This window comes from Rhodospirillales bacterium, from assembly GCA_028824295.1.
Classification (GTDB): domain Bacteria; phylum Pseudomonadota; class Alphaproteobacteria; order TMED109; family TMED109; genus VXPW01.
Genome location: JAPPED010000021.1, coordinates 1 through 115,343 on the forward strand (window position 1 = coordinate 1; position 115,343 = coordinate 115,343).

At 64.9% G+C, this 115,343-nt stretch carries 100 protein-coding genes, 4 tRNA genes and 2 pseudogenes; 44 read left to right on the forward strand and 62 right to left on the reverse strand.

What is annotated here, in order from left to right; translation table 11 throughout:
* From OXH60_08900 to OXH60_08910, 3 genes are all read right to left on the reverse strand, one after another.
* Positions 1-2,751 (reverse strand): glutamate synthase-related protein (locus tag OXH60_08900; GenBank protein MDE0712238.1); only part of this gene is annotated, 2,751 nt, incomplete at its 3' end.
* A 318-nt stretch (positions 2,752-3,069) separates the two neighbouring features.
* Positions 3,070-4,431 carry a glutamate--cysteine ligase gene (locus OXH60_08905; protein ID MDE0712239.1) on the reverse strand — a complete coding sequence of 454 codons (1,362 nt, stop codon included), beginning with the start codon at positions 4,429-4,431 and terminating at the stop codon, positions 3,070-3,072.
* 156 nt (positions 4,432-4,587) lie between these two features.
* Entirely contained in the window at positions 4,588-5,187 is a 600-nt protein-coding gene (locus OXH60_08910) for a hypothetical protein (GenBank protein MDE0712240.1), read from the reverse strand.
* A gap of 61 nt (positions 5,188-5,248) precedes the next feature.
* Between OXH60_08910 and ubiA the strand changes: the two genes are divergently transcribed.
* The gene (gene ubiA, locus OXH60_08915; protein ID MDE0712241.1) at positions 5,249-6,151 is read left to right on the forward strand and encodes a 4-hydroxybenzoate octaprenyltransferase; all 903 of its coding nucleotides are present in this window, start codon (positions 5,249-5,251) and stop codon (positions 6,149-6,151) included.
* Here the strand turns inward: ubiA and OXH60_08920 are convergent.
* Positions 6,144-7,253 carry a PA0069 family radical SAM protein gene (locus OXH60_08920; protein MDE0712242.1) on the reverse strand — a complete coding sequence of 370 codons (1,110 nt, stop codon included), beginning with the start codon at positions 7,251-7,253 and terminating at the stop codon, positions 6,144-6,146. The genes ubiA and OXH60_08920 overlap by 8 nt on opposite strands.
* 313 nt (positions 7,254-7,566) lie before the next feature.
* Between OXH60_08920 and OXH60_08925 the strand changes: the two genes are divergently transcribed.
* Together OXH60_08925 and OXH60_08930 are read left to right on the forward strand one after the other, a co-directional pair.
* On the forward strand, positions 7,567-8,313 hold the full coding sequence (locus OXH60_08925) for a TIGR04283 family arsenosugar biosynthesis glycosyltransferase (protein ID MDE0712243.1): 747 nt from the start codon (positions 7,567-7,569) through the stop codon (positions 8,311-8,313).
* A 63-nt stretch (positions 8,314-8,376) separates the two neighbouring features.
* Positions 8,377-8,811: a hypothetical protein gene (locus OXH60_08930; GenBank protein ID MDE0712244.1), complete on the forward strand. Its 435-nt coding sequence runs from the start codon at positions 8,377-8,379 to the stop codon at positions 8,809-8,811.
* A gap of 444 nt (positions 8,812-9,255) precedes the next feature.
* On the opposite strand, the gene OXH60_08935 is transcribed toward OXH60_08930, so the two are convergent.
* Positions 9,256-10,389 carry an amidohydrolase family protein gene (locus OXH60_08935; GenBank protein MDE0712245.1) on the reverse strand — a complete coding sequence of 378 codons (1,134 nt, stop codon included), beginning with the start codon at positions 10,387-10,389 and terminating at the stop codon, positions 9,256-9,258.
* A 451-nt stretch (positions 10,390-10,840) separates the two neighbouring features.
* On the opposite strand from OXH60_08935, the gene OXH60_08940 reads away from it, so the two are divergent.
* From OXH60_08940 to OXH60_08955, 4 genes are all read left to right on the forward strand, one after another.
* Positions 10,841-11,455 (forward strand): TIGR04282 family arsenosugar biosynthesis glycosyltransferase, encoded by a 615-nt coding sequence (locus OXH60_08940; protein MDE0712246.1) that lies wholly within the window; start codon positions 10,841-10,843, stop codon positions 11,453-11,455.
* Positions 11,456-11,548: 93 nt separating this feature from the next.
* Positions 11,549-12,352: an enoyl-CoA hydratase gene (locus OXH60_08945; GenBank protein ID MDE0712247.1), complete on the forward strand. Its 804-nt coding sequence runs from the start codon at positions 11,549-11,551 to the stop codon at positions 12,350-12,352.
* A 7-nt stretch (positions 12,353-12,359) separates the two neighbouring features.
* Positions 12,360-12,860 carry a CoA-binding protein gene (locus tag OXH60_08950; protein MDE0712248.1) on the forward strand — a complete coding sequence of 167 codons (501 nt, stop codon included), beginning with the start codon at positions 12,360-12,362 and terminating at the stop codon, positions 12,858-12,860.
* Positions 12,857-14,152, forward strand: a complete 1,296-nt coding sequence (locus OXH60_08955; GenBank protein MDE0712249.1) for an O-acetylhomoserine aminocarboxypropyltransferase — start codon at positions 12,857-12,859, stop codon at positions 14,150-14,152. Before OXH60_08950 ends, OXH60_08955 begins: the two co-directional genes overlap by 4 nt.
* A gap of 53 nt (positions 14,153-14,205) precedes the next feature.
* Here OXH60_08955 and hemA read toward each other — a convergent pair whose 3' ends face one another.
* Positions 14,206-15,417, reverse strand: a complete 1,212-nt coding sequence (gene hemA / locus OXH60_08960; GenBank protein MDE0712250.1) for a 5-aminolevulinate synthase — start codon at positions 15,415-15,417, stop codon at positions 14,206-14,208.
* A gap of 335 nt (positions 15,418-15,752) precedes the next feature.
* Positions 15,753-16,418: a thermonuclease family protein gene (locus OXH60_08965; protein MDE0712251.1), complete on the reverse strand. Its 666-nt coding sequence runs from the start codon at positions 16,416-16,418 to the stop codon at positions 15,753-15,755.
* Positions 16,419-16,710: 292 nt separating this feature from the next.
* Between OXH60_08965 and hemC the strand changes: the two genes are divergently transcribed.
* The 8 genes from hemC to OXH60_09005 all read left to right on the forward strand — a co-directional run bounded on the left by hemC (position 16,711) and on the right by OXH60_09005 (position 26,846).
* Positions 16,711-17,649, forward strand: coding sequence for a hydroxymethylbilane synthase (gene hemC, locus OXH60_08970; GenBank protein MDE0712252.1), 939 nt, complete (start codon positions 16,711-16,713; stop codon positions 17,647-17,649).
* 75 nt (positions 17,650-17,724) lie between these two features.
* Positions 17,725-18,465, forward strand: coding sequence for a uroporphyrinogen-III synthase (locus OXH60_08975; protein MDE0712253.1), 741 nt, complete (start codon positions 17,725-17,727; stop codon positions 18,463-18,465).
* Positions 18,453-19,454, forward strand: coding sequence for a porphobilinogen synthase (gene hemB / locus OXH60_08980; GenBank protein MDE0712254.1), 1,002 nt, complete (start codon positions 18,453-18,455; stop codon positions 19,452-19,454). The genes OXH60_08975 and hemB overlap by 13 nt, the downstream gene beginning before the upstream one ends.
* A 64-nt stretch (positions 19,455-19,518) precedes the next feature.
* Entirely contained in the window at positions 19,519-20,571 is a 1,053-nt protein-coding gene (gene hemE / locus OXH60_08985) for a uroporphyrinogen decarboxylase (GenBank protein ID MDE0712255.1), read from the forward strand.
* Between the two features lie 129 nt (positions 20,572-20,700).
* Positions 20,701-21,468, forward strand: a complete 768-nt coding sequence (locus OXH60_08990) for a chlorite dismutase family protein (protein MDE0712256.1) — start codon at positions 20,701-20,703, stop codon at positions 21,466-21,468.
* Entirely contained in the window at positions 21,465-22,568 is a 1,104-nt protein-coding gene (gene hemH, locus OXH60_08995; protein MDE0712257.1) for a ferrochelatase, read from the forward strand. The genes OXH60_08990 and hemH overlap by 4 nt, the downstream gene beginning before the upstream one ends.
* Positions 22,565-23,929 (forward strand): NAD(P)/FAD-dependent oxidoreductase, encoded by a 1,365-nt coding sequence (locus tag OXH60_09000; protein ID MDE0712258.1) that lies wholly within the window; start codon positions 22,565-22,567, stop codon positions 23,927-23,929. Before hemH ends, OXH60_09000 begins: the two co-directional genes overlap by 4 nt.
* Positions 23,930-24,281: 352 nt before the next feature.
* A complete protein-coding gene (locus OXH60_09005; GenBank protein MDE0712259.1) occupies positions 24,282-26,846 on the forward strand; it encodes a TonB-dependent receptor in 2,565 nt (854 codons plus the stop codon).
* 362 nt (positions 26,847-27,208) lie between these two features.
* Here OXH60_09005 and OXH60_09010 read toward each other — a convergent pair whose 3' ends face one another.
* On the reverse strand, positions 27,209-29,728 hold the full coding sequence (locus tag OXH60_09010; GenBank protein ID MDE0712260.1) for a TonB-dependent receptor: 2,520 nt from the start codon (positions 29,726-29,728) through the stop codon (positions 27,209-27,211).
* A 518-nt stretch (positions 29,729-30,246) separates the two neighbouring features.
* Between OXH60_09010 and OXH60_09015 the strand changes: the two genes are divergently transcribed.
* Both OXH60_09015 and OXH60_09020 read left to right on the forward strand, forming a co-directional pair.
* Positions 30,247-32,397, forward strand: a complete 2,151-nt coding sequence (locus tag OXH60_09015) for an indolepyruvate ferredoxin oxidoreductase subunit alpha (protein ID MDE0712261.1) — start codon at positions 30,247-30,249, stop codon at positions 32,395-32,397.
* Positions 32,394-33,890, forward strand: coding sequence for an indolepyruvate oxidoreductase subunit beta family protein (locus OXH60_09020; protein ID MDE0712262.1), 1,497 nt, complete (start codon positions 32,394-32,396; stop codon positions 33,888-33,890). The genes OXH60_09015 and OXH60_09020 overlap by 4 nt, the downstream gene beginning before the upstream one ends.
* A gap of 28 nt (positions 33,891-33,918) precedes the next feature.
* On the opposite strand, the gene OXH60_09025 is transcribed toward OXH60_09020, so the two are convergent.
* The 6 genes from OXH60_09025 to OXH60_09050 form a co-directional block, all read right to left on the reverse strand.
* Positions 33,919-35,235: a TRAP transporter large permease gene (locus OXH60_09025; protein ID MDE0712263.1), complete on the reverse strand. Its 1,317-nt coding sequence runs from the start codon at positions 35,233-35,235 to the stop codon at positions 33,919-33,921.
* Positions 35,235-35,735 (reverse strand): TRAP transporter small permease, encoded by a 501-nt coding sequence (locus tag OXH60_09030; GenBank protein ID MDE0712264.1) that lies wholly within the window; start codon positions 35,733-35,735, stop codon positions 35,235-35,237. Before OXH60_09030 ends, OXH60_09025 begins: the two co-directional genes overlap by 1 nt.
* Positions 35,736-35,775: 40 nt before the next feature.
* Positions 35,776-36,726: a TRAP transporter substrate-binding protein DctP gene (gene dctP / locus OXH60_09035; GenBank protein MDE0712265.1), complete on the reverse strand. Its 951-nt coding sequence runs from the start codon at positions 36,724-36,726 to the stop codon at positions 35,776-35,778.
* A 130-nt stretch (positions 36,727-36,856) separates the two neighbouring features.
* Complete coding sequence (locus OXH60_09040) at positions 36,857-37,309, reverse strand: hypothetical protein (GenBank protein MDE0712266.1); 453 nt, start codon at positions 37,307-37,309, stop codon at positions 36,857-36,859.
* The gene (locus tag OXH60_09045) at positions 37,302-38,318 is read right to left on the reverse strand and encodes a C-terminal binding protein (protein ID MDE0712267.1); all 1,017 of its coding nucleotides are present in this window, start codon (positions 38,316-38,318) and stop codon (positions 37,302-37,304) included. The genes OXH60_09040 and OXH60_09045 overlap by 8 nt, the downstream gene beginning before the upstream one ends.
* A 9-nt stretch (positions 38,319-38,327) precedes the next feature.
* Positions 38,328-40,058 carry a dihydroxy-acid dehydratase gene (locus tag OXH60_09050; GenBank protein ID MDE0712268.1) on the reverse strand — a complete coding sequence of 577 codons (1,731 nt, stop codon included), beginning with the start codon at positions 40,056-40,058 and terminating at the stop codon, positions 38,328-38,330.
* A gap of 408 nt (positions 40,059-40,466) precedes the next feature.
* Between OXH60_09050 and OXH60_09055 the strand changes: the two genes are divergently transcribed.
* From OXH60_09055 to OXH60_09065, 3 genes are all read left to right on the forward strand, one after another.
* Positions 40,467-41,360 (forward strand): hypothetical protein, encoded by an 894-nt coding sequence (locus tag OXH60_09055; protein MDE0712269.1) that lies wholly within the window; start codon positions 40,467-40,469, stop codon positions 41,358-41,360.
* Between the two features lie 58 nt (positions 41,361-41,418).
* Positions 41,419-41,979 (forward strand): gamma-glutamylcyclotransferase, encoded by a 561-nt coding sequence (locus OXH60_09060; protein ID MDE0712270.1) that lies wholly within the window; start codon positions 41,419-41,421, stop codon positions 41,977-41,979.
* Positions 41,980-42,236: 257 nt separating this feature from the next.
* The gene (locus OXH60_09065) at positions 42,237-43,232 is read left to right on the forward strand and encodes an oxidoreductase (GenBank protein ID MDE0712271.1); all 996 of its coding nucleotides are present in this window, start codon (positions 42,237-42,239) and stop codon (positions 43,230-43,232) included.
* Positions 43,233-43,242: 10 nt separating this feature from the next.
* Here OXH60_09065 and OXH60_09070 read toward each other — a convergent pair whose 3' ends face one another.
* The gene (locus OXH60_09070; GenBank protein ID MDE0712272.1) at positions 43,243-44,700 is read right to left on the reverse strand and encodes an amidase; all 1,458 of its coding nucleotides are present in this window, start codon (positions 44,698-44,700) and stop codon (positions 43,243-43,245) included.
* 378 nt (positions 44,701-45,078) lie between these two features.
* Complete coding sequence (locus OXH60_09075) at positions 45,079-45,519, reverse strand: VOC family protein (GenBank protein ID MDE0712273.1); 441 nt, start codon at positions 45,517-45,519, stop codon at positions 45,079-45,081.
* A 110-nt stretch (positions 45,520-45,629) separates the two neighbouring features.
* On the opposite strand from OXH60_09075, the gene OXH60_09080 reads away from it, so the two are divergent.
* From OXH60_09080 to OXH60_09105, 6 genes are all read left to right on the forward strand, one after another.
* Entirely contained in the window at positions 45,630-47,084 is a 1,455-nt protein-coding gene (locus OXH60_09080; GenBank protein ID MDE0712274.1) for a hypothetical protein, read from the forward strand.
* 4 nt (positions 47,085-47,088) lie between these two features.
* On the forward strand, positions 47,089-48,552 hold the full coding sequence (locus tag OXH60_09085; GenBank protein ID MDE0712275.1) for an aldehyde dehydrogenase: 1,464 nt from the start codon (positions 47,089-47,091) through the stop codon (positions 48,550-48,552).
* A gap of 1 nt (position 48,553) precedes the next feature.
* Entirely contained in the window at positions 48,554-49,429 is an 876-nt protein-coding gene (locus tag OXH60_09090; GenBank protein ID MDE0712276.1) for a hypothetical protein, read from the forward strand.
* A gap of 191 nt (positions 49,430-49,620) precedes the next feature.
* Positions 49,621-50,559, forward strand: coding sequence for a fumarylacetoacetate hydrolase family protein (locus OXH60_09095; protein ID MDE0712277.1), 939 nt, complete (start codon positions 49,621-49,623; stop codon positions 50,557-50,559).
* Positions 50,552-51,799 carry an AMP-binding protein gene (locus OXH60_09100; protein ID MDE0712278.1) on the forward strand — a complete coding sequence of 416 codons (1,248 nt, stop codon included), beginning with the start codon at positions 50,552-50,554 and terminating at the stop codon, positions 51,797-51,799. The genes OXH60_09095 and OXH60_09100 overlap by 8 nt, the downstream gene beginning before the upstream one ends.
* Before the next feature lie 173 nt (positions 51,800-51,972).
* Positions 51,973-52,554: a MarR family winged helix-turn-helix transcriptional regulator gene (locus OXH60_09105; GenBank protein ID MDE0712279.1), complete on the forward strand. Its 582-nt coding sequence runs from the start codon at positions 51,973-51,975 to the stop codon at positions 52,552-52,554.
* A gap of 204 nt (positions 52,555-52,758) precedes the next feature.
* Here the strand turns inward: OXH60_09105 and OXH60_09110 are convergent, their stop codons facing one another.
* The 3 genes from OXH60_09110 to OXH60_09120 are packed head-to-tail and all read right to left on the reverse strand — an operon-like array spanning position 52,759 to position 55,674.
* The gene (locus tag OXH60_09110; GenBank protein MDE0712280.1) at positions 52,759-54,117 is read right to left on the reverse strand and encodes a TRAP transporter large permease; all 1,359 of its coding nucleotides are present in this window, start codon (positions 54,115-54,117) and stop codon (positions 52,759-52,761) included.
* Positions 54,110-54,631 carry a TRAP transporter small permease gene (locus OXH60_09115; GenBank protein MDE0712281.1) on the reverse strand — a complete coding sequence of 174 codons (522 nt, stop codon included), beginning with the start codon at positions 54,629-54,631 and terminating at the stop codon, positions 54,110-54,112. Before OXH60_09115 ends, OXH60_09110 begins: the two co-directional genes overlap by 8 nt.
* Positions 54,631-55,674 carry a TRAP transporter substrate-binding protein gene (locus OXH60_09120; GenBank protein MDE0712282.1) on the reverse strand — a complete coding sequence of 348 codons (1,044 nt, stop codon included), beginning with the start codon at positions 55,672-55,674 and terminating at the stop codon, positions 54,631-54,633. The genes OXH60_09115 and OXH60_09120 overlap by 1 nt, the downstream gene beginning before the upstream one ends.
* 359 nt (positions 55,675-56,033) lie before the next feature.
* Between OXH60_09120 and OXH60_09125 the strand changes: the two genes are divergently transcribed.
* The 4 genes from OXH60_09125 to OXH60_09140 all read left to right on the forward strand — a co-directional run bounded on the left by OXH60_09125 (position 56,034) and on the right by OXH60_09140 (position 58,206).
* Positions 56,034-56,111: transfer RNA gene (locus OXH60_09125), tRNA-Pro, on the forward strand.
* 19 nt (positions 56,112-56,130) lie between these two features.
* Positions 56,131-56,204 (forward strand) — tRNA-Gln (locus tag OXH60_09130).
* A 175-nt stretch (positions 56,205-56,379) separates the two neighbouring features.
* Positions 56,380-57,405: a GTP 3',8-cyclase MoaA gene (gene moaA / locus OXH60_09135; GenBank protein MDE0712283.1), complete on the forward strand. Its 1,026-nt coding sequence runs from the start codon at positions 56,380-56,382 to the stop codon at positions 57,403-57,405.
* A 36-nt stretch (positions 57,406-57,441) separates the two neighbouring features.
* Positions 57,442-58,206, forward strand: a complete 765-nt coding sequence (locus tag OXH60_09140) for an NAD kinase (protein ID MDE0712284.1) — start codon at positions 57,442-57,444, stop codon at positions 58,204-58,206.
* Between the two features lie 6 nt (positions 58,207-58,212).
* Here the strand turns inward: OXH60_09140 and OXH60_09145 are convergent, their stop codons facing one another.
* The 5 genes from OXH60_09145 to OXH60_09165 all read right to left on the reverse strand — a co-directional run bounded on the left by OXH60_09145 (position 58,213) and on the right by OXH60_09165 (position 63,580).
* The gene (locus tag OXH60_09145) at positions 58,213-59,367 is read right to left on the reverse strand and encodes a carboxylate-amine ligase (protein ID MDE0712285.1); all 1,155 of its coding nucleotides are present in this window, start codon (positions 59,365-59,367) and stop codon (positions 58,213-58,215) included.
* Entirely contained in the window at positions 59,364-60,497 is a 1,134-nt protein-coding gene (gene mnmA / locus OXH60_09150) for a tRNA 2-thiouridine(34) synthase MnmA (GenBank protein ID MDE0712286.1), read from the reverse strand. Before mnmA ends, OXH60_09145 begins: the two co-directional genes overlap by 4 nt.
* Positions 60,494-61,459: a haloalkane dehalogenase gene (locus OXH60_09155; GenBank protein ID MDE0712287.1), complete on the reverse strand. Its 966-nt coding sequence runs from the start codon at positions 61,457-61,459 to the stop codon at positions 60,494-60,496. Before OXH60_09155 ends, mnmA begins: the two co-directional genes overlap by 4 nt.
* An 88-nt stretch (positions 61,460-61,547) precedes the next feature.
* On the reverse strand, positions 61,548-62,915 hold the full coding sequence (locus tag OXH60_09160) for a TRAP transporter large permease subunit (GenBank protein ID MDE0712288.1): 1,368 nt from the start codon (positions 62,913-62,915) through the stop codon (positions 61,548-61,550).
* On the reverse strand, positions 62,915-63,580 hold the full coding sequence (locus tag OXH60_09165) for a TRAP transporter small permease subunit (protein ID MDE0712289.1): 666 nt from the start codon (positions 63,578-63,580) through the stop codon (positions 62,915-62,917). Before OXH60_09165 ends, OXH60_09160 begins: the two co-directional genes overlap by 1 nt.
* 544 nt (positions 63,581-64,124) lie before the next feature.
* Between OXH60_09165 and OXH60_09170 the strand changes: the two genes are divergently transcribed.
* Complete coding sequence (locus OXH60_09170) at positions 64,125-65,984, forward strand: PhoX family phosphatase (protein ID MDE0712290.1); 1,860 nt, start codon at positions 64,125-64,127, stop codon at positions 65,982-65,984.
* A gap of 141 nt (positions 65,985-66,125) precedes the next feature.
* On the opposite strand, the gene OXH60_09175 is transcribed toward OXH60_09170, so the two are convergent.
* The 6 genes from OXH60_09175 to OXH60_09200 form a co-directional block, all read right to left on the reverse strand.
* Positions 66,126-67,037 carry an ABC transporter permease gene (locus tag OXH60_09175; protein ID MDE0712291.1) on the reverse strand — a complete coding sequence of 304 codons (912 nt, stop codon included), beginning with the start codon at positions 67,035-67,037 and terminating at the stop codon, positions 66,126-66,128.
* A complete protein-coding gene (locus OXH60_09180) occupies positions 67,034-67,996 on the reverse strand; it encodes an ABC transporter permease (protein MDE0712292.1) in 963 nt (320 codons plus the stop codon). The genes OXH60_09175 and OXH60_09180 overlap by 4 nt, the downstream gene beginning before the upstream one ends.
* A 16-nt stretch (positions 67,997-68,012) precedes the next feature.
* The gene (locus OXH60_09185; protein MDE0712293.1) at positions 68,013-69,665 is read right to left on the reverse strand and encodes a peptide ABC transporter substrate-binding protein; all 1,653 of its coding nucleotides are present in this window, start codon (positions 69,663-69,665) and stop codon (positions 68,013-68,015) included.
* Positions 69,666-69,881: 216 nt separating this feature from the next.
* A complete protein-coding gene (locus tag OXH60_09190) occupies positions 69,882-70,532 on the reverse strand; it encodes a GPP34 family phosphoprotein (protein ID MDE0712294.1) in 651 nt (216 codons plus the stop codon).
* A 58-nt stretch (positions 70,533-70,590) separates the two neighbouring features.
* On the reverse strand, positions 70,591-71,397 hold the full coding sequence (locus OXH60_09195) for a PDZ domain-containing protein (protein MDE0712295.1): 807 nt from the start codon (positions 71,395-71,397) through the stop codon (positions 70,591-70,593).
* Positions 71,394-71,996 carry a 2-hydroxychromene-2-carboxylate isomerase gene (locus tag OXH60_09200; GenBank protein MDE0712296.1) on the reverse strand — a complete coding sequence of 201 codons (603 nt, stop codon included), beginning with the start codon at positions 71,994-71,996 and terminating at the stop codon, positions 71,394-71,396. Before OXH60_09200 ends, OXH60_09195 begins: the two co-directional genes overlap by 4 nt.
* Positions 71,997-72,099: 103 nt before the next feature.
* Between OXH60_09200 and OXH60_09205 the strand changes: the two genes are divergently transcribed.
* Positions 72,100-72,861 (forward strand): dienelactone hydrolase family protein, encoded by a 762-nt coding sequence (locus tag OXH60_09205; GenBank protein ID MDE0712297.1) that lies wholly within the window; start codon positions 72,100-72,102, stop codon positions 72,859-72,861.
* Positions 72,862-72,905: 44 nt separating this feature from the next.
* Here OXH60_09205 and OXH60_09210 read toward each other — a convergent pair.
* From OXH60_09210 to gatC, 8 genes are all read right to left on the reverse strand, one after another.
* Positions 72,906-72,979, reverse strand: a tRNA-Gln gene (locus tag OXH60_09210).
* 480 nt (positions 72,980-73,459) lie between these two features.
* The gene (locus OXH60_09215) at positions 73,460-76,183 is read right to left on the reverse strand and encodes a LysM peptidoglycan-binding domain-containing protein (protein ID MDE0712298.1); all 2,724 of its coding nucleotides are present in this window, start codon (positions 76,181-76,183) and stop codon (positions 73,460-73,462) included.
* A 233-nt stretch (positions 76,184-76,416) separates the two neighbouring features.
* Positions 76,417-76,962, reverse strand: a complete 546-nt coding sequence (thpR, locus tag OXH60_09220) for an RNA 2',3'-cyclic phosphodiesterase (protein MDE0712299.1) — start codon at positions 76,960-76,962, stop codon at positions 76,417-76,419.
* 15 nt (positions 76,963-76,977) lie between these two features.
* Positions 76,978-77,610 (reverse strand): glutathione S-transferase N-terminal domain-containing protein, encoded by a 633-nt coding sequence (locus OXH60_09225; GenBank protein ID MDE0712300.1) that lies wholly within the window; start codon positions 77,608-77,610, stop codon positions 76,978-76,980.
* Between the two features lie 10 nt (positions 77,611-77,620).
* The gene (locus OXH60_09230; protein MDE0712301.1) at positions 77,621-78,244 is read right to left on the reverse strand and encodes a flavin reductase family protein; all 624 of its coding nucleotides are present in this window, start codon (positions 78,242-78,244) and stop codon (positions 77,621-77,623) included.
* 60 nt (positions 78,245-78,304) lie between these two features.
* Positions 78,305-79,777 carry an Asp-tRNA(Asn)/Glu-tRNA(Gln) amidotransferase subunit GatB gene (gene gatB, locus OXH60_09235; GenBank protein MDE0712302.1) on the reverse strand — a complete coding sequence of 491 codons (1,473 nt, stop codon included), beginning with the start codon at positions 79,775-79,777 and terminating at the stop codon, positions 78,305-78,307.
* Positions 79,774-81,252: an Asp-tRNA(Asn)/Glu-tRNA(Gln) amidotransferase subunit GatA gene (gene gatA / locus OXH60_09240; GenBank protein MDE0712303.1), complete on the reverse strand. Its 1,479-nt coding sequence runs from the start codon at positions 81,250-81,252 to the stop codon at positions 79,774-79,776. Before gatA ends, gatB begins: the two co-directional genes overlap by 4 nt.
* Positions 81,249-81,536 (reverse strand): Asp-tRNA(Asn)/Glu-tRNA(Gln) amidotransferase subunit GatC, encoded by a 288-nt coding sequence (gene gatC, locus OXH60_09245; protein ID MDE0712304.1) that lies wholly within the window; start codon positions 81,534-81,536, stop codon positions 81,249-81,251. The genes gatA and gatC overlap by 4 nt, the downstream gene beginning before the upstream one ends.
* A 177-nt stretch (positions 81,537-81,713) precedes the next feature.
* On the opposite strand from gatC, the gene ruvX reads away from it, so the two are divergent.
* The gene (gene ruvX, locus OXH60_09250) at positions 81,714-82,151 is read left to right on the forward strand and encodes a Holliday junction resolvase RuvX (protein MDE0712305.1); all 438 of its coding nucleotides are present in this window, start codon (positions 81,714-81,716) and stop codon (positions 82,149-82,151) included.
* A 12-nt stretch (positions 82,152-82,163) separates the two neighbouring features.
* On the opposite strand, the gene fdhF is transcribed toward ruvX, so the two are convergent.
* The 5 genes from fdhF to OXH60_09275 form a co-directional block, all read right to left on the reverse strand.
* Positions 82,164-84,923, reverse strand: coding sequence for a formate dehydrogenase subunit alpha (gene fdhF / locus OXH60_09255; protein ID MDE0712306.1), 2,760 nt, complete (start codon positions 84,921-84,923; stop codon positions 82,164-82,166).
* On the reverse strand, positions 84,916-86,604 hold the full coding sequence (locus OXH60_09260) for an NAD(P)H-dependent oxidoreductase subunit E (GenBank protein ID MDE0712307.1): 1,689 nt from the start codon (positions 86,602-86,604) through the stop codon (positions 84,916-84,918). Before OXH60_09260 ends, fdhF begins: the two co-directional genes overlap by 8 nt.
* Positions 86,605-86,620: 16 nt before the next feature.
* On the reverse strand, positions 86,621-87,739 hold the full coding sequence (locus tag OXH60_09265) for an acyl-CoA dehydrogenase family protein (protein MDE0712308.1): 1,119 nt from the start codon (positions 87,737-87,739) through the stop codon (positions 86,621-86,623).
* Between the two features lie 426 nt (positions 87,740-88,165).
* On the reverse strand, positions 88,166-89,080 hold the full coding sequence (locus OXH60_09270; protein MDE0712309.1) for a dihydrodipicolinate synthase family protein: 915 nt from the start codon (positions 89,078-89,080) through the stop codon (positions 88,166-88,168).
* Positions 89,081-89,465: 385 nt separating this feature from the next.
* Positions 89,466-90,221 (reverse strand): enoyl-CoA hydratase/isomerase family protein, encoded by a 756-nt coding sequence (locus OXH60_09275; protein MDE0712310.1) that lies wholly within the window; start codon positions 90,219-90,221, stop codon positions 89,466-89,468.
* A gap of 944 nt (positions 90,222-91,165) precedes the next feature.
* Between OXH60_09275 and OXH60_09280 the strand changes: the two genes are divergently transcribed.
* On the forward strand, positions 91,166-91,417 hold the full coding sequence (locus OXH60_09280; GenBank protein MDE0712311.1) for an antitoxin MazE family protein: 252 nt from the start codon (positions 91,166-91,168) through the stop codon (positions 91,415-91,417).
* On the forward strand, positions 91,414-91,743 hold the full coding sequence (locus OXH60_09285) for a type II toxin-antitoxin system PemK/MazF family toxin (protein ID MDE0712312.1): 330 nt from the start codon (positions 91,414-91,416) through the stop codon (positions 91,741-91,743). Before OXH60_09280 ends, OXH60_09285 begins: the two co-directional genes overlap by 4 nt.
* Positions 91,744-91,867: 124 nt before the next feature.
* Here OXH60_09285 and OXH60_09290 read toward each other — a convergent pair whose 3' ends face one another.
* Positions 91,868-92,074, reverse strand: a complete 207-nt coding sequence (locus tag OXH60_09290; protein MDE0712313.1) for a hypothetical protein — start codon at positions 92,072-92,074, stop codon at positions 91,868-91,870.
* 403 nt (positions 92,075-92,477) lie between these two features.
* Here OXH60_09290 and OXH60_09295 point away from each other — a divergent pair, with 403 nt between their 5' ends.
* On the forward strand, positions 92,478-94,244 hold the full coding sequence (locus tag OXH60_09295; protein MDE0712314.1) for a hypothetical protein: 1,767 nt from the start codon (positions 92,478-92,480) through the stop codon (positions 94,242-94,244).
* Positions 94,245-94,372: 128 nt separating this feature from the next.
* Positions 94,373-94,675 (forward strand): YciI family protein, encoded by a 303-nt coding sequence (locus OXH60_09300; protein MDE0712315.1) that lies wholly within the window; start codon positions 94,373-94,375, stop codon positions 94,673-94,675.
* Positions 94,676-94,772: 97 nt separating this feature from the next.
* Here the strand turns inward: OXH60_09300 and OXH60_09305 are convergent, their stop codons facing one another.
* From OXH60_09305 to OXH60_09315, 3 genes are all read right to left on the reverse strand, one after another.
* On the reverse strand, positions 94,773-95,480 hold the full coding sequence (locus tag OXH60_09305) for a hypothetical protein (GenBank protein ID MDE0712316.1): 708 nt from the start codon (positions 95,478-95,480) through the stop codon (positions 94,773-94,775).
* Positions 95,481-95,579: 99 nt separating this feature from the next.
* Positions 95,580-96,755, reverse strand: a complete 1,176-nt coding sequence (locus OXH60_09310) for a radical SAM protein (protein ID MDE0712317.1) — start codon at positions 96,753-96,755, stop codon at positions 95,580-95,582.
* Between the two features lie 519 nt (positions 96,756-97,274).
* Positions 97,275-97,583 carry a hypothetical protein gene (locus OXH60_09315; GenBank protein ID MDE0712318.1) on the reverse strand — a complete coding sequence of 103 codons (309 nt, stop codon included), beginning with the start codon at positions 97,581-97,583 and terminating at the stop codon, positions 97,275-97,277.
* Positions 97,584-97,821: 238 nt separating this feature from the next.
* Here OXH60_09315 and OXH60_09320 point away from each other — a divergent pair, with 238 nt between their 5' ends.
* The 3 genes from OXH60_09320 to OXH60_09330 all read left to right on the forward strand — a co-directional run bounded on the left by OXH60_09320 (position 97,822) and on the right by OXH60_09330 (position 100,675).
* Positions 97,822-99,180, forward strand: a complete 1,359-nt coding sequence (locus tag OXH60_09320; protein ID MDE0712319.1) for an aromatic ring-hydroxylating dioxygenase subunit alpha — start codon at positions 97,822-97,824, stop codon at positions 99,178-99,180.
* A complete protein-coding gene (locus tag OXH60_09325; protein ID MDE0712320.1) occupies positions 99,177-99,671 on the forward strand; it encodes an aromatic-ring-hydroxylating dioxygenase subunit beta in 495 nt (164 codons plus the stop codon). Before OXH60_09320 ends, OXH60_09325 begins: the two co-directional genes overlap by 4 nt.
* A gap of 179 nt (positions 99,672-99,850) precedes the next feature.
* A complete protein-coding gene (locus tag OXH60_09330) occupies positions 99,851-100,675 on the forward strand; it encodes a hypothetical protein (GenBank protein ID MDE0712321.1) in 825 nt (274 codons plus the stop codon).
* A gap of 481 nt (positions 100,676-101,156) precedes the next feature.
* Here the strand turns inward: OXH60_09330 and OXH60_09335 are convergent, their stop codons facing one another.
* The 15 genes and pseudogenes from OXH60_09335 to OXH60_09405 all read right to left on the reverse strand — a co-directional run bounded on the left by OXH60_09335 (position 101,157) and on the right by OXH60_09405 (position 111,447).
* Entirely contained in the window at positions 101,157-102,011 is an 855-nt protein-coding gene (locus tag OXH60_09335; protein MDE0712322.1) for a DUF4238 domain-containing protein, read from the reverse strand.
* Positions 102,012-102,083: 72 nt separating this feature from the next.
* Entirely contained in the window at positions 102,084-102,512 is a 429-nt protein-coding gene (locus OXH60_09340) for a type II toxin-antitoxin system HicB family antitoxin (protein ID MDE0712323.1), read from the reverse strand.
* Positions 102,512-102,700 carry a type II toxin-antitoxin system HicA family toxin gene (locus OXH60_09345; protein ID MDE0712324.1) on the reverse strand — a complete coding sequence of 63 codons (189 nt, stop codon included), beginning with the start codon at positions 102,698-102,700 and terminating at the stop codon, positions 102,512-102,514. Before OXH60_09345 ends, OXH60_09340 begins: the two co-directional genes overlap by 1 nt.
* Before the next feature lie 658 nt (positions 102,701-103,358).
* Positions 103,359-103,434, reverse strand: a tRNA-Phe gene (locus tag OXH60_09350).
* A gap of 52 nt (positions 103,435-103,486) precedes the next feature.
* Positions 103,487-103,624, reverse strand: a pseudogene (gene yacG, locus OXH60_09355) (DNA gyrase inhibitor YacG).
* 80 nt (positions 103,625-103,704) lie between these two features.
* A complete protein-coding gene (locus tag OXH60_09360; GenBank protein MDE0712325.1) occupies positions 103,705-104,307 on the reverse strand; it encodes a Maf family protein in 603 nt (200 codons plus the stop codon).
* Positions 104,308-104,332: 25 nt separating this feature from the next.
* Positions 104,333-104,551, reverse strand: a complete 219-nt coding sequence (gene infA, locus OXH60_09365) for a translation initiation factor IF-1 (protein ID MDE0712326.1) — start codon at positions 104,549-104,551, stop codon at positions 104,333-104,335.
* A 147-nt stretch (positions 104,552-104,698) separates the two neighbouring features.
* Positions 104,699-105,244 (reverse strand): UPF0262 family protein, encoded by a 546-nt coding sequence (locus OXH60_09370; GenBank protein ID MDE0712327.1) that lies wholly within the window; start codon positions 105,242-105,244, stop codon positions 104,699-104,701.
* Positions 105,225-106,409, reverse strand: a pseudogene (hisD, locus tag OXH60_09375) (histidinol dehydrogenase). Before hisD ends, OXH60_09370 begins: the two are co-directional and overlap by 20 nt.
* A gap of 91 nt (positions 106,410-106,500) precedes the next feature.
* Positions 106,501-107,175 carry an ATP phosphoribosyltransferase gene (hisG, locus tag OXH60_09380; GenBank protein MDE0712328.1) on the reverse strand — a complete coding sequence of 225 codons (675 nt, stop codon included), beginning with the start codon at positions 107,173-107,175 and terminating at the stop codon, positions 106,501-106,503.
* Positions 107,172-107,621, reverse strand: coding sequence for a DUF2948 family protein (locus OXH60_09385; protein ID MDE0712329.1), 450 nt, complete (start codon positions 107,619-107,621; stop codon positions 107,172-107,174). Before OXH60_09385 ends, hisG begins: the two co-directional genes overlap by 4 nt.
* Positions 107,618-108,898, reverse strand: coding sequence for a UDP-N-acetylglucosamine 1-carboxyvinyltransferase (murA, locus tag OXH60_09390; GenBank protein MDE0712330.1), 1,281 nt, complete (start codon positions 108,896-108,898; stop codon positions 107,618-107,620). The genes OXH60_09385 and murA overlap by 4 nt, the downstream gene beginning before the upstream one ends.
* Before the next feature lie 4 nt (positions 108,899-108,902).
* Positions 108,903-109,457: a dCTP deaminase gene (gene dcd / locus OXH60_09395; GenBank protein ID MDE0712331.1), complete on the reverse strand. Its 555-nt coding sequence runs from the start codon at positions 109,455-109,457 to the stop codon at positions 108,903-108,905.
* Between the two features lie 51 nt (positions 109,458-109,508).
* Entirely contained in the window at positions 109,509-109,685 is a 177-nt protein-coding gene (locus OXH60_09400; protein MDE0712332.1) for a hypothetical protein, read from the reverse strand.
* Positions 109,672-111,447 (reverse strand): ABC transporter ATP-binding protein, encoded by a 1,776-nt coding sequence (locus tag OXH60_09405; GenBank protein MDE0712333.1) that lies wholly within the window; start codon positions 111,445-111,447, stop codon positions 109,672-109,674. Before OXH60_09405 ends, OXH60_09400 begins: the two co-directional genes overlap by 14 nt.
* A gap of 354 nt (positions 111,448-111,801) precedes the next feature.
* Between OXH60_09405 and OXH60_09410 the strand changes: the two genes are divergently transcribed.
* The 4 genes from OXH60_09410 (at position 111,802) to OXH60_09425 (ending at position 114,887) form a co-directional block, all read left to right on the forward strand.
* Positions 111,802-112,617 (forward strand): ATP-binding cassette domain-containing protein, encoded by an 816-nt coding sequence (locus OXH60_09410; GenBank protein ID MDE0712334.1) that lies wholly within the window; start codon positions 111,802-111,804, stop codon positions 112,615-112,617.
* Positions 112,614-113,396: an ABC transporter substrate-binding protein gene (locus OXH60_09415; protein MDE0712335.1), complete on the forward strand. Its 783-nt coding sequence runs from the start codon at positions 112,614-112,616 to the stop codon at positions 113,394-113,396. The genes OXH60_09410 and OXH60_09415 overlap by 4 nt, the downstream gene beginning before the upstream one ends.
* Positions 113,397-113,461: 65 nt before the next feature.
* Complete coding sequence (locus OXH60_09420; protein ID MDE0712336.1) at positions 113,462-114,163, forward strand: ABC transporter permease; 702 nt, start codon at positions 113,462-113,464, stop codon at positions 114,161-114,163.
* Position 114,164: 1 nt separating this feature from the next.
* Positions 114,165-114,887: an ABC transporter permease gene (locus OXH60_09425; protein MDE0712337.1), complete on the forward strand. Its 723-nt coding sequence runs from the start codon at positions 114,165-114,167 to the stop codon at positions 114,885-114,887.
* Positions 114,888-115,343 lie beyond the last annotated feature (456 nt).

The following is a 115,343-nucleotide window of genomic DNA, read 5'->3' on the forward strand; positions in this document are numbered from 1 at the left end:
GCCCTCGCCGGTGTTGGACTTGCCGCCGATGCGGTTCATGGCGATGGCCAGCGTCGTGTGCGCCTCCCGGGAAATCGACCCGAACGACATGGCGCCCGTCGCGAATCGCTTGACGATGTCGGCGGCCGGCTCCACCTCGTCGAGCGGAATCGCGCCGGCGGGCCGGAACGTGAACAGGCCGCGGAGCGTTCTGGCGCGCTCCGCCTGGCTGTTAGCCGCCGCCGAGAACGCGTCGTAGCGATCCTGGGCATCGGTGCGCACGGCATGCTGGAGGTCCGCCACGGTATCCGGGGTCCACATGTGCTCTTCGCCCCGCAGGCGGAACGCATATTCGCCCCCGGCCTCCAGCGCGTCGCGGAGCACCGCCGCATTGCCGAATGCGGCCCGGTGGCGGGCCACCGTCTCGGCCGCGATCACCGGCAGGTCCACACCCTCGACAGCGGTAGCCGTGCCCGGGAAGTACTCGTCGACAAATCCGCTCGCGAGCCCCACTGCATCGAAGATCTGGGCCCCGCAGTAGGACTGGTACGTGGAGATGCCCATCTTCGACATCACCTTGAGAATGCCCTTGCCAACGGCGGTGATGTACGCCGCGCTGGCCTCCTCCGCGGAGACGTCCCCTGGCAGCAGGTCGCACACGCCCGCCAATGTCTCGAAGGCCAGGTAGGGGTTGACAGCTTCGGCGCCGTAGCCGGCCAGCACGCAGAAGTGATGGACCTCGCGGGCCTCGCCGGTCTCGACGAGGAGACCCGTCGACGTCCGCAGGCCGCGCCGGATCAGGTGACTGTGCACAGCGCTCGTCGCAAGCAGCGCGGGTACCGGGATCCGATCGGGCCCCACTGCCCGGTCGGAGAGCACCAGCACGGTGATCCCGGCGCGCACCTGCTGCTCGGCATTGCCTCGCAGCTCCGCAAGCGCATCGGCAAGACCCGCTTCACCCGCCGCCGCATCAAACGTCATGTCGAGGACTGCGACCCGGAGGCCGGTCTCGTTGTCGGCACCGAGCGCCGTGATCCGAGCGAGCTCCGCGTCGGTGAGTATCGGCTGCTCCAGGCGAATCCGCCGCGTCGCGTCCGGTTCGCCCAGGCCGAGCAGGTTGGGCCGCGGACCGACAAACGTGATCAGCGACATCACCATCTGCTCGCGGATGGGGTCAATCGCGGGGTTGGTGACTTGTGCGAAGTTCTGCTTGAAGTACTGGTAGAGGAGCTTCGCACGACCCGACAATGCTGCGAGCGGGGTGTCGGTCCCCATCGATCCTACGGCTTCGGCTCCCGTGGCGGCCATCGGCATCATCAGGAAGCTGAGGTCCTCCTGCGTGTAGCCGAAGGTTTGCTGCCGGTCGAGGCGCGCCACGTTGGTGGGGGCCGGCGGGATGCCGGTCGGCAATTCGGACAGCCGGAGCGTGCTCGCCGCCACCTCGGCCGCCCAGTTGGCCATCCCCGCCAGGGCGTCCTTCACCTCGTCGTTGCCGACAATCCGCCCCTCTTCGAGGTCGAGCAGCAAAATGCGGCCCGGCTCCAGACGCCGGCTCGCGATGACGTCGCGCTCAGGAATCGCGAGCACGCCGGCCTCGGACGCGAGGATCACGCGGTCGTCACGGGTTACCACATAGCGCGACGGCCGGAGGCCGTTACGATCAAGCAGGCCGCCGATCTGTCGGCCATCGGTAAACGCCAGTGCAGCGGGACCGTCCCACGGTTCCATCAGAACCGCGTGGCGCTCGTAGAACGCACGGCGGCCAGGGGACATCCCGGGGTGCCCCTGCCAGGCTTCGGGTACCAGCAGCGCCAGCGCGTGGCTCAGCGAGTAGCCGCCCGCCAGCAGGAACTCCAGTGCATTGTCGAGGCAGGCCGAATCGGACTGCCCTTCGGAGATGAGCGGCCAGATCGTTTCCAGATCCTTGCCGAGAAGGTGCGAGCGCAGCGCGTGCCGGCGCGCTGCCATCCAGTTGCAGTTCCCGCGCACCGTGTTGATCTCGCCGTTGTGGCAAAGCATTCGGAACGGCTGCGCCAGCTGCCATGAGGGAAACGTATTCGTCGAAAAACGCTGGTGAACCAGCGCCAGGGCGCTGGCGGTGCGAGGATCCTGAAGGTCGAGATAGTACGGACCCAGCGCGTCCGGCAGCATCATGCCCTTGTAACAGATGGTCCGAGAGGACATCGACACGACATAGAAGCTGTCGCAGTCCGGTCCGAAGGTTCGCACCGCGTTACTGAGCTGCTTGCGCGCGATGAACAGGCGGCGTTCGAGCGTGTCCTGGTCGCCCTCCTCGGTAAGGCCGACAAACACCTGACGGGCCAGCGGCTCGCCGGCCCGGATGACGTCCGACAGCACCGAACGGTCGACCGGCACGTCGCGCCACCCGAACACCGTCAGGCCGTTGCGCCGAAGCGCGGCCTCGGTCTCCTCTTCGCAGCGCGTCCGGGCCGCACCCTGGCGCGGAAGGAAAATCTGCCCAACGCCGTAGGGACCGTCCGGAAGTGTGAACCCCGCCTCTGCGGTGGCAGCGCGGAACAGGGCATCGGGTACCTGCATCAACAGCCCGACCCCATCTCCGACCGTTGGATCGGCGCCGACGGCACCCCGGTGTGTCAGGTTGACCACCAGTTCGAGACCCTGCGCGATGATCGCCGCACTCGGCCGGCCCTTGAGATCGGCGACAAAGCCGATCCCGCACGAATCGTGCTCGTTCGCCGGGTCGTACAGCCCTTGCCGAACGGGTGCCTTGGCGAGGAATCGTCGATGCATCAGCAGTCCTCGGACGTCAACCATGTGGTGCCGGCACGGCGCGGCCCGACGTTCCGGGCGCGAGCCGTAGCGCAGCGCTGGCCCGGCATCGGCACCGCCGCGGCGCCAACCGCAGGACCGGGTCAGAAACTGCGGAAAGTCACCCGGAGCGGCAGACTGCGCGGGCGAACAGGGGCGGGCAGTGCGCGCGCCGGCGGTGTCGCGCGAAACCCGCAAGCTTCGCCTGGTCGGTTCCGGGCGAGCACCATCAGTTTCGCGGTCACAATAGCAAAGTCGTGCCGCTGCGCGACCTTGGCGGCCGCGATGGCGGGTGCAGCCTCAGTAGGCTTCCTCGGCCAAGAGGTGCGCCAATCCATTGCGCCCGCGTGATCGCCACATGTCCAGGAGCTCCTCGGCGGGCGTGGCTCCTCGTTCGATAATGGTCGCCAGGACGTCGAGAAAACCGCTCTCGTCATCGCCTGCCGCGTTGCGCCGTGCCCGTCGCTTCAGTCCGCCACGCGCTATTTCGAGGAGGTCGGCCGCCACCGCAAGCAGCGGCCGGCCACCGATTTCCGAGCTCAGCCCCCATCGCGGCGCCTCCAGAAACAGGCTCTCGCGGTCCTCCGGGCCCCACTCTCGGACCAGGTCCTCGGCCTCGGCAAGGGCCGTCGCGTCGTACAGGACGCCTGTCCAAAGCGCCGGCAACGCGCACAGCCGTTTCCACGGTCCCGCATCCGCGCTGCGCATCTCGAGGAACCGCTTGAGGCGAGTTTCGGTGAAGATCGTCGTGAGATGATCTTCCCAGTCGCGGAGCGTGGGACGTTCACCGGGCAGGTGGTCGAGCCGTCCCTCGAGAAATCGGCGGAACGGAATCCCGGCGACGTCGATGTAGCGCCCATCCCGGTACACGAAGTACATGGGTACATCGAGCGCGTACTCGGTCCAGCGCTCGAACCCCATGCCGGGCTCGAAGACGAACTCCGGAATCCCGCAGCGGTCCGGGTCCGTGTCCGACCAGGCGTGACTGCGCCAACTGAGGAAACCGGAGCGCTGGCCCTCGCGAAACGGCGAGTTGGCGAGCATGGCCGCAAGGATGGGCTGCAGCGCCAGGGCGGTGCGGAATTTCCGGACCATGTCGCGCTCGTCCGAAAAGTCGAGGTTCACCTGGACCGTGGCCGTGTTCATCATCATGTCGAGGCCGAGCCCACCGCGTGTCGGCATGTATCTCCGCATGATCCCGTAGCGCCCCTTCGGCATGAGGGGGGCCTCGTCCACCGGGGTCAGCGGGTCCGACCCGATCCCCACGAACAGCAACCCCAGTGCATCGCCGATGGTCCGGAGCTCATAGAGGTGATCGTTGATCTCTTCGCACGTCTCGTGCAGGGTCGAGAGTGGCGCACCGGAGAGTTCCACCTGCCCGCCAGGCTCCAGCGTGACGGACTGTCGCCCCTGGCGCAGTCCCACGACCTGGCCGGCCTCCTCGACGCGTTCCCATCCGCCTGCCGTCAAACGCTCCAGCACCGCCCGGATGCCGGCGGGTCCGTGGTAGGGAGCGCGATGGAGGTGCTTGGCGGCGAACACGAACTTCTCGTGCTCGGTCCCGATCCGCCAGTCCGCCGGCGCCTTGCAGCCAGCCTCGAGCCACTCCACGAGTTCCCGTACATGGCCGACCGCCGGAGCGGGCGAAGGCGTTTCGACCATAGGTTCCTGCGGATTGGGGAGTTCAGGCGGGTCCGGCGATACCGGAACGGGGCAAATGCGTTGCGCCAGCTCATCGCAGTATTGCGCATTTGGCCCCATGGGCAAGAAGGGACGGAATCTACGCGCGCCTCGGGTGCAGCGCAGTTGACGATCCGATCACGTCTCCGAAAGGTGCTGCACGAGCGCCACCGCCGCGCAGGCCGCCGCTTCAGGCGAAAACAGCCGCGGACCCACCGTGACGTGACGCGGCGCGAGGCCAGACGCGCCAAGCACCTGCCGGTCCGACACCGGAAACCCGGATCTCGGTCCGACCAGAAGGGCAGTCCTTCCGGCGGGTAGATCACGGCAGGCTTCCACCAGGAACGGTGTCTCCCGCGACTCGTCCAGGACGATCAGGATCCGGTCCGCCCGCCGCACCTGCCCGAGTGCCACCGCAAGCGGGGTCCAGGGCACGATGTCGGGCACCGACGAGCGGGCGCTTCGCTGCACGGCGTCCAGGACGGCTTCGCCGGCTGCCCTAAGGTCCAGATCTGGGACGTCGCCGGTGCCCGGAGCGATACAGACGATCCGCTCCACGCCCCACTCGCTGACATAACGGAGCGCCGGGATTGATTCGGCCGTGGGCGTGCACAGCAGCCAGCACCCGCCCGTCTCCTGCCCCTTCGCCATCACCTTCCCTCCGGTTACCCGACCCGGTGCAGGCGCGTGCTCCGAGGAAGCGCGCTGCAGGTCGGCATGCGGTTCCGCCTCCAGCACAAAGGATGGCCTCCCGGCCAACGGCTTGCACAGTGCCCGCCGGCACCCTACGCATGCAGCCATGGCTCCTGCAAACAGTCGCCCCGTCTCACTTCTCGCCGATCTCGTGGCACTCGGGCGATACGACCGCCCCATCGGGATCTGGCTCCTGGCATGGCCGTGCGCATGGGGAGTTGCCCTGGCACGGCCGGCGCCGACCGACCTCGCCGTTCTCTGCGTCATCCTACTCGCGGGCTCCGCGCTCGCCCGGGCCGGCGGCTGTGCCTGGAACGATCTCGTCGATCGGGATCTGGACTCTTCGGTCGAGCGCACCCGCAACCGGCCGCTGGCTGCAGGCCGGATCGGGCCCCGCGCAGCGCTCGCCTTCATCGCAGCCCACCTGGCATTGGCGGCATCCCTGCTGGTGTTGCTTCCGGCGACGGCGGTGTGGCTCGTGCCTGCCTCACTGCCGCTGGTGCTGTTGTATCCGCTGGCGAAGCGGTTCATCTGGTGGCCGCAGGTCTGGCTGGGATTCACGTTCAACTGGGGCGCTCTGGTCGGCTGGTCCGCTGCCACAGGCGGCTGGCCGGGGGCTGCGGCGCTGCTGCTGTACGCCGGCTGCATCGTCTGGACCGTCGGTTATGACACGCTGTACGCCTATCAAGACCGCGCCGGCGACGCGGCGGCGGGCATCCGTTCGGCCGCCGTTCGGCTCGGCCGCCGCGGGCGCGGGTTCGTGGCAATCGCCTACGCCGTCACGGTGGCCGTGTTCGCGGTTACCCTCGCGGCGACCGGAGCCGGCGCGCCAGCCTGGCTGGGACTCGCAGGCTTTGGCATCGTGTCGATCTGGTACTCCGCCACCGTGGATCTGGAGGACCCGGTTTCCTGTGGGAGCGCGTTCCGGGGAGCGCACCGCGCCGCGCTGGTGTGGTTCGTGGGTCTTGCGGCAGACCTGGCGCTCACTGGCAGCGAGATCGTCAGATAAAGGCGAATTCTCCCTGTGCCGGCACACGGCGGAACTGCGTCGTGTCAAGGTCCGGCATCCGATCGTCCAGACCGTGACGCCGCAGCGCCGCGCCAAACCGAGCCCGAATCAACTCCGCGTAGGGGCCGGTACCGCGCTGTCGGATCCCGAATTCCGACTGATACAAGGCTCCTCCGCGGGTCTCGCGCACCAAAGCGAGTACCCTTTTCGCCGCGCCGGGGACGTGCGCGTGCAGCCACTCCTCGAACAGTTCTGCAACCTCGCGCGGCAGCCGGAGCAGCACATAGCGAGCCGAATCGGCGCCGGCGTCAGCCGCCGCGGCGACCAAGCGCTCGATCTCCATGTCGGTGAGGCCGGGAATGACCGGTGCGTTCATGACCACCACGGGAATGCCAGCATCATGCAACTGCGCTACGGCTTCGAGTCGACGCGCCGGCGTGCTGGCCCTCGGCTCCATGCGGTTGGCCAGCCGATGGTCAAGCGTCGTGATTGAGACCAACACGCGCACAAGTTTCATGGCGGCGAGTTCCTGCAGCAGTTCCAGATCACGGAGTACGCGCGCCGACTTGGTGACGATGCTGACCGGGTGCCGATGGTCTCGCAGGCATTCGAGAATGCGGCGCGTGAGCCGAAGCTTCTGCTCCGCGGGCTGGTACGGATCGGTATTGGCTCCAAGCGAGATCATGGCCGGCGTGTAGCCACGCTTCGCGAACGTCTCGCGCAACCGCTCCGGCGTTGCTTCCTTGGCGAAGATGCGAGTCTCAAAGTCAATACCGGGGGACAAACCGAGGAACGCGTGCGTCGGGCGCGCGTAGCAGTAGATGCAGCCGTGCTCGCAACCCTGGTACGGATTCACCGAGCGGTCAAAGCCGATATCCGGCGACCGGTTCCAGGTCAATCCTTCTCGGGTTTCGCTGGGTGAGATGGTCGTCGCGACCGTCGCTGGTGGCGGGCACTCCGCGAGGGCTATCTCGTCGACCTCGCGGACGTGAGCCTCGAACCGCCCGGTGCGGTTGCTGACTGCCCCGCGACCGCGCCGCCTCCCGGGGAGATCGCTCGGGGGCGCGAACCGTATACCGGCGCCGGGTCCGTGCTTGGCCATTACTGCATAGTAGCAGAAGTTGGACCCAAGGAAAGATCATAAATGGAACATATCTGGTTCATGCGGACCTGATCGTGCTCTCCGGAGCTCCCCTGTCCGACCCAGGGCGCGCGATTGCAGATCGCCCGGGTCCGGCGCTATACGAGGACCAGCGGCGCGTTCCCGCAGGGCTCGGAGGCGAAGCGGCCTTGCGTCATGGGCGGTTCCGCCGGGCCGTCGATCCAGGCCTGCGGGGCGTCTCCCGGGGGGACCGTGCCGGCGTTGGCGGCCCATCACTGCGCGAGGGGCCGAATTCCACTGATAGGAGTGCGCCGTGCCGGTCATTCGCCACCCGCTCGGAGAGCCGATCGCCGATCTTTCCGTTGTGATTCCCACGCTCGAATCTTCGGAGAGTCTGGCACCACTGCTTCATTGCCTGGCCGGAGTAGCATCGGACATCTGCGTGGTGGACGGACACTCGCATGATCGGGCCGCCACGGCTGCATGCGCACACACCCACGGAGCACGGTTCGCCACCGCGTCCCGGGGTCGGGGTACCCAGATCCGCGCGGGCTGCAGCCTGACGTCGCGAGCGTGGATCCTCATCCTGCATGCGGATTCATCGCTTCCCCCGGAATGGGCCGACGAGGCCCGAGCATTCATCACCGCCCCGCGACGCGGCCGCCACGCCGCCTGCTTTCGGCTGGCGTTCGACGAGGATTCGCGGCCGGCCCGGAGAACCGCGGCTCTGGCCAACATCCGTACCAGGCTGTTCGCACTCCCGTACGGCGACCAAGGTCTCCTGATCCCGCGCCTGCTGCTTGAGGAAATCGGCGGTTATCGCGAGCTGCCGATCATGGAGGATGTGGACATCGTGCGTCGGATCGGCCGGCGCCGGCTCCATCTCTTGCGTACGGCGATCCGCACGTCCGGCGCACGGTACCGGCGCGACGGATGGCTCCGGCGGAGCCTGCGGAACCTCTTCTGCCTGGCGCTCTGGTTCGGCGGCATGTCGCCCGAACGTATTCGCAGATTCTATGAAACTGCCGATCGTGAAGCTGCGGCGCGTCAATCGCAGTGATGTCCTTCGTTGCTATCGTTGCACGACCTCGTGGCGGTCGGATCACACGAAGGGAGACCTTCCATGCTTAAGCGAATCAGCGGAATCTTTCTTCTCGCGTTGGCGGTCGTGCTGGCCGTCCACACTGTTGTCGAACCGCTCTATCACACTTCCAGCGAGGCGCAGCCCTACAGCCCGTTCTGGAATATCCTGAACCCCCTCATGGTGCTGGGACTCGCGCTGGGTCTCTTCTACTCCTACGGCCGAAAACGGCAGGTGGACCTGGAATCCGACAGCGGGCCGGTGACACGCGAGTTCCTGGTGGCCAACATTCAGTTCTTCGGGTTCGGGTTCGTCAGCATCCTGATGCTCTGGAACTGGTTCGACCTCCTCTCGCCGGCATTTACTGCAATCGGAGCGGACACCACTTCTCTGGTCTGGATCGTGATCGACGCGACATTGCCGCTGCTGTCGGGATCGATGGCGGTGTTTCTCTTGCGGAGCGAAGCGACCGGGTAGCTTCGCGGTCGTCGTAAAGGGGGGGCTTCGGCCCCGAATCCGCGACTGCCGGGCGCCAGCAGCTTGATCTGATCAGCGCGCTGGGGCGCGCGGTCGTGCAGCGCAACTGCGCGTAGCAGAAGCCGCCCGGGTGCCAGGATTGCAAGAAAGAGCCTCCTGTTCCCGGGTGACGTTGATGGTTGCCAAACGCATGGGCTGTAGCGGCGCCTTGCCGCTCAGCCTCTACGTTGAACGGCCGGTTCCAGTTATCAACAACCTTGGGGACAGCCGGGGGGCTGGGCGTGGGCTGCGACCATGGTCCCGACCGCGAGCAAGTTTGGACGCAACGGCCTCCCGAGCTCTTGGATGCTCTCTTGCGGCTTCCTGACCCTGCTCTTGGGGCCTCAGCCGTTCCGCCCCGGACCCAGTGTGCATCGAGACCTGGGCATTGCGCGCTTCTGCGGCTTACGAGGACGAGGCACAGATTTCCGGCGCCACATAATCAAGGCCCATGAGCCGGAAATAGTTCTCCCCGAGCGCAATGTTCCGGAAGGCGGCATCGTCGAGATGGGCAAGAATACGGCTGGTGACGTCCAATTCCGCCCGGTAGATGTCGAAGTTCTTGTTGGCGGACGCGACGAAATCGGTGCCGGGCAGGATGCGATCCGAATGGGCGTTGAGAAACGGGATGTATCGGTCGCGGAGCCCCGGGTCCGAGAACACGTTGTCGTCGATCACGCGCCAGGAGATGTCCACCATCAGATTGGGATAGCGGTCCAACAGCGATTCGAGAATCCCGATGTGCATGTCAGGATCAATCGCGACGAGCTCGCGCGACAGTCCGAGGTGCATCCAGACGATCTTGTTGTGGGGGTACAGCCGCAGCACCTCCTCAATCCAAGGCAGGTACTGGGTCGGATCGGCGTCATTGCCAAGATCCGAGTGAATCGCGAGGGGCATGCCGCGGAACCGCAGTACCGCCATGAACGGAGCCCAGCGCGGAATGGTCGTCAACGGGACCACCGCGTGAAAGTTCCCGAACAGCGCCTGCTTCACCAGGTTCACCTCGCCCATCCAGCTGAAGACGCCCGGAAACTCCTGATCCAGCAGACGCATCCCGACCAGCACCGAATCGGGTTTCTCCAGATCGGGAAACGTCATGGACATGGTGAGGTGCACTGCATCCGACCCGCTCAAGACGAAGTTCATGGCATTCATGAAGTCGTTCTTCATCGTCGGACTTACCAGCGTGCCGACGCAGTCCAAGTAGTACGTACAGTCCGAATTCACCGGCAGCATCTGTCCGATTCCGTACACATTGGCGAACAGAACGCCGGTGTTCTCGAGGTACTGCACCACCTCATCGAACGGGAGGGCCGGACCGCCAAACGGGCGAAAGTGCAAGTGGCTGTCGACGACCGCCGTGTACGGCTGGCTGGCGCGGTTGTAGCAGGCAGTATCCTCACCCTGAAACGCATCGAGCGTCAACATCGATGCTGCGGGTTGCGACTCGCCCAGCATGGGCGGCAGCGCTGCGCAACCCGCGAGACCGGTCAGACTGGCCGCGAGCAGGGCGGCGTGCAGCGTTTTCCTGTGCATCGATCTTGTTTCCCTGAAACTGCAGGCGGTGCCTGTCCATGTGACGACGCTCCCACGCCGTCGGCATTGAAGCTAGCGCTTCCGGGCGAAAAGTCAGCCTGAAACTTCAGGGCATGCACGGAGCCCCGAGCGAAAGCCCGTCGCGCGAAGCCAATGCGCGCCACCGCTTGCCAGAAGCCTGGATCGGGGAAGCTGCGGGGCCCGTGCCCGAAGCCGCTAGGCGGTTCGCGGATGCCGTTTCGGCGCCGCGCAATGATGGGGCAACCGGCGCGCCGGTAGAGTCCGCCGGACGCGAGCTGCCCGCAGCGCGTTGCCGCCGCGTCCGGATATGCCGATGACCACCCGGTTGAGACCGATGCATCAACGAGTCAGGCGGCACCTGCGGCCGCCCCGGAGCGGGTTGCCTCGCTCCGTCCCGAAGGCCCGCTCCACCCTACGGCCGACTGTCCTGGTGTTCGCCCGTCAGCCGGTGATCGGCACCGTAAAGACGCGGCTTGCCGCCGATATCGGCAGGGTGGAAGCCCTGCGCTTCTACCGCGCGACGCTCGCCGGGCTGCTTCGTCGCCTTGCGTCCGATCGCACCTGGCGCACGATCCTGGCGGTCACGCCGGATCGTGCGTGCCGCGCCATGGCGCGAACCTTTCGCGTCCCGGTCGTGCCGCAGGGTGCAGGCGATCTGGGCATGCGGATGCGCCGGGTGGCCGGCAGTCAGCCGGGACCAGCGCTGATCGTCGGCAGCGACGTTCCTGACCTGAAGGCCAGTCACCTCCGAGCGGCACTGGCAGCGCTGCGCCGACACGACTTCGTCTTCGGCCCGGCTGCCGACGGCGGGTACTGGCTGGCGGGCTTCGGCAACCGCCGGCCCGCCGGCCCCGCCATGCTCAACGTCCGCTGGTCGACGTCCGCCGCCCTCGCAGACACTGTCCGTTCCGCCGGGCCACGCGCGCGGGTTCATGTGCTTGCGGACGTCCTAGACGACGTCGACGACGGCGGCGGATACGCACGTCACCAGGCGCTCCGTTCGTGCTGCCGCCAGCGCGGACACCGCGCGAGCTCCGCAGCCTGACTCCGTTCCGATCCCGGTTGCCGATCCCCGCGAACACTGGCCGCCGTCCAGCCCATATACTGTGTGCGGATCACTTCCCCGCGGAGTCCGACCATGGTTGCAACTGCGGAACCGGTGCGCCCCGCTCCGATGCTCTTGAGGCGTGACGACGACGGCGTGTGTGTGCTCACGCTGAATCGTCCCGAAGCCCGGAACGCCCTGTCCGACGATCTGATGCTTCACCTGCAGGCGGAGCTCGATGCCACCGCGCAGGACGAAAGCGTCAAGGTCCTCGTCATCGAAGGAGTCGGACCCGCGTTCTGTGCCGGTCACGACCTGCGCGAGATTCGGGCCAACCCGGGCCGGGATGCCTACGAGAAGCTGTTCGCGACATGCGCCCGGCTCATGCTGTCCGTCACGCGCCATCCGCGCCCGGTCATCGCCAAGGTCGCGGGCATTGCCACTGCCGCGGGGTGTCAACTGGTGGCGTCCTGCGACCTCGTGGTCGCGTCGCGGGAAGCCCGCTTTGCGACCCCCGGGGTGAACATCGGCCTCTTCTGCTCGACGCCCATGGTGGCCCTGTCCCGTTCGGTCGGCCGGAAGCAGGCCATGGAGATGCTGCTCACCGGAGAGATGATCGGTGCCGAAACGGCGCGCACATTCGGTCTGGTCAATCGCGTGGTTGAGCCGGACAACCTTGACGCGACGACGATGGATCTCGCCCGCAAGATCGCCGCGAAGTCGCCGCTGACCCTGAGAATTGGCAAGGAGGCGTTCTACCGGCAGGCCGAACTACCCATCGACGACGCCTACGCCTACGCCAGTGAAGTCATGACGCAAAACATGCTGGCCCGGGACGCCGAAGAGGGAATCGATGCGTTCCTGTCCAAGCGCACCCCGGTCTGGACGGGGAGCTGAAGGCACTTTGGAACCGATTCCCTACCCCGACTCCTACCTGCGCTCGATCCTCGAGCGGACGCGCGTGATCGCGATGGTCGGCGCCAGCACGAACATTCGCCGACCGAGCTACTTCGCCTTCAAGTACCTCCGCGAGCGCGGTTATCGCGTCATTCCGGTCAATCCGCCGGCCGCAGGGACGGACCTCCTTGGTGAAACGGTGATGGCAGATCTGGAATCCATCGACGTACCCGTCGACATGGTTGACGTCTTCCGCCGCTCCGAAGAGGCATTGGCGATCACCGAGTCGGCAATCCGCATTGGTGCGAAGACGGTCTGGATGCAGCTCGGGATCCGGAACGACGAGGCGGCGGCGCGCGCCAAGGCCGCCGGGCTGGATGTGGTCATGAACCGCTGCCCCAAGATCGAATACGGCCGGCTGAACGGGGAGCTGGGCTGGGGCGGCATCAACTCGGGGCTGTTTTCCAACCGGCGGCGGCCACTGCGAGCCCGGACGAAACTGACATGAGCGACTCGGACACGCCGCGGGAGTTCGGCTTCGAGACCCGCGCGGTGCATGCAGGCGCCGCACCGGATCCCCACACCGGGGCCAGAACCACGCCGATATTCCAGTCGGTCGGCTTCGTGTTCGACGACGTGGACCACGCCCAGTCGCTCTTCAACCTTCAGGACTTCGGGTTCATCTACGGGCGCCTCACCAACCCGACGGTCTCCGTGCTCGAGGAACGTGTGGCCAACCTGGAGGGTGGTCGCGGGGCGGTCGCGTGCGCTTCCGGGCACGCCGCCCAGCAACTCGCGCTCTACCCGCTGATGGAGTCCGGCGACGAGATCATCGCCAGCCGGTACCTCTATGGCGGCTCGATAACCCAGTTCACCCACACCTTCCGACGGTTCGGCTGGCAGGTGACGTTCGTCGACCCCGCCGACGAGGAAGCGGTCAAGGCGGCCATCACGGATCGGACCAAGTGCCTGTTCGTCGAGAGCCTAGCCAATCCCGGCGGGATCATCGTCGACGTGGAGCGGATGGCCGACATTGCTCACGAGCACGGGATCCCGTTGATGGTCGACAACACGCTCGCAACCCCCTGGCTGCACCGTCCGTTCGACCACGGTGCGGACATCGTGGTGCACTCGCTGACCAAGTTCATGGGAGGACACGGCAACTCGCTGGGCGGCGTCATCGTTGAGTCGGGAAAATTTGACTGGTTTGCAAGCGGCCGGTTCCCGGCAATGACCGAACCGACACCGTCGTACCATGGGCTTCGCTTCGCGGAGACCTTCGGTGACTTCGGCTACACCATGAAAGTCCGGGCCGACGCGCTTCGTGACCTGGGTCCCGCGTTGTCGCCGCAGAACGCCTTCTACATCCTCACGGGCATCGAGACGCTGCCGATCAGGATGGAGCGGCACGTGGCGAACGCGCAAACCGTCGCCGAATACCTCGAGCAACACCCGGCCGTCGCCTGGGTGAGTTATGCCGGGCTGCCTTCAAGTCCGTATGCCGAGCTGGCCGCTAAGTACTTCCCCAAGGGACCGGGCGCGGTCTTCACGTTCGGGGTGCGCGGTGGCTACGACGCCGGCGTTCGGCTCGTCGAGAACGTCCAGATCTTCTCGCATCTCGCCAACATTGGCGACACCCGGAGCCTGGTCATCCATCCTGCTTCCACGACGCACAACCAGCTGACGGATGAGCAGAAAACCGCCGCCGGCGCGGGACCGGACGTGGTCCGGCTCTCCGTCGGCCTGGAAACCGCGAGCGACCTCATCCACGATCTCGACCAGGCGCTGGGCAACGCCTGAGGCTTGCTTCGGGCCGCCGGCGGTAGGCCTCCGCAGGCGGGCAGCAAGGCAGATCAGTTGGCGACGCTGATCGACAATTCCTTCCAGACGGCCTGGAGCGCGGACACCAGGTCCGCGATATCGGCATCGGTGTGGAGGGGCGTCGGCGTGAGGCGCAACCGCTCGCTGCCCCGCGCGACGGTCGGGTAGTTGATCGGCTGGACATAGATCTGGTAACGGTCGAGCAGCAGGTCCGTCGCCCGCTTGCAGATCACCGGATCGCCGACCAGCACCGGGACAATGTGCGAAGCGGAGGGCATGACGGGAAGGCCTGACTCCGCCAACGCCTGCTTCAGGGCGGCGACACGTTCCCGATGCAGGCGGCGCTCGACGTCGCTCGACTTCAGGTGCCGGACGCTGGCCAGCGCACCGGCGGCGACCGCCGGCGGCAGGGCTGTCGTGAAAATGAATCCCGGCGCATACGAACGGATGAAATCGACCACAGCGGCGGAGCCTGCGATGTAACCCCCGACCACGCCAAACGCCTTGGCCAGCGTGCCCTGGATGACCGTGATGCGATCCATCACGCCGTCGCGGGCCGCCACCCCGGCGCCGCGCGCCCCGTACATCCCAACAGCATGTACCTCATCGAGGTAGCTCATCGCGCCGTACCTGGCGGCGAGGTCGCAGAATGCCCCGATGGGTGCGATGTCGCCGTCCATTGAATACACCGACTCAAAGACGATGACCTTGGGACGCTCGGGGTCCGCCGCACGCAGCTTTTCCTCGAGGTCTGCCGGGTCGTTGTGACGAAAGATCCGCTTCTCGGTCATGGCGTGCCGGACACCGGCAATCATCGAGGCATGATTCGCCTCGTCGGAAAACAGGATGCAGCCCGGCAGGTGGCGCCCGATGGTGGACAGCGTGGCCTCGTTCGCCACGTAGCCGGACGTGAATAGAAGCGCCGCCTCCCGATCATGCAGGTCGGCAAGTTCCTGCTCCAGGAGCACGTGGCTGTGGGTCGTGCCGGAGATGTTGCGGGTCCCGCCTGCCCCGGCGCCGACCTCGTCGATCGCCTTCCGCATGGCGGACCGGACAACGTCGTGTTGTCCCATCCCCAGGTAGTCGTTGGAGCACCACACCGTGACAGGGGCGGCGCCACGTTCCGAATGCCGGACCGCGCGCGGAAAACGCCCGGCCTGCCGCTCCAGGTCGGCGAACACCCGGTACCGGCCTTCCGCCTTCAGATCGGCGATCCGATCGGAAAAAAACTGCTGGTAATCCATGTCGCAGTTTCCCGTCGCGAAGGCGGCCAGCCCTTCCAGCATGGGGCACCGCGCGCCACCCCTGACAGCAAGCACGAGCAGGCCTCGGTCCACGCCGGTAGACGCCCGGCCGCAAGATGGCCTATCGGCCCATCAGAACAGCAATGACGGTGAGGTGCCGCTAGGCCACCAACGTCTGCACACGAGCAAACGATGCCACATTCATACGCTAATGCAAGGAGCGTATCCCCTTCGGATCAGGCCGGCACGCCGACCGTCAGCCGCCCTCGGTCCTGCTCGGATACCCTTCTCCCGGCACGCCGCCGACAGTCTGTCGGAGGCTTCGTTGCCGCCAGCTACCTTGCCCGGCGCCAGCCGGCCGCAACCGCCTCTCGCTCCGAGCAAAACCACCTCTCTCCCTGTGTCGGATCAATGCGCGTGCGTTCATAGAAACGGCCGCCAGGAACATGGTAAATCCGTTCACCGCTCCGGCTGATGTTGCCCTTGATCCGGCAGTGCGGCCGCTGTGGGTCGGTCCGCTCGCCGGCATCCGCGAGCCGCCGGCCACGCCGCCACTCCCAGGGCGCCACGAACTTCCCTCGCCAGATTCCGCGACGGGCGGCCTCTGCCGCAGCCTCTTGGCCCGTGTAGTCCATCGCGTAGCGCCGATACGCCAACGCCCATCCCTCGGCAACCATCCAGGCGTTCAGGTCGGTTGCGCCGATCCTGCAGACGGCCACGATCCGGCCATAACGATCAGTGTCCGTTTCCTCGCACTCGACGCGATGATCGGCAATGCGGGCGGCGAGGGCTAGCGAAGCCTCAGCTCCACAAGGCCACGTTTCCCCGTCCACCACGCACCGCTGGCGCCTTTCCGGGGCATCGACCCCGTGCAAACGGATGCGCTCGCCAGCGATTTCCAACGTGTCACCGTCCAAAACCGTGGGGTGCCCGCCAACGTCTGCGTGCGCCGGCCACGCGGCCAGCAACACCACCAAGAGTCCTCGAATCGTGAACAACATCCTGCTGTCCTCACTGGCCTGCAGCAGTACCCTCCGCTCGCGCGATCCGCGGCCAGCCGTGAACCTCCTACCAGAATGGTCGTGGCTTCTGGCGGCAGCGAATCCCGATAGTCCGGGAGCAGGCGGTACAGGAGACGCCAGCGGCGGCACGGTACGGACAACCCGCCGCCAGACGACTACGGTTCAGGTATCTGGCTGTCGGTTACATTATCCGTTCCTTCCGGGAATGCCTCTCAGGTTACGACCTGCGACCCCGCGGAAACCATGACTTCGGCCCCAGAGGGAAGAGCGAATGAGGCTTCGCATCGGCACCCGCAACTCCGACCTGGCGCGCGCACAGGCCGCCGGCATCGCGGCTCAACTTGCTGCGGCCGGACACGCCGCCGAACTGGTGCCGATCACAACTGCGGGCGATCAGTCCAGGGAACCGGTCTTCGCCGCCATCGGACCCCAAGGCGTTTTTGTGCGGGAGATCAGTCAGGCCCTGGTGGACGGCGCGATCGATCTCGCGGTGCATTCCTACAAGGACGTCCCCACCGGCAATCCCGACGAGCTGGTCATCGCGGCCGTGCCCGCGCGCCTCGATGCGGCAGATTGTCTGCTCATTCGCACCGGGCTTGCAGACCACGACGCCGGGTTCCTCCCGCTACCTGCCGGAGCCCGCGTGGGAACGTCCTCGGTGCGCCGACAGTCGTGGCTGAAACATCTTCGCGCAGACCTCAGGCCCGTGCCGCTGCGGGGCAACGTGCCCACCCGAGTCCGGCGCCTGCAGGAAGGCTCATATGATGCGATCGTGCTGGCCACGGCCGGCCTCGACCGCCTCCGGGCCCGCCATTCGCCCAGTCCGACGGCCCTGGACCTCACCGGCGTCGCCACCGTTCGCCTGGACCCGGAGCGGTTCGTACCGGCGCCAGCGCAGGGCGCGTTGGCACTGCAGTGCCGGCAAGACCGGGATGGCGTGCGGGCGGCACTGGCACCGCTCGACCATCCTGCCACCCGCGAAGCCATCGATGCCGAGCGGCTGCTGCTTGGTCGGCTGGAAGGCGGCTGCGAGCTGGCGTTCGGCGCCTATTGCCGCGCCGAGGGCACAGACTGCGTCATGCATGCGATGCTGGAGCGGGAAGGGCGGGTGTCGGTGGAGACGGGCCGGGGGCCCGAGCCGAGCCACGTGGCGGGTGAACTCTGGCGACTCCTGTGTTCGACCGGCGCCGGCGATCCGGCCACGGCCTGACCAGTTCCGAACGGGAATGCGTCGCCGCGACACCGCCATGATCGGACTTCAGCCAAAGCCCGGTGAGACGAAACCATGAAGCCGACACCGCGTCATCGGATTCTCCTCACGCGAACTCGGGAAGACTGTTCCGATTGGGCCGCTGAGATCGAGCGGCGCGGCGCGGTCCCGGTCGTCTTTCCGTGTATCCGGTGCCACGACATCGCGACCGCAGAACTCCGCGAGCAGCTGGCCCGGGAAGTGGCGCGAGCCCAGTGGATCGCGTTCACGTCCGGGCGCGGCGTGGACGCCTTCGCACGGCTTTACCCGGGACCCACGCCGCTTGCGCCGTCCATAAGGGTGGCGACCGTTGGCCCTGCCACGGGGCGGGAAGCGCGAGCCCGGCTCGGACGCGCGGCGGACCTGGTTGGAACCGGAGGAACGGCTGCCGCGATGGCCATGGAGCTGGTGCCGCGCCTGGAACCCGACGATCGGGTGCTGATCGCGGTCGCGCAGAACGCTGGACGCTCCCTGGAGGACGCGCTGGAGGACGCCGAACGCATCTACGTGCGGATCGAGCTCTACCGGACATCCCCGCTCGCTCCCCGCAGCGATCGAGTGGCGGTCTCGGAGCTCGGTGCGCGCAGCGTGTTCCTGGCCAGCCCGTCCGCCGTTACCGGCTTCTGCAATCAGGTACGTTTGGACGTGGCCCTAGATATCTTCACGATCGGCCCGGCCACGACACGGGCGGCACGGGCTGCCGGTCTCGACGTCACCGGAGAAGCAACCCGGCCCGGCCTGCCGGGCTTGATGGAGGCACTGCATTGCGCGAACTGAACATCACGCTTCCGGGCCGAGACCGGCCACGACGCCTGCGCCGGACCCGGGCTGTCCGGGACCTGGTCGCTGAAACGCACCTCTCACCCAACCAGTTCGTACTCCCGCACTTCGTCCTGCCGACGGATGGGGCCGAAGAGCCCGTGTCCGCCATGCCGGGCATCTCCTGCATGGGTGTGGAGCGGCTTCTGCCACAGGTGGAATCGGATCTCGCTCTCGGTATTCGCGCGGTACTGCTGTTCGGCCAACCTTCGCCGGGAACCAAGGCTCCCGACGGGCGGGCAGCAGCTGACGACGCTGGCGCTGTCCAGCGGGCGATCAAGCGACTGAAAGATGTGTTCGGAGACGAACTCGTGGTCATGACGGACGTCTGCCTCTGCGCATACACCGACCACGGCCATTGCGGACTGATCGAAGGGGGCGACGTCGATAATGACCTTTCGCTCCGTCCCCTGGTCGACACCGCGCTCAGTCATGCCAGCGCCGGAGCCGACATCGTGGCCCCTTCGGACATGATGGACGGACGGGTGGGCGCCATCCGGGATGCGCTGGATGCCGACGGGCACCAGGGAGTCGCGATCCTGGCCTATACGGCCAAGTACGCTTCCGCGTACTACGGGCCCTTTCGCGAGGCAGCCGATTCCGCACCGTCCGAAGGCGACCGGCAGGGCTACCAGATGGATTGCCGCAACGTCCTGGAGGCGATCCGCGAGGCGGAACTCGACGAGCAGGAAGGCGCGGACATGCTGATGGTGAAGCCAGCGCTTCCCTATCTCGACGTGATCTCGGCCATGCGCTCGGCCACGGCCAAGCCGCTCGCTGCGTACAACGTCTCCGGGGAGTATTCCGCCGTCAAGGCCGCCGCCGAACGCGGCTGGCTGGAGGAAGCCCGGGTCGTGCGCGAGAACTTCATGGCGATCGCCAGGGCAGGTGCGGACCTGATCATTACCTACCATTGCCGGGACGCGCTTCGGGAGAAGTGGTTGTGAGCGCCGGGTTTGCGGCACCGTGCGCGACGAGCGAGGGGGCGCGGCCTCGGCGGGAGGACCCGCGGTGACCGGTATTGCGGCTGCGCGCATAAACCCGGAAACGCGGACCCTGTTCGACCGCGCTCTTGACCGCGAGCCGACGCCGCGGCGACCGCTTTGGATCAACCGTCAGGCCGGTCGTTACCTGCCCGAGTACCGCAAGCTGCGGGAGCGGTACGGTTTCAAGGAACTTGCCGGCAGCGCGGAACTCGCAGCCGAGGTCACGCTGCAGCCAATCCGTCGATTCCCGCTGGATGCGGCCATCATCTTCGCCGACATCATGAGTCCTCTCCCCGCTCTCGGCATCGAGTTCGATTTCGCACCGGGACCGGTCGTGGCCGAGCCCATCCGGAGCGCAGCCGCCGTGGATGCCCTCCCGGAAGTCGATTCGAAGTCAGTCGCGCCCGAAGTCATCGACGCAATCGGGCTGGTCCGGCGGGAATTGCCTGCCGACACCGCGCTCCTCGGCTTTTGCGGCGCCCCCTGGACCTTGGCCGCGTATCTCGTTGAGGGCCGGGGGGTCAAGGATTTCCCGCTCCTCCGCGCGTTTGCGGCGGAGCAACCCCGAGCACTGGAGCGGCTTCTAGAACGTCTCTCCCGCCTGATGGCCGACTACCTGATTCGCCAGGGGCAGGCTGGTGTCAGCGCCATACAGGTCTTCGATTCCTGGGCTGGCCTGCTGCCGCGCGCGAGCTGGGAGCGGCTGGTCAGGCCGTATCTTGAATCCATGCTGCACGCTGTGGGCGAAGCGGGAATCCCGCGAATCCTGTTCGTCAACAATGCCCCTCATCTGGTGGAGGCCTATGCCGAGCTGCCGGCGGAGGGACTCGCCGTGGATTGGCGGATCGACCTCCGCGCGCTCCAGGAACGCCACGGCGACCGGCGCGCGGTGCAGGGCAACATCGATCCAGCCATCCTGACCGCAGGTCCCGAACCTACGCGGGCGGCGGCGGAGTCGCTTCTGGACGAAGTGCGCGCGCGCGGCCATATCGTCAATCTTGGCCACGGGGTGCTCCCGAACACGCCGGTTGAAAGCGTGGAAGCGCTTGTCCAGGCCGTTCGCCGGGAAGCGCAGTGATCGAAGAGCGACGCCGATGATTTCCACGGGCCGGAGTCCTCGTGCCGCAGGGGAACCGGGCAGGCGTCCGTCGCGACGGTCTGATCGACTGACCGCACCGGCCCAAGCGTGTTTGGAGCAGGCCAGCCGATGACCGAACCACAAGGACGCCAGCCGGGTGCTTCGTACGGACCTGAGCCCGTCGACATCAGCGAAAAGGGGAGGCGCGGGGCCACGCCCGTTTCCCTGGACCGACGGCTGTTCATGCGCTTCACGGCCTACGGCGGCTGCACCGATCCCGCTCCCGTGATCGATGCGCTCACGGACAGTGGCGTGACGGGAGCGCTGTACCTGGAGGTCGGAGACCCGACCGGCATCGGGCTCGCCGTCGTGAACGAAGACCCCGATTACTTCGTGACCGACTTTCGTTCCCTGCTGAACAACCCGCCATTTACGAAACTCACCCGGAAGGACGAGTTCGAAATGTTCGGCCGCACCTACTCCATCGGCTACGAGTCCGACTTGGAGCATGTGCTCTTCACCCGGCCGATTTCCCGCATCACGGACCCGAATTTGCACTGGGCGGTCTGGTACCCACTGCGGCGAGCCAAGGCATTCGCCGCGCTTGAAGCCGGTCATCAGCGGCAAATCCTCGCCGAACATGGTTCGCTCGGCCACCGCTTTGGATCGGCCGGCCTGGCCCACGACATCCGACTCGCCTGCCACGGCCTCGACAAGTACGACAACGATTTCGTCGTTGGATTGGTCGGGGCGGAGCTGCATCCGCTGTCTGCCGTCGTGCAGGCCATGCGCGGGACGGAGCAGACGTCGCAGTACCTGGACAGCCTGGGCCCGTTCTTTGTGGGGCGCGTCGCCTGGCAGGGACGCGGCACGAGTCCCGACGGTAGCCCAGGGTGAACAAATCGCCGTTCGCCGATCAAACGGCGAGGCAGTACGACGCGCTACTGATCGTTTCGTTCGGCGGGCCCGAGGGCATGGAGGACGTGGAACCGTTCCTCGACAACGTGCTCCAAGGCCTGAAGCTCTCCAATTCGGCGCGACGCCGGATTGATGACCGGTACCGGCGCTTCGGCGGCGTGAGCCCGATTGGCCAGCACACCCGGGATCTGGTGCGCGCAGTGCAGGACGAACTCGAGCGTTGCGGGCTGGCGTTGCCCGTATACCTAGGGAACCGCAACTGGCATCCGTTGCTGCCCGACACCCTTCGGACGATGGAGGCCGATGGAATTCGGCGCGCGGCCGTGTTTGTCACCAGCATCTTCGGTTCATACAGTGGCTGCAGACGCTACCGTGAGGACCTGCATCTTGCCGCGGACGGCCTGCAACAGGCTCCCACCATCGATCGACTTCGATATGGCTACAACCATCCCGGCTTCGTCGCGGCATTCGCGGACCAGGTGCGCTCCGCGCTCGCAGAAATTCCGGACGAGCGGAGGACAAGGACACCGATCCTGTTCACTGCGCACAGCCTGCCGGAAGCAGCAGCTCGAAACGCCCCGTACGTCGCCCAACTCCGGGAAGCCTGCAGGCTGGTCGCCCTGGCTCTCGGGGACCGTAACCCGCGCCGATGGCGGCTCGTCTACCAGAGCAACAATGCACGGTACGGCGATGAACGATGGCTAGGACCCGACATCTGTGATGCGGTCGCCGAAGAATGTGAACGTGGCGAGCGGGACGTCGTAGTCGCTCCGATCGGCTTCGTTTGCGATCACCTAGAAGTGACGCTGGACCTGGACGTGGAGGCCAGGGCCGCGGCCGACGCGGTCGGCCTCAACCTGATCCGTGCCGCCACCGTGGGCACTCATCCGGCATTCGTTGGCATGATTCCGGATCTCATTCGGGAGCGGTCCGAAACAGACTCCGAGCGCATTGCACTCGGCCGCCATGGACCGAGCCACGACGTCTGCCCCGCCAACTGCTGCCCATCCGGCAGGCCTGGCCAGCCGCGGCCCGCGTCGTGCGGTAGTCCGATGCCAGGATCTCGATGGTTCCGTTGAGCCGACGCACCAGCACAGACGTCGTCGTGATCGGCGCCGGTCTCGCCGGCCTCAACGCGGCGCTGCACTTGCAGGAAGGCGGGGCGCGGGTGCAAGTCCTCGAGGCTCGTGACCAAGTCGGCGGCAGGGTGCACTCAATGCGCCAGCTGGGTCATTCGCAGGAAGCTGGCGGCACGTACATCGGCGCGGGCTACGACCGGATCACCTCGGTCTGCGCACGGGTTGGGATCGATCTGGTCGACGTCAGCCCGATGCTGGCGTTCTTCCGAGAGCAAGACCTGGTGTTGGGCGGCGAATTGATACGGCAATCAGAATGGCCCGAGCATCCGCGCAACGTCCTCCCCGACCCATTCAAGGATCAGATGCCCTGGACCCTGCATCGCACGCTGGCTGTCCAAGACAACCCCCTGCCCGGTCCCGAGCGGTGGCTCGATCCAGAGTTCGCGGTGCACGATGTGTCAGTACGAACGTGGCTGACGGGGTTGGGACTGGATGAATCCGCGGTGCGGCTTGCGTACGACCTGAATCCGAGTTTCGGAGATCATGCGGGCGACATTTCGGCCTTGCTCCTGTTCTTCCGGGCCGCCTTCTCCATCGCCCAGCGGCAGTCCGCTCCCGACGGCGTCCTCGGATACACGGTCAAGAATGGCGTGCAGCGAATTCCGGAAGCGATGGCGGACCTTCTGGAACACGACGTTCACTTCGGCAGGGTCGTCACCGCAATCACCACCAACGGGCAAGGTGCCGAAGTTCACTGTGCGGGAGGCGCCGTGTACGCGGCGCCCCACGTCGTCTGTGCATTGCCGATCGGCGTGCTCCGTGACCTATCGATCGACCCTGAACCGCAAGCATCACAAGTTGAGGCTATTCGCTCTGTCGAATCGCAGCCGGTGACGCAGATGTATTTCGGGCACGCTGCTCCCTTCTGGAATGATGACGGCCACGCGGCAAGCCTCTTCACTGACGGGCCGGCCGGAATGCTTGCCGCCGCCCGCCACGGAGACCATCCGGAGGAAGTCACGAGCTTCACCGCCTGGGTCATGGGGCCGAACGCGAAACGGCTGGACCGCCTGCCGGAGCGCGAGGCGGCCAGCATTGTATTGGAGGCCATCGCACTGGCTCGACCTGCTTCTGCGGGCAATCTCGAGTACCTCGGGCGTAAGGCGTGGAGCCAAGACCCGTTTGCCCGTGGAGCCTGGGCCTATTACAAGCCCGGGCAAATTTCCCGCTTCGCCGCGAAGATGGGACAGCCGCACGGTCGAATCCAATTCTGCGGTGAACACCTGTCCCGTAACGCCAGGGGCATGGAGGGCGCCATGGAGTCCGGGGAAGGATCTGCGCAGGCCATCCTGAGAAAATAGATCGCCCAATCGGGGCGCATCGAGCACCGGTCTTCAACGGGCGGCTTGCCAAGGGCCGCTTCCCGGATGGACAGCCGCACTGGGCCAGACTGACAAATGACGCTGCCACACGAGCGCTACGGCGCCTCAATGTTTGTCCAATGGCCCGACCGACAGCCTGCAAATTTGGAATTCGGTTACGGTTGTTTCGAGCAATCCCTCCAAGTTCGTGATACGTGCCGAAATTGACTTAACTTGTCGGCATAGTATCGAGCATGCACAGCGCCCTGCGCATAATTGATTTTCCGATGCTTACGTGGCTAAAATCGACTGATTTTGGCGGCCGTTGCGAACAATCAGGAGGAGGTTGATCATGTCAGCGATTCGGTTCCTGCGTGGCGCATTGTTGCTCGCTGCCTGCTCTGTTCCGCTCTCAGGATTTTCGCAGGACGGGGTAGAAACCGACGCCGACAGTGCCGCCCTGACGTTGGGTGACATCGTCGTGGTTGGTACCCGGGTCCGCGGCGTCGCGGTTGAGGATCTCGCCGTTCCGGTGGACGTCTACGACATTCAAGAAATCACGACGACAGGCTCCGAAGACCTTACGGTCGCGCTCCAGAAGACGTCACCATCATTCAATTCCAAGCGAAACGCTGTCGGTGACGGGGGGCTCTTCCACACGGCAGCATTGCGCGGAATGAGTGCCGACCACACGTTGGTGCTGGTCAACGGCAAGCGGCGTCACAGCATTTCCTTCCCGCGTCCGCTGTTAGCGTCCGGACAGGGGACGACCGGCGCGGATCTCCGTGCCATTCCGCTTGCGGCAATTGAGCGCATCGAGGTTCTGCGCGACGGCGCCGCAACCCAGTACGGTTCTGATGCCATCGGCGGAGTGATCAACGTGGTGTTGAAGGAAAATGCATTCGAATCCACCGCGAGCGCGCGGGCCGGTATTACCGCTGAAGGCGACGGGCGGCATTTCGGCGCGTCCTCCAACGTCGGTATTGCGCTTGGCGAGAACGGGGTGCTCAACCTGACCGCCGAGATATACGATCAAGAGCGGATCGACCGCGCCTTCGACACCAGTCACATTGACGCAGCTGGCCCGCACGATCCGCCTATTGGGCGAAAAATCGTTCTGGGCGAGCCTGAGCATGACATTCGGGCCCTGTTCCTCAACGCCGTTGCGCCGACTGGCAACGGCAGCGAACTGTATGCGTTCGGCGGCTGGTCTTCGCGAAACGGCCGCTCGAGCGGCGCTTGGCGGGACCCCGTTTGGGCAGCGGAACGACTTGTTGGCCCGGTCTATCCGGACGGTTTTCTACCCTTTGAGGACTCCACTTCCGAGGACCAGGCAATCGTGCTCGGCTATCGATCGTCCTTTGGCAGGTGGGACGCGGACGTGAACTGGAGCTTCGGTGCCAACACTTTCGATTTCGGTGCCACCGACAGCATCAATTCGTCATGGGCAGCCGACTGGCTGCAGCGCGAACTGGACGGTGGGCGCAGCCTTGCTGACATCACGTTCGACGAGGTCCGCGCGAATGCGGGCCCGGCGACGGGTGACAGCGGCGGCACGAAACTCGAAAACTGGTCGCTTGATCTGGACGTAGCCGGACAAATTGATCTCGGCGGAAGTGCGGTGGAAGCAGCCTTCGGCGCTGAGTACCGGCAGGAGAGCTTCGGAATCCGGGCCGGCGATTTTGCGTCCTGGGGCTGCGGTCTTCCTGACAATGCGGACATCAGGCCCACGCCTCCACCCGAGCGGGCCGTGATCATCGCCGAAGACGGAACAATCGGCCAAATCGACGGGCTCGCGACCTGCGGTCACCAAGGCTACCCGGGCTATTCCCCAGTCAATGCGCAATTCGGGACGCGTGACCGCGACAGCCAAGCACTGTGGGCGGACTTCCGACACGAGCTTTCGGCCGACTGGAATATTGAAGCTGCTGCACGATTCGAGCGCTACGAAGGCGCCGGGAGCAGCATTACCGGGATGATTGGCAGCCGTATCAAGATATTACCGGAGGTTTCCTTGCGGGCCACCGCATCGACCGGCTTCCGAGCGCCGAGCCTTCCCCAGCTAGGGTTCAATACGATTATTTTTTCTGGGCAGCCGGATGGGACCTTGTCAGTCACCGCCATTCTGGAAGATGGCGCGGCGTTCGAGTTCTTCGGCGAAGGCTCTTCCGACCTCCAGCACGAAACCTCGAACAACCTCAGTTTCGGCGCCATATGGACCCCGTCCCCGGATCTCTCGTTCTCGGCGGACATTTACCATATCAATATCCGCGACCGGATCACGTTCGTAACGCATGTTCCCGACTGTGCTGGCAGCAGTGCCGCTGGCTGCGGCCGTCTTGCCGCAGAACGCGGAATCCAGCACATCACGGACATTCAGTATTTTGCCAACGCGGTGGATACCACGACTTCTGGCCTTGACATTGTTGCCAGCCGGGACTGGCCGTTCATGGAGGGTCAGTTCACGCTAGCCGGTGCCCTGCACTTCAACGAAACCGATATCGACAAAGAAATCGAAACCATTTCCTCGCCAACAAGATCCTACATTGAGGAAGGTGTTCCACAGCAACGGCATCGCATTTCCGGCAGTTGGACCGACGACGACATGCTGGAGCTGAATCTCGGAGTCAACTATTTCGGCAAAGCTTCGCCACAGTGGTTGCTCGGTGATCCAAATTGTCCGGGTGAAATCAGTGCTGCCTGGATCGCAGACGCCTCCGTGCGCTGGCGGCTAGCAGACGGGATGCGGTTAACGGTGGGTGTTGACAACTTGCTGGATCGATACCCGGACCAAGTTAACCAGGACTGCTCGGATCTCCTGAACGGCGTACTGGGCTGGGGAATTCTGTACAACCCTGACGCAACCTACGGACTGTCGGGACGGATTTGGTACACGCGCCTCGACGCAACTTTCTGACCCTCCGCATTCGGGTGGCGCTGTAGCAGAAGTGCGCGCCCTTGAGCGAGGGCAGGTCAACGTCCCGTGAGCGGTCTCCCTGTCCGGATCGACATCCGAACCGAATCAGCAACCCTTCTTGCTTGGACTTGCTGAATGGTGTGTTGGGTTGGGGGATTCTCTACAATCCCGACAGCTCTTCCGGCCTGTCGGGCCGAACCTGGTACACGCGCATAAGGATGACTATCTGATGCTCCCTCCTTGCGTTGGACAGGGGCTAGGCCCTCCCCAACGTGAATGGCGCTTAGTGCAATAGGTGCGAAGAGGCGCGGGCACACGCCTATCATGACAATCGCAGAATTGTCCCATGGTCTCCCCAGCGCTTACATCGCGTAACTGAGCTTGGCGTAAACCAGCGCACCGTTGTATCCCCCCGGCGCGTAGCGCGGGTACTTGCGGCCATTACCATAATTGATAGTCAAATCAGGATATTCGTCCAGCACGTTTTCGGCCCCCACGGTGAGGGCGAGGCCGCTCAAGAAGTTGTACGTCGCCTGAGCGTCCAGCAGTCCGTAGCCGTCGAAATCGGCCGCGCTATGGTCGTCGTACCAGTCACCGTAGTAGCTGTACCTTCCGAGAAAGTCCCACTGATCCATGCTGTGGGTCAACGTCAGGTTCACGCGCATCTCTGGCACGCCGCGTTCCAGGTTATCGATGTCATCTTCATCAGCAATCGTCGACCCTTCCCGGTAGCCGAGCACTTCCGTCTCGGTGTGATTGAACGAAAGTTGCAGATCGGTGCTGCCTAGATCGGTCTCCCACCCGTACGTGAGCACGACATCTACCCCTTGCGTCCGGGTGTCGAAGTCGTTGGTGAAGTAGCGAACCGAGGTGAAGTTCCTGGCTTCCGGTATGCCTGCGGCCACCAACTCCGCCTTTGTCTCTTCCGAAACATCGAAAGTACGTGACAGGGCGATCCGGTCATCGACGTCGATGCGGAAATAGTCAACCGTCAAGCTTAGGCCGTTACCCAACGCGAGCACCGCCCCGAGTGATAAGTTCTCGCTCTCCTCCGGTTTAAGTTCCCGGCCACCCAGTGCCATGGCCACGGGGTGGGTAGAACCAATGGTGCCACGCTCCTCAAACTCGTTGGTTTGCGCATTAACCACGGTCGCTACATTGCGGGCATTTGACTGGCCCGGCGTTGGTGCCCGGAACCCGGTGCCGACGGACCCGCGCAATGCGAAGGCGTCGGTTAGCCACACACCTGTAGCCAGCTTGACGTTGGTGGTGCTGCCGAAACTGTCGAACTCTTCCCAACGCACCGCACCACCGATTAGCCAGTTCTCCGTCGGCTCCACTTCCAAGTCAAGATAAGTGGCGATGTTGGATCGATCCCAAGTACCTGAGGCCGTTGGATTGAATCCACCGAAACCGTTTGAGCCGGTACCGAACCCGTATTGCTGGTAGGGCCCGATCTCCCACGATGCCTGCTCGCCGGTCGTGATTTCGAACTCTTCCTCACGCCATTCAATGCCGCCCGCGACATTGAGGTCGGATGCGAGACCGACGTCAACCGGATAGGCGAGGTCGACATTGAAGTTAGTTTCTGACTGCGTGTATTCACCGACTTCGAAATCCCGTAACTGGGCGTCGGGTCCGAAGGACGGATTCATCGTGTTGTTCAGGAAGCCATCCATGTTGTTTTGACCGACACTGCCTGACACGTCGTAGAGCAATCCGTTCGCCAGGACGCCCTTTATGCCGGCAACCGCCGAGTAGTCGGTCATCACGGCGCCGAAGATTGGAGTGAACCCTTCCGGATAGGGTTCAACGAACGAGAAACATGCGTCGTCGGCACGTATGGCTTCTCGGAAAGCCAGCAGGTTCTCGGCGGTCGACGGGACGTCGTACTTCGCCTGGCAGCCTTCGCCGCCAACCAAGTAGATGTTCGCAGATGTCTTGTAGACCCCGTTGCGGTTCATCGGGCTGCGATAAAAGAACGGGGTCTCCACCCTTCGCCGCGCGAAGTTGCCGAACGCGTAGAGCGAACGACTCTCGTCAAGATCGATGCCAAAGTTCCCCACGGCCTTGACACCGCTGACGTCGGGCGAGCCCCAAGGCTTGGCTGGAACCGCGACATTCGGGATGCCTAACCCTATCAACGCAGTCGCGTCTCCATGCTGCACGCTACGGTCTGTCGGCGCCGATTGCGAGTACTCGAAGCTCAAATTGGCGAAACCTGTGCCGGAAAGCGGCAGGCCAATGTTCGTAGCTACCGTCGTCAGGTCCTCGGCGGAATCTGCCGTGTAGAACCCATGCTTAGCCTCAACTGCGACACCTTCCGAGGCGTCCTTCAGTACGAAGTTCAACACCCCAGCGATAGCGTCGGAGCCGTACTGTGCTGCCGCCCCGTCGCGTAGTACCTCCATTCGCTTAATGGCGATTGCAGGAATAGCTGAGATATCCGGTCCCTGAGACCCGTTCGAAGCGCCATTTGAAATCCACTGGATCACTGAACCGCGGTGCCGGCGCTTATTGTTCATTAGCACGAGCGTGTGGTCGGGAGCCAAACCGCGTAACTGGACCGGTCGCAACAACGCCGCCAAATCCCGCGAGGGGTTATCGCTGACATGGAAGGAAGGCACCAACGTCCGAATCAGGTTGGACATGTCACTGCCGCCTTGCCTCTCGAAATCCTCGCTGGCAATCGTATCCACTGGAACCGGGGAATCCTCGACCGACCGGGGCAGCGCCCGGGTCCCGACCACCACGACCTCCTCGATCTCCACCTCAGGGTCATCTGCCTGCGCCTGCGCAGCGTCGGCGGTCGAGAGCATGAGCAGCATGGGCAGTAAGGCCGCGGCCATGCGGCTAATCAAGGGCGCGCGCTTCCAAGCCATGTATCTGTACCTCAACAAGGTTTCTTTCCCAGTACGGGATCTGGAAATCGAGCCGAAGCCCGATCGTGCGCGAACCCCGGCCAAAGAATGTACTGAATGACAATAGCATCACTTGAACGAGATCACCTATCCACATATTTGACAGCCCGCCGAAGATACTTCCCGCCCCCCGAGCCCCTTCAACGTGTTGATATTGCGCTGCCAACGTTAGTCCTTGTGGCAGTCTTGGACATCATTCCTTGTGGGTTGGAACTGGAGCTATTGGGAATTCCTTGACCTGCTTCGCATGATCGCTCGTGACCAGCGACCAAGCAACGTACCGGAATCATGTCCTGTATTGCTCGCTCGAACGCAACGCACGTACCTTGGGGACCCAGTGCCGATTGGACTAAGCACGGGGCTGTCGTCCAGACCGAGTCTCAGTGGGTTCGCCGCTATCAAATCCCTCGCAGACACCCAGCTGCAGGAGGCAATGGTGCATAATTCTATGAGACGTCTGGGAGTGAGGATCCGGTTCGATGGCCGAGCGCTCGTTCGCGAAGGAAGTACAGGATCTCCGGATCGGCGCCGGACAGGAATTCCGTGGTGAGGGAATTCTGGCGATCACCAAGGCCCTGCTGGAATGCGGGGTCGGCTACGTCGGCGGCTACCAGGGGGCGCCAGTCTCGCACCTCATCGACGTGCTTTCGGACGCGGAAGACATTCTCGACGAGCTCGGAGTCCATTTCGAAGCCAACGCCTCGGAATCTGCCGCCGCCGCCATGCTGGCGGCTTCGGTCAATTACCCGATTCGCGGTGCCGTCACGTTCAAAGGGCCGGTTGGGGCCAACGTAGCGGCAGACGCGTTGGCGAACCTGTCATCGGGCGGCGTCATGGGTGGCGCGATGGTCATCCTCGGCGAGGATTACGGCGAGGGCTCTTCGATCATGCAGGAGCGCACCCACGCCTTCGCCACGAAGTCCCAGCTGTGGCTTCTCGATCCGCGGCCCAATCTGCCGTCCATCGTACGAACCGTGCAAAGAGGTTTCGAGCTGTCTGAGGCGTCCAATACGCCGGTGATCCTGCAGGTCCGGATCCGCGCTTGCCACGTCTACGGAGCGTTCCAGGCAGGCGACAACCAACGTCCTCCCCTCACCGTGCGCGAGGCGCTGGAGGATCCGCAGCGCCGCACCGAACGCATCACGCTCCCACCATTCACGTACCAGCACGAAATCGAGAAGGTGGCCGAGCGCATGCCAGCGGCAGCTCGCTTCATTGAGGAGCAGCGACTGAACGAGTGTTTTGGCGGTGAAGGGGAAGTCGGGATCATCCTGCAGGGAGGCATGTACAACGGCGTCATCCGGGCGCTGCAGCGGCTGGACCTCGCCGACGCGTACGGCAAGAGCGAAATCCCACTCTACGTGCTCAACGTGACCTATCCGCTGGTAGACACGGAAGTTCTTGAATTTTGCTCCGGCAAACGGGCAGTCCTGGTCGTGGAGGAGGGACAGCCCGCCTATATCGAGGAGGCCATCGGTGCCCTCCTCTACCGGCATCAGGGTTCCAGCACGTTGGTGGGAAAAGGCACCCTTCCCATGGCCGGCGAGTACACCGGGACCGTGCTGATGGACGGAGTGACCCGGTTTCTCCGGGAATACGGGAATGGCCTTCTTCCCGAAGCTCATCGCCCGACCAACGGCCATGCGGAAGATTCGGATGACGAGGGTCTCTCGTCTGCTGTCCCCATCCGTCCGCCCGGGTTCTGCACTGGATGCCCGGAACGTCCCATTTTCGCCGCGACCAAGCTCGTCGAAGAAAGCCTCGGCCCGCACCACATCGCCGGCGACATCGGCTGCCACCTGTTCTCAATTCTGCCTCCCTTTGAAATTGGCTCGACCACGATGGGCTACGGCCTCGGACCTGCCTCCGCCGCCGCGCTGAGCGCAAAGGGGGCGCGGCGGTCTATCAGCTTCATCGGCGACGGCGGACTTTGGCACAACGGCCTGACATCCTCCATCGGGAACGCGGTCTACAACGAGAGCGACAACGTGATCGTCGTGGTGGACAACTTCTATTCCGCCGCGACCGGCGGCCAGGATGTCCTCTCTTCCCGGGCGGACAGGGCTTCGAAGTCAACCCATCATTCGATTGCGGACGCAATCCGCGGACTGGGCGTGCGGTGGGTCAAGGAAGTCGACCGGACGTACGACGTGAAGCGGTTGAAGGACCTGCTGACCGATGCGCTAACGACGGAGGAAAAGGGCCCGAAAGTCATCATTGCCTCCTCAGAGTGCATGCTGAACAAACAGCGGAGGGAACGGCCGCAAAGGAACACCGCCATCAAGGAAGGGAAACGGGTGGTCGTTCCGCGGTTTGGGGTGGACGAGGACGTCTGCACGGGCGACCACGCCTGCATGCGCTTGTCGGGCTGCCCGTCGCTTTCCGTGAAGAGTTTGGACGACCCTCTGCGCGATGACCCTGTGGCCTACATCGACGAAAGCTGCGTCGGCTGCGGCAATTGTGGCGAAGTCGCGGACGCGGCGGTGCTGTGCCCTTCGTTCCACCGGGTCGACGTCGTCCACAACCCCAGACCGAGGGACCGTTTCCTGTCCCGGGTCTCCGATGTCTTCATCGGTGCCCTTCAGCAATGGCGTGACCGGCGCCGGCTTGTCTTCAAGGAGCGAGGATGAGCAATTCCGACATCGTCAAGATCGCGATCCTCGCTGTTGGCGGACAGGGCGGAGGCGTGCTCACGGGCTGGATCGTTGCGCTGGCTGAGGCCAACGGATGGCGGGTGCAGTCGACCGCCGTTGCGGGGGTGGCCCAACGCACCGGCGCCACGATCTACTACCTCGAAATGTGTCCGTCGGGGGAGCAGGCCCCGGTATTCGCGCTCGCCCCGGCAGCCGGCGATGTCGATGTCTTGATTGCCGCCGAGCTGATGGAAGCCGGGCGCGCAGTGCTCCGGGGGTTCGTGACGCCCGACCGCACGACGTTGATCGCGTCCACGCACCGGATTCATGCCGTTTCGGAAAAGGTAGTGCCGGGCGACGGGCAGGCACCTGAGGACCGGGTCTTCGCTGCAATGGAAAGGTCGGCCAAGCGCGTCATCGCCGCCGATTTCCAGCGCATGGCGGTAGAGGCCGGCTCCGTCATTTCCGCCAGTCTCTTCGGGGCGCTGGCGCGAGCCGACGTGCTGCCATTTCCGCAGCAGAGCTTTGTTGGCGTGGTTCAGGACTCCGGCCGCGGCGTCGAAGCGAGCGTCCGGGCATTCGAAGCGGCCCTAGCGGACAACGAGCCAACCGATCAGGCAACGGAAATGGGGCGAATGCCGCCGCGGGGCCCGAATCACCTGGTGGCGGGATGGAACGCGCTTGAGGCCCGCGTGTCGGCGCTGCCCGGACCCGTACGGCAGATGGCGGATACCGGTCTCCGGCACGTGGTCGATTTCCAGGACCTGTCGTACGGCAAGGAGTATCTGGACCATCTCGACCGGTTCGTGTCGCGTGACGACGGGGCCTTCGTCCTGTCAGTCACCGCCGCCAAGTACCTCGCCAATGCGATGGTCTACGACGATGTCATCCGGGTGGCAGACCTGAAGACCCGCCGGGCACGTTTCACCCGCGTGCGGGAGGACATGCAACTGGGAGCCAGTGACGTTGCCCATATCACCGAGTTCATGCATCCGCGGGTCGAGGAGGCATGTGGAACCCTGCCGGCACCGCTGGGTGCCTGGATCGAAGCCCGGCCCCCGCTAGCCCGGTGGCTCGATCGGCGGATCAACAAGGGACGAAAGGTTCGGACAAGCGGCCTGTTCTGGTTTGCCCTGCTCTACGTTGTTGCAGGCCTGAAGCGCTGGCGGCGCGGCACCTACCGCCACCGGATCGAGACGGAGCATCTCGACGCCTGGATAGACCTGGCATTGACCACGGCATCCGATGACCGGGCGCTCGCTGCCGAGGTCCTCGCCTGCCGGAGACTGATCAAGGGGTATTCCGATACCCGGGTGCGCGGCGAGTCCAAGTTCGACGCCGTGCTGCGGGCATTGCCCCTGCTGAAGGACCGCGGCGACGCGGCTGATGTGCTGCGCCGGTTGCGCGAAGCAGCCTTGCAGGACGAACACGGACACGCGTTCGATGCCGAGCTTGAAGCGTTCGCATCCGTCGCACCGGCCTCGCCCTAGCGGACCCTGCGGAGGCCAGACCGACCGGCTACCGCGTCACCTGTCCAGGCAGCCACGTGCCCACGCCTGGCTGCCACAGGAGCAGCGCGAGCACCAGCAGCTTGATGACCACGAACGGGCCCACCGCGGCGTACACCTGCCGCATGTCGAACCCCTCGGGAGCCACGCCGCGCATCACGAAGAGGAGTAACCCGAAGGGCGGCGTCAGCAACGCGATCTCCATCGTCAGCAGGTAGACGACGCCCAGGATCAGCGGATCGATTCCGGCCTCAGCCGACAACGGCACGAAGATGGGCACGGTCACCATCAGCATCGAGACCTGATCGATGAAGCAGCCGAGGAACAGAAGAAGCACGACGATGCCAAGCAGCACCTCGATCTCCGAAAGGTGGTAACGCTCGATCGTCTGGATCAAACCGGAAGTGGCTCCGGAGAAGCTCAACACCTGGCTGAAGGTCTGGCTTGCGGCAATGATGAACAGGATCATCGCCGACAGCTTGACCGTTTCCATCAGCGCATGGCCCAGCCGCTCCCGCGTAAGCGATCCGTAGGCCGCGCTCGCGACCAGCGCCGCCACGCAACCGAGCGCTGCGCTTTCGGTCGGCGTTGCCCACCCCGCCAGCAGGCTCCCGATCACGGCGACAAACACCAGCGACAGCGGGGCGACGTAGACGAGGAACGGTCGCCAACGGCTGCCGGCAGTCATGGTATCGCCGTCATCCGGCGGCGCGAGCGTAGGCGATACGGTGCAGCGAACCACAATGTAGGTGACGAAGAGCGCCGCCAGCAGCAGCGCTGGCACCACGCCAGCAAGCATGAGGCCAGCGATCGAGATTCCGGCCAGACTGCCCACCAAGACCGCCAGGGCCGAGGGCGGAATCAGCATGGCGATCGCACCCGAAGCCATGATCGGTCCCATCGCCATTGAGGAGTGGTATCCCTTGGACAACATCCTGGGGAGCAGCGTCGAACCCAGCATGGCGGTGTTCGCAATGGTGGATCCTGAAAGGGCGGCGAAGATCGTCCCGCCGAAGACGGTGACCACGGACAAGCGCCCGGGAACTCGTGCAACCACGCGCTCGATCGCATCGATCGCCCTGCGAGCGACACCGGTCTGGAACAGCAGTTCCCCCATCAGGATGAACAGCGGGATCGGCGCGAGCTGGAAGTTGGCAATACTCTGGGCGGCGCTTCGGGCAAGCTGCACCAGCCCCTGCTCTCCCCCCAGAATCTCCCACGCGCCTGCCACCGTCACCGCAAGGAAGGCGAACGCCACGGGCACGCCCAGCATCAGCAGGGCGCCGAGGCCACCCAACATCAGCGTGAGCGGGAGTACCCAGTCCACTACAGCCCGGTCCTGACGTTGGCACCGCCACCGCGCAGAAGCCGGCGGGCGAATTCAATGAGAATGAGCCCCATTGACACTGGCGCCAGCGCAAGGACCCACCACTCGGGAATGACGAACGCCGTCCGGATCATCGTCCCGCGTTCGATCGACTGCGCCGCGGCGACAACGGCGAACCAAAGGAAGACCGCGGCCGTGCCTGCACCCACCAGGTTGGCGAGCGTGTCGGCGAGCTGGCGAGGCCTACCTGCAAGGGCAGCCACCAACAGATCCACGGAGACGTGGGCATTGATCGATAGCACCCAGGGCGCTGCCAGGAAGGTCGCTGCCAGCAGTCCGTACTCGATCGCATCGAGCAGCCCGTAAATCGACGCATCGAACGCGTTGCGCAGGACCAGGTCGATGGGGATCAACACCGCCACACAAGCGAATACCGCGGCCGCCAGCCGGGCCAGCGTTCGCAGCACCGCGTCGAACACCCGTTCAAGCACGCCCTTCACTCGCCCCAGACCGACGGTCCCGGAGGTTCCGGCAGGCCGTTCAGTTCAGTAGACAGGCCTTGAGCGCCGCAGCGATTCCCGGGTCGACTTCCGCCACGGCCGCCCAGCCTTCCGCCTGCGCCACCTCGAGCCAGTGCTTCGTGTCGCTGTCGTCAAACATGATGGTCTCAATGCCCGCTTCTGCCTGCTTCCGGACCTCCGCCGCGTTGAGCAGGATGTTGTCGGCATTCGCCGCCTCTATCCATGCGGCACCTCGCTCCAAGACGGTCCGCTGCACTTCGTCGAGGGCGTCCCAGGTGTCCAAATTGACCAGGAAGTTCACGTCCACCTGATAGAAGCCCGGATCGACGCGGTACGTCGTTTGCTCTTCCCAGCCGAGGTCGAGCACGCCTTGGACAGGCCATCCGTAGCCATCGATCGCGTCGCGCTCGAGGGCGGTATAGACCTCTCCCGGCGCCGTGCGGACCAGCGTCGCTCCGAGCGCTTCGAACATGGCCCGGTACACGGGAGTGGTGCGGATCGTCAGACCGCGCAGGTCCGGTTTGTCGATGGGTTTCGTGAGGTACAGATGGAATGCGATGTGATCGCCGGTGCGCGCCAGGTACTTGACGTTCATCTGCTCTCGATGGATGGCGTCGATCTGCTCGAAGCATCCGTTGGCGCGCTGATCCTGAATCGTGTTCGTGGCGAGATGCAGCGCGTCACCCGCAGGCACCAGTCCCGTGTAGAAGGCGCTCGTGTTGTTGGCGATGTCCACCACGCCGGTAGAGACCGCATTGCCGACCTCGAACGGAGACATGGTCTCAGGCCCACCCCGCAGATCGATCTGGATCGTGCCTTCGCCGTTCGCGTTCACCCAATCGACAAATGCTTCGAAGGGCCGCGAGAACGTCGTGCCGAGCGCGAACGCGCTCACCCCACGGAGCGTCACCTCCTCGGCCACAGACGGCACGGCGGTAAACGCCGCAACGGCGACAACCATCCATCTCATGACTGCACTCCAGTTCTAGGCCCTGCGTCAGATACCGGCACCGGTCTGGCCGGCTCCGCGGAACATAACGGCGTCGGGACCGCAACTAACCCGCGGCGAGCCTTCCGCCGACCACCGACAGGGCAATCGCTCAGAATTCCTCGTCGCTCGGGTCGACCGGTCCGCGTGGACCGTTGTCCATCAGCTTTTGCATCAGGTCCGGCGCGAGTTCCGTCCAGAAGACGAAGCACCCGTCCAGCCCTGCCAGCACATACCAGGTGTCGAACTTGAGCATCGGAAAGACCACGACCGTATCGGCCAGCAGCTCCTCTCCGCCCGTCCGAACCCGGTTGTAGCCCGCGATAAACGACCGGCCGATTTGATCCTCCAGGACATAGTGGGGAGACTCCGGCCATTGCTCGGCCGCGCGGGCGATCGTGTCTTCCAGCGACGGGCAGGGCTCACCGGCTGGGTCGGACTTCTGTTCCGCCGCTACCCCTCCAACGAGCGATTCCGCCGCCAGCCACGCAGCCGCGCAGGCGCAGGCGAGCGTAGGCCCTCCACGCGCTCGATCCTCCGACGGGGCGCGGTGGCGCCTACCCATCCGCCACATACTGCCCATTGACACAGTTGCTCAGCCTGCCGTCTTCCAAATAGTCGAGGCATGTCCGCAGCGCCTTGCGCCGAAGAAAATCGAAGCCTGCCGCGCTGTAGAAAGCGGCGTGCGGGGTAATCACCAGCCGGTCTCGGATCCACTCCTCGCGTGCCCGCCAAGCCCGCATCAACGGGTGATCGGCCGGCGGCGGTTCTTCCGGAAACACGTCGAGGCCAGCCGCCCCAAGATGTCCCGTTTCGAGTCCCCATTGGACCGCATCCAGGTCGACGATCGCGCCGCGGGCCGTGTTCACGAGAATTGCGCCCGGTTTCATCGCCGCGACAGCCGCGCGATCGATCAGATTGGCGGTCTCTGCATTCGCAAGACAGTGAACGGTGAGAAAGTCACAGGTCCCGAGCATCGCTTGCAGGTCGTGGAACCGCTCCACACCCAATGCCAACTCCTGGCCATCCGGGATGTACGGATCGTACGCAGCCACGTGCAGCCCGAAACCCTTGGCCCGCATCGCCGCCGCGGTTCCGATCCGGCCCAGGCCAATTACGCCCAGACGCTTGCCGGTGAGCCGGGTGACCGTGGGCGACGCCGAGTAGTCCCAGATCGGATCCTCCGTCCGGAGGAACCGCTCATGGAACTGCACGATGCCGCGCGCAAAGGTCAGGATCAGCGCCATGGCATGGTCTGCAACCTCGGTGGTCCCGTAGTCCGGAACGTTGCACACCATGATTCCGCGGCGACCGGCGGCGCGCGTGTCGATCAAGTCATAGCCGACACCGAGCCGGGTGATGATGCGGCACTGCCCCAGCCCATCGATGATCTCTTCGTCGATAGGCATGTGGAGGCCGGTTACCAGGGCATCGGCCCGAGCCCAGTCCGCTTCAGGAACATCGCTACGGAATCGTCCCGGGAAGACCACTACCTCCGCGAGGTCGGCCGCTTCGTCCCGCTCGATCGCCAACCCGTCCTGGGCCACCGAATCGGGATACAGGATGACGTGCACAGACTCGATTCAGTGTGAAGGCCGCGGAACGCCCGACCCGCTGCTGCCACGCAGGAAGTCGAGATCAGCGCCTTCGTTCGCCTGCAGGACCCGTTCGGTATAGAGGTTTACCCAGCCCCGCTCGGAAGCGGGCGGCGGTGCCTGCCATGCTTCTCGGCGCCGGCGAAGTTCGCCGTCGTCCACGTCGAGGTGCAAGCGTCGGCGAGCAACATCAAGCTCAATCATGTCGCCGTCTCGGACCAGCGCGAGCGGCCCTCCGACGGCAGCTTCGGGCGCGACGTGCAGCACGACGGTGCCGAAGCACGTCCCGGACATGCGGGCATCAGAGATCCGCACCATGTCGCGGATGCCCCGCTCGAGGACCTTCTTGGGAAGCGGCAGGTTGCCGACCTCCGGCATACCGGGATAGCCCTTCGGGCCGGCGCCCTTCAGGACCATGACGCAGGTCTCGTCGATGTCCAGGTCCGGCTGATCCAGACGCGCATGCAGGTCTTCTACCGATTCGAAGACAACCGCCCTGCCTCGGTGCTGCATGAGGCCGGCATCCGCTGCGGAAATTTTGATCACCGCACCGTCCGGAGCCAGATTCCCCCGCAAGATCGCCGTGCCCGCCCCTACATTGATGGGCTTCGCCGACGGACGAATGACGTCCTCATTCCAGTTCTTGGCGCTGCCCACGTTCTCGGCCACGGTGCGCCCGGTGACGGTGATGGCGTCGCCGTGCAGGTGCGGAAGAATTTCCTTCATGACGACGGGCAACCCGCCCGCGTAGAAGAAGTCTTCCATCAGGTATTCACCGGACGGCTGCAGATTCACGATGAAGGGCACTTCGCGGATGAGGTCGTCGAAGTCCTGCAGGCGAAGCTGCACCCCGATCCGGCCGGCGATCGCCAGCAAATGCACGATCGCGTTGGTCGACCCGCCGATCGCGGCGTTCACCTTGATGGCGTTCTCGAAGGCCTTTCGGTCAAGCACATCCGACAGCTTGAGGCCTGCCTCGACGTTCTGAACGATCTGCATTCCGGCGCGCTCGGACAGCGCGTATCGGCGCGAATCGACGGCGGGAATGGCCGCCGAACCGGGCAGCTGCAGTCCCAGCGCCTCGGACACGCTCGCCATCGTGGAGGCAGTCCCCATCGTCATGCAGTGGCCTGCGCTGCGGGACATGCAGGCCTCGGCTTCCTGATAGTCCTCCAGCGTGATCACCCCTGCCCGGAGGTCGTCGGTCAGGCGCCAGACGTCGGTTCCCGAGCCGATGTCGCGACCGCGATACTTGCCGTTCAGCATGGGCCCACCTGTCACCACCAGCGTGGGGATGTCGACCGACGACGCCCCCATGATGGTGGCGGGCGTGGTCTTGTCACAGCCGCACAAGAGGACCACCCCGTCGAATGGATTGGCGCGGATGGATTCCTCGACGTCGATGCTGGTGAGGTTGCGGTACAGCATGGTCGTCGGCCGCATAACCGGCTCACCCAGGCTCATCACCGGGAATTCCAGCGGGAAGCCGCCGGCCTTCCAGACCCCGCGTTTCACCGCCTCGGCCACGCGGTCAAGGTGCGCGTTGCAGGGTGTCACCTCGCTGGCCGTGTTGCAGATACCGATCACGGGCCGGCCGTCGAAATTCTCGGCCGCAAATCCCTGGTTCTTCATCCACGACCGGTGCGCGAAGTTCATCATCTCGTCGCCACCGAACCAGACGTGGCTCCGGTACCCCGATTCCCCGTTGCCTTTGGCCATCCCTCAAACCCCCCAAGGATCATCCGCCGCAACCCGTCGGTGCGACCAGTGCGGAGATACTAGGGGACGCCCGCGAAGGGCGCGAACCGGGCCGGGTCAACCGCAGGCGATCGGAACGGGAGACAAACCCTGCCGGCGCAGGTGCTCGGCAGCATCGGGCTGCCCGGTCTTCGCCCGGGTTCCGGCATGCCCGTGGATGGCCCAGGTGTCGGCAAGCCAGGCTACGAGCAGGAGGTTCCCCGTGGACGCGTTGTTGTGCCGTGGTGCGGGCAGGAGTCGCAGCACGAGCCTGTCGCGAGACGGCACCGCAGCACCAGAGCCTGTAGTCTTTCGCGGTTCCAGGTGTGCCCCAGTGCGCCCGGTCGATCAGGACGGCACCGCCAATTGAGGCGAACAGGAGATAATCGGATGCGACGATTCCGGGCGGGTGTAACAAGGGCAGTTGCCGTGCTGGGTCTCGGCGTCTGCTCGGTCGCAGTGGCTGGCCAGGATGCCGCTGCCGACGAGGGTGACATCAGCGGGCCGGGCGGGGCCGGCTGGTACGTATCGCTTGCTGCCGGTGCAAGCGCATCCTCCGACCTGAAGCAGGCCGGCCGGAACCGGGACGACACCTGCTATCCGGATGACGACTGCGGACATCTCACGGGTGGCAGGCCTACGGGCTACCGATGGTTCTACGACCTTCACGCCGCTTCTGGTACGGCGGTTGAGCTGGCTGTCGGCCGCTTCTTCGGTGACACGCGTATCGAGGTCGGACTGATGCAGCGTCGAAGCGCCGTTGCACAGGCCTTCACCGGTATCACTTACCTGGATGGCTCTCCGCTCGTTCCGGCGACGGATAGCGCCTATGAATCCATGTCGAACGCCTCAACCGATGATCTGACAGTCCGGTCCCTGTCCGTCAACGTCTACCGAGATTTCCCGCTGGCCTACGGCATCACACCGTATCTCGGCGCCGGGGTGGGCATGTCGTGGGCGGAACTCTCGGGGATCCATTACGAGGGCCGGTACCGCTGCAGTCCCGGGGTGCCATGCGACAACCCTGGTCAGTACGACGGCCTGCAGCACATTGATCTATCGGAAACCGTGCCGTCCGGGCACGTTCATGCCGGTTTGGATGTCGACCTCGGACGCGGGATCCTCATTGGCCTGAAGTTGAGCTACAACCGGGTCGGCGATATCGACGGCTCGCACGGGTACTCCGAGCACAAGGTCCCCGGTCTGACCAGTTACACGCGAATCAGCGACATCGAGCGGTGGTCACTGCTTGTGGGGGCCAAGTACCTGCTTGACGGTGGCTGAAGTCCTCCGTCCGCCACTGGTCCGCCGCAACGCAGCCAGTGCGATTGTGACCTCGACCGTGAACGGAACTAGGGGCGGGGGCAACGTGTGGGTCTTCGGGTACGGGTCGCTGATCTGGCGGCCTGGCATTCCGTACCAGGAGCGCCGCGTGGCGCGTGTCCGGGGCTGGACCCGGCGCTTCTGGCAAGGCTCGCACGATCACCGCGGGCTCCCCCATGCGCCGGGACGCGTCGTGACGCTGGTCCCGGAAGCCGGCGCCAGCTGCGAAGGTGTCGCCTACCGGGTGGGGGAAGCAGTGGCCAAGGCCACGTTTGAAGGGCTCGATCATCGCGAGAAAAACGGCTACCGGAGGCACAGCGTGCAGCTCGAGTTTCGCTTGGGCGGGAGCAGTGCCGGGATCGTCTACATCGCTCCCGTCGACAACCATGCGTTCCTCGGTCCTGCGCCCGTTGACGAGATGATCGACCAGATCTCCCGTGCGGCCGGCCCCAGCGGTACCAATCTCGACTATCTTCGGCAGCTGGAATCCGCGCTCCGCCGCCTGGACATCGACGACCCCCATGTCTTCGAACTTGCTCACCGACTCCGCGAGAGCCGGCCGCAAGCTGCCGTCGGGTGACTCTCCCGGCCGGCGTTGTTCCGGCGCTTCCCGCTCGACCCTGCCGGGCCCGCTTGCCGTGAGACGGAAGTCGGTGACCGTCGCTTCGCGACAGCTTCGGAGTCCGGGCGGAGGCAATGGGGTGGCTGACCGATCGGTTGGCGATATAAGTTGCGCCGGATTCGGGTATCCACCGGCGTGCGATCAGTCGCCACTGCCCAAACCAGAGTATTGCTTCGGCGCGCGTTCCATCTCGCGCTTCTACACAAGGATCCACCATGACCCAGACCTACCGCGCCTTCGTAGTGCGCAAAGAGGACGACGCTACCCAACTGGGATACGAAGAGCGCCAAGTCCCCGAACCACAAGACGGCGAGGTGGTCGTGCGGATCGCGTGGAGTTGCGTGAACTACAAGGACGGGCTGGCAACCCTTCCGAAGGGGGGCGTGGTCCGTGCCTGGCCTCGCGTGCCCGGAGTGGACATGTCCGGCGTAGTCGCGGCATCGCGAGACGATCGGTTCCGCGAAGGAGACCAGGTGGTCTGTACCGGCTTCGACTTCGGCGTCAACCACGACGGTGGTTTCGCCGAACTGTGCTGCGTGCCCGGCGACTGGCTGTTCCACCGCCCGGATGGCCTTAGTCTTCGCGATTGCATGACGTTCGGTACTGCGGGATTCACCGCTGCGCTGGCCGTGCAGCAGATGGAGCGAAACGGACTTGCCCCTGACAACGGCGAGGTTCTGGTAACCGGCGCCTCGGGCGGCGTGGGGAGCATGGCGGTCGCCATGCTGGCAAACCTCGGGTACCGCGTTGCCGCCGCCACCGGCAAGACCAACGCCGCAACATTCCTGACCGGGCTTGGGGCGGAAACCATTTTGAGCCGGGAAGAAGTCAGCGAAGAACCGCGTCCTATCGGCAGGGCCCGGTGGGCAGGAGCGATCGACCAAGTCGGCGGACGGATCCTGGCGTGGACCCTTTCCACCATGGCGTACCGCGGGGTATGCGCGTCCACCGGCCTGACGGGCGGGCCGGGGCTTCAGTCGACCGTCTTTCCGTTCATCCTCCGAGGCGTCTCACTTCTCGGAATCGACTCGGTGATGTGCCCGATGGCCGAACGCGGCCCCCTGTGGACCCGGATGGCAGGAGAACTTCGGCCGTCGGACCTGAGTTCGATCACCACCGAAATCGGGTTCGACGACCTTCAGGCGTCGCTTACGACCATCCTGAAGGGCGGTGTCACCGGTCGCACGGTCGTCCGGGTGACCGGCGACTGATCAGGCTGCCTCAGAGCGGGGGGCGGCGGCCGACCAGCCCGAGTTCCCGTTCCAGCGCCCCCGCCGCCTGAAACACGACCTGGTCACGGTACCAAGGGCCAACCAGCTGCACGCCGACCGGCAGTCCCTCGAAGAAGGCCGCGTTCACGGATGCCGCGGGGTGGCGGGTCAAATTGAAGATGGGCGTAAAGGGCACCCACGCGAGCGGGTTCCGCTCCCATCCGTCCGGGAAATTTTGCTCGGCCTTGAACGGCAGCACCGGCATGGTCGGACCGAGCAGCACGTCAAACGGTCCGGCGCGGAATTGCTCGGTCAGCCAGGTCCAGAGGACCTCCCGCCCCTCCTGCGCCTCGTAGTACTCGCCAAGACCGCATTTCCGGCCGGCTTCGCAGAACGACTGCAGGTTGGGATCGAGGAGCTCGTAGTCGCTGGCGCTCAGGTCGTCGGCCAGGCGCGCCGCCCCCATGATCCAGACTAGCCGGAATATGCGTGATGGATCGCGGGGCCATTCAAGCGAGACCTCCTGCACGTCCGCACCCGCTTCGCGCAGCGCGGCGGCGGCATCGCGCGTCGCCCTCACGACGGCCGGATCGAGTTCCTGCCCGTCGATCGCGTGCAGCATCCCGAAATCGGGAGTGTAGGCGACCCGAAGGCCCTTGACTCCGGCCAACGCAGCCGCGCGGTAATCCGTATCGTCGGGAGGCAGCGCGTGAAAATCGCGATGATCCGGTCGGTTGATCACTTCGAACAGGAGCGCGCCGTCCGTCACGGTGCGCGCCATGGGACCCACGTTCGCCACCGTGCCGAATAGCGACAGCGGCCACGCCGGAACCCGGCCGAAGGACGGCTTGTGGCCAAAGAGACCCGTGAAGCTGGAGGGAATGCGCACCGACCCCCCGCCGTCCGTGCCGAGGGCCAGCGGGCCCATCCCGCCGGCAACGGCGGCGCCGGCTCCTCCGGACGATCCACCGGGCGTGAGGTCGGGGTCCCAAGGATTCCGCGTCACGCCGCAGAGAATGCTCGACGTGGTGCCCTTGTGTCCGTATTCCGGTGTCGACGTCTTGCCAAGGAGCACCGCGCCGTTCTCCCGCAGGCGCGCCACGGCTGGCGCATCGTCGTCCCAGGACCCGTCGGCCGGCACCGTGAGGGACCCCTTGCGCGTGGGCCAGCCCTCGGTCAACAGCAGATCCTTGACCGATACCGGCACGCCATCCAGCGACCCGAGCGGGGCGTCCCGCTGCCAGCGTGATTCCGAGGCACGGGCGTCTCGCAGGGTTCGCTCGGCATCGACGACGACGAAGCAATTCAGTTGTGGGTTCAGGGCATCAACGCGGGCCAGAACCGCTTCGGCCACCTCGACGGGGGACAGAGTCTTGCGCCTGTACCGGACAAGGAGCTCGGCGGCTGTGAGGTAATGCAGTTCCCCGGCGGGCGACAGCCCGTGATCTGCACTGGGTTCAGTCGTCACCGAGACACTCCCTCCGACAATCCGTCAATCAGCGGAACGCCAGTAGTTTCCCGGAGTCTATCGGCCAGCTTCTGATCCCACCAGCCGATACCGCGCCGATCTCGGCGCCCGGCATCAACACGACTTCGCTGATTCACCCGCATCGTGCATGCGTGGACGGGAACGCGATCACGACGTTCTCGAGTTTGCCCGCGGACTGTGCGTGGCAGACGCGGATCCCATCGTTTTCTCTTGGATTGCACAACGACCAACAAGTTTTCGTGAGTTGATCGCCAAGCTCTATGGATCTCGCACTTTGCGACGCGCAAGATCGCCGCGAACGGGTGACGCCGGAGACCCTGCGCCAGGGTTTCCTTACGGCGGCGCGCCGTTCACGGCCTAGCCGTCCGCCTCCGCGAGGTACCCTTCTGCGTCGAGCGGCCAGAAGGGGTTGTACGCAACCTCCCAGACGTGTCCATCCGGATCGGCAAAATAGCCGGAATAGCCACCCCAGTAGGCATTCTCCGGCTCCTTCAGGACGACGGCCCCCGCCGCCACGGCGGCAGCAAACGCTCCGTCCACCTCGTCAGGTGATGGGTAATTCTGCGCGAGCGTCATGGCTCCGGTGCCGAGTCGGATTCCGGGTCGTCCCTGATCCGCTGCCAGCGCGTCCATTCCGATCAGGCCAAGCATCAAGCCCTTTAACCGATAAAATCTCACCTCCGGCAACGTCTCCGCTGCCTGCCAACCAAGTGCTTCGTAGAAGGCGCTGGATCGTTCGATGTCGTCCACGCCGAGCGAAATCAGGGTCACCCGTTGGGCGGTCAATCTGAGGGCCATCGTCATTCTCCCGACCGGCCGGTCGTCAGGCGAAAACACGGTTTCCCGAATTGACACTAATAGCCCGGCGACTTAGGGTCACATGATTTGATATCAAACTAGATTGCAGGATGACGACAAGAACCGGTGCCGAATATGTCAGTGGCCTGCGCGCCGACGGCCGCGAGGTCTGGCTGGGCGGAGAACGGGTGCAGGACGTGACCGAGCACCCGGCGTTCGTGGGCTCGGTTCGAGGCGTATCCGGATTCTTCGATTGGCAGCACCTGCACGCGGGGGATTGCATCTTTGCCGATCCGGTGTCGAAACAGCCCACCGGCATCAGCCATCTCATTCCGCGAAGCGCCGACGATCTGCTCCGTCGCCACACTGGCCTGGAACAACTGGCGCGTTACAGCATGGGGATGCTGGGACGCACACCGGACTACGTGAACCTTACGTTTGCGGGCTTCGCTGGTCAGCCAAGTGTCTGGTCTGCAAACGGCAATGCACAGGGTGCGGAGAACCTGGTCGCGTTTCAGCGCCACGTCGCCGAGAAGGACCTAGCACTGACCCACACGATCATTCACCCCACCGTGGACGGGCGACTCCCTCCGTACGACGGCGTCAACGGAGAAGTGGCCCTCAGGAAGGTGTCTGAAACCAGCGAGGGAATCGTCGTCCGGGGAGCCCGGATCCTGGCCACGCTCGGACCGTTCGCTGACGAGCTGGCGGTCTATCCGGGCCAGCCTATCCCGAAGGATCGTGACGACGTGGCACTGGTGTTCTCGATTCCATTGTCCAGCCCAGGTCTCAAGATCATTTGCCGCGATCATTATGGGCTCGATGCCGACCCCTTCGACAAACCCTTCTCGTCCCGTTTCGACGAGCAGGACGCTTTCGTCGTGTTCGACGACGTCGAAGTACCGCGAGACCGCATCTTCCTGGACGGCGATCCCGCGACCTACAACGCCGTGATGGCCCGGGGGTGGGTGGGCAACATCATGCAGCAGACCTGCATACGGGCGATGGTAAAGCTGGAATTTGCCTATGAGCTCTGCTGTCGCATGGCGGACGCGATCGGCCAAAGCCGCCGGCCGGACGTAATGCAGATGCTGGGGGAGATCTGGAGCTACGCCGAACTCACCCGGTCCGCAGTACGAGCGGCAGAAGCCGACGCACATGAATTCGCGGACGGCACGTGGTTCTGCAGCGAAGCGCCCTTCCGGGCGCTTCGCCCGACCCTGCCGGCGTGGATGCCCCGGGTGAACGAGGTCATCAAGCGCATCGCGTCACACAATCTGCTGGCGACGCCTTCAAGAGCGGGACTCGACCATCCCGACCTCCGCCCCTGGCTCGACCGCTACCTGCCGGGTGCCGGCGACATTGACCCGGAAGCACGAAGCCGCCTGTTCCGGACAGCCTGGGATTTTGCCGGTTCCGCGCTCGGGGGGCGCATGGAACTGTACGAGCGCTACTACCTCGCTTCCGCCGCGCGCGCCTATGCGCTGGCCCACCTGGGCGCCCAGAACGAACGCGAGTGGGCCCAAGTCCCGGCATTCTGGTCGCACCTGGACGCCGCCCCCTAGACAGATGTCGAGGCACCTTCGTATCGCCTCCGTCGATGTCGACACACGGCACTGGATTGGCGGGCAGCGAATTGCTTCGTCCGACACGTTCGAACTGCTCTCGCCCATTGACCAGCAGCCGCTTGGCGAGATCTGCGCAGCCTCTGCAGGCGAAGTGGACGCGGCGGTCCGGGCGGCGCGAAACGCGTTCCCGGAATGGGCAGCCCTAGGACCGACAGGCCGCAGACCGATCCTGGAACGCCTGGCGACGCGGATTCGCCATCACACGCAAGACCTTGCCATTGTCGAAACCCACGACAATGGATCCCTGCTCATCGGAAACGAGAAGAACATCGTGGCGAGGTCCGCGCACAACATTGCGTTTTTCGCCGAACTTGCGTCGCAGATCGACGGCGAGGTCATCACCGGCGACACCGTCGACAACCACGTTCGCTACGAACCCGCCGGGGTGGCGGCGCTGATCACGCCCTGGAACGCGCCGTTAATGCTGAGCACATGGAAGGTGGGTCCGGCCCTGGCGGCCGGCAACACCGTGGTACTCAAACCGCCGGAATGGGCTCCGCTCACCTGCTCACTGCTGGCCGATCTGGCAAGTGAGGCCGGTCTGCCTCCCGGCGTGCTGAACGTTGTGCAGGGCACTGGCGGCGAAGCCGGCGCTTCCCTGGCGGCGCACCCGGACATCGACCGCATCAGCTTTACGGGCTCACCCGAAACGGCTCGCCGGATCGGCCAGGCCGCGGCCGCGTCGTTGACGCCGGTCAGCTTCGAGCTTGGCGGCAAGTCGCCGTTCATCGTGTTTGCGGATGCCGACGCCGATGCAGCCGCGCGAACCATCGCCCACCAGTACATCAATGCCGGACAGGTATGCCTCGCCGGAACCCGCGTGCTCGTGGAACGGAGCATCGCCGAGCCACTGCTCCGCAAGGTGCAGGTTGCGACGGCGAAGCTGCCCGTCGGTGACCCTCGGTCGCGGGCAACCCGCGTCGGCCCGCTGATCCATTCGCAGCAGCTTGCGCGAGTGCACGGTTACGTGGAGCGCGCCTCGGCAAACGGCGCTCGGCCGGTGTTCGGGGGGCGTCCGCATGCTTTCGCCGAGCTCTACTACGAGCCGACCCTCCTGGTCGACGTTGCACCCGACGACGAGATCTTCCAGGAAGAGGTGTTCGGTCCCGTGCTTACCTGGAACGTGTTCGATGACGAGGAAGAGGCGCTTTTGCTCGCCAATGCCACACGTTACGGGCTCGCCGCCATGGTCTACACGTCGGACCAGGCCAAGGCCAAGCGGATGGCCGCCGCCATTGTCGCGGGCACCGTGTGGGTCAACTGCTTTTTCGTTCGCGACCTAGCCGCCCCGTTCGGTGGCGCGAGGATCTCGGGGATCGGTCGCGAGGGCGGACGTTGGAGTTTCGATTTCTTTTGCGACGTCAAGAATGTAGTCATGCAAAAGGAAAGCTTCGGGAGCCCGTAGCGTGGGTGAGATCGTAAGCGCAGCGGTGGTCGGTCACGTCCCCACCGTCATGCTGGAGGAGGACGTCCGGCGGAGACTCGGAGGCAGGGGACGGGACACGACCTTGGTCGAGGGGTACCGGCGCCTGAAAACGCACTTCGAGGCCAAGGCGGTCGATTGCTGGGTGGTCTTCGATACCCACTGGTTCACCACAACCGAACACGTCATTGCAGGTGCCCGGCATCACCAGGGCGTCTACACCTCGGAAGAAGTGCCCAGGGTCATTCACGAACTTCCTTTCGACTACGCCGGCGCCCCGGAACTTGCCGAGGCTATCCGGTGCGTGGCAAAGGAACGGCGCATCAGGATGACCAACGTCACCACGCCGACGCTGCCTCATCACTATCCCACGATCAATCTCGTCCATCACATGCGCCGTGACGAGAGAATCCTGTCCACCGGCGTCTGTCAGACCGCAGAGCTCGACGACTATCTCGCTTTCGGCGAAGTCATTGCCGCCGCGGTGGCGCGCACGCCGGCCCGGGTCGCCCTGCTCGGGAGTGGTGGCCTGTCGCATAGATTCTGGCCGTTGCAAGCCCTTTTCGATCATCAGGACTACGATCCAAGCAACGTCATCACGCCTGAAGCGCAGGCCGCGGACCGCCATGTGCTGGAATGCTGGGAACGCGGCGACCACGCTGCGGTTTGCGATTTCTACCCGGAGTACCGTCGCCATGGGCCGGAAGGACGTTTCGCCCACTACCTGATGCTGCTGGGCGCCATCGGCGGACGCGCCTGTAAGGCCCGCGGCAAGCGGTACTCGGCCTACGAGAATTCGATTGGCACCGGCCAGGTCCATGTGGTTTTCGATGTAGGGAACCAGCAGGCCGTCGGTTGACGGGAGACGCGCGAATGACACCGGAGGGACCTTGCCGCAATGTCTGATCAGCACTCCGTCTTCCGAGCACGGCACGAGAGGTCCAGCTCCCTCGTCCGGGAAGGGAACGAGCCTCCAAAAGACCGCCTGCCCGCTGCATCGATCCCCTGCCCGGAAGCGGACGGCCACGGGCGGCCCGCAGGGAGCGAGACGTGAACGTCCTCGATGGTCCGCGTCGGGAGCGACGCCGCGTGCTGCTCGAGGGTCGAGCACAGTGGTCCGAACCGGAGGGAGACAGGCTCGCGCTGTCCGACGGTCGCCGGATACCGGAACACGAGGCAGTCTATTTGCCTCCTTGTGAGCCCAGCAAGATCATTTGCGTGCACCTGAACTACCGGTCGCGCGCCATCGAATTCGGGCGCGATCTCGAGGGCGAAACCCCGACCTACTTCTCGAAACCGGTGAGCGCGCTCAACGTTCATCGCGGTGACCTCGTGCGGCCGGTTGGTTGCCACTGGCTCAACTACGAGGGAGAGATCGCTGCGATCGTCGGGAGGCCGATGAAGAACGTGTCCGGCGAGGAAGTCTGGGAGCACATCGCGGGCTTCACCCCTGCCAACGACATCGGCGCGCATGATTTCCGCGGCACTGACGCCGGCTCCATGCTGCGGGTCAAGGGCATGGACGGCTTTTGCCCGATCGGCCCGGGAATCGTGAGCGGTGTCGACCTGCGGAACTCAGGACTTCGCACCTATCTCAACGGCCGAATCGTCCAGGAAGGTCCTGTTAGCGAGATGATCTGGGGAATCGACTATCTCCTCGCGGATCTGAGCCGCCACATCACGCTGCTGCCGGGCGACATCGTACTGACAGGCACGCCGTGGCACTCGCGGCCGATGGCGGTCGGCGACGTCGTCGAGGTCGAGATCGACGAACTCGGCCGCCTTTCCAACACCGTGGTGGAAGGTCCGGCCCCAAGGCAGGCCGTGGGCCATCAGCCCGACAACAGCAAGGGGGTCAGGGCGGTAGCGCTGGGCAAGGACTACCACCGCATGAAGGACGAAGGCTACGGCGTCGAGCCCGCGGACTACTTCAGCGTCCGCGACGAATTTCTGCGTCGCAACCGGGAGGAAGGGCCAGAGCGTGCCTGACCCCTGTGCGCCCGGCATCGGGGAGTTGGGCCACCATGAACCGGCACTCAGGGACGCGATCGACCGTGCACGATGCGAGATTCCCCTGTATGCCGAACTCCACCGCAATACGAGATCTCTCGATCTGCGCGCGCTGCCCAGCTGCAGCAAGTCCGACCTGACCGACCTGGGTCCGCTGCCGCTGTCCGCCCGCCCGCTGTCGCAGATGTATCGGGTATCAGCAACATCCGGCACCACCGGTTCGCGCCTGTTGATCGGCTTCACGGAAGGCGACTGGCAGGCGATCCGGAAACAGTACCGCTGGGTGGCGAAATGCATCGGCATCGGGAACACCGATGTCCTGCTGAACACGCACGGCGGGGGGCTCTGGATCGGCGCTCCGTCACTCGATGAACTGGCGCATTCCTGCGGTGCCGCCACCGTGCCTTGCGGGCCGACGGGGGCAGCTCAGGCCATCGAATGGCTTCGGGAGTTGCCGGTGACACTGATCTCGGCCACCCCCTCCTATATGCGTGTACTCGCCGAAACGGCTGCCCGTGCCGGAGATGACCTAGAGCGGCTCGACCTCAGGATGGGCCTGCTCGGCGGAGAGGGATCGAGCGTCTCCCTGAAGCGGAGCACCTCGCGCGCATTTGGGCGTGGCTTTCACTGGCAGGAGTTGTATGGGGCGACCGAAACCGGCGGACCGATCCTGGCGTTCGCACCGCCGGCGAAGCCGTTTGGCGGTCGACTGAACATCAACACCGAGTACTTTGTGGTGGAACTGCTTCATCCCGACGTGGATGAACCCGTTGCGGCCGGTGAGGTCGGTGAAGTCACGCTGAGCACGCCCTACCGCGAAGGCACGGTACTGCTTCGATACCGAACGAGGGATCTCGCGGTATCGGTGCCCGCAGAACGTGATTCGTCGGGCTGGCCCCAGATTTCGGCCCTTGTCGGGCGCGTGGACGACGCCATCAAGGTGCGCGGCGCCCTCGTCTATCCGAGCGTGATCGAAGACGTGCTGGTCGGACAGTTGCGCCAAGGCGCGGAGTGGCGCATCGAGGTAGACAGGAAGCAGGCCGCACACGACACGATCGCTGTGCGGTACGAGCACCCGGACGATTCTCTCCAATCCGGGCTCTTTGACGACTTGTACCGGCGCCTCGGGGTCAGACTGTGTCTCGAGGCCGTCCCGCCCGACACGTTCCCGCGGTTCAGCGGCAAGGCCGCCCGGGTCGTGGACAGGCGCGCGGACTGACGGCCCCCGAGGATTCGAGACCAGGCCCGAAGCGGATGCCGTCGGCCAACAGGCGCGCACGGATGTGGTGATCTGACGCTACGGCGGTAGTGCAGCCCGGAGAAATTTTCGGCTCCGGACGACGTTCGAGCCCTGCGCCGGCCGGACTGCTCGACAAGGAAGGCAGATGGTTGATGGCTGAACCGATCCAGACAGGCCCCGCTGCGACTGATTCACCTGATCAGCTCTCGCGAGCCGCGACATTCGAAAGGCACGCCCTCGCACGCCTAGCCGAGGAAGTGGAGACCCAGGTCGACCCGGCGGTGTTCGCCGCTGCGTTCGATCTCTTCCGGGCCGCCAACCGCTTGATGTACGACTTCGAAGCGAACGTTCACCGACCGCTCGGAATGTCGTGGGCGGGCTTCAGGGTGCTCTTTTGCACGTGGATCGAAAACGAAGTCGAGCCGCGCGAGCTGGCGAGGCTGTGCGCGGTATCCAGGGGCACGGTATCCAGTGTCCTGAACACGCTCGAGCGCGACGCACTCGTCAGCCGCCGGAAGCAATCGGCGGACAGGCGGGTGGTGACGGTGATGATCACCGACAGGGGTCGCCGACGCGTAAAGGAAGCGTTTGAGCTCCAGCATGCCCGGGAGCGCCAATGGCTGGGGGCCCTCGATCGGGAGACCATCGCCGGTCTCGTGGCACTGCTCCGACACCTGCTCGAATTGCCGAGACCGGAGATCCGGGCTGCATCGTCCGCCCGGAAGACCCCGTAGTCGCCTGCGCGGCGGCGGGCGGGCCGAGACGGAGTCAACGCCGATCGTGATGGAAGCTTGATCGTCGGACGGACGATGAGGGCTGATGAGGGATCAGAAGAACCCGTGTCGGCCTAAGTCTTGCCGGAAACCCGGGCGCCGCCGACCAGATCGCGAGCGACCGAGAAGGATCGCCGACCTGTCCTGTCGCCAGCCGGGCCCGGTTTAGCCAGACAACGCCTGCGGGAGCCAAAGCGCGAGCACGGGAAAGGCCAGGAGCAACCCCACGCGCAGCAGTTCGGCGCAGAAGAACGGGGCGACGCCACGGAAGATCTCGATCATCGGCGTGTCCCGGGCCAGGGCCGAGATGACGAAGGCGTTCATCCCTACCGGTGGTGTAATCAGCCCGAGTTCCACCACGATGAGCGCAAGAATGCCGAACCAGATCTTCAAGTGCTCGGTTGACATGCCGAACCCAGCCTCGTCCGCCGTCATGTAGAGCCCACCGTTGAGGTCCACGAGTACCGGCCAGAAGAACGGTATGACGAGCAGGATCATGGACAGGCTGTCCATCAGGCAGCCGAGGAAGATCAGTGCCAGCAGGAGGAGCACCAGTACCACCATGGGTGCCATGCCCGTCGCAAGGATCCACTCGGCCGTCGCCTGCGGCAGTCCGATGCGCGACATGTAGATCTTCAACAGCTCCGCACCGAACAGGATCAGGTAGATCATTCCGGTGGTGCCGGCGGTCTCGCGTAGCGCCTCCACCATCTCCGCCCGGCGGATCTCGCGAGTCCAGGTGCCATAGAGCCAGACCAGCGCCACGCCGACAGCGGCGGCGGGTGTCGGGTTGTAAAAGCCCGCGTAGATGCCGCCTAGGACGATTCCGAAAATGGCCAGCACCGGTACGACACCCATCGTTGCGTCGCGGAACTCCGCGGCATCCACTCCTTCGTGACGCGGACCGGCCTCGGGCCGAATGGCGACGTAGATAGCAATGGTCAGCAGGAACAGCAGAACCGCCAGGACCCCCGGCAGCAATGCCGCGGCGAACATGGTGACGATGTTCGCCTCGACGATGATCGCGTAGATGATGAGGACGACCGACGGCGGGATCAGGATGCCAAGCACCCCGCCCGCGGCGAGGGAGCCGGTCGCGAGTGCCCCCGAGTAGCGGTAACGCTTGAGTTCGGGCAACGCGACCCGACCCATGGTCGAGGCGGTGGCAAGGGACGAGCCACAGACTGCGCCAAAGCCCGCGCAGCCGGCGATCGCGGCCATCGCCGTGCCGCCCCTGAGCCAACCAAGCCAGGCGTTGGCCGCGCGGAACAGGGCCATGGAAAGCCCGGCCTTGCCGGCAAGCGCACCCATCAAGACGAACATCGGCACGACTGACAGGTCGTAGATCGAGAATTGCCCGTAAGCGAGGGTCTTGAGCTGATTCAAGACCAGCGCAGGCCCGTCGACGAATGCGATGCCGACGCCGCCCACCAGAATCATCGCGTAGGCGATGGGCATGCGGATGGCAATCAACGCGGCGAGAGCAACGAGCGAGCCCACGCCAAGGAGGATCGGTTCAGCCATCTCGCGTCTGACCGGCAGCTCCGCGCGCATTCTCGACCAGTGTGATCGCGGCCGCGGCGACCAGCAGCACAAGGGAAAGCACGATAGGTATGAAGCCTATCCAAACAGGTACTTGCATGATCGCCGTGACGTAGTTGTACTCCTTCTGATCAAGGAGGCCGGCGTACATTCGCCAGAGAAGCAGCACGCTGAAGAGCAGCGCGACGACTGAAGCCAGCAGCTTGAATAACGAGAGTGTCCGTGGGCCAACGCCGGAGGTGAATATGTCCGCCGTCACATTGGCTCCGGTGAGTTCGCAGTAGGGCAGGAAGGCGAAAGCCGCGACGGCGATGCCCATCTGGGTGATTTCAAAATCTCCCGGGAAGGGAACCCAGACCATGCCGCCGACGACCGAGGCGACATGCATCACCACGACGACCAGGACGATCAACCCGCCAAACAGTGCCCATGCATCGATGACGGCGGCAACCGCGCCAGAAAGTCCCGAGCGGCCCGCGCGGGCGGCAATTGCCACTAGTTCGCCCTGGAGTTGACCGCGATCTGCCCGCGCGCCTTGCGTACCAGTGCCGCGCCGTCGATTCCCTGCGACGAGACCTCCTCTATCCACCGGTCGACCACCGGAGCGAGCGCGGTACGGAAGGCCCGGGTTTCCTCTTCGCCCAGGGTGACGTGGGTGTTGCCCTGGTCGGTCGCAAACTTGATCCCGAAATCGTCGGTCGTGCGCCAGATCCGACCCACGTCACCCCACCAGTCGCGACCGGATGCGTCCCGAAAGGCCTGCTGGATCTCCTCCGGCAGCCCATCCCACCGCCGCTTGTTCATCGAGACCTGGAAGACAACCGTGCCAAAGCGTTCTTTCTCGACACCCTCGATCTGGTAATCGGTCTGCTCGTGGATCTTCAGCGGCGGAATGATCTCCCAGGGAATAAGCGCCCCGTCGACCACGCCTTTCTGCAGCGACGGTGGCAGATCCGGTACCGGCATCGCCACGGGAATCGCGCCGAGCGCCTCGATGATCCAGACACCAGTGCGGGAGGGAATGCGCAGCTTGGTGCCGACCAGCTCGCTTGGTCGGCGAACCGGCATGTCCCGCATGTGGAGGCCCATGCCCGCGTGAACATGCAGGAACATCACCTCGACGCCCTTGTAATCCTCGGCTAGGTCACTCTCGAACAGGTCGTGCAGCGCGAGGTTCGTGGCTACCGGATCGTTCTTGAAGACCGTTGGAAGTCCGAAGACTTCGGAACGCGGGAACGAACCGGGTGTATATCCGTTGACCGTCCAGACCAGATCCACGACGCCATCGCGCACCTGCTGGATGAGTTCGGGCGGGCGACCCCCGAGGGTCATCGCCGGAAAGATCTCGATCTTCACGCGGCCGCCGGATCGTTCCTCCACTGCCCTTGCCCACGGCTCCAGCATTTCCGTCTGCGCCGGTGCCTTTGCGCCGAGAAAGTGATGCAGCTTGAACGTGAAATCCTGCGCCTGGACCGCCGTGGAGATGGTCAAGGCAGCGACGGCGACGAGCGCCGTCTTGCGCAGACGTGGGTGCATCATCTTGCCTCGCAACGCGTGTGGACAGTTCCAACGATCTTATTGGACCCTCTGCAAAGGCGGGAACCAAATCATCCTGGCACTAGGTTCCCGACGCCTGCCGGTCACTGATGCCGCGACCCCAACGATCACCGCAGGCAACGGAACATTGCGAGCGCCTGGAGACCGGAAACACGCGCCTCGACCGGACAGCGGCAGCACGTGCGTGGGTCGAAGCCTTCAAAGGGCCGAATGTCCCTCGTGAACCTCGGGTCTGGGGGCCCGGTAGCCCGAGGAATTCTCACGGCCAGCCGACGGGGCGGACAGGTGGACTTCGTCTTGTCGACGACCCTCCTCCGTATATCCTGCACGTACAAGCGTGGCGGAGCGTGGCGCAGCCTGGTTAGCGCACTTGTCTGGGGGACAAGGGGTCGCCGGTTCAAATCCGGCCGCTCCGACCATGTTTGGCGTCCCGGTTGTTGGGCGGTCGTCTAATGGTAGGACGGCGGGTTTTGGTCCCGTAAATGTTGGTTCGAGTCCAGCCCGCCCAGCCACCAACTTGCCGCTACCGGCGGCACGGGTCGCGCACGAACGGCGGTTTCGCAGGCTGCGCGCTCCAACGTATGCTGCCGATCCGACGTCTCGATCCAGATTGGTACCTGTGAGCGCGCCGCTTGCGGGCGTTATATACGTTGGTATATAGGTAAAGGGTCACGCCCGGAGTCATCTATGCCCAATGGTCTCACCATGCCCGGGGTCGCCCCCGTGGTTGACCCGTACGGTCGCGATATCACCTACCTCCGGGTATCGGTGACGGATCGTTGCGACTTTCGCTGCGTGTACTGCATGGCGGAAGACATGACGTTCCTCCCGAAGAAGGACGTGCTGTCGCTCGACGAAATCCGGCGACTGTGCGGCGTCTTCGTGTCGCTCGGCGTGCGCAAGCTGCGCCTGACCGGTGGCGAACCGCTCGTGCGGAAGAACGTGATGCAGCTCTTCAACGAGCTGGGCGCAATGCTGGGCGGTGGCGGTCTCGAAGAGCTTACGCTCACCACGAACGGGTCCCAGCTCCGGCGCCATGCCGGGGCCCTCCACGCCGCCGGGGTTCGCCGGGTGAATGTCTCCCTGGACACCCTTGACCCCGACCGGTTCGGCGAGATTACCCGGTGGGGCCGTCTCGACCGGGTTCTCGACGGAATCGAGGCAGCCACGGAAGCGGGCCTGCACGTCAAGATCAACACCGTGGCGCTGAAGGGCGTCAACGAGGACGAAATCCCGGCGATGCTGGAGTGGTGCCACCACCGGGGGTTCGACTTTACGCTGATCGAGACGATGCCCATGGGCGATATCACCGGCGACCGGACCGACCAGTACCTGCCGCTGTCGATGGTGCGGGCTCGGTTGCGAGACATCTATGGCCTTGAAGAGATCGACTACCGGACCGGGGGACCGGCCCGTTATTTCCGGGCCGTGCGGACCGGGGGGCGGGTTGGCTTCATCACCCCGATGACCCACAATTTCTGCGAATCGTGCAACCGCGTTCGCCTGACGTGCACCGGGACGCTCTACATGTGCCTCGGTCAGGAAGACAGCGCCGATCTCCGTGAGGTCCTTCGCGCTACCGACGACGACGACGTGCTGCGCGCCGCCGTCACCGAGGCGATCGGCCGCAAGCCGCGGGGCCACGACTTCGTCATCAGCCGTCGCGAGCGCACCCCCTCCGTATCCCGTCACATGAGCGTAACCGGCGGCTAGAGCAAAGCCGGCACCACGCCGCTACCCTTCCCCGCCATGTCCGTTCCCATCGCGTTTGTCGCGGCCTCGACCGACGACGCCCAGTCGGCTTTGCGCACGCTGAGCCGCCGATACGACCATGTACCTCCGGCCGAAGCGAGTGTAGTCGTTGTCTTGGGCGGCGACGGAATGATGCTGAACGCACTGTCGCAATGGGGCCCCATGGGCAAACGGATCTACGGCATGAACAGGGGGACGGTCGGCTTCCTGATGAATCGCTACCGCGAGGAGGGTCTGGGCGCCCGCCTGGACGCGGCCCAGCCCGCCGTCGTCCATCCGCTACGCATGGATGCAGTCACCGCCGCCGGGGTGCGGCACACGGGCCTCGCGATCAACGAAGTCTCCCTGCTCCGACAGACCCGGATGACGGCCCGCATCCGGATACTGGTGGATGATCGCGAACGCCTTGCGGCCCTTTCCTGCGACGGCGTACTGGTGTCCACGCCAGCAGGCAGCACGGCCTACAACCTGTCGGCCCAAGGTCCGATTCTGCCGCTCGGGACGCCGCTCCTCGCGCTCACGCCGATTTGTCCGTTCCGGCCACGACGCTGGCGCGGAGCGCTGCTTCCCGAGCCGGCCAAGGTCACTTTTGACGTCTTGGAGTCGGAGAAGCGCCCCGTCAGCGCAACGGCGAGCGAGCTGGAGGTGCGGCATGTCCGCCAGGTCACCGTGACGGCTGACAGGTCGACTGAACTGACTCTTCTGTTTGACCCCGAGCATCACCTCGAGGAGCGGATACTCGCCGAACAGTTTATCCCCTGACGGGCCTCAGGATTCGAGTTCGGCCTCCGCACCTCGGCGGGTCTCGGACACGATGAGCTGTGCCACCGAGCGGAGCGCCTCCTCGACCCCTGCCCCCTCGAGGCGACAGAGCCGAAAGTGGTCGAGCTGGCGATCGGCGCTGCTGCCCTCGCGGATGATGTTTCGCACGTGCGCCACTTCCTTTTGACAATCGAGCGCCGCCGCATCTGCCGACAACATGTCCAGCAGTTCGTCGACGTAATCCACGAGGTCAACGCGGGTCCCCGACTCGAAGTCGGCAAGGAACGCCACCACGCCGTATCGCTGGGCCAGCCATCGGTTCTGCTGGATGATCTCGGGCGGGGGGTCGACCGGCAGCGGCCCCGTACGGACGGCATCCAGGAGGTGCCGGACCAGACAGGTGTAGAGCGCCACGATCGACATGCCATCGTCGATATCGGGACAGACGTCGGCAATTCGGAGTTCCAGCGTCGGGAATTTGACCGAAGGACGGAGATCCCACCAGATCTCCGAACCGTCCCTGACGAAATCGAGGCGACGATAGTTGTCGACGATCCGATCGTAATCCGCCCATGACGAGAGCACCGGCGGCAGGCCCGACCGGGGCAGCGCTGCCATGAGATTCATGCGGGAAGACTTGAATCCCGTGACATGTCCGCCACTGAACGGAGACGATCCGGACAGCGTCAGGAACAGCGGGAGATAGCTGCGCATCGCCGTCATCACCTGAACGCGTTCATCGGGCGTCCCGAAGCCCGCGTGCACATGCATCCCGCTTGCCAGCAGCTGCCGGATCACCGACTGGTACATGACCGCAAACTCGCGGTAGCGGTCCCGCGGCGTGACTGCCTGCGTTTCCCAGGCGGCAAACGGGTGCGTCGAGGAGGCCATCAGGCCGATTCCGTATTGGTCCGTGAGATCCAGTACCGAACGCCGGATCGCCACGATGGCCTCCCGGGCCTCCGCAACGGAATGGCATACCAGCGAATTCAGCTCGATCTGGGAGCGCAGGAGCTCCGGCACCGCCCGACACATGCCGTCGAGCTCGGAGAAAGCCTTGAGCAGGCGGGGATCCGGATCCACCACCAAGTCAAGCGTCTCGCGGTCAACGAGAAAGAACTCCTCCTCGATACCGAGCGTGATCTCGGAGCCAGTGCTCACAACGCACGGCCCTCATCCCGATCCCTCGCCGGCGGCCAGCTCGATCTGGGTTCGATCCAACCTCCCCCCAGGACCCGTGATCCTCGGTAGAACACCGCCGCCTGACCCGGAGCAACGGCCTGTTCGGGAGACTGAAACGACACCTCTGCCCGGCCCCCGGCCAAGAGCCGTACGCGGCCACTGGTACCGCGATGCGTGGAGCGCACCCGAAGCTGCACATCGTTCAGCTCGGTTCCGGGCTCCGACGCCTCGTCTGCGAGCCAGTTCACGTCGCGGATCGAAATGCCGGATACCCCGAGCGACTCCTTCGGGCCCACGACCACGCGTCGTTCAGCGGCGTCGATTCGGACCACGTAGAGGGGCTGGCCCGCGTCGGTGACCCCGAGACCGCGCCGCTGGCCGACCGTGAACCCGGTGATCCCGGCGTGGCTGCCAAGCACCCGGCCATCCACGTGAACGATGTCTCCCACCGCAGCGGTGTCCGGGCGCAGTGTGCGAACGATGTCGCGATAGTCGCCGTCAGGAACAAAACAGATGTCCTGGCTCTCCGGCTTCTCGGCCACGCCGACGCCGGCCCGAACCGCGGCCTGACGCGTTTGTTCCTTGGAGAACCCCCCCAATGGAAAGCGAAGCCGTTCGAGCTGTGTGCGGCTGGTGGCAAACAGGAAGTAGCTTTGGTCCTTTGACGCGTCGGCAGCTCGGTGGAGCTCGGGACCGCGCGGGCCCTCAACCCGCCGGACGTAGTGGCCGGTCGCCATCCAGTCGGCGTCGAGCTCCATCGCCGTATCCAGCAGGTCACGGAACTTCACCCGCTGATTGCAGAGGACGCACGGAACCGGGGTCACGCCTTCAGCGTACCGGTCGGCAAAGTCCTGCATCACGTTGTCCTGAAACCGCTTTTCGTAGTCGAGCACATAGTGCGGGATGCCGAGATGGTCGGCCACGCGACGCGCGTCGTATACGTCCTGGCCAGCGCAGCACGTCTTCGTGCCGGCATTGCGGCTTCCCCGGCCGTACAGGTGCAGCGTAATGCCGACGACTTCGTGTCCCGCATCATGCAGCAGCGCCGCCACGACCGAGCTGTCAACGCCGCCGGACATGGCGACGACGACGCGGCAGCGGCGGTTCATGCCGCGTGTCCGCTGGCCGACTTCTCGGCTGTCCGCCGGCTGTAGAGCGCCTGTGCCTCCGCGACCAGGTCGGACGTGAATTCGTTACCCCATTCCGGAACGAAATGGCCAGCGTTGCCAATGGCCACCGGCGAGCCAAGTCCGCGAATCCGCCCCGCCAGCGCGCGCATGGCATCAGGCGGGATGATCGGATCGCGCATGCCGGCGAGCAGCATCGCGAAGCCGTCGAAGGTCTCGCTCCACCACGTTTCCGCTGTCTGCGACAATTCTGCACCTGGATCCTTCCGCGACGTCGGGAAGAGCCGCGGCAGCGCCATGAGTGCCGACTTGTACGAGGCGTCCGGAAAGGGCGCCTGGTAGGCGTTGCACTGGGCGAGCGTCAGGATCCGGTTGGTCCGGGCCATCAACGACCGCACGTTCAGGTCGGGCTCCGCGCGAGCGGTGGCCAGCCAGTTCTGATAGCCGCCGGGAAGCGGCCGGCCCCCGGTGGCCAGCCACGTGTTGAAGCACACCAGACCGACGAACCGCTCCGGCATCGTGTGCGGGATCGTCATGCCGAGCGTGCCGCCCCATTCGTGCACGACCAGAACGATTTCCCGCAGGTCGAGACGCTCGATCAGGTCAATCAGACTGGAGCGGAGGCCGGCGAACGTGTAGGCCCAGGGATCCGCGGGCTTGTCGGACCGACCGAACCCCGGCAGGTCCGGAGCAACCGCACGGTGCCCCTGCCGCACGATTTCAGGAATGATGTGCCGATAGAGATACGCCCACGTCGGATGGCCATGCAGCAGCAGGAACGTGAGCGCGTCCGGGGATCCAGCCCCTCCCTCGTCCACGTAGTGCATGCGGACCGGCCCGCAACCGTCAAAGCCCGGCACGGCCTCCAGATAGTGCGGGGAAAACGGCCAGCCCGGGAGATCCCGAAACCGGTCGGCGGCGGCGCGGAGGACCTCTATGGCCATCGTTGCGGCGGCCCCGCCCGCGGTTGCCGCTCCGTCGGCACCGCGGGTCCGGTCCGGAGCGGCGGGCGGCTCTCGACCCTCGTAAGGCTCAGTCGAGAAGGACGCCGGGCAACCACAGAGCGATCTCCGGGAAGCCGATGACAAAGCCGAGGCCCACCAGCTGCAGCGCCACGAACGGAATGATACCGCGGTAGACCATCTGGATCTTGACGCTCGGTGGCGCCACACCCTTCAGATAGAAAAGCGCGAAACCGAACGGTGGCGTCAGGAACGACGTCTGCAGGTTCACGGCGATCAGCACGGCAACCCACGGGATCACCAGTCCGGCGGCAACGTGCGTCCCGAAGTCCAGCGTCTCCATGATCGGGGCGAACAGCGGCAGCACGATCAGCGTGATCTCGACCCAGTCGAAGAAGAAGCCAAGCAGGAACACCATCCCCATCATCAGGAACAGGATGCCCCACGACCCGAGCCCCATGTGCTCGACGAACGCGTGGATCAAGTCGTCTCCGCCCAGCGACCGGAAGACGTACGAAAACGCGGTCGCCCCGATGAAGATCCCGAAGATCATGGCGCAGGTCAGGCCGGTCCGCCCGACCACATCTTTCAGGACCGCCCTCGACAGCCGACGGTTAAACACCGCCAAGATGATGGAACCCAGTGCGCCAACCCCGGCGGCCTCCGTCGGTGTCGCGAAACCGGCAAAGATCGAGCCCAACACCAGGAAGATCAGGAAGATCGGCGGGAAGAATGACCGCAGCACCATCCGCACCAGTTCCGCCTGGCTATCCGGACCTTCCGACGCTGGTAGCGGCGGCGCCAGCGTCGGGTTTAGGCGCGTGCGGAAAAACAGATAGACGATGTACAGGGAGGCTAGGACCAGGCCCGGGAAAACGGCTGCTATGAACAGTGTTCCCACCGAGATCGACAGCAGGTCCGCCATGATCACCAGCATGATCGACGGAGGAATGAGAATCCCCAGCGTCCCCGATGCGCTGATGGTTCCCGTTGCCAGAGACGGGTGGTATTTGCGCTCGAGCATCACCGGCAGCGCGAGCAATGTCATCATCACGACCGAAGCGCCGATAATGCCGGTGGTGGCAGCCATGATGGTGCCCATGATCGTCACGGACATCGCCAGCCCGCCAGGCACGCGGCGGAGCAGGACCTGCAGGCAGTGCAGCAGATCGTTTGCGACCCCGGACCGCTCCAGCATCGTGCCCATGAAAATGAACATCGGCACGGCGACGAGGATCAGGTTCTCGCAGACGCCACCCCAGATTCGGGAAATGATGTTGAAGAACTCAATGAATGAAAATACGTCGGCTGCAAGGCCGAGGAAGCCAGAACCGAGGGCCACGCCGCCCAGCACGAACGCAACCGGAAACCCGCTGAACAGCAGCGATGCCAGCGCCAGGAACATCAGGACTGGCATCAGGGTGATGAGTGTGTCCATTACTGCTCTCCCCTGATGGCCTGTGTTTCCTGGGCGGCCGCCGCGCGGAGCTCCTCTTCCGGATTACGGAGCTCGGGAAGCGACTTGGACAGTTCAAGCGCGGCTGCCGCCTGGCCGGTCTCGAGCAGCACGAGGTACGCCAGGTTCCTGAGCAGGACCGCCACGCCGGCGACAAGCAGCAGCAGCATTCCAAATGGCACGAACGACTTGATGATCCATCGATGGGACAGACCGGTGAGGGCAGACGACACCTCATTCATGCTGAATGACCGCTGGGCAAAGTCGAGACCGAACCAGATCACGAGCGCTGCATATGGGATCAGGAACAGCGTGATGCCGGTGACCTCGAGCCGGGCCTTCCAGAGCTGAGAAAACCGTTCACGGACGACCTCGATCCGGACATGGGAGTTCCGCAGGTAGCCGAAGCCCAGCGCCAACAGGAACAACGCCGCATGGAGGTGCCATTCCATCTCCTGCAGTTTTGTCGAGCCAAGCACCAGGAAGCGGCGAGTCACGATGTCAAAGATGATGATGAAGATCAGGGGGATCGACAGCCATGACCCAACCATCCCGGCAAAGGTAAGCCCGCGGTCGAGCGCGCGACTGAAGCGCACCAGCGGATGTCGCTCCGGCGCCTGGACGCTCCCAGAATTGTCCATGGACATAGGTATCGGGTCTCCTTCTGCGTAACCGGCGGGATCAGGGGATTCCGGCGAGGCCCGTAACTTCGGAGCCGCTGGCGATGCCTTATATACCAGCTTGCCAAAGAAGAAGGGCAGTCTGCCGCTTTGCGTCAGTCCCCAACCGTCTCGATCTCGAGCGTCTCCAATCCGGGAATGATACGAAGCCCATCGGCGAATACCGCCGTAGGAACAACCACCTCCATGGTCTTGGCAGGATTACCGCGCAGCACGGAGGTCGATGATCCGACGGCCGCCTCTACCCACCTTCGGCCGGGTCCCGGTTCCGGATCGGCAGCCAGGCATTCAAGCGCCGGGGACCTAACGTACCCCAAGAAGCGTTCGGAAAGGGCGGCCTCAACGACTGCGGAACAGTTCGGCTGGCATTGAGATCGTCGTGTAACGAATGCTTAACGATGGCAGACTATGGAAGAATGAGGAGCGTGTGAAGCCCAACGGCAGTCTCCTGCCCGAGCCAAGATGATGACAGCCCGACAAACAGAGCCGGGAACCCCCGCACACGCGCACCGTGGGTAGATCGTCCATCCGCACGCCGGTGGCCACGGACTTCGAGGTCGTGGTCCACCGACGGCTCTCACGACGCGGATTCCTTGGCGGGGCCGCCGCGCTGAGTGCGACTGCCTTCGTGATGGGGGCGGCCCGGGCCAAGCCCGCGCCGCCCGACCCGGCTCGCGGTCCCCTTCCATTCAGTTCGGTCGCCGCCAACACCCGTGACACTGTCACCGTGCCCGAGGGTTACAGCTGGCATGTCGTCGTGCGGTGGGCCGACGCGATGTGGTCAGACGGACATCCGCTCGACCCGGTCACCGGCGGGACCGGGGCCAGCCAGGAGCGTGCGTTCGGCGACAACAACGACGGGATGGAGTTGTTCACGATCGGCCACCGGACACTCCTCGCGGTCAACAACGAGTACGTCAACCGCCACATCCTGTTTGGAACGTCAGGCTCCGGGCTGCCCCGAACCGCCGACGACGTGCGCAAGAGCAAGGCGGCGCACGGTGTGTCGATCGTCGAGGTCCGTCAGCAAAACGGGACCTGGTCCGTCGTGTCGGACTCCTCCTACAACCGGCGGATCACGGCGGATACGCCTATGGCGATCACTGGACCCGCCCGCGGACATCACCTGCTCCGGACGGCCGCGGATCCTGCCGGTATCCAGAGCCTTGGTACCTGGAACAATTGCGGAAGCGGCAAGACCCCCTGGGGCACGTTCCTTACCTGCGAGGAGAACTTCCACTTCTACTTCGCGTCGAGTGATCCCGAAGCGGAACTCCCCGATGCGCTCGCGCGTTACGGGGTCCAGGCGTCTGACCGCAACATCGGCTGGAGCGCCCACGACGAGCGCTTCGACATCGCAAGACATCCCAATGAACCCAACCGCGTGGGTTACGTCGTGGAGATCGACCCGACCGATCCCTTGTCGATTCCGAGGAAACGTACCGCGCTTGGCCGGTTCAAGCACGAAAACGCGGAACTGGTCGTGGCCGACTCCGGGCGGGTGGTCGTCTACATGGGGGACGATGAGAGGGGCGAGTTTCTCTACCGGTTCATCAGTGACGGGCACTACCGCGAAGGCGGGGACAACGCGGGACTTCTGGAAGCGGGCACGCTGTTCGCGGCCCGGTTTGACGACGATGGCAGCGGTGCGTGGCTCCCACTCACACCGGAAACCACCGGGCTTCCTTCCGCGGCGGACATTTGCGTGCATACGCGACAGGCGGCCTCCGCTGTCCGCGCAACGACCATGGATCGCCCTGAATGGGTAGCCGCAAACCCGACCGGGCCCGAGGTGTACTGCTGTCTCACGAACAACACGCACCGCGGCAAGGAACCCAACAGCGGAGGCGACCCCACCCCGGTCAACGGCCCGAACCCGAGGGCGGAAAACCGCTACGGCCAGATCGTGCGTTGGCGGCCTACGAGGGGCGATCACGCCTCGTCCACGTTCTCCTGGGACCTCTACGTGGTGGCGGGAAATCCGGCCGTTCACACGGGTCCGAACGCCGGCTCACCCAACCTCACCACGGAGAACATGTTCAATTCTCCCGACGGCCTGGCGTTTGACAGCACGGGGATGCTGTGGATCCAGACCGACGGGGCGTACTCGGACGAAGGCGACTTTGCCGGTCAGGGCAACAACCAGATGCTGCTGGGCCACCCGGCGACCGGCGAGATCCGACGCTTCCTGGTGGGCCCGAAAGAGTGCGAAGTCACCGGTGTGACCTGGAGCGCCGATCGAAAGACCATGTTCGTCGGAATCCAGCATCCTGGCGAAAAAGGCGGCAGCCACTTTCCCGGCGGCGGCGACACGATCCCCCGGTCTGCCGTGATCGCCGTCACCCGTGACGACGGCGGGCGCATCGGCTGAACTTCCGCGCCAGGCTGTCCGGACGAAGAGCCTCGGGAAACGCGGCGCAGCGGGCCAGCTTTTCGTCCACGGGGGGCCCGGAACGCGTGGACAAGACGCGGGCGGAGTTCAGGCTTGCCTATGTGGCGGGCCTTGACGTCATTACCGCGACCGCAGGCCCGGTACGTCGGCCTCCACGTCGAACGCGTCGCGAATACCGTCCCCCAGCACGTTGAACGCGACCACCGTCACGAAGATGAGGAGACCCGGCCAGACTGCCAACTGTGGCGCCTCGCGGATCATCCCCTGGGCCCCCGTCAGCATACCGCCCCAACTGGCGAGCGGCGGCTGAATCCCGAGCCCAAGGAAGCTCAGCACCGATTCCGTGAGAATCAGATTTCCCACGGACAGCGTCGCTGCCACGACGATCGGCGAAAGCGCGTTGGGCAGCACGTGCCGGATCAGGATGGTGGTCGAACCGGTGCCGAGGGCGCGGGCCGCCTGAACGTATTCCCGCTCGCGCACCACCAACGCCGCTCCCCTCGCCAGTCGTGCGACGGTTGTCCAGCCGACCAGCGCCAGAATCAGGATGATCCTGAGAGTCGCGTGCTCAGGACGATCGGCATCGAGGCCCAGACGCGAGAGGTCGGCTGCGGCCATGACAATGAGAAGCGGCAGGAGCGGCAGAGCTATCACGAAGTCCGTGATCCGCATGAGCACCGCATCGAGCCATCCACCGAAGTAGCCGGCCGCAAGTCCGAGCGCCGCGCCGATCACGGTCGCCACCAGCGCTGCCGCCAGCCCGACAAACAGCGATACCCGGGCACCTTGGAGGAGACGGAGCAGAAGATCGCGGCCGAGTTCGTCGGTCCCGATGGGGTGGCCCCAGCTTGGGCCCGAAAGGCGGGCCAGCAGATCGATGGTTTCGGCTTGCAGGCCGAGCGCCGCTTCAGCCAGGGGAAAGGCAAGTGCCATCAGCCCCAGAACGACCAGCACGACGGCAGCGGCGACTGCGGGACCATGGCGGCGAAACCGCTTCCAGGCGCCGAGGCGGGCACCCACAGCCGGCCTCACGACACTGCCGCCCCGATCCGGACACGCGGATCCATCCATGCATATGTGAGGTCAGCGGCGAGATTGCCCAGCAGCACCAGCAGCGTGGCGAACAGCAGGCTCACGAGGGCAAGGTTGTAATCGCTTGCCATCACCGCGTCGTAGATGAGCTTTCCCATGCCCGGATACGCGAACATGGTCTCGGTCACCAGCGCACCGGAGACCAATGTGCCGAGAGAGAGCCCGACGATCGTGATCACGGGGACCAGGGCGTTCTTCAGTGCGTGCCGAAAGATCACCCGCCGTTCGCGAAGTCCTTTCGCCCGGGCGGTACGCACGTAGTCACGACGCAGTTCTTCCATCATTGCCGCGCGGACGAACCGGATGAACCCGCCGACCGTGGCGGCGCTAAGGGTGACCACCGGCAACACCATGTGGCGCCAAGCCTGCGTGCCGTCTTCAGCCAAATTGCCGCTGCCGCTTGCCGGCAGCCACCCGAGTTCGACCGAAAACGCCATGATCAGCAGCAGGGCCAGCCAGAACGCCGGCACGGAGTAGGCGCCGAGCGACAACAGGCTGATCAAGTGGTCCAGCCACGAATAGGCACTCCGGGCAGCCAGCACGCCGGCCGGAATCGCAAGGGCGAGCGACAGGAGGAGGCTGAATCCGAGCAGCTCCACCGTCACGCCGAGACGCGGCCAGAGCAGTTCGAGCACCGGTCGATGGTGCAGCCTCGAGTAACCGAAATCGCCGGTGAGCGCGGCTCCCAGCCAGTTCAGGTATCGCTCGTGGAGAGGGAGATCCAGGCCATAGAGAGCCTTGAGGCGGGCGGCGTCCGCGGGGGTGAGCCGCGGATCCGCCTGCACCATGACGTCGATGGGGTCCCCAGGCATCAGGCCGATCAGCGCGTAGAGCACCATCGACATGATGACCAGTACCAGCGCTACCCCGGCGGCACGCCGGCAGAGATAACGGATCACGGCCCGGAGGGACCGGTTACTCGACGGCGCGCCACTCCTCGATCCACATGGTAGCCGGCACCTGGTGCCCGGTGGGGCGGACTCCGCTCAACCAGACCGGAACGACGTACGGCTCTACCCGGAAATACAGAGGCATTGCCGGCAGGTCTTCCGCGTACATCTGCTGAAGTTCCGACCACATCGCATTCCGCCTGTCGGGATCAAGCTCGAGTTCGAGGGCGTCCAGAAGCTCATCCATCCGGTCGGAGCGGTAGCCGGGGAAATTCTGCCCGGAATAGCCATTGTCCTCGGACGGAACTCGATCCGAGCGCAGCATCTCGACCGGCACTCCCTCGGGCGTCGAGAGGAAGGCGTACATGTTCAAGCCGGGGTTGGTCCGCTGGCTCACGGTCTGCCCGAAGAACACCCGCGCCGGCTCATTCCGGATCAGCGCTTCTACACCGACTTCACGGAACTGCGCCTGCAGCACCTGCTGCACAAGCTCCCGCACCCGCGACCCCGCTGTCGTCATCAGTGGAAAGGACAGGCGCTGCCCTTCGGCATTCACCCGAATCCCGTCAGATCCCTGATTCCAGCCCGCCTCTTCCAGCAGTTGCACGGCGCGTTCGGGATCGTACGCATAGGCACGCACCTCCGGATCGAAACCTGGAGCCAATGGATGCATCAGTGAATGGGCGACCTGTTGCTTGCCGCCGAACAGCGCATCGACAAACGCCTTCCGGTCGATCGCGTACATCAGCGCCTGACGTACTCGCCGGTCTCGGAAGTATGTGGAATCGAGGTTGAAGTCGACGTGCTCGTAGATGAGGCTGGGTACGAACGAAACGTCGAACATTCCCGCGTCGTCGCGCTCGAACGCCAGCGCCTCGTCCACGTTGAAGCCGACCTGGCCGGCTACGTAGTCGACGGCACCCGACAACAGGTTTGCCCGAAGGGCCGCCGTGTTCTCGATGACCCGAACGACGATCCGCCCGAACGCAGGCGCCTGACCGTACCACGTGGGATTTGGCTCGAGCACCACATGGCTGCCGGACGCGACCTCAGTGATTCGATAGGGCCCGTACCAGAGGCCGGGCTCAGTCGGACGGGTGTCGTAAAGAGTCCGGTTCCGGTATTCGGCTGGCTCCGCCGCGGGCTCGGCCTCGAGGTGGGCAGGCAGGATGGCACCGCCGAAAGCGTTGTACGTATAGGTAAGCCGGTCGACGTGCAGCGTGAACGTCTTGGCGTCGATCACGTCGATGTTCAGAATCCGCGCGTACTCCTCGCGGGCAGCGAAACCCGTTCCCTCGCGAAGCGCGGTCTCCCAGGTGAACACGACATCGGCGCTCGTCACCGGGGTGCCATCACCCCATGTCGCGTCCGGGTGCAACTGGTAGGTGACGGCAACTCCGGTGCCGCCATCGGCAAGCTCGACCCGTTGGGCAAGCCCGTTTTCGATGGTCGGGAGCCGGGTGCAGAGAAAGCAGCGCAGCTTCCAGTCGTGCCCGTAATCGGTCACCGGTCGCAACGCCATGGCCAGGATGTACTGCTTCGCCGCCATCAAGTTGATGGCGGGGTGGAACGTCGACGGAAACTGCGTGATTCCGATCGTCAGCGTGTCGGCGGCCCCCGACACCGGCACCGGGACACCCAGCGTGCACGCCATGAGGAGGGCCGCGACGCGCGGCATCAGCTGCCAACGCGTCCGTCCCTGGCGGCAGCGCGACCTCGTCATCGCACGAAGCCCACCCGAGGGAGGAAGCCCCGGCCGACACCCGCTCTCCGCAGCTCGTTGCACCCACGCTGACACAAGGCGAGCGAATCTCCGAATCATCAACACGGCAGCGAAATCGACGTTTCCGCCTACCTGCGCACGCCGAAAATCCCCCCGAAACGGGAGGCTGGCTTACATGATGGGCGCTACCAGCGGCGGGATGGAGGAGCGAATATCGTACACCGTTCTGGTGACCGCCTGTCCAATCAAGTCCATGCGTTCGAGCTGACGCAGACGCCCCTCCACGTTCTTCAGTTCACGCGTCGAGAGAATGCGATCGAGCACGCCGCACGTATCGGCCAATGTCAGGATCACGATGTCCCGCGGGTCCGGAAGCCCGTCATCAAGCAGCACGTTCACGATCCGGCGCTTCACTTCGCGTTCCTCGCCGCCGTCGATCTGTGGGTATCGACGCGAGCCGAAGAACCAGAGCAGCCGTTCCTCAACCCGCTTGAGAATCTTGGCTTCAACAAGTCGTTCCGCGATCCGGTCCCGGTACTCGCCCGAGCGATGACTCAATACCTGCACCCAGTATGCGGCGTCATGCTGTTCCTGATCGGCGACGATGCATTCAAGTACCTCGTCAAGCAGCGGATCTCCGGTAGGTTCCGTGCTGACGGTGAACAGTTCGTCCAGCCCGGTATCGATCCGGCATCGCAACGCGAGGTCCATGAGGATGGCCCCGGCAATTGCGCAGTCGATCTGGATCGCAGGGACGTCGACCGGCGTACCCTTTTCGTCGTCCAGAGTCAGAAGAAGTATTTCTTCAGGAATGGAGAGCATCGGGCAACTCGCTTGACGTCGTTGATGCTACGGTACCGTTCCGCTGCCTTCAACCTGATTAGCCCGACGATTCACCTTCCGAGGGAGGCGTTTCACCGAGGAAGCGGGCGACCAGCCAATGCCGCTCACCGTTGCGGATGATCATGCAGAGGACCGATTTCTGACCACGGTCCCGGGCAGCGCTGACCTGCCTGACAAGGTCCACCAAGGTCGGAACCCGTTCCTGGTCAACCTCGACCACCAAGTCGCCTTCCCGCAGACCTCTTGCCACAGCGGGTTGCGGAACGGCAACCACCACCAGCCCCTTGACGGTGCCCCGGATGCCGTGGGCGGTGGCCAGGGCACGCGTCAGGTCGGAAAACGTGATGCCCAGGCCCTCGACCAGCAACTCCTTGGCCGGTCCGTCAGGTACCTGGCCGGCCAATTCCAGCCGGATGTCACCGCCCTCGGAACGAAAAGCGTTCTCGCAGTACGAAACCCCGACGTCGCCCGTACCGTCCAGCACGCAACTCTGGATATCGAGCTCCACGGATGCGACCGCGCGGCACGCGGCTGAATCCCCCGCGGGGACCGCGAACGAGGCAACGCGCTGAAACGGCTGGAGACGCCGCACTCGCCCCACCGCAAAGACCCCTCGGCCGATTTCCACACCGCTGGCACTTCGCGCCGTGAAATCGGCAACAAATCTGCTCAAATCGGCAAACAGCCGATTCCTGACCTGAAAGGACAGGTGGCAGCTGTCCCCGGACAGCGATGAGCCGACAATGCTGACGACGAGACCAGGTTCGGCAGTCTCTCCTGAGGCTGGCGCCGCCGCGACTGCGGCCGCCAGAAGGACCGATGCTGCAGCCGGCCCGGCTCTCACGCAGCCGCCTCGACTGCCCGGCGCAGAAACTCGATCCTGTCCTGCCCCCAATAGAGCTCGCCATCAAACAGGAATGTCGGCGCGCCGAACACGTTCGCGGCAATGGCGTCTTCAGTGTTCTTCGCGAACTCCGGGTCCGCGTCGCCCCCCTTGGCGGCGGCCAGGACCTCGGCGCCGTCGAAACCGCAGTCCGCAGCGATCGCCGTCAGCGTTGCCTCGTCGGAGATATCGCGATCCTCGGCCCAGCACGCACGCATCACACGCCACGCGAATTCGGGCGCGTCGCCAGGGCCCGCCAGCGCCGATACCAGCATCTTGCCCGACAGCGTCGGATTCACCGGAAAATGTTTGGGGTGAAGGTTCAGTTCGATGCCGAGGTATGCCCGCCATCTGCGCAACTCGTTAAGCCGGTTTTGTTGCACAGCGACGGGCCGGTCTCCGACCGCCTTGATTCCGTTTCTCTGGAACACGGTGAAAATATCGTACGGTCGAAAATGGAGGGGGACGTGATGTTCTGCCGCTAGTGCACGGACCCGCGGGGTCGCCAGATAGGTCCAGGGCGACGTCAGGGCAAGAAAAAACTGGATCGGGCGGGCCATGCGATACTCCTATACCGTGCGGTCAGCGGTTGGTGCCGCCGTGCTACGCTCGGCGCCACAATAGACGACCGTTCCAGCAAACCGGGTCAGGATTCAGAACGCAATGATCGAGCGAAGGTTCTACCTTGAAACCCAGGACGGATCGATGGATTGCTTCTCCGTCCACCCGGAAGAAGGAGGCCCGTTTCCCACTGTCCTCTTCTACATGGACGCGCCCGCCATCCGCGAAGAACTCCGAGATATGGCGCGGCGACTTGCCAGTGCGGGCTACTTCGTGCTGCTTCCGAACCTGTTCTACCGGGTCGGCACCGAGCGCAACTATCCCTTCGACCAGGCCGCCATCCGAAACGATCCGAAACAGCGCCAGATCATGGCCGAGACCATGGCCGACCTGACCAACGCCAAGGTGATCAGCGACACGGAATCGATGCTCGCGTACGTTGCGCGCGAGGATGCGGCAACCCGGTCGACGGCTGCGCTTGGCTATTGCATGAGCGGCCAGTACGTCGTTTCCGTGATGGCCGCCTTCCCGGAAACGTTTTCCTGCGGGGCGTCGTATTACGGCGTTCGAATCATTACCGACGAGAGTGACTCACCGCACCTGGCAGCCGACCGGATCCAGGGCAAGCTCTATCTGGCATTCGCCGAGCGCGATCACTGGGTACCTGACGAGAACCTGGAGCGAATCCGGGAACTCTTCACTGGCGAGGACAAGCCGCATCGGGTGGAGCTGTACCCTGGCACGGAGCACGGCTTCGCGTTCTGGAAGCGTCCGGTCTATCACAAGGACGCCGCCGAACGTCACTGGGAACGCATGCATCAGCTCTTCCGGCAAAACTTGGCAGTGGCGCCGGGATGGTCCTGAAGCCAGGACGGTCGATTGCAAGCAGCTGACGGCTTCAGCAAGTCTGGCTGGGGAACCTGGATTCGAACCAGGATTGCTCGGTCCAGAGCCGAGAGTTCTACCGTTAAACTATTCCCCAGCGCGTGACGCTTTGTGTGCCCGCATTTCGCGGGACCCATGGCTCGCAGTATACCAACTGTGCTGCCATGGACGCGCCGCTCTGCGTGAATTGGTCAAGTCCGGGGATGGAAATTCGCCGGCCGGCCGGGCGGCAGGATCACTGCGTCCCGGCACGAACGCCCGAGCGGGCCGGGCCGGGAGAAGTTCCTCCTCGCAAATCAGGAACCAAAATGGGACCTCGTCCGAAGACGAGATCCCACAGGAAGGAGGAAACACACGAAAAGATTCGTGTGTGTCGAATATGGGGCATCGGTGTGTGCATGCAAGCGAAGGCCGATGCAAAACGCTCGTATTAGTTATGCAGTTTTTGCATATTTTAGTTCGTCGGAATATTCCTGACGGAGCCATACATCAGAATGAAACTCCCAGTTCACGTTTCTGGTTTCACAAAACCGGCAGTCTCATATGCGACAAACGCATGCCTTCCGATTGGACTGCGTTAATTCCGCTCAGGAATGAGGAATTTCTGGCCCGGGTAGATCCAGTGCGGATCGGCGATTTGATAGCTGTTGGAGTCGTAAATCAGCGTGTACAGGATGCCCCGTCCGTAATGGCGGCGAGAAATTCCCCACAAGGTGTTTCCTTTGACGACGGTAACGACCGTCGCCGCTGCAGGAATCAACTTGCCGCCGGCACGAATTAGCGTGGTGACGATTCGTTCCGTGACGGTATCGTCGTTCGGCGCAGTCTGGTCAATCCGAACCTTGTAGCTGCCTGTTTTCGCAAGCGGGTGCTGGATGCGAACCGTCCAGTAGCCGTTCTCGCCGATGATCGTGGAACCCGTCACCTCGTTGTCCAGGTAGACCGTGACTTTCTGCCCCGCTTCGCCGCCGCCAGTGATCGACGCGTAGCCGTCCTCATCGAACGTCACCGTGGTTAGTGAGAGCACCGTGTCGGGCTCGGCCATCGACGGGCTCGGCTGAATGACACCCACGGTCTCTCCCTGCTCGTCAACCAGCAACGCGATCGGTGCCTCGCTCGGCGTGCTTTCCGTCGGTTCGGTGACGCGGGCGGCGAGCATCTCGCGATCCGGAATTAGCACCACGACAATTCGCGAGGCCGTCCGTCGGTCAGGAACGTCGGGTGACAGCGCGGCAATGGAAAGTTCCCGCACGCCGGGCAGTAATTGCACGTCGGGAACAAACACGAACTCGCCGTTACGGTTGGTGTCAGCTGTCGCAATGACTTCGCCATCGACGACCAGCTCGACCTGAGACCCGGGCGCCGTCCGGCCGGCGACGACGACCGTCCCGTCGGGAGACACCTGCACCACGTCAAACTGGGCCACGTCTTCCGGCGGCGGGGGAGCCGTCGATTCTGGCCCCGGAGGGGACTCTTCCAGGATCGCTGCACCCGCACGATCGGGCGCGGTTGCGTCAGCCGGTGCCTCCGGCAATGCCGCCACCTGTTGTGCGGCCGGCGCTTCAGATGGAACTCCGTCATCCGGTCCTGGCCCATCCGCGCGCACTGCTGACGCAGTGTCCGGGGACTCAGGAGTCAAGGCTGGCTCCGCGGCAACTCCATCGGCTGTTTGAGCTTCGGACAGAGGTGTGGTCGCGGGTTCCTCTTGCTCGGCAGCTCGCTCGGATCCGTCCGTCGAAGGCGCAGGCACCGAAGCCTCCGCGTGCTCGTCCGGGGTCGTTTCGGCCTCGGCCAACGCCGGCTCCGCGTCCTGCGGCTCGATCGGCTCAGGCTCTGCCGTGGGCTCCGGAGCGGACGCCACCAGCGGGTCCACTTCCGGGACGCCCCCGGTCTCGGATCCCGCCGTCACCGGCGGCGTTTCCTCAGTGGGCGCGGGCGGAGTCGCTTCGGCCTCGGCCAACGCCGGCTCCGTGTCCTCCCGCACGACCGGCGCACGTGGTTCCGCGGGCTCCGGGGCAGGCGCCACGATCTCGGCCACCGCTGGAACGTCCCCGGTCTCCGATCTCGCCGTCGCGGACGGCGTTTCTTCCGCAGGCTCAGCCGAAGTCACTTCGACATCGGCCAGCACAGGCTCCGGGTCCTCCTGCTCGGCCAGCTGAGGCGCTGCCGCAGGCTCCGGGGCAGGCGTCACGACCGGGTCCACCTCCGGGACGTCCCCGGTCTCCGATCTCGCCGTCGCGGACGGTGTTTCCTCACCGGGCTTGTCCAGGGTCGCTTCGGCCTCGGCCAACGCCGGCTCCGCGTCCTGTAGGTCGATCGGCTCAGGCGCTGACACGGGCTCCGGGGTAGGCGCCACGACCGGTTCCACCACTGGAACGTCCCCGGTCTCGGATCCCGCCGTCGCTGGCGGCGTGTCCTCTAAGGGCGCGGGCGGAGTCGCTTCGGCCTCGGCCAACGCCGTCTCCGCGTCCTCCTGCCCGACCGGCTCTGGCGTTGCCGCAGGCTCCGGGGCAGGCGCCACGACCGGGTCCACGCCTGCGGGTTCCCCCGTTCGGGCACTTGTTGGCGCTGGCGACGGTTCCCCTGCAGGTTCGGCCACCACCGTCGTCGGCGAAGCGGGCGCCTCGTCCTGCTGCGCGACCGGCGAATCAGGCGGATCGGCCTCTCCGCCAGACCCAACTTCTGTTTCCGTGCCCGGGTCGGCAGGCTCGGGCTCAACTGCTGCGGGCGGAGCCGCTGCTTGATCTTCAGCGGCCGAGGAAACTGCACCTTCCTCTGGGGGCGAAGCTGCGTCGCCAGCTTGTCCGGCCGGGACTTGTGTTTCGACCTGCTGGGGCTGCCCAGCGGAATCTTCCGATTCCGGTGGTCCGGCTGACGAATCCAAGGGATCTTCTTCAGAAGTGGTTGTTTCTACGTCGACGGTGCCTTCGGCTTGCTCATCGCTCGCCGCGGAAGACGGAACCTCATTATCAGTCGGGGAATCAGCCGGCGTCGTTGCCTGTCCCTCCTCCAGGGTCAGGCCGTCTTCTGCCGGCTCTGGCACGGCCGCAACGGTCGATTCAGGCTCTGGCGGTTTGTCGACGGCAGCGTCCGCCTCCCCATTGTCCGTCGTGTCGCCGGGCTCGGGATCCCGCATTGGATCCGGTGGCGGAGCCGTGGCATCTGCCTGTTCCGTGGTCAGAGATGCGACCCGCCTCAGGGCGTCTTCCCTCGCCATGTCGTACAGGGCGAACAGTCCGTAAACGACCAGTGCGATCGACACGGCTGCGCCGACTGCGATCCAGCGGGAGCTAGGGGGCATGCAACTTTCTCGCGTATCGTGCCGGGGCGACGCTCTGCACAGGGCGCTGCATCGCCGGCAACCGGGTCAACCCCTGCCAAACCGGACGCCAATGGTCGTTAGCAAACCACAAAGACTGCTGAATTTCCACTTGGTCTGCCTGTTGAAGCGGTAGCTTGCCCGCCGGTTTTGCGAAGTGTTCAAGACAGGAGTAACGGGCACGAACGTGCGCCGGGCTGCCCGCAGAGTACGAACTACCGAACTCGCAGCGGGTAGGTTGCCTCCGCCGTGTAGACCGCTCCCTCCCGGCCAAGGTGCGAGGAGTACAGCGAAAAGCCGTCGGCGAGCCAAGTCACCGGTTCCAGCAGGCCAGCCCCATCCAGGCAGTACTGCAGCCTCGAACGTCTTGCAGATCGGTGGATTCGGGCAAGGGTGACGTGCGGCTTGAAACGTCGGCGCCCCGTTGAATCAAACGAGCGCAGAGCCTGTTCGACAGCGCGGTGCAACCCGGTCAGGTTCACCTGAGACTCCACGGTACGGACGATCGCCCTGGGCCGCCGGTCCGCGCCTTGGTACATGTCCAACCCAACGCATCGCACGGGGACCGGCTGATTCCGGATCTCGTGAAGGGCTTCGTCGATTTCCGGGAGGTCGGCGCTGTCCAACTTCCCCAGGAAGCGCAATGTGACGTGGAGGGATTGAGGCGCCATCCAGCGAACGCCGGGCAGGCTGGTTCGGAACTCCAGCAACCGGTCTGCGCACTCAGGCGGTACCGGCAATGCCACGAACAGGCGGGGCATGCGTCGTTCCCAAGGTCAGGGAACCGGGATCGTCGCGTTGATCTTCGGAACATCGTATCCGCGCCGTACCGCGTCGCGCGAAGCGATGTCCTGGTACCACCTGAGCACGTTCGGGAATGTCTGAAGGTCGATGTCCTGCCATTCGAACCGTGCGATCCAAGGCCACGTGGCGATGTCCGCGATGCCGTAATTCGAACCTGCGAGATAGGCCGTTGAGTCGAGCCGCCGGTCAAGTACTCCGTAAATCCTTCGGGCTTCCTTGCCGTAGCGCTCTTCCGCGTAGGGGGCCGCCCCGCGATTGAACTTGAGGAAATGGTGCGCCTGGCCGAGCATCGGACCCACTGATCCGGTCTGCATCATCAGCCACTGCATGACCTGCCGGTGCTCCTCGGCGTCCGCGGGCTGAAATGCCCCGGTTTTCTCGGCGAGGTAGAGCAGGATCGCTCCAGCTTCCATCATGCGGACACCGGCCTCTCGATCGACAATCGCCGGAATCTTGTTGTTTGGACTGAACTCCAGGAATTCAGGAGCAAACTGCTCATCCTTGGTGATGTTGACTGGATGCACCTCGTATTCGAGCCCAACCTCTTCAAGAAATATCGAGACCTTGCGGCCGTTGGGTGTGGACCAGGTGTAGAGATCGATCATCAGAGGCCTCTCAGGATTTCGGCGTCCGCGGCCGGGAAATCGAAAACATTTCGTTCACTACGGTGTAGTCGAAGTATCCGAGACGGGCCAGCGGCTGCACGCGCGAAAGATCGAGGATCCCGTCTGAAATCAGGCCGTCTTCGATATGCACACCCACCACCTGCCCGATCACGATGGCATTTCGTCCCTCCGGTTCGTTCGATGGCAAGTCGACAGTTTGATGATGAACGCACTCCAAGTGAACCGGCGCCCCGGCCACTCGCGCGGGACGAACCAGCTTCGCCGGCAGCGCCTCGAGTCCCGCAAACGCGAACTCATCGACATCTGGCCCTAGGGGAGCGCTGCTCCGGTTCATTGCTTCGCGAAGGTCCCAAGTTGCGAGATTGGCAACGAACTCACCGGTCTCTTCTACGTTCGCAAGCGAATCCTTGGCGCCGTGCGGTTGTCGTCCGTTCGAGGCGAACATCACCATCGGCGGTGCCGTCGCCACACCGTTGAAGAAACTGTACGGGGCGAGATTGTGGACGCCGGCGGGCGACATCGTGCTTATCCAGCCTATCGGGCGTGGCACGACGCACGCCTTGAAGGGATCGTGCGGCAAGCCGTGGTCGTTAACGTCTGTTCGGTAGAACACGAGTGCAATTCCGGGTACGCAGGTTGGCGATCACAGGATAGCGGGCAGGCCGGAGCGTACTCAGGCTTCGCTGCCGCCATCCAGTTTCTGCCGAAGTCGTTCATTCACGAGGCCGGGATTGGCCTGACCCCGCGTTGCCTTCATCACTTGTCCGACAAACCACCCGAGCACCTTGGTCTTGCCGGCACGGTATTGATCGACCTGCCCCGGATTGGCCGCGAGAACGGCGCCGATAGCAGCGTCGATGGCATCCGTATCCTGGATCTGGCGGAGCCCTCGCGCGTCCACGATCGACTGCGGAGATGCTCCGGTTCGGAACATCTCATCGAAGACGTCCCGGGCGATCCGGTCCGAAATGGTGCCGTCTTCGATGAGGCCGACCAACTGGCCGAGGTCAGGCGCCGATACCGGCGATTCCGCCAGCGTGTGTCCGGCCTCGTTCAGAGCGCCAAAAAGGTTCGTAACGATCCAGTTGGCGACCCGCTTGCCACTGCAGTCTTGTGCGGCCGCCTCGAAAAAATGCGGGGCGTCCGGATCCGCTACCAGTACCGACGCATCATACGGGGTCAGCCCGTAGTCCCGGATCAGCCTCTCCCGGGTCTCGTCCGGCAGTTCCGGCAGCGAGGCCCGGAGTCTCTCGATACGGGATTCCGAGAGCTGCAGCGGAACGAGATCCGGATCCGGGAAGTAGCGATAGTCATGGGCATCCTCTTTGCTTCGCATCGCGCGGGTCTCGTTCCGCTGCGGATCGTAGAGGCGCGTTTCCTGACGCACGGTCTCGCCGGCTTCGAGGAGAGCCACCTGGCGCCCGGCTTCCGTCTCTATCGCCCGCATCAGGAATCGCACGGAGTTCAGATTCTTGATCTCGCAGCGGGTCCCGAGCGGCGCGCCGGGGCGGCGGACTGACACGTTCGCGTCGGCCCGCAACGATCCCTGCTCCATGTTGCCGTCACAGCTGCCGACCGCCCGCAGCAGGGCCCGAAGTTTCCGCAGATAGGCGCCGGCCTCCTCCCAATCGCGGAGATCGGGCCGGGAGACGATCTCCATCAGGGGAATCCCGGCCCGGTTGAGGTCAACGTGGGAATCGGTCGCGCTTCGGTCATGCACGAGCTTGCCGGCATCCTGCTCGAGGTGCAGGCGCTCGATGCCCACGACGCGGATCCGACCATCCGGCATGTCGATCTGAAGCTCTCCCGCCCCCACGATGGGATGCCGGTATTGCGAAATCTGGTAACCCTGCGGCAGATCCGGATAGAAGTAGTTCTTGCGGTCAAACACCGAGAACCTGTTGATCTCGGCGCCAAGCGCGAGACCGGTGCGGATAGCTTGGTCAACCGCAGCACGGTTGATCACCGGCAGCATGCCGGGCATGGCCGCGTCCACGAGGCTTACCTGGGCGTTGGCGGCCGCCCCAAACGCGGTGGCAGCGCCGGAAAACAGCTTCGATTGCGTCGCGACCTGCGCATGGACTTCCAGTCCGATCGCGAGCTCCCAGGCACCGGTGGCGCCGGCGATCGTCCGCGCACCGGTCATGCCGCCGCCACCGGCGGCCGAAACGTTCCGGCTGCGTCCTCCAGCATGGTCGCAGCCTGCAGCAGCGTGACCTCGTCGAACGCACGGCCAATGAGTTGCAGGCCAAGCGGGAGGCCATCTTCGTCCAACCCTGCCGGGACGGAGATGGCCGGCAACCCGGCGAGGCTGGCCGGGACCGTGAAAATGTCATTGACGTACATGGCCAGCGGGTCGTCGGTCTTGGCGCCTTCCGCGAACGCCGAGCTCGGCGTCGTCGGCGTCAGCAGCACGTCCACATTCTGGAAGGCTTGTCGAAAGTCTTCCGCAATCCGCGTCCGCACCTGCTGCGCGCGCAGGTAATAGGCGTCGTAGTAGCCCTCGGAGAGCACGTAACCGCCGATCATGATGCGCCGGCGCACCTCCTCGCCGAAACCGTCCCGCCGAGTCCGCGTATACAGTTCATCGGGGTCCGTGCCCATGGACCGCGCACCGAACCGCACGCCGTCGTAGCGGGCCAGGTTCGCCGACGCCTCCGCCGGCGCCACGATGTAATAGGCCGGCAGGGCATAGCGCGTGTGGGGCAAGGACACCTCGCGCAATTCGGCACCGGCGTCGCGAAACCACGCGATGCCCCGCTCCCAGAGATCGCTGATCGAACCGGGCAGCGAGTCCAGTTGGTACTCCGACGGCACGCCGACCCGGAGGCCCTTGACGTTCCCTTGCAATGCGGCGTGAAGGTCGGGCACAGCCAGGTCGGCCGAGGTGGAATCCCTGGGATCGAATCCTGCAATGTGCTCGAGGATCAGAGCGGCGTCCGCCACGGAGCGCGTGAGCGGGCCGGCCTGATCCAGCGAGCTCGCGAACGCGATGATTCCCCAGCGTGAACACCGGCCGTAGGTCGGCTTGAGCCCGACCACTCCGCAGAACGACGCGGGTTGGCGGATGGACCCTCCGGTGTCCGTACCCAACGCGGCCGGCACGGCCGACGCCGCAACAATCGCCGCCGACCCGCCGGAACTCCCGCCCGGTACAAGCGACGGGCCGCCCGCCGGACTCCAAGGATTCCGGACGGGTCCGCACCGGCTCGTTTCGTTGGACGATCCCATCGCGAACTCATCCATGTTGGTTTTGCCAACGAGGATGGCGCCGGCATCCCACAACCTGGCGCTGACCGTGGATTCGTATTCCGGGACAAATCCATCGAGAATCCGCGAGCAGGCGGTGGTGGCAACGCCCTCGGTACAGAAGATGTCCTTGACCGCAACGGGAATCCCTTCCAGGGGACGCGCCTCGTTACACCGGCGACGTTGGTCGGCATGCACGGCGGCCGCGCGCGCGCGCTCCGCAGTATCCGCCACGACCGCGTTCAGATCCCGGGTTGCCTCCTGTGCGGCGATACACGCTTCCACGAGCTCAACGGCGGAGCAATCGCCGGCCGCAAGCCGGTCTGCTGCCTCGGCCACGCCGAGCCGCGCCAGATCCGACGGCACGGCTATTCGATGACCCGCGGTACGACGAAGAGTCCGTCTTCCGCCGCCGGCGCATTGCTGAGGATCCGGTCGGGACAGTTCCCGTCCGTCACCGAATCCTCACGTTCACGGAGCTGCATCTCCACCACGCTTGTCATCGGCGCCACGCCCACCACGTCGACCTCACGCAAGGCCTCGATCCAACTGAAGATCCTGGACAGCTCCTCACCCAGCGGTTTCACTTCGGTTTCGTCCAGGCGAATTCGCACCAGTTCCGCAACGCGGCGAACATCGTTGTCGGTCAGTGCCATGCGTTCATTTCCGGGCCGAGATTGGTATCAAGCAGGCCGACAGGGCGGTTCACGACCGCCGCTCCACCGCGCCGCGGAGCCTGCGACCTCCGGAGTCACCGGGCGGGCCCGGCGGGTCGCCTGCGCAAACTACCATGATCGGTTCTCGACGGGCTCGCCTATGGCCAGACTCCTTCCATGACGTCCTCACACCTTCCTGAACACGGCCCGCTGCTCGGCCTGGATCTCGGTACCAGGACCGTCGGTGTCGCCGTCTCGGATCGCGCACAGGAACTCGCGGTGGCGGTCGAAACGATCCGCGTGCCCCGTCCAACGGCCAGCCTTCCGCGCCTGGAAGTCGTCGCGCGCGAACGGGCGGCAGTCGGCCTCGTGGTCGGACTTCCCCTGCATCTCGACGGCCGCGCCGGCACGCGTGCCCAGAGCGCCAAGCGGGTTGCCGGTATCTTGAGCCGCGCACTCGACCTTCCCCTGACGCTGTGGGATGAGCGCCTGTCCACCCGCGCCGTCGAACAGGCGCTGATCCGGGCCGACGTGTCGCGGGCACGCCGCCGCCAGGGCATCGACGCGGAATCTGCCGTCTGGATGCTGCAGGGATTTCTCGACTCCCTGCACTGACGCGGGCCCACGCTATCGCGGTTCCGCGAGCGGCTCCACCCGCACGGCGCAGTACTTGAACTCCGGAATCTTGCCCACAGGGTCAAGCGCAGGATTCGTGAGGAGGTTGGCAGCGGCTTCCGCAAAGGCGAACGGCACGAACACGGCGCCGTCCGGCACCGCGTCGTCGACCCGCGCAGTCAGGTCAACCGAGCCGCGGCGGGTGGCCAGTCGCACCCTGCCACCCGGCTCTGCCCCCAGCCGCGCGAGCTCGGCCGCCGAAAGGCTCGCGACGGGCGACGGTTCGAGCGTATCGAGAACGCTCGAGCGCCGGCTCATCGCCCCGGTGTGCCAATGCTCCAGCTGGCGCCCGGTCATCAGCACCAGCGGAAATTCCGCGTCCGGGGATTCGTCGGGCGGCACCAGCCCGGCCGGGACTAGCTTGCCACGCCCGTCGGCGGTCGGGAATCGGTCGGCGAAGACGATGTCGTCTCCGGGTTGGTCGGGCGAGGAGCAGGGATAGGTGACGGAACTCTCGGCCTCCACCCGGTCCCAGGTGATGTGGTCGAGCGATGGCATCACGGTCTTCATCTCGGCGAAGACGTCCGCCGGGCCGTCGTAGTTCCAGTCGAGACCGATTCGCCGGGCAATCTCCTGGACGATCCACAAGTCCTGACGGGCCTCGCCAGGCAGGTCCAGCGCCTGCCGGCCCCGTTGCACCTGCCGGTTCGTGTTGGTGACCGTGCCGTCCTTCTCGGGCCAGGCCGAGGCGGGCAGCACGACGTCCGCATGCCACGCTGTCTCGGTCAGAAAGAGATCCTGGACCACGAGGTGCTCGAGCCGGGCGAGCGCCTCGCGGGCATGGGCCGCATCAGGATCGGACATGGCCGGGTTCTCGCCCATGACGTAGAGGCCGCGGATCGAACCGGCGTAAATGGAGTTCATGATCTCGACGACCGTCAGGCCGCGCTCGGGTGGCAGCGGCCGCCCCCACAACTCCTCAAACTGCTGCCGGACCGCTTCCGCATCGACCGGCTGATAGTCCGGGTAGACCATCGGTACCAGTCCGGCGTCCGACGCACCCTGGACATTGTTCTGGCCGCGAAGCGGATGCAGGCCCGTTCCCGGCCGTCCCACGTGGCCGGTGATCAGGGAGAGCGAGATGAGGCAGCGCGCGTTGTCGGTGCCATGCACATGCTGCGAGATTCCCATGCCCCAGAAGATGATGGCGCGTTCGGCCTGCGCGTATTCCCGTGCGACCGCACGCAGGGTGTCGGGATCTATGCCGCAGATGGGTGCCATCGCCTCCGGCGAGAACGCCGCGACGTGCGCGGCGAGGCGGCCGAACCCTTCGGTTCGCGCCTGCACGAACTGGGGGTCGTAGAGGTTTTCGGTGACGATGACGTGCAGCAGCGCATTCAGCAGGGCGACATCCGTGCCCGGCCGGAACCGCAGCATGTACTTGGCGTGCCGCGCGAGGCCCTGGCCACGCGGATCCATCACGATGAGCGACGCCCGCCGGGCCGCCTGCTTGAAGAACGTGGCCGCCACCGGATGGTTCTCGGTCGGATTGGCCCCAATCACGACCACCACATCGGCGTCGGCGACCGAGGTGAAGGGCGCCGTGACCGCGCCGGAACCGATGCCTTCGAGGAGGGCGGCGACGGACGACGCGTGGCAGAGGCGGGTGCAGTGGTCCACGTTGTTGGTGCCAAACCCCTGCCGCACCAGCTTCTGGACCAGGTAGGCCTCTTCGTTCGACCCCTTGGCCGAACCGAAGCCGGCCAGCGCACCCGGTCCATCCCGGTCCCGAATTCGCGCCAGGCCGGCCGCCGCCCGGTCCAGGGCCTCGTCCCACGTGGCCTCGCGAAAATGAGTCCATGGCGCCCGCGGGTCCACTTCGGCGTCGCCGCTCTTGGGTGGAGCGTCGTCCCGACGCACCAGCGGCCTGAGCAGCCGTTCCGGGTGACGCACGTAATCGAAGCCGAATCGTCCCTTGACGCACAGGCGACTCTCGTTCGCCGGACCGTCCCGTCCGCGCACGGCGACGATCTCGCCGTCCGCGACCTGGTAGGTGATCTGGCAGCCCACACCACAGTACGGACAGACACTGTGCGTCTCGTTGAACGACATCCGGCGTTCGGCCCCGCTCGCGTCGACCCGGGTGGCCTCCATCAGCGCTCCGGTCGGGCACGCCTGCACGCACTCGCCACAGGCCACGCAGGTGCTGTTTCCCATCGGATCATCGAAGTCGAACACGATCTTGGACTCGGCACCGCGCGCCGCCATGCCGATGACGTCGTTGACCTGCACCTCTCGGCAGGCCCGCACGCAAAGATTGCAATGGATGCAGGCGTCGAGGCGCACCCGCATGGCAGGATGACTGGGATCGGGCACCGGTCTGGCACCGGCGGGAAAGCGGCTGTCGCCCACGCTCACGCGATCGGCCCACTGCCACAGCCTGGCCTCCCGGTCTGGCGCCTCGGCCCGGGCCGGCTGGTCGGCGAGCAGCAGTTCCATCACCATGGCGCGGGCACGCTGTGCCCGGGGACTCTGCGTGCGGACCACCATGTCGGGCTCGGGCCGGCGGATGCACGATGCGGCAAGCGTCCGCTCGCCGTCGATCTCCACCATGCAGATTCGGCAGTTTCCGTCCGGCCGGTAGCCACGGGCTTCCGTAAAACACAGGTGCGGCACGTCGAGGCCCTGGCGCCGCGCCACCTGCCACAGCGTCTCGTCGTCGCGCGCTTCAACCGGCGCGCCGTCGAGCGTGAACCGTATGCGCTTACCCATGGCCCAGATCCACGTCTTCCCGGAAATGCCGTAGTACCGAATTCAGGGGATTGGCGGCCGCCTGCCCCAGGCCACAGATGGATGCGTCGGCCATGGCCTCGGCGAGCTCCTCGAGCAGCGGCTCGTCCCAGTGGTCCCGTTCCATGAGTTTCACAGCCTTTTCCGTCCCCACCCTGCACGGGGTGCATTGTCCGCAGCTCTCGTCTTCGAAAAAGCGCATCAGATTCAGCGCGACCGCCCGCATGTCGTCCTGATCCGACAGCACGACGACGGCGTGCGAACCCACAAAGCAGTCGTGTGCCTCGAGCACCCCGAAGTCGAGCGCCAAGTCCGCCATGCCGGCGGGCAGGATGCCGCCCGAGGCGCCGCCCGGAAGATAGCCCTTGAAGGTGTGGCCTTCTGCCATCCCGCCACAGTGTTCGTCGATCAGCTCACGAACCGTGATTCCGGCGGCGGCCACTTTCACCCCGGGGTCGCGTACCCGACCGGACACGCTGTAACTGCGGAGCCCACGACCGGCGCTGCCCCCGTAGTTCGCGAACCAGGCCGGGCCCCGCTCCAGAATATCTCGCACCCAGAAAAGGGTTTCCACATTTTGCACGAGCGTCGGACGGCCAAACAGGCCGTTTTCGGCCACGTACGGAGGCCGGTGACGCGGCAGTCCGCGCTTGCCCTCCAGCGATTCGATCATGGCCGATTCTTCACCGCAGATGTACGCGCCGGCGCCCCGCCGCAGTTCGAGGCGGGTATGCGGTGTCAGTCCGCGCGCCTCGACCAAGGCAATTTCCGTCAGCAACAGTTCCCGCACGTCCGGGTATTCATCCCGGAGATAGATGTAGGACGTCTCCGCTTCGACTGCCCAGGCGGCAATGAGGACCCCCTCGAGAAATCGATGCGGGTCCGTCACCAGATAATGCCGGTCCTTGAAGGTGCCGGGCTCGCCCTCGTCGGCATTGACCGCCAGCAGTCGCGGTCCGGGATAGCCTCGCACGATTCGCCACTTGCGGCCGGTCGGAAAGCCGGCACCGCCCAGGCCTTTCAGGCCAGACTCGTCTAGCGCCGCAACGATTGAATCGAACGGACGCGCCCCGCCGAGACAGGCGTTCAGGGCGCGATAGCCGCCGTCGGCCAGGTAGTCGGACAAACCGCGGTATGCAGGCACGCGCGGGCTCCGCTTGCCGGCCCGCACCGTCGCGAGGACCGCGTCGGCGCTGGCGCGGTTCACGTGCCGATGCCCTACCTCGACGATCGGTGCCTGGTCGCAGCGACCCATACAGGGAGCCCAGACCACACGCACACCGGCGTCCGCCGCAGCCCGGAGAGCGGAATCGAGTTCGAGTGCCCCCGCCAGTTCGCAGGAGAGGCCATCGCAGACGCGAAGCGTCGTCTCAGCCGGCTGCTCGCCCTCCTCCAGAACATCGAAGTGCGCATAGAAGGTGGCGGTTTCGTAGACCTCGGCCATCGACAGACGCATCTCGGCGGCCAGTGCGGCGAGATGCGCAGGTGACAGTCCCTGGTAGCGGTCCTGCAACAGGTGCAGGTGCTCGATCAGCAGATCGCGGCGTCGGGGGCGGTCCCCCAGGACATCACGCACCTCGGCAAGGGCGGTCGGCTCGACCGCTCGTCCCTTGGGCCTGGGTCGACCGCGCCCGCGGCCCGCACCAGGGTGACGTCTGGGCATCCGTTCCTGCCGCCGCTCAGAAGAACATGGAATCGACGGGCAGACCGAGGAGATGGCGACCCACCAGTTCGTAGTTCTCGTGCCGCCCCTGCACCTGCTGCGAAACCGCATAGGCATCGCGGAGGCGCTGCTCGAACGGCTGCGACGTGAACACGGCCGTCGCCCCGGCCATCCGGTACGCCTGCTCCGCTACGCGCGTCGCTTCGTGAATGGCGTGCGTCGTCGCGAGCCGGAGTGGTGCCCGCTCAGCCGGCGTCACCTGCCCGGACGCTTCGACCCTGCGCCACACGTCGTCCAGCACCTGGGCGCGGAATGCCCGGGCGGCTCCGAGGCGGGCCTCCAGCTCGGCCAGGCGTGAGTGCACGACCGGACTGTCGCGCATCGCGGTCGGCGCGCCGCGCGCCGTCTTCGTTTGCGCCAGCTCGACGAGCCGGTCGAGGGCGGCGCTGGCGTTCCCGACCGCGACGCCCGCGAACACTGAGGCATACACGTGGACCACTGGGAACCTGAAGAGGGTGGCGTCGCTCCGGCGGTCGGTGGCTGAATCCCGGTTCAGCGTGAAAGCGTCCTCGACCATGAGATCGTTTACGGTGTACCCCTCGCTGCGCGTTCCGCGAAGGCCCACCACATGCCAGTCGTCATGGATTTCGGCGGCACTCCTCGGAAATAGCGCCGTACGAGTGACCGGTCGACCCGCCGCATCAGTACGCGGCGTTCCGTCCCTGTCCTTGACGGTGCAGTGCCCGCCCAGCCACGTCGCGTGGTCGCTGCCGCTGGCGAACCGCCACGTGCCGCTCACGCGATACCCACCGTCGGCCGCCACCGCTGTCCCGACCGCACCGGCACCCCACGCGAGAACAGCGTTGCCGGGCCCGAACACCTGCTCGGCCACCCGCGGCTCGAGGTACGCAGCCGCGGTTGCGCACCCCAGCGCCTGTCCCAGGCACCACCCGGCACTGGCATCAGCCGATGAAATCAACTCGGTGATGTCCGCGAGTTCCGCGAGCGGCAACTCGGCACCACCCAGCCAGCCGGGCAGGCTCAACCGAAACAGTTCCGCGTCGTGCATGGCGGCGAGCACCGGCGCCGGGAGCCGGGCCTCCTGCTCAATGCTCGATGATGCTTCCGCGATCACCGCCGCCGCCAGGCGGCATCGGGCAAGATCTGGCCGGCCAATGGGCTCTGCCCGCGGGGCCGGTGCGGGTGCCGGAGCCAGTTCCGGGCGCGTTGTCATCTGCCGGGCCGGGGTCTGACGCTGCTGCGCACGCATCCGGCTCGCCGGGAGTGTGCGGACGCCGACCGAACCCCGAAAACCGTCGAAACGTAATGACCCATCAGCACCGGCGCCTCCTCCATGATTCTACCCCGGAAACTTCGGGAGCGCCGGATTTTCCCCTTCTTCTGGGCCGGCAGCCATCGGTGGACTCGCCGAATGGCGACGAACCCTCGCAACCGTTCCTGGCCATCGCCACAGCGCCTATGAGACAGTGAGCGCGGACCGAAGGATGGATCCAATCGCACGCCGGCAGCCAGTCCGGCGTGCCCCCGGGCTCGTGACGCTCTAACGGCCCCAACGAAGCGACACCGGATCGAGCGGTCGGGCCAGTTCCATCAGACCCGCCCGCACCTCGGGTGCCAGCGGGCCGAGCGGCGCACGCACGTGATCCGAACGAATCACGCCTCCAGCCTGCATGAGCGCCTTGCAGGCTCGGAGTCCGCACTGACGATTCTCGAAGTTGATGAGCGGGAGCACGCGACCGTACGCGGTAACGGCCTCGTCCCTGCGGCCATTGCGGTGGGCCTCCACGATCGGCTTCAGAAGGTCCGGAACAACGGCGCTCGGCATCGTCCCCGTCGCCCCGGCGTCGAGGTCCGCCAGCAGGGTGATCGCTTCCTCGCCGTCGAACGGGCCCTCGATCGCGCCGCCGCCCGCCCGGATCAGGGCCCGAAGCTTCGCCGCAGCCTGCGGCGTCTCAATCTTGAAGTAGGCGACCTCATCGATCTCTTGCGCCAGACGGACCAGGAACGGCACACTGAGCTCTACGCCCGAGAGCGGCGCATCCTGAACCATGATCGGCAGACCCGCTTCCGATGCTCGGGCGAATTGCTCGCGCGTCTGTTCCTCGGTGCCCTTGAGGGCAGCTCCGTGGTAGGGCGGCATCAGCATCATCATGGACGCCCCGAGTTCCGCCGCCTTCCGGCAGCGTTCCACAACGATCCTGGTCGAATAGTGCGATGCGGCGACGATGACCGGAATGCGGCCGGCGACATGTTCGATGCAGTGTCGCGCAAGGATCTCCCGTTCCTCGTCGGAAAGCAGGAACTGCTCGGAATAGTTGGCGAGGATGCAGAGCCCGTCCGATCCCTGGTCCACCATGCAGTCGAGCGCCCGCTTCTGTCCCTCCAGGTCGAGGTCGCCGGTCTCGGTAAAGATGGTGGGAACAACCGGCCATACACCGCGATAAGGTCCCGCCATGAGCTTTCACTCCCAATACGCATACGCCGACCGGAAGACCACCGGCGGTCAGTGGACAACCCGTTGCCCCGCCGCCTGCCTTCACCGGGGACACGGTACCATTCTTGTCTCTTGATGATCTGCTGAGGGTCCCGCCACCGTTTTCTCCTGGGTTTTCCGCGGAAGCAAACTTCCCGTTCTCACCGGGGTGGTCCCCTGCATGGCTCCGGTGGCACAGCGATGTTTCCAGGGTCGATAGCGGCATGCGATGCGGGGCCCCGGAGCCCTGTCCAACGAACGACGAGCTGCCTGGCTGTCCACCTTGGACGAACGAATCACTTGTCCGGCCGAGTGAACTGCGCCCAGAGCATGAGTCCAGATGCAAAAAGAGAAATCAGCGGCGGCGTCAGCGTCTCCGATCGAGAAACCGGGCCATCGCGGCCTGCGGCTCACCGCTCGCATAAGCCAAGGGCTGCAGACGAAAGGCCGCGTCGAACGCAGAGTCCCAGGCGGCCTGGGTCATCTCCCTCAGCCTGAGCTTCGAAAGGCGAAAGGCGTTTGGCGGCTTTTCGGCGAGTCGGCGGGCCTCCTGCAGCGCCTCGTCCACCAACGCCTCCGCGGCAACCAAGCGATCGAGGAGCCCAATCCGCAGAGCTTCCTCGGCCATCACCAAGCGCCCGGACAAGGCAAGGTCCTGCGTGCGGCTGTGCCCTAGGGCCAGTTCCATGAGTTGCACGCCGATGACGCTCGCCAGGCCGACATTGATCTCTGGCTGCCCGATGCGGGTGCCTGGCTGCCCGACCCGGAGATCGCACAGGAGCGCGATCTGGAGGCCTGCTCCAGCAGCCACGCCGTTGATTGCTCCGATGCACGGCTTGTCGAGGTTGCGAATGGCATCGTGGTGGCGGCGAAGATCCGCCACCCAGGTTCCGCTGGTCCGTTCGCTCAGGCCCCGGGTCTCGGCAAGGTCGTTGCCGGCGCAAAACGCCTTGTCTCCTGCACCAGTGACGACGACGGCGCGAACGGCCGAATCGTCGTTTACCGGCGCGAGCGCTGTAATGATCTCGCTTCGCATGCCGGTATGACTGGCATTGCGCGCTGCGGGCCGGTTCAGCGTGATGATTCGGATTCCGTCTTCGTCGCGAACGTCAATAAATTGCATGCGTTACCCCCTGCGTCGCCAGCGAGGAACGCCCGCTCCGGCATATTCCCCGACAAGATCGACAAACAACGCCTCAGGATTCGCGCCGTGGCCTCGCTTGCCCCGAAGACTAGAAACGGTGGAACCGGCACCACAACATCCTGATGGCCGTCGTGCCAATCAAGCGCAACGGGACAAGAAACGACCGCGACGGTGGGATCATTGGGCCGAGCGATCTCATCTCGGCTTTCCGTCACTGAACTTGTATTTGGATCGAAACCGTCTGAAGCATCGATGCCGTGCCCGTGACCCTAGAAGCCCTCAGCAAACGCATGGACGAGTCTTGATCACGTGTGGCGCCTCTGGCCAGGATTTCTTCAGCTGCCCTAAAGCTTCACGGCGAGCAAACCTCGACCTCCCGATATTCAGTCCGGCCAGTAGCGTTCGAACACGACTTCGTTTGCGCGCGCCCGCATTGAGATGCGTCGAAAGCGCATGTGTATCTCGTGTCGGCCCAGCAGGACCTAGTCCTCCCAGGAAGCGCAAGTCGTTTGCAGTGAATGAGAATGCGCAAACGGACTCGCGCCTGATTGTTAACTCAAGCGCACTAGTTGGCAGGGTCCACCCACAACCATTTCTCTGGCTCGCGTCTCGATCAGCTTGGCCGTCGGTAATCGTTCATCTTCTCGATTTCATCATGTCCGGCCCATGTCAGTTTGGGGACTGATCCCCCATGCCTGGTACCGGATACCCTCTTCAGAAAACCGGCCTCGGTGCCAAGATCGACGTGGTAAGTGGTCTTCAGTCGAGCGTGCTTGGGGGAAGAATGTCAAACACCACAAAAATGGTCGCGATTTCTCCCTTTATCGGTCCTCTTGCGTTTGCACTAACGAAGGCGCCGTGGCCCTTTCCCCGGTCGTCGAAATACGTTACATGTAACCTGCGACCCCGAACAGAGAGCCACCATGCCCGCCGCATCCACTCCCGCACAACGCGTAGCGAAGCGCCGAGCCGCCCTCCGGGCTCAGGGCCTGCGGCCGATCCAGATCTGGGTGCCCGACAACCGTGCCCCAGGCTTCGCCGAGGAATGTGCCCGGCAGGCCGCGGTCGTCGAGGCAGCCAATCGCGCCGACCTCGAACTCGCGGAGTTCATGGACACGGCAGCGCGTGACCTCGACGAGCATCTCGAAGCGATCGACAGCAGTTCTGGCACGTGAAGCGCGGCGACCTCGTCACCGTGGCGCTTCAAGGCGAACACGGTAAGCCACGGCCCGCACTCGTCATTCAATCGGACCTCTTCGCGCAGCTCACATCCACTGTCACTGTCGCACTATTGACCTCGACCCAAGTCGATGCCCCATTGCTGCGGGTCCCGATCGAGCCCTCCCGGATGAACGGCCTCCGACAGCCTTCCTACGTCATGATTGACCAGATCTTCTCCGCCCGGACCCGCCGCATCGGAGATGTCTTCGGACACCTCAGCGACGCCGACCTGGTGGCAGTCAACCGCGCGCTCGCTGTTTTCGTAGGGATTACCGCCTAGGCCGTTGCCCCACCAGCAGGGCAACGCCGACAGCTGCCGATGGCAGCGTGGTCACGCGCGGCAACCTCGCGCCCCGCCCGCGATCTCCGCCCGGCGAGGTTCCCAGGTATTCTGCAGGTCAGTTTCAGTCGCAGCCTTGTCCCAAAAGACCACGCCACCGCAGCGTGGTGTCCCCGCTTACGCCGCGATACCCGTTCATGATCATCAATTCCCGGTTCACCGGCACGCCAAGTCCTGGTGACAGAGCGATGGTCGACAGCCCGAGCGCGTCAAGCTCGTCGCGAAGGACTTTGCTCGGGTGCACGTCCCACCTGCCACTTCTCGCGTTCATGCGGCTCTCCCTCAGTGATGGTCCGCCGTCGCCGCGGCGCACGGGCACGTCGTCGGTCCACCGAAGACAGATGCGCCGTTGCGTGTTAATCCGAACGCTGTGCTGACCGGCGCGATCGCTCCACCGCTAGACCTGCCGCGCGCCCCAGTACGTGACGCTATTGCTCAAGACAGGGAGCACACCACCTGTCAGCAGTCTTCGGCTTTCCGCTGACTGAAGACAGCCTATTGCTGCTCCACGTCGAGCATGCCTTTGCGGTGCACGTGCGTTTGCTGTTGAATGAGAGCGGCCCGCACGTAGGGTGCCTTTCGCAATAGTCATTCTACGCACCGGCGAAAATCGTCGCACGGCGGATGACACGCTGCGGTCGCCGCCGCCTTCCGCAGGCAACAGGGACCCGGGCATGGAACGCGACGAGTCTGGCCGAAGCTCCGGCAGCCGCCATCCCGACGCGAAGACCCCGGTTCCGCTCAGCGTGGGTCTCGCCCTTCAGATTGCCTGCCTGGTGTTGCCCGGCGCGGTGATGATCCCGACAGTCGTGTTCCGGGCGGCCGGTCAGCCGGAGGACGTGCTGCTGTGGGCCGTGTTCGCCTCGGTAGCCGCCTGCGGCGCGACCACGATGCTCCAGGCGCGGCGGATCGGCCGGTTTGGTGCCGGCTACATTCTCGCGATCGGAACCTCCGGGGCCGCCATCGCCGTCAGCATTGCCGCCCTCGCCGCGGGCGGCCCGGCGTTGCTCGCGACTCTCGTCGTCATCCTCTCAGTGGTCCAGTTCGTGTTCTCGGCACGTCTCTCGCTGTTCCGGCGCATCCTTACGCCGACGGTCACAGGCACGATCCTGATGCTGACACCGGTCACGGTCATGCCGGTCATGTTCGACCAGTTGAAGAACGTGCCGAGCGGGACGTCGCCGCTCGCCGCGCCGTTCAGCGCGGTGGTGACCCTGGTTGTCATCGCCGGCGTCACCCTGACCGCAAGGGAGCGGGCGCGCCTGTGGGCGCCGGTCATCGGCATCGTCGCGGGCTCGATCGTCGCAGGCATGTTCGGCCTGTATGACGTCGACCGCATTGTGCAGGCTGCGTGGATCGGTATTCCGGCGCCGGCATGGTCGGCCCTGGATCTGCGCTTCGGAACCGAGTTCTGGGCACTCCTCCCTGCCTTCGTGTTCATCGCGCTGGTCTGCACGATGCAAACCATCAGCGGCGCAGTCGCCATCCAGCGCGTGTCTTGGGCCGAGAGCCGGGCAGTCGATTTCCGGGCGGTGCAGGGTGCGGTGGCGGCCGACGGGGCCGGCAATCTGCTGTCGGGCCTGGCGGGCACGATGCCGCTCGGCTTCCGGCCGAGCGGCGCGTCCATGGTCGAGATCACCGGGATCAGCTCCCGCAGGATCGGCATCGCGCTCGGGGCGTCGCTGATCGTGCTGGCATTCGTTCCCAAGGCGCTGGCCGTGATCCTGGCGATACCCGGTCCGGTCATCACGGCGTTCGTCACCGTCACGATGGCGACCATCTTCATCATCGGCATGAAGGTGATCCTGCAGGACGGAATCGACTACCGCAAAGGCCTGATCGCCGGGGTCTCGTTCTGGATCGGCGCGGGCTTTCAGAGCGGGGCGGTCATTCCGGACGGTGTCTCGGAGTTTGCCCGCGCGCTCATGCAGAACGGGATGCTGACCGGAGGCGTCGTGGCGATCGTCATGACCCTGACCGTCGAGCTGATGAGGCCGCGGCGGCGGCGGATGGAGGCGGAGCTCGAACCCGCCGCCCTGCACAAGATCCGGGAGTTTGTCGGTGCATTCGCGTCACAAAGAGGCTGGGACGCGCAGATGGTGAACCGCCTCGACGCCGTCTGCGAAGAGACCCTGCTGACGCTCCTGCAACAAGACGAGCCAGGCACGGATGTCGAACGGCGGCGTCTGTTCCTCACCGCGCGCAGCGGGGACGGCGGAGCAGTGCTGGAGTTCGTTGCCTCGACCGGTGAGGAGAGGAACATTCAGGACCGCATTGCGCTGCTCGGCGAGGCCAGCGCCAGCGAGATGATCGAGCGTGAGGTATCGTTGCGGTTGTTGCGTCACTTGGCCTCGTCGGTCCGTCATCAGCAATACCATGACACAGATATCGTGACCGTCCGCGTGGAGCCGCCGGGAGCAAAGCTGCCCCGGGGGTTGTAGGCCGCTCGCATGGCCATCCCGGCGGCGTCAAGGGGTTCGGATACCGTCGTCAAGAGCGAACGTTTGACACCAAACGACGAACTGGCCTAGCGTGAACGAAGCCAGTCATCCAAACAGGGAAGAAGCTGATGTATTGTGTCGCTTTCGTCACCCACAAGCCGGGACGGGTACAGGCAGGCAGCGAACTTCAAAACGCCTACATGGAGTTTCTGCGCAATCATCCGGGACATCCCGATGTCGTCGTCCACCACGCTGGCCCAACTCTCTCTGACGACTCGGAGGCCATTGTCGGCTTGGTACTAATCGCCGAGGCACCCTCCCCGGAGGCGACGCGGGCGTTTCTGGCCGACAGTCCCTATGGCAAGGGGGACGTGTTCGCCGACGTCCAAGTCCGGCCGTGGGAATGGAGAACGGGACGCCCGGGTTCGTAACCTGTCCCCACCAGCCGGTCTGGCGTGAATGCGGGTCGAGCGCCGTCGGCAGCGCCCGCATTCTTCCGGCACTTGGGGCGCTGGAGCGTAATGCGAGCTAGTTCTTGATGAAGTGACCTAGGTAGTGGCGGCTTTCCGCCGGCGCGTCGCCCGGGCCTATGCGAGCGTCGTGAACCAGCCGCTCCGTGCAGCAGACGTACGCGACATTCTCCGACTGAAGCATGCGCAAGCAGGCCGTGCCCGGAGTGTTCCTGATAAAGGTGTCCGCAACTTCGCAGGGATGCAGGCTTTCCGCCGACTCCACGCTTGCTGCCATGTTCTCGATCGGCACGGGCACCACGTAGACATACCGGTTTCCGGGACCCCGGTTCACGACGATTCGGTTCCGGCTCCTCCACCTTGAGGACAGGTCGAAGCCATCCCAAGAATCAAGGTGCAGCCCCAGCCTCAGTCCCGATTCCCGGTCGACCGTGACCGAAGGAAACTTCCCGTGATCGATCGACGGCTCAAGCGTAACCACCGGCGACAGGCTGAGAAACGGCGTGAAATCAAGCGCGCTCTCGGATGTCAGCGCGCAGGGAAAGATCGCGATGAAATCCAGTTCGTCGTCGATGGAAAGCTCATCAAGCGGAGCGGTGTATGTCCTGACTTCATGTTCATCCAACCTCCTGAAGTCGGCCGGCAGCCTGGCGTCGGGTCGATAGCCGGCCGCGTCCGGATGTAACCTCTTGACGCTGACGAGTGTGTCGCTGAACGCGATCAAGTCGCGCGCATCCCCCAGTCTGCGATCGACGTAGATCTTCATTACGGACCTGACGCCACCGGCGTGCGGACGCATCGCCACCGTGTGTTGCATCGATCCATCAGAGCCTCCGGACCTCGCGCCACGCGTATATCGACCGTCTCAGATCAAGTCGGCGCCCACTCTCTCCAGCGGCTCGCCATGCAAGGCCAGGTACTTCACAACGTGGGTATAGAACTTGTCCAGTCCTTGACAATAGATCGTGGGGTTATCGAAACCGTTGTGCCTCGCGTACCGGTGCACCGGCTGGCCACTGCCACAGACTTCACGCCAGCAGCAGTCCGAACATGCGGACGCGGGTGTCTTCTTGAAGTACTCGAATTCGTGAAACAGCGGGTCCCGGATGATCTCTTCGATGCTGGAACTCTTCAGATCCCGGTATTCGTATCCGCTCCAGTACGTCGTGGATCGCAAGGTATCGTCCGGCCCGACCCCGCCGTCCGACGACACGGTGAGCAGGAGATAGTCCGGGTCGTCCCTCCGGGCGCCGAACAGGAAATTCCCGTGCCCGTAGATGCGAGCCAGGAAATGATCGATGAACCTGACGCTGACCGGCTCCTCGTCCTTCACCATCATGTCGAAGATCCTGATCAGAAATTCACCGTATGCCTCCGCGTCACCGCGAAAGTTGTCGTGATTCAGGTCGGGAAGCAGAAAATCAAGGTGCTGCACGTTCAGGTCATGTCGAAAGTGCTCGTAGATGTCCTTGGGATTGAAGTTCTCCCCGACCACGGCCAGGATCATCGGCTTCCGATGTAGGTGTTCCTGGCACAACGCCAGTCCGCGAACGGTCGCCTGGTAGGACGACCGGCCACGGTGATCGCGACGATGAGCGTCGTTGTGCACCTTCGCGCCGTCAAGGCTGACCCCCACTTCTACGCCATGCCGGTTGAAGATCTCTATCCACCCGAGATCGATCAGCATGCCGTTGGTCTGGACCGTCAACGCCAGGTCCACGACGTGCCCCAATCCTGATCGGATCTCTTCGCAGATGCTGTCAAGCCGGGCTTTCGGCATCAAGAGCGGTTCGCCGCCATGCAGGTGAATCGCGATGCGCTGCAGTTCGTACTCTCTGGAGAATTGCTCGAGCCGCCGGACCAGCAATGCGACCGTGTCATCGGCAATGAACGCTGCATGATGCTGGTAGCTGTCATCCCCCGCGTTGAAGAAATAACAATAGTCGCAGTCCAGGTTGCAGCGTTCGGTGATCTTCAAGATGACTTCCAGCGTTCGGAGGCCCCGGAAGTTCACCGTTCTTCCATCGGTTGCGACGGCCATCGTCATTTTCTTGCAGGGCTGCCGGCGGTGGATCCAGACCGTTGGTGCGGCCGTCGCGTGGTTGCAGCGCTTGCCGCGCTACGCACCAGCGAGGCTGGCATCGAACACACGCGAAGCTTACGCCCTCTTCCGGAAATCACGCCGCGCCTCGTTCGCGGTAGATGCTGACGAATCCCGGGAATGGAACGAAAGCGGCTGCCAGGTCGACTTGGCAGGGCCCGAGGCGTCTGCTGGGCTGGCGAATCTTCCCCGGGGAACTTGGAGGCCCCATGACCCTTGGCGGTCCCCGGCCCGGGATCGGGGGCTGCCTCCCTATGGGTGAGCGAAGATGTTCGGCGTGCCCGCCTGGCCCGGCCTCCGCCGTTCCTGCCCCGCGCAGGGCACGCATTTGTGCCGATACCGCCGGGTCATGTCGAAGCCGCCCGGCATACACGCAATCAAGTTCCGTCGGAAATCCGGCGGTTTCCTCAGGCCCTTCCGGCAGCAGGGTCAGGCAATCGACCCTGGATGCAAGTGATGTCAGGTGGCTGCCGTACCGCTCATGGCCGGCGCGGACACGAAGTTCCCGCCCGTTCTGAGCCGATCGTCCGCCACCGCAGCACCGCTCATGGCCGGCGCGGACACGAAGTTGCCTCCCGTTCTGAGCCGATCGTCCGCCACCGCAGCACCACTCATGGCCGGCGCGGACACGAAGTTGCCTCCCGCGCGAGCGTAGCCTGAGATCTTCTTCTGCAGGTTCGGGCTGACTGCCCTGCCTGCCGCAGCCTTCTGGTCTTCCGCGGAAATCCCCAGTTTCTGGCGGAGCCTCCGCACCTTCAGATCGTCCATGGGTCACCTCTCCATCCGTACGCTGAACGCCCAAAAAGAGGCATTGATTCATACTCTATCATCCTGTTTCTGTCAACCCTTTGACACGGAGCCGGCACTGTGGGCGGCGCCACAACGGAGTTCGGCAGCGTTCGGAGCGGTGAGACCTTGAGGGGGAACGGCGCGCCGGCCGGCGCCGCCCGCAATGATGCCCCGGTATCATGTCTTCCGATCAAGGTCCGGGGGAACGGACGGACTTATGGACATCCAGGACCTGATTGTCGACGACCGGGAGCGCGGGGTCTTCAAGGTCCATCGATCGTGCATGACGTCCGTCGACCTGTTCCGGCGGGAAAGGGAACGAATCTTCGACCACTGCTGGATCTACCTGGGACACGAATCGGAAGTCGAGAGGCCCGGAGACTATCGCCGCCGCACAGTGGCTGGCCGGCCGCTGTTCTTTGTCCGCAGCAGCGACGGGCAGATCCGGGTGTTCCTGAATTCGTGCCCGCACCGGGGTGCGCAGATCTGTCGCAGTGACGCCGGCAATGCCGAGATTCTTCGGTGCTTCTATCACGCCTGGACGTTCAACACCCGCGGCGAGCTGATCGGCGTTCCCGGGCAGGAAGCCTACGGCCCCGGCTTCGATCGGAGCGAATTCGGCCTGAAGGCGCCGCCCAGGGTGGACAGCTACCGGGGCTTCTATTTCGTGAGCTTCAACGCGCACGGCGAGGACCTCGTCAGCTACCTGGCGGGTGCCAAGGACTACCTTGACCTGGTCGTCGACCAGGCCGAGGACGGGATGCGGGTGGTGCCCGGCTCCAACAAGTACGCCATCAAGGCCAACTGGAAGCTGCTGGCCGAGAACAGCCTTGACGGCTATCACCTGGTCCCGACGCATCGGACCTACGTCGACTACCTGACCGGTCTCGGGACAGACGACAGCGGCGGCACGCTGGCTGCCCGCCCGCCCGGCCGGGGGAGGGCGCTGGGCAACGGCCACTGCGTGTCGGAGAACATCTCCAGAAACGGTCGCCCCATCGCCCGTTGGCACCCGATCTTCGGCGAGGAGGCCAGGGAGCGCGTCGCGCAGGTGCGCGCGCGGCTGGTCCGGAAATTCGGGGAAGAACGGGCCTACCGGATGGCCGACCTCTCTCGAAATCTGCTCATCTATCCGAACTTGCTGATCATGGACTTCGTGGCGATCAGCATCAGGTACATCGAACCCCTGGCGCCGGACAACATGGCGGTCACGGCCTGGCACCTCGTGCCCCGGGAGGAATCGGGTGCGGCGCTGGCCGCCCGCCTGGACAGCTACCTGACATTCCTCGGACCGGGCGGCTTCGCCACGCCGGATGACGTCGAGGCGCTGGAATCCTGCCAGGCCGGTTTCCGGGCTACCGAAACCGAATGGTCCGACATCTCAAGGGGCATGCTGAAACCCTGCCCGGGCACGGCCGATGAACTCCAGATCCGAGGCTTCTGGCGGCAGTGGCACGCGAACATGCAGGGCCTAGATACGGCCGACGTGCAGGACGGAGAGCCGGCAGAATCGCAGGCCGCAGCGGCTTCTTCGGAAGCCGATGGCCGTGGGCACCGCCGGACCGGTGAACGATGACAGCCCTCGGGAGGTGCGCGTTGTCGGGAATGGTGGAGGAATTCCTGTTCAGGGAAGCGGCACTTCTGGATGACTGGAAGCTGGAGGAGTGGATCGGTTTGTTTACGGAGGACGCCCGGTACGTCGTTCCTTCCACGGATCTACCGGAGGGAGACCCCGGGCGCGACCTGGTGTTCATCGACGACGACATCGTTCGTTTGCGCGCTCGGGTGACGCGGTTGAACAGCCGTCATTCCCACCGCGAGCGCCCCCGGTCCCGCACCCGCCGGTTTGTCTCCAACGTGCGCGTGGAAGAAACCGACGAAGAACACCTATCGGTCCGCGCAAATGTCCTCGTCTACAGGTTTCGCAGTGGCGAGGGTGCGCCTTACGTCGGCGCCATCGAGTACACCTTGAGGAGGGAGGGCGGAGACTTCAGAATCGCGTACCGCCGCGCAGTGCTGGACCTGGAAGATCTCTCCTGGCACGGCGCGGTGAGCATCATCATTTGACGCCCAGGCTGTTCCGCGACGGTCGACGTTAAACCGCGGGCGCTGGCTTGCCGGTCCGGTTCGACCCAATTGAGCTGATTTGCAAAGAAGGAAACAAGAACTTGTACAACTCACCCCTTGCAGTCGTAATCGCAGTCGTTGTCGCAGCCGCTCTCCTCGCCGGATGCGGCAGCACTTCCATGCCAAGCGCCGCTTTTGACCTTCCCGCCGCTGATGACGAGATTGCCCGCACCGAAGCCGAAGCACGGTTTTCCGGCCCCCTGTTCCGGCACCGGGGCGGTGTCGTGGAATTTGTCCACCCCGGATTCGCGGTTGCGAACCGGCCGCAACTCCCGGGCTTCCAAGGGGTGATCGCCCGAAGGGTGCGAAGCTCCGGCACCCTGACGCTGGTCGCGTACACCGATATTGAACCCGGCGATCAGATCCGGGACGAGGACTTCCTGGTGTTCGGCTACTGGTCGAACGAGACGAACACGCCACCTGCAGAAGTGGAAGTCTTCGGATACGGAACTGCCCGTCATCATCAGGAAAACCTGTCGGATGCCACCGGGTTGACGGGGACGGTTCATTTTGAAGGCCAGGCGTCGGGGCTCTATACGCACGGCTCCTCTCACGGGAACTTTGTCGCAGATGCCTCTCTGGTTGCTGACCTCGGTTCTGCCCATGAGATTGGCTCGATCACCGGAACGGTCAACGGCTTCATCGACGAGAGCGGCAACACTCTGGGGGAGTGGTCTGTGGATTTTGGGCGAAGGAGCCTTGACTACTCCACCCGCTTCCGGGCTCTCGGTATCGACAATTCAGGTTACGTCGAGAACCATGGGCCTTCGGCCGCCTTCGGAGAAACCAGGGGAGACGCCGGATGGAAGGCGGAACTGTACGGGAACGCCGGACCGGGCGTTGGTCCGAGTGCTGTCGCTGGTACCTTCTGGGCCAGCTCCGACCATGGCCCGAGGCTGGCTGGCGGCTTCGCGACGCGGCGCACAATGACGCCAACTGAATGATCAGATTTCGATTCAGGCCGCGGTGGAGAGCGCCATGCCTGGGTCCCGTAATCCGCTCGGTGGGCTCGACCGCCAGACCTGCCGGGTGCGCCCAAGGACTTCACTCGCGCGACCATGACCTCTCGCACCGTGTCTTCCCACGCCTAATCCCAAGGATTGACTGGGAGTACAAGAGAAGGCTGCAGGAGGCACAAGCGGCCGGTGAGCATCAGCTTCCAACTCACACCGTTCCCTAACTGACTCCAAAGGAATGCTCGGGAACAGGTGGTCGTGCCCAGGGGAGATATTGGACCCCCGTTCTTAGTCATTGTTCCATATACCATAACTAAACCAAAGAAAACCCCATCCCCACGTAGTCCCCACGCAATAGTCAGAACTCCTCGGTGCGAACTGGTGAACCGCGCAGTCGGGTCATCGGGGGTAGGGTGCTTCTTGCCCAGCCGGAAGGGAAGCCGGTTCGGACGACCTCACAGCAGGCGAACTAGCGTCTTGTGCATAGGTGCTTCCGCAACAGCGGCTCGTGGCTAGTATCCAGACAAAAGACATATTTGTCCGCCTGTTGGACGCTGTGCTTGTTCACGCTCTTCAGAAACTCGCGGCCGTTGGTCACGGTTTTCGCAGATTCGTGCCGGAACGCATAGAACACAGTGAAGGGATCTAGGGGAAGCATCCATACCGCTTCGATGTGGTCGAAGGCGTATTTCCGGATCAAGGGCCGATCCGACAAGAGAAAAGTTCCTTGCCCAGGGCGGGTGCGGGCAAGGCTCCAATGCCAATTGATAAACTTCTGACCGTAACTGCCATCATTGACTAAGTCCTGCACTTTGGCGACGGCACGATCCTCGGATAGGAGCCCCAGCTCCCTGGCGTAGAACGAAGGGGCCTCGTCGAAGCCCTCCTCCTCGAGGAGAGCCCGGAAACCCTGATCGCTGTCCATTTCCTGTTCCATGACTTCGGGCCCGCGCCTGCGCAGCTCGTGGATCAGCGGCGGACGGCGGTATTCAAGCGAGAACAGCAATCGCGTGAAGTCGGAGCGATCGTCCTCCGTCAAGGCTTCAACGCCGTTCTTGACCAGCTTGTCCATTGCAGCAGCGCCCTGGGTGTCGACCGGACCAAAGAAATCAGTTTCCAGCACGTCCGACGCCAAGTTCTGCACGCCCACCGAGAAGAGATCACGTTCGTAGCAGAAGGCTTTCGCACCCTGGGTCCGGTGCGCGAGGGCGTGCTTGTGACGATCCCAGTAATAGGCGCCGACACTGCTGGCGTCAGGGTTCGGCGCCCACTTCTTGAGAAGGAACTCCGGAACGTAGTGATGTCTGTGGGTTGTCTGCTGCACCTGATGGGCTTTCTGGATGAAATCTCTTGCATGGACAGGCAGGAAATGTCTCGCCGCCTGCCAAGCGTCGGCTTACCCCGATGCTGACGCATCGCTGCGCGCCCGCACTTCCAGCTGCCATCCAATCGCGTTCAGCGCCGCGTCCATCCGGTCAAGCCGTGAGCTATGACGGACGTCCAGTACCCGGTCGACCTGTGGCAGGTGCCAGCCCAAACGCCGTGCCAGCTCGGCCTTGCCGATGCCCTGTTCACGCATGCCCTGGTAGAGCATTGCCTTGATCGCCGTCAGCGTAGGCACGGCCACACGCGCCTCCCCGGCTGACGGTTCCGGGATGTCCTGTTTCGCGACGATCCGCGCGGCAACCGCTTCCTCGAGCGCATCCGCGGCCCGGAGGAGCGCCTCTTCGCGATCGGCCCCGAATGTGGTGAGCTCCGGAAAGTCCACGGACGTGACGAGCACGGTGCCGTCGTCGTCCTCCAACGACACCGGATAGGCCAGCACTACGTCAATCCCAGATCCTTCTTGATTTTCGCCACAAGCTTCCGGCCCAGCTGCCTGCGGGAGCCGTGCATGGGGAGCTGCGACGTCTTGTTCCCCAAACGAACAGTAAGGTGCCCACTACCACCCTTATGTTGTTCAAACGAACAGCCCTGACGCTGTAGCCAGCGCCGAAACTGTGATGCGTTCATAGCTAAATTCCGAAATCTTCAACGTGTGTCTCCTCCTCCTATACCCCACGTTCGTTCGCGACATGAACGCTTCCGACGCAAGTTTCGCGAATCCTAGCAGGACACGAAGACGAAGTCAACACTTGTGTTGACTTCAGGCTATCAGCGCCACATCTTTGTGACGAACAACGCCCGGGCTCCAACTCCGGCCTGTCCGTATAGATCAACTTTGTCGCGATGTCGGCGTGGCCGAACCCAGCCGCCATCCCGAAATCTTCAAATCCATGCTTAGGATCAAATCCGCAAAGACTGTCGATGACCTCAGCACGCGTACCAAATTTCACAGCTAGTGCCGGGGGTCGCGACTTCGTCATGGGCGACGTTCACGGCTGCTTCCGAAACCTTGCGCGCGCCCTGCGTGAGTTGCAATTCCACGCCGCCCGCGGTGGAAAGCGCCGTGCCCGGGTCCCGTAATCCGCCCGGTGGGCTCGACCGCGACACCCTGCCGGATGCGCGCGAGGATTTAACTCGGGCAACGTGAGCTCTTACACCGACCCTTCCCCCGCATCGAGTGGGAATACAAGAGAATGCGACGGAATACACAAGCGGCCGGTGAGCATTAACTCCCAACTCACACCGAGCCTTACCTGACCCCAAAGGAATGCACAGGAACTGGTGGTGGTGCCCAGGGGAGGAATTGAACCACCGACACCGCGATTTTCAGTCGCGTGCTCTACCAACTGAGCTACCTGGGCGCGGCCCCCGTATACGGGATCAGGACGGGTTCTGTCTAGGCCGACGTTCCCTTCACGAATCGTCACCCGGGTCGTCGGCACCCGGGATCAGGTAGCCGCCGCTCAGCCATCGGTGGAGATCCACCTGGCGGCAGCGGACGCTGCAAAACGGGGACTCGCCGGGATCAGCCGGCCGGCGACAGACCGGACATGGCGGATGTCGTTGCGCCGCAGCGTGACCAGACCCTCGTCCGCCAGCCGGCGTACCGCCGCCCTGCTCGTTCCGGTTGGTCACGTATCGACCCGCGCTGGCGGCATCCCGAGCCCCCGCAGCATCAGCTCGGTTTCGGCGACAGGCAATCCGACTACGTTTTCGAACGACCCGTTGATCCCGTGCACGAAAGCGGCGCCACGACCCTGGATCGCGTAGCTTCCGGCCCGGTCCCGCCATTCGCCGGTCATGAGATAGTCCTCGATCTCGACCGTGCTCAGCCCGCGGAATCGAACCCGGGTGCAGACCACACGCGCGGCCTCGGCGCCGCCCGGCCCCCGGACACGGACTGCACTCCAGACCCGGTGCGACCGGCCCGAAAGCATCCGAAGGTGTCGCCGCGCGACCTCGATTTCTTCCGTCGCCGCCAGGATTCGGCGCCCGCAAGCGACCACTGTGTCCGCCACCACGATCCAGGCGTCAGGATGGAGCGGCCCTGCGACCCGCATCTTCTCCTCCGCCATGCGCGCGGTATAGAGGCGCGGCAACTCGCCGGGGGCAGGCGTCTCGTCGATTCCCGAAGGCGCGACGACATCAGGGCACCGTCCGATTTGCTCAAGCAACGCGGCGCGCGCCGGCGAACGGGACGCAAGAACCAGCTTCGGCGACGGTTGGCTTGGCATGGGCCGACCAGCGCGCCGAGCAGGCTTACTTGTGGCGGTACGTGATCCGACCCTTCGTCAGGTCGTAGGGCGTCATTTCCACGGTCACCTTGTCGCCGGCCAACACGCGAATCCGGTTCTTGCGCATGCGCCCGGATGTGTGGGCCAGCACCTTGTGCTGATTGTCCAGGGTGACGCGGAACATCGCATTGGGGAGAATTTCGGTAACCGTACCGAAAAACTCCATGAACTCTTCTTTTTCCATTGTGTCTCCTCGGGCGGCCGGGACGCGCACCATGCGAGTAGCTGGCGCAGCGGTCAAGCGAAATTCCGGGAGGATGCCCGCTGTCTGGAAGGATTCCTGGTCCCGGCACCCTCACCGCGCCGTTCCTCAGCCTGGCGGATGTGGCCCCTAGCGCGCGCCTGGTCGCGGTGACAGCCGAATCGGCACAAAGCGCATGTCCGCGGTCAGAAACAGGACGGACAAGAGCGTGAACAGGCGACGTGCCGTATCGAAGTCCGTCCTAATCCGCCCCTTCAGGCAGTCCGCCAGCAATCCGGCGCCTTCGTCGTGCAGCGCCCTCCGCCCCATGTCGATGGCCTCGATCTTGCCCACCGATGCCCGCTGCAGCGCGTCGTAATAGCTCTGACAGATCGCATGGTAGTCGCGGACCAGCCCGGTCAGGTCGGCGACCGGCACCGCCACGCGAAACGGATCCGAATCCGTCTCCACCGGCGTGATCATGAACACCATGCGCTCGCCCTGGAGCGAAATTTCCGCTGCATACGGCCCGGGTGGCGCGTTTTCGGGCGCGAACTGGTTGCTTTCCAGGAGATCCTGTACCGCCAGTTGTCGCTCGCGGGCAAGTTCAGCCGCGCCGTGAGCGGTACCCGCATTGCCCAACGTCACCCGCACCAGTTGGTCGGCGGGTGGCCTCTCAGGGCCCGAGGCGGACATCGACCGACAGCCGGTGGGCATCCAGCCCCTCGGCCTCTGCCAGGACGGACGCGGAGGGCCCGATGGCGGCCAGCCCTTCCTCGCTGCATCCAACCACGGAGGTGCGTCGGAGAAAGTCCCGCACCGAGAGGCCCGACGAGAACCGTGCGCTCCGGGAGGTCGGCAACACGTGGCTCGGGCCGGCCACGTAATCGCCGATCGCTTCCGGCGTGTGCCGCCCCAGGAACACCGCGCCCGCCGCACGAATCGCCCGCATCATCGGCTCTGGATCCGCAACGGAGAGTTCCACGTGCTCGGGGGCGAGCCGGTTGACGACCGCCGGCGCATCCGCCTGTGCGGCAACCACGATCACGGCCCCGAAGTCGCGCCAGCTCGCCCCGGCGATCGCCCGCCTGGGCAACGTCTCGAGGTGCCGCTCCACTGCGCTCTCGACGGCATCCGCGAACGCGCTGTCGTCGGTCACCAGGACCGCCTGCGCCGCCGGGTCGTGCTCGGCCTGCGACAGGAGGTCCAACGCCACCCACTCCGGATTGCTGGCCGCATCCGCCACCACGAGGATCTCGCTGGGTCCGGCAATGAGATCGATTCCGACGGTGCCGAAGACCTGGCGTTTGGCCTCCGCCACGTAGGCGTTGCCGGGACCCACGATCTTGTCGACCGGAGCGATCGTGTCCGTGCCGAAGCTAAGGGCGGCGACCGCTTGGGCCCCGCCCACGCGGTAGATCTCCTGGATCCCGGCCAGCTCGGCGGCGGCGAGCACGAGCGGCAGGACCTGCCCGTCCGGGTGCGGCACGGTGGCGACCAGGCGCGGCACTCCGGCCACCTGGGCCGGAATGGCGTTCATCAGGACGGAGCTCGGATAGCTGGCAGTGCCGCCCGGGACATAGAGCCCCACCGCCTCGACCGGCGTCCAGTACTCGCCGAGCGTGACCCCGCTCTCATCCTGGTAGGACGTGTCCTCCGGAATATGTCTCGCGTGATAGGCCCGGATCCGCTCGGCTGCGTGGGCGAGCGCGTCCAAGGCCTCGTTGCCGCAGGCTGCGCGGGCCTCCGCCATCGCGGCGGCATCCACGCGAATCGATTTCCGGTCAATCGGAAACCGGTCGAACTTCCGGGTCAGCTCCAGCAGGGCGTCGTCGCCACGCTCGCGCACCGTTCCGATGATCTCGCGGACGGTCTCCCTGACCGATTGCTCAACCGCCCCGCGCGCCGCCAGCAGCGGCGCCAGGGCCGTATCGAGATCCTCGATCCTCGCGTCAATCCGGCGCGCCATCGATCGCCTTCCGGAAGCGGTCCACGAGTGCATTGAGGAGGCGCGGTCGAAGCTTCATCGCCGTGCGGTTGACGACCAGCCTCGACGATATGTCGGCAATCTTCTCCACTTCGACCAAGCCGTTCGCCCGCAGGGTCGAACCCGTGTCGACGAGGTCCACGATGCGCCTGCAAAGGCCGAGTTGAGGCGCGAGTTCAAGCGCACCGTTCAGCTTCACGCACTCGGCCTGCACCCCCCGCGCTGCAAAATGCCGCCGGGTCGTCGCCGGGTACTTCGTCGCAATCCGCACATGGCTCCAGCGGCGCGGGTCGTCGCTTGAAGCGACCTCCGCCGGCTCGGCTACCGCCAGCCGGCAGCGACCGATACCGAGATCGAGCGGCAGGTAGAGATCGTCATAGTCGAACTCCAGGAGCACGTCGTAGCCCACCACACCCAGGTCGGCGCCACCGAACGCCACGAACGTGGCCGCATCGAAGCTGCGAACGCGGATCAGGGACAGGCCGTCGACGCTCGTCCGGAACGCGAGCCGGCGCGAATCGGGATCCCGGAACGCGGACTCCGGCTCGATGCCGATGTCGGCCAGCAGCGGAATGACCTCACGGGCGATCCGGCCGCGCGGCACCGCCAAGACGACGTCGTCGGAACGGTCCCGGTTCACGCGAGCCCCCGCCGGTGCCCGGGCACCACGGGCGGCAGCCGTCCCGGGCGGGTGTCTTCCAGTCGGCACTCGATGCCCTCAACGTCAATCCGGACCGCTGCACCTTCATCGAACACCAGAAGCAGCGTGCCCGCTTCACACGTGAATGACGACAGGCTGAGAATGCGACCGCGAGCCTGCGGCCCCAGACCCGTCTGCGCGACCCGGACGACCCGCTCGATGGTCAGCACGCAAGGCACCTGCTGCAGACGCGAATCGTCACCGCCCGCCGCCTCCCATGTAAAGCGTTCCAGCGCCAACACGAAGCGGTTGGCTTCCTGATCAAACCGCATGCCGGCGACAATTGCGAGCGCCTCGAACAGGCATTCGGCGAGAACCTCGACCGACTGTTCATCCGCTGCACGCAGGCGCAGCGGATCCACCGGTTCAATCGCATGCGTGCTCACGTCGATCCGTCCTCGGACGTACGCCTGACGATGGCGCCCACCGCCCGCAACTTGGTCTCAAGCCGGCTGTAGCCACGATCAAGATGATAAACCCGGCGGATGACGGATTCGCCCTCCGCCGCAAGCGCTCCCAATACCAGAGACAGGGAAGCGCGCAGGTCGGTTGCCATGACCGGCGCGGCCAGCAACCGCTGGACGCCCTCGATCTCCGCAGTCCTTCCCCTCACCTTGATGCGGGCCCCCATGCGGACCAGCTCCGAGACATGCATGAACCGATTCTCGAAGATGTTCTCGACGATCCGCGAACGCCCTCCCGCCAGACACAGTACCGCCATCATTTGGGCCTGCATGTCGGTCGGGAAAGCGGGATACACACCCGTCTCCACATCCGTTGCGGCCAGCGTGCCGGAACCGTTGACGACCACGTCATCGGCCGTGATCTCGACCTCGGCGCCGATGGACCGCAGAACGTCGAGCGTTGCAGTCATGGCGTCCGCGGGGGCGCCGGCCAGCCTGAGGCATCCGCCGGTGATGAGAGCCCCGGCAGCATAGCTTCCGGCCTCGATACGATCCCCGAGGATCCGGTGCGATGCGGGCCGAAACACGGTGTCGCCCTGGACGCGGAGGGTGCCGGTGCCGAGCCCCTCGATGTGGGCACCCATCGCCACCAGGCACCGGGCGAGATCCGTGACCTCGGGCTCCCTGGCGGCGTTCTCGATGCGGGTCTCACCGCGAGCAAGCACCGCCGCCATCAGGGTGTTTTCCGTGGCGCCCACCGACACGTGCGCAAACCGGACCCGTCCGCCGCGGAGGCCGCCCTGCGCCGCGCGCGCCCGCACGTAGCCGCCCTCCAGCTCGATCGATGCGCCGAGTTCGGTCAAGGCCTCGAGATGCAAGTCGATGGGCCGGGTCCCGATGGCGCAGCCGCCGGGCAGCGAAATCTCCGCGTGACCCGCGCGGGCGAGAAGCGGCCCCAGCACGAGGACGGAGGCCCGCATGCGACGCACGAGGTCATAGTCGGCCGTGGTCGATGTGACGCTCGGGGTCATTAGACCCATCGTTCCCGCGCACTTGCCTGGCGTGGTCGCTTCAACACCCAACCGGCGCAGGAGAGCCGCCATGGAACGCGTATCGCCGAGCTGGGGATAGCGGGTCAGGGTGACCGGCTGGTCGGTCAGGAGGGACGCCGCCATCAGTGGCAGCGCGGCGTTCTTCGCGCCGTCGATTGCCACCGTTCCCTGGAGCGGTTGCCCGCCCCGAATCCGGATGCTGTCCACCCGGTCAGATCCTCGGCAGCGTGACCTGCAGCTGACCCATGTACTTCCCCTTGCGGTCGGCGTAACTGACCTTCGGGGACTCAGCCCCCTTGAAGAACACGAACTGGCAAGCACCCTCGTTCGCGTAGATCCGGGCCGGCAATGGCGTTGTATTCGAGAACTCGAGCGTGACGTGCCCCTCCCACTCGGGCTCGAGTGGCGTCACGTTGACGATGATTCCGCATCGGGCGTAGGTCGACTTTCCCAGACAGATGACCAGCACGTCGCGGGGAATCCGGAAGTACTCGACCGTGCGGGCCAGCGCGAAGCTGTTGGGCGGAATGATGCACGTATCGGCCGTGCGGGCGACGAAGCTCTGATCCGAGAAGTCCTTGGGGTCGATCAGCGCGTTGTCCACGTTCGTGAACACCCGGAATTCATTTGCGACGCGGGCGTCATAGCCGTACGAGCTCAGGCCGTACGAAATCACGCCGTCGGTGCGTTGCGCCTCGACGAACGGATCGATCATCCCCTCTTCCAGGGCCATCGAGCGGATCCAGGTGTCCGGCATCACCGTCATGGCGACGGTCCTCTGCCGCGGCGGCAAAGTATTTGCGCGACTGGTGCCCGCTCAGCCATCGGTCTTGCGCCCACGTCCCTTCACGGCCCGGTGGGGCGCCTCCGCAGCAGCCAGATCACGCGCCTGTTCCTTGCGCCGCCGCAGGTTCGCGCGCAGCGCCCGGGCCTCGCGCTCGAAGCGTTCGCCCTGCTTGTCCGCCTTCGGCGTCCGGATGTCAGGCCGTGCCAAGGGAGCGGTCCTCCGATCGCACGGCCTGGAGCTCGACGAGCCGCCGGTATGGCGCCGATTGCGCCATCAGTGCGGCGTGGGTGCCTTGATCCACGATCGTGCCTCCCTCCATCAGCAGGATCCGGTCGGCGCGCACCACCGTCGATAGCCGGTGGGCGATGGTAATGGTTGTACGTCCCGCCGTCAGGCTGCCAAGCGCCTCCTGAATGCGATGCTCGGATTCGGCATCGAGCGCGCTGGTGGGTTCGTCCAAGATCAGGACGGCAGGATCGCGCAGGATCGCCCGGGCCAGCGCGACACGCTGCCGCTCGCCGCCTGACAGCCGGTCACCCTGGTCACCGACCACGGTATCGAGGCCATCGGGGAGGGTGTCGACGAAGTCCGCCGCGGCCGCCAGCAGAGCCTCCCGAATGGCCGCATCGCCGGCCCCGGGTCGGCCCATCTCCACGTTGTCGCGAAGCGTGCCGTGAAACAGCGTGGCCTCTTGCGCCACCAGCCCGAAGTGGCTTCGCAGCGACTCGAGGGTGAATTCCCGGATATCGGCACGGTCCAGGAGGATCCGACCCTCGCTGGGGTCGAACATGCGCAACACTAGATTGATCAGGGTGGTCTTGCCGGCGCCGCTCGGCCCGACCAGCGCGACGCGCTCGCCGGGTCGGATCACGAGGTCCACCTCCCGGAGGACCGATCCGCCTTCCATGTACCGAAAGCCGACATTCTCGAAGCGGATCTCGCCCTCCGGCCGCGGACAGACCCGGGCGTCGGGGCGATCGACGAGACCGGGTGGCTGCTCCAGCTTCTCGAACACGCGCTCGGCAGCGGAGGCCGCCTGCTGAAACGTCACGCTGAAGTTCGCCAGCGCCCGGGCCGGACGCAATGCCAGCAGCACCGCGCTCACGAATCCCGAGAACGCTCCAATCGTGCTGCTGCCCTCCAGAATGCGCCAGCCCGCGACCACGATGATGAGGGCCACGACCACCCCGCCCCCGAACTCGAGGAGTGGCGACAGCTGCGCCCGGCGCCGCTCGATCGCGTACTGCAGCGCGTACAGCCCCTCGATCAAGGATTTGCCCTGCCGGCTCCGCGCAGCTCCGAGGTTGAACGCCCGCACCGTCCGCATCCCCTGGAAGGTCTCGGCGAGAAAGGAGGACAGGGCCCCGTAGTGCGCCTGCACGTCGGTGGTGGTGCTGCGTGTCCGGCGGCCGATCGACAGCACCGGGCGCACGTTGATGCCGTAGACGACGATCACGATCAGCGACAGCACCCAGTCGAGGTAGATCACGGATCCCAGCAGGGCCGCGCACGTCAGGGCGTCTCGGGGGACCCGCCCCGCCATCTGGGTAAGGGAAGCGTTCAGGAGGTTCGTATCGTGGAGGACCCGTGCCTGGAGACTCACCGCGCGATCGCCGGCCAGCACGCCGAGGTCGAACCGGAGAATCGCCATGTAGAGATCGGCGCGGATATCCGCGATCATCCGCTGTGCGATGCGGCTGACCAACACGGTCTGCGCGTAGAGCGCAGCCCCTTTGGCAAGCGTCAGCAGCAGCACCGCGATCGGGACCGTGACCAGGACGAGGCGCTCGCGCGCTTGGAGTGCGTCGACCAGATAGTCGATCAGCAGCGGGTACCCGGCGGTCGCACCGGCGATCACGATCACCAGCAGGTTCGCCATGACGAAAGTGCGCGCGTGTTTCGGCCCCCAGCGCTGGATCAGGCGACGGATGGGATGCCGCGCGGGCACGGGAGGCGCGCTGGTCACCACGTGAATTCAACCTCCGCTGTTGCAACCGCCGCTGCCCGCAGTCTGAATGCGCAACGTCTCGCGAAAGGATAGAGCGAGTTTCGGGCCTACGGTTCGCGGCCTGGCCGACCCCGGCTCGAGGGCCCGCGGCGGGGTCCAGCGCCGGCCCGTCCCCGTCTGAGCGGGCCCCAGGGTCCAGGGCGGAGACTGCCGACGGCCCGCGAAGCCAGCGGTCGCCTGAGGCGATCACCACGCCGTGGTGTCCGGGGAGGCACCGGACGCCATCGCTCCGGCCACGACGCTACGAGCTAGTATCAAAAGCGGCCGACCAGGCCGACCCGAACGCAAGGTGCGACCGTGACTCCTGACGCGGGCCTGCGCGAGGCAGCACTTCGCGTGACGAACCTCCACAAGGCATTCGGCTCGCTCGATGTCCTGCGGGGGGTCTCGCTCGCGGCGCACGAACACGACGTCATCGCCGTCATGGGGGCCAGCGGTTCCGGCAAGAGCACCCTGCTCCGGTGCATCAACCTCCTGGACATCCCCGACGCCGGGGAGGTTCATGTCGGGGGGGAACTGATCCACATGGGCTTCGACAGGCGCGGTCAACGCACCCCGGCGGATCCGCGCCAAGTCGACCGGATCCGCACCCGCCTCGGGATGGTGTTCCAGCGGTTCAACCTGTGGTCCCACATGACCGTCCTGCAAAACATCGTCGAGGCGCCCATCCGCGTACTCGGTGTCCCGCGCCGCCGGGCGATGGAGCAGGCCGACCACCTCCTGCGCAAGGTCGGTCTCTACGACAAGCGCGACGACTTCCCGGCCTACCTGTCCGGAGGCCAGGAGCAACGGGCGGCGATCGCTCGTGCACTGGCGATGGAACCGGAGGTCCTGCTGCTCGACGAGCCAACTTCGGCTCTCGATCCCGAATTGGTCGGAGAGGTCCTCAAGGTCATCGACGACCTGGCCGCAGAAGGGCGCACGATGCTGATCGTGACGCACGAAATCGGCTTCGCGCGGGCGGTATCGTCCCGCACCATCTTTCTGCATAAAGGTATGGTCAACGAGCAGGGGCCGTCGCGGCAAGTCCTGGACGAACCGCGCTCCGAGCGGTTCAGGCAGTTTCTCTTGGGCGGAAACTGGGGCCGTTCCGCCCAGACCACACCCAGCCAGTCTGGAGAGAACGAATGACCATGAAGAAGCTCTTACTCGCCGCCGTCTGTGCGGCCGCAACCCTCACCTTCCAGGCGGCTGCAGACGAGCGCATGACCGTCAGGCTGGGCACCGAGGGCGCCTATCCGCCGTTCAACTGGATCGACGAGAACGGGGATCTCCGGGGCTTCGATGTCGAGATCGGCAACGCGATCTGTGCCGCCGCCAGCTTCGACTGCACGTGGGTCGTCCAGGACTGGGACGGGATCATCCCCGGTCTGCTGGCCAAGAAATACGACGCCATCGTTGCCTCGATGTCGATCACCGAGGAACGCAGGCAGAAGGTGGACTTCACCGCCAAGTACTACAACACGCCCGCCAAGTTCGTCCGCAAGAAGGGATCGGGGATCGAGATTTCAAGGGCCGGACTGGACGGGAAATCGGTCGGGGTGCAGCGCGCGACCGTCCATGAGAACTTCCTGCACGATAACTACGGTGACATCATCTCGATCAAGGCCTACGCCACGCAGGTCGAGGCCAATCTGGATTTCATGGCGGGCCGGGTCGATCTCGTGCTGGCCGACTCTCTCGTCTTGCTGGAAGGACTGCTTGGTACCCCGGACGGCGCCGATGCGGAATTCGTGGGGCCGGACTTCACGGATCCCCGCTGGTTCGGCGAAGGCGTTGGAATCGCAGTGCGCAAGGATGAGCCGGACATCTTGGCCGCGCTCAATCAGGCGATCGCCGACATCCGGTCGGACGGTACCTATCAGCGGATCAACGACGCCTATTTCGCCTTCGACGTATACGGCGACTGACAGGCTCCTGATCTGAACCGGAAACGGCCGACGGCAGTCGCCGGCGGCGACCGTCCGGGCGGGCCATGGTGACACTCGACCTCCACGGCTACGGGTGGATGCTGTGGCGGGGGCTGGGGCTGACGATTCTGGTTGGCCTCGGCGCCATGGGCCTCGCGGTGACCTTTGGGCTCCTCGGAGCGTGGGGCAAGCTCTCTCGGTATCGCGCAGCGCGCTGGCTCGCCGGCACCTACACGACCGTCATTCGCGGCGTGCCGGAACTGATTCTGATCCTGCTCGTCTATTACGGCGTTCCGACCCTGATCCAGGATCTCGCAGCCAGCGCCGGCTACGACCTTCGGGTCGACCTCAATCCGTTCGTCGCCGGAATCGCCACGATCGGCCTGATCTACGGCGCGTTTGCCACCGAGGTCTTTCGAGGCGCGTTTCAGGCCGTCCCGCGCGGCCAGATCGAGGCTGCCAAGGCGTACGGAATGGGCCGCGCGCTGATGCTTCGCCGCATCGTGCTCCCGCAAATGTGGCGCTTCGCCCTACCCGGCCTCGGTAACGTCTGGATGGTCCTGATCAAGGCAACGGCGCTCATTTCGGTGATCCAGCTCGAGGAGCTGATGCGGAGCGCCGATATCGCTGCCCGGGCGACGCGGTTGCCGTTCACCTTCTTCTTCGCTGCCTCTCTGTTTTACCTGGGTATCACGATCGTATCGATGGTGATTCAGGGCCGGGTCGAGTCGTGGTCGTACCGCGGCGCACCGCGCGGGCAGGGCTGAGATGGATCTCACCATCGTCTGGGAGAGCCTGCCGCGCCTGCTGGGTGGCGCCGTCCTCACGCTGGAAATCACGTTTCTCAGCCTGTTGGCCGGTCTCTGTCTGGCCGTACCCGTGGCCGTGGCTCGCCTTTCATACCGCCGAATTCTCTGGATGCCGGCCTACGGGTACATGCTGTACTTCCGGGGCACGCCGTTGCTGGTGCAGCTCTTTCTCGTCTACTACGGCTCGGGCCAATTCCAGCCGCTCCTCGACCAGGCGGGCGTCTGGTTCCTGTTCCGGGAGGCCTACTTCTGCGCGGTGCTGACGCTCACGCTGAACACCGCGGCCTACACCGCGGAGATCCTGCGGGGAGCCATCATTGCGGTGCCGCGCGGCCAGATCGAGGCGGCGCGGTCCCTCGGCATGTCCGGTCTGCTGCTCTACCGCCGGATCATTCTCCCCAAGGCTTTCCGCCTGGCCCTGCCCGCCTACACCAACGAAGCTGTATTCCTGCTGCAGGCGACGTCCCTGGTTTCGATCATCACGCTGCTGGACCTGACCGGGGTTGCCCGCATCATCGTGGCCCGAAGTTTCGAGCCCTACAAGCTCTACATCACGGTCGCGCTGATCTACCTCGCGATCACGTACGTCGTGGCCGTCGTCGCCCGCCGCGCCGAGCGCCGTCTCTCCGCCCACCTGCGCGAACGACCGGTGCAAAGCATCACGGGAGCATCCGGACGTTAGGCCAAGGCCGATATCGACCGGATTCAGTGACAACGTGTCCGCGGGCCGGTTCCAGCGCTGGCCGCACCTCCGTTCCTGTCCAGGACTCCGCTTCTTGTTCCATTCCGATCGGGACCGCGGCCCGTGGCGGCGTGCTTGCTGCCGAGCCTACACCGTCCGGCAGTGAACGTTCCTGCGCCGCGACACGAGGTTGCTGCCCAGCACCGAGAGTGCATGTGATACAGGCAACGAGACCGCGCACGTCAACTTCGGTACGACCTGCCGCGTGGTGCTCCTCATGCGGCCCATCCGCACCCGGTCCATGGCCGGTGTGCACTTGACGAGCTTTCAGGCGGTAGCGCGTCCCGCTAGACATGATCAGGCACTATTGTGCTGAAGAAGGTAGCTTTCGCGGGCACATATGGATGGGGGCAAACAATTGATCCGCGCCACTATTTCTGCAGTGAGAAACGCTCT

What these genes read in the sequence shown, in the direction of transcription:
- OXH60_08905 (MDE0712239.1), bottom strand. Translation starts at nt 4,431, where the DNA reads ATGGTCGAAACGCCTTCGCCCGCTCCGGCGGTCGGCCATGTACGGGAA.
- ubiA (MDE0712241.1), top strand. Translation starts at nt 5,249, where the DNA reads ATGGCTCCTGCAAACAGTCGCCCCGTCTCACTTCTCGCCGATCTCGTG.
- OXH60_08920 (MDE0712242.1), bottom strand. Translation starts at nt 7,253, where the DNA reads ATGGCCAAGCACGGACCCGGCGCCGGTATACGGTTCGCGCCCCCGAGC.
- OXH60_08930 (MDE0712244.1), top strand. Translation starts at nt 8,377, where the DNA reads ATGCTTAAGCGAATCAGCGGAATCTTTCTTCTCGCGTTGGCGGTCGTG.
- OXH60_08935 (MDE0712245.1), bottom strand. Translation starts at nt 10,389, where the DNA reads ATGCACAGGAAAACGCTGCACGCCGCCCTGCTCGCGGCCAGTCTGACC.
- OXH60_08945 (MDE0712247.1), top strand. Translation starts at nt 11,549, where the DNA reads ATGGTTGCAACTGCGGAACCGGTGCGCCCCGCTCCGATGCTCTTGAGG.
- OXH60_08955 (MDE0712249.1), top strand. Translation starts at nt 12,857, where the DNA reads ATGAGCGACTCGGACACGCCGCGGGAGTTCGGCTTCGAGACCCGCGCG.
- hemA (MDE0712250.1), bottom strand. Translation starts at nt 15,417, where the DNA reads ATGGATTACCAGCAGTTTTTTTCCGATCGGATCGCCGATCTGAAGGCG.
- OXH60_08965 (MDE0712251.1), bottom strand. Translation starts at nt 16,418, where the DNA reads ATGTTGTTCACGATTCGAGGACTCTTGGTGGTGTTGCTGGCCGCGTGG.
- hemC (MDE0712252.1), top strand. Translation starts at nt 16,711, where the DNA reads ATGAGGCTTCGCATCGGCACCCGCAACTCCGACCTGGCGCGCGCACAG.
- OXH60_08975 (MDE0712253.1), top strand. Translation starts at nt 17,725, where the DNA reads ATGAAGCCGACACCGCGTCATCGGATTCTCCTCACGCGAACTCGGGAA.
- OXH60_08990 (MDE0712256.1), top strand. Translation starts at nt 20,701, where the DNA reads ATGACCGAACCACAAGGACGCCAGCCGGGTGCTTCGTACGGACCTGAG.
- OXH60_09005 (MDE0712259.1), top strand. Translation starts at nt 24,282, where the DNA reads ATGTCAGCGATTCGGTTCCTGCGTGGCGCATTGTTGCTCGCTGCCTGC.
- OXH60_09010 (MDE0712260.1), bottom strand. Translation starts at nt 29,728, where the DNA reads ATGGCTTGGAAGCGCGCGCCCTTGATTAGCCGCATGGCCGCGGCCTTA.
- OXH60_09015 (MDE0712261.1), top strand. Translation starts at nt 30,247, where the DNA reads ATGGCCGAGCGCTCGTTCGCGAAGGAAGTACAGGATCTCCGGATCGGC.
- OXH60_09020 (MDE0712262.1), top strand. Translation starts at nt 32,394, where the DNA reads ATGAGCAATTCCGACATCGTCAAGATCGCGATCCTCGCTGTTGGCGGA.
- dctP (MDE0712265.1), bottom strand. Translation starts at nt 36,726, where the DNA reads ATGAGATGGATGGTTGTCGCCGTTGCGGCGTTTACCGCCGTGCCGTCT.
- OXH60_09040 (MDE0712266.1), bottom strand. Translation starts at nt 37,309, where the DNA reads ATGGGTAGGCGCCACCGCGCCCCGTCGGAGGATCGAGCGCGTGGAGGG.
- OXH60_09050 (MDE0712268.1), bottom strand. Translation starts at nt 40,058, where the DNA reads ATGGCCAAAGGCAACGGGGAATCGGGGTACCGGAGCCACGTCTGGTTC.
- OXH60_09055 (MDE0712269.1), top strand. Translation starts at nt 40,467, where the DNA reads ATGCGACGATTCCGGGCGGGTGTAACAAGGGCAGTTGCCGTGCTGGGT.
- OXH60_09065 (MDE0712271.1), top strand. Translation starts at nt 42,237, where the DNA reads ATGACCCAGACCTACCGCGCCTTCGTAGTGCGCAAAGAGGACGACGCT.
- OXH60_09075 (MDE0712273.1), bottom strand. Translation starts at nt 45,519, where the DNA reads ATGGCCCTCAGATTGACCGCCCAACGGGTGACCCTGATTTCGCTCGGC.
- OXH60_09080 (MDE0712274.1), top strand. Translation starts at nt 45,630, where the DNA reads ATGACGACAAGAACCGGTGCCGAATATGTCAGTGGCCTGCGCGCCGAC.
- OXH60_09085 (MDE0712275.1), top strand. Translation starts at nt 47,089, where the DNA reads ATGTCGAGGCACCTTCGTATCGCCTCCGTCGATGTCGACACACGGCAC.
- OXH60_09105 (MDE0712279.1), top strand. Translation starts at nt 51,973, where the DNA reads ATGGCTGAACCGATCCAGACAGGCCCCGCTGCGACTGATTCACCTGAT.
- OXH60_09110 (MDE0712280.1), bottom strand. Translation starts at nt 54,117, where the DNA reads ATGGCTGAACCGATCCTCCTTGGCGTGGGCTCGCTCGTTGCTCTCGCC.
- OXH60_09120 (MDE0712282.1), bottom strand. Translation starts at nt 55,674, where the DNA reads ATGATGCACCCACGTCTGCGCAAGACGGCGCTCGTCGCCGTCGCTGCC.
- moaA (MDE0712283.1), top strand. Translation starts at nt 56,380, where the DNA reads ATGCCCAATGGTCTCACCATGCCCGGGGTCGCCCCCGTGGTTGACCCG.
- OXH60_09140 (MDE0712284.1), top strand. Translation starts at nt 57,442, where the DNA reads ATGTCCGTTCCCATCGCGTTTGTCGCGGCCTCGACCGACGACGCCCAG.
- mnmA (MDE0712286.1), bottom strand. Translation starts at nt 60,497, where the DNA reads ATGAACCGCCGCTGCCGCGTCGTCGTCGCCATGTCCGGCGGCGTTGAC.
- OXH60_09155 (MDE0712287.1), bottom strand. Translation starts at nt 61,459, where the DNA reads ATGGCCATAGAGGTCCTCCGCGCCGCCGCCGACCGGTTTCGGGATCTC.
- OXH60_09160 (MDE0712288.1), bottom strand. Translation starts at nt 62,915, where the DNA reads ATGGACACACTCATCACCCTGATGCCAGTCCTGATGTTCCTGGCGCTG.
- OXH60_09165 (MDE0712289.1), bottom strand. Translation starts at nt 63,580, where the DNA reads ATGTCCATGGACAATTCTGGGAGCGTCCAGGCGCCGGAGCGACATCCG.
- OXH60_09185 (MDE0712293.1), bottom strand. Translation starts at nt 69,665, where the DNA reads ATGCCGCGCGTCGCGGCCCTCCTCATGGCGTGCACGCTGGGTGTCCCG.
- OXH60_09190 (MDE0712294.1), bottom strand. Translation starts at nt 70,532, where the DNA reads ATGCTCTCCATTCCTGAAGAAATACTTCTTCTGACTCTGGACGACGAA.
- OXH60_09200 (MDE0712296.1), bottom strand. Translation starts at nt 71,996, where the DNA reads ATGGCCCGCCCGATCCAGTTTTTTCTTGCCCTGACGTCGCCCTGGACC.
- OXH60_09205 (MDE0712297.1), top strand. Translation starts at nt 72,100, where the DNA reads ATGATCGAGCGAAGGTTCTACCTTGAAACCCAGGACGGATCGATGGAT.
- OXH60_09215 (MDE0712298.1), bottom strand. Translation starts at nt 76,183, where the DNA reads ATGCCCCCTAGCTCCCGCTGGATCGCAGTCGGCGCAGCCGTGTCGATC.
- thpR (MDE0712299.1), bottom strand. Translation starts at nt 76,962, where the DNA reads ATGCCCCGCCTGTTCGTGGCATTGCCGGTACCGCCTGAGTGCGCAGAC.
- OXH60_09225 (MDE0712300.1), bottom strand. Translation starts at nt 77,610, where the DNA reads ATGATCGATCTCTACACCTGGTCCACACCCAACGGCCGCAAGGTCTCG.
- gatB (MDE0712302.1), bottom strand. Translation starts at nt 79,777, where the DNA reads ATGACCGGTGCGCGGACGATCGCCGGCGCCACCGGTGCCTGGGAGCTC.
- gatC (MDE0712304.1), bottom strand. Translation starts at nt 81,536, where the DNA reads ATGGCACTGACCGACAACGATGTTCGCCGCGTTGCGGAACTGGTGCGA.
- ruvX (MDE0712305.1), top strand. Translation starts at nt 81,714, where the DNA reads ATGACGTCCTCACACCTTCCTGAACACGGCCCGCTGCTCGGCCTGGAT.
- fdhF (MDE0712306.1), bottom strand. Translation starts at nt 84,923, where the DNA reads ATGGGTAAGCGCATACGGTTCACGCTCGACGGCGCGCCGGTTGAAGCG.
- OXH60_09260 (MDE0712307.1), bottom strand. Translation starts at nt 86,604, where the DNA reads ATGCCCAGACGTCACCCTGGTGCGGGCCGCGGGCGCGGTCGACCCAGG.
- OXH60_09270 (MDE0712309.1), bottom strand. Translation starts at nt 89,080, where the DNA reads ATGGCGGGACCTTATCGCGGTGTATGGCCGGTTGTTCCCACCATCTTT.
- OXH60_09275 (MDE0712310.1), bottom strand. Translation starts at nt 90,221, where the DNA reads ATGCAATTTATTGACGTTCGCGACGAAGACGGAATCCGAATCATCACG.
- OXH60_09280 (MDE0712311.1), top strand. Translation starts at nt 91,166, where the DNA reads ATGCCCGCCGCATCCACTCCCGCACAACGCGTAGCGAAGCGCCGAGCC.
- OXH60_09290 (MDE0712313.1), bottom strand. Translation starts at nt 92,074, where the DNA reads ATGAACGCGAGAAGTGGCAGGTGGGACGTGCACCCGAGCAAAGTCCTT.
- OXH60_09295 (MDE0712314.1), top strand. Translation starts at nt 92,478, where the DNA reads ATGGAACGCGACGAGTCTGGCCGAAGCTCCGGCAGCCGCCATCCCGAC.
- OXH60_09300 (MDE0712315.1), top strand. Translation starts at nt 94,373, where the DNA reads ATGTATTGTGTCGCTTTCGTCACCCACAAGCCGGGACGGGTACAGGCA.
- OXH60_09305 (MDE0712316.1), bottom strand. Translation starts at nt 95,480, where the DNA reads ATGAAGATCTACGTCGATCGCAGACTGGGGGATGCGCGCGACTTGATC.
- OXH60_09310 (MDE0712317.1), bottom strand. Translation starts at nt 96,755, where the DNA reads ATGGCCGTCGCAACCGATGGAAGAACGGTGAACTTCCGGGGCCTCCGA.
- OXH60_09315 (MDE0712318.1), bottom strand. Translation starts at nt 97,583, where the DNA reads ATGGACGATCTGAAGGTGCGGAGGCTCCGCCAGAAACTGGGGATTTCC.
- OXH60_09320 (MDE0712319.1), top strand. Translation starts at nt 97,822, where the DNA reads ATGGACATCCAGGACCTGATTGTCGACGACCGGGAGCGCGGGGTCTTC.
- OXH60_09325 (MDE0712320.1), top strand. Translation starts at nt 99,177, where the DNA reads ATGACAGCCCTCGGGAGGTGCGCGTTGTCGGGAATGGTGGAGGAATTC.
- OXH60_09330 (MDE0712321.1), top strand. Translation starts at nt 99,851, where the DNA reads ATGCCAAGCGCCGCTTTTGACCTTCCCGCCGCTGATGACGAGATTGCC.
- OXH60_09345 (MDE0712324.1), bottom strand. Translation starts at nt 102,700, where the DNA reads ATGAACGCATCACAGTTTCGGCGCTGGCTACAGCGTCAGGGCTGTTCG.
- OXH60_09360 (MDE0712325.1), bottom strand. Translation starts at nt 104,307, where the DNA reads ATGCCAAGCCAACCGTCGCCGAAGCTGGTTCTTGCGTCCCGTTCGCCG.
- infA (MDE0712326.1), bottom strand. Translation starts at nt 104,551, where the DNA reads ATGGAAAAAGAAGAGTTCATGGAGTTTTTCGGTACGGTTACCGAAATT.
- OXH60_09370 (MDE0712327.1), bottom strand. Translation starts at nt 105,244, where the DNA reads ATGTCCGCCTCGGGCCCTGAGAGGCCACCCGCCGACCAACTGGTGCGG.
- dcd (MDE0712331.1), bottom strand. Translation starts at nt 109,457, where the DNA reads ATGACGGTGATGCCGGACACCTGGATCCGCTCGATGGCCCTGGAAGAG.
- OXH60_09415 (MDE0712335.1), top strand. Translation starts at nt 112,614, where the DNA reads ATGACCATGAAGAAGCTCTTACTCGCCGCCGTCTGTGCGGCCGCAACC.
- OXH60_09420 (MDE0712336.1), top strand. Translation starts at nt 113,462, where the DNA reads ATGGTGACACTCGACCTCCACGGCTACGGGTGGATGCTGTGGCGGGGG.
- OXH60_09425 (MDE0712337.1), top strand. Translation starts at nt 114,165, where the DNA reads ATGGATCTCACCATCGTCTGGGAGAGCCTGCCGCGCCTGCTGGGTGGC.